Origin of the sequence: Paenarthrobacter sp. C1, from assembly GCF_049315185.1 — a bacterium.
Taxonomy (GTDB): domain Bacteria; phylum Actinomycetota; class Actinomycetes; order Actinomycetales; family Micrococcaceae; genus Arthrobacter; species Arthrobacter nicotinovorans.
This window is the reverse complement of record NZ_CP186052.1, coordinates 4,616,866-4,697,865: the sequence shown is the minus strand read 5'-3', so window position 1 is coordinate 4,697,865 and position 81,000 is coordinate 4,616,866. Positions and strand designations below refer to the sequence as shown.

Genomic DNA, 81,000 nt, shown 5'->3' with positions numbered 1-81,000 from the left:
CAATCAGTTCCTAAATACTTGCTTGCCGGCGTTGCTGGCAGCCGAGGTGTCTCAGGCGGGCGCTGGTCCGGGCGTTAATCCACAGAGTTATGCACAGCGGGTGGACAATGGGCTACTGAGCCACTCTAGGGGATGAAATCGCCAGAAGATAGCTGGGAAGTTGCCTGTGGATAATTACACTGTTGTGGTTCTGCAAAACGCTCTGTGAGCCACTTCATCCACAGGCTTGAAGCCGCTGTTGAACACAACTGTGGATAGATGCGCGGCAGGCTCCCGGTTTGACTGTGGGTGCCTTTTTGCCCTAACGTTGTGAAGTCCTTTGTGTCCGCTTTTGAGATCAGTTGTAACCCCGTACGTTCATCGTTCGGAAGGCAGCGGCGGCAGGCACATACAAAACTTAGCGTCGGCCAGTTCTTCCCCTTTTTTGATCGGGTGGGCGCACCTTTGATCCACTGGAGTAACTAACGTGAGCAAGCGGACTTTTCAGCCGAATAACCGCCGTCGGGCCAAGAAGCACGGCTTCCGCCTTCGTATGCGCACCCGTGCCGGCCGCGCCATCCTGGCTGCCCGTCGCGGCAAGGGCCGCGTCGAACTGTCGGCGTAAATAACTGACTTGTCGGTCAGGGTCTATTTGCGGGTTCGACGGTGCTAGCCACCCCTAACCGTCTGCGGACGTCTACCGACTTTTCAACAACTGTACGTTCCGGCGTCCGCAATGGACGCCGGAACTTAGTGTTATATACGGCTCCTATCGGAGCCGGGGAGCCGAGTCGAATCGGCTTCATTGTCTCCAAAGCCGTCGGGAACGCCGTGACCAGGAACCTCGTTAAGAGGAGACTGAGAGAAGCAGGCGCACTTTCCTTGCATACGCATGGAACGGGCCTGGCGGTCGTGGTCCGGGCACTGCCCGCAGCTGCAAATGCGAGCTGGGAGCAGTTGCTTTCGGACTACAACGCCGCACTGGCAGTGACGACGAAGCGATTGAGTGGCTCAGTTCCACGCAATGCTTCGACCGAACACAACGGCACCACAACGGAAGGGACACCGCGTGCATGACATAAGCACCGCCGTCGTTCCTTCCTCAAGCGACCCCTCCGGGAAGGTTCCCCGGCGGAGCCTCTCGGCGGCGGTGGGCACATTCCTCTGGGAGCTGCCCCGCAACATCCTGATCATCCTGCTGAAGACATACCGCAAGGTGATCTCACCCCTGTACGGCCAGGTTTGCCGTTTCTTTCCCTCCTGCTCGGCATATGCCTTGGAAGCAGTGACGGTGCATGGCGCCGTGAAGGGTAGCTGGCTGGCAGCCAGGAGGCTCGCCAAATGCCACCCCTGGAACGCCGGTGGAGTGGACCATGTCCCCGCCGGCCATCGTCATTGGCCCGAAGGCCGGACGCCCACAATTGTTGTACTGAACAATCCGGACCAGTTCCTGGCTGCTCAGGCTGATGAAGAAGGCCGCACTGCGGCCTAACGAATAGGGATATCGTATGGACTTCTTTGGAACGATCATGTTTCCGTTCAAGTGGCTGGTGTCAATCATCATGGTTGCCTTCCACGACGGACTGAGCTTCATCGGCTTGCCCGCCGCCAACGGCTGGACGTGGACCTTGTCGATTATCGGCCTTGTGCTGGTGATCCGTGCTGCCCTGATTCCTGTGTTCGTCAAGCAGATCAAGGCGCAGCGCGGCATGCAGCTGCTGCAGCCGGACTTGAAGAAGCTGCAGACCAAGTACAAGGGCAAGACTGATCAGCTCTCCCGCCAGGCCATGGCCCAGGAGCAGATGGCGCTGTACAAGAAGCACGGCACCAACCCGTTCTCGGCATGTTTGCCGATGCTGATCCAGATGCCGTTCTTCTTCGCGTTGTTCCAGGTGTTGTCGGGTATCTCCACCAACGCCAAGGAGGGCCAAGGCGTCGGTGCCATGAGCCACGAACAAGTGGTGCAGTTCGATCAGTCCAGCATCTTCGGCGCGCCTCTGTCAGCATCCTTGCTGCACGGCGGGGCTGGCGGCAATGACGTTACGGTCTGGGTACTTTCGATCGTGATGATCGTCGCCATGACCGCTTCGCAGTTCATCACCCAGAAGCAGATCATGGCCAAGAACATGTCCGAAGAAGCCATGGCCAGCCCGTTCATGCGCCAGCAGAAGATGATGCTCTACATCCTGCCGCTCGTCTTCGGTATCGGTGGCATCAACTTCCCGATCGGTGTCCTCATCTACTGGACCACCACGAACCTCTGGACCATGGGACAGCAGTTCTTCGTCATTCGCCGTATGCCTACCCCGGGCTCACCGGCCGCGAAGGCACTTGAAGAGCGCCGCGCTGCCAAGGGCCTGCCCCCGCTGCTGGGTGGCAAGAAAGCCGCCGACGCCGCTGCCGAAGCCGAAGCTGCTGCAGCCGCCGCTGCCGAAGCCCGTGCCCAGCGCGTCCAGCCACAACGTAAGAACAGGAAGAAGAAGTAATGTCTGCCGAGAGCACTGAAGAAGTTATCGCCGCCGTGACTGAAGAGCAGGATGACTCCCAGGAAGAGACGCAATCCAAGACGGCAAGCCGTTTGGAAGAGGAAGGCGACATCGCCGCCGACTACCTCGAAGAACTTCTTGATATAGCCGACATCGACGGCGACATCGACATTGAGGTCCGGAACGGACGTACTTACATCTCCATCGGAACGGACGAAGAGTCTGCGGCCCTGGACAGCCTGGTGGGGCGCGACGGTGAGGTCCTCGAGGCCCTGCAGGAACTCGCCCGTCTCTCCGTTCTCTCCGCTACCGAGACCCGCTCACGCCTGGTGCTGGACATCAACGGCTACCGCAAGGAGCGCGCAGGCGTTCTCCAGCAGATCGCCGAAGACGCAGTGGCCAAGGTTAAGGCAGACGGCGGGACTGTGGCCCTCGAACCGATGAGCGCTTACGAGCGCAAGATTGTCCATGATGCCGTGGCTGATCTTGGATTCGTCTCCGAGTCCGAAGGCGAAGGCGCTGGCCGTCACATCGTCGTTTCGGCTGACTAGAGCCCATGGTCGAAATCACCGCAGCAGAACTGGCAGCTGCAGAGAAGATCTTTGGGGAGCGCCTGGATCTTGCCAAGCGCTACGTTGAGCACCTGGCCACGTCAGGAACAGAACGTGGGCTGATTGGCCCGCGCGAGGTTCCCCGTTTGTGGAGCAGGCATGTTCTCAACTGTGCAGTGATCGAGTCCGCCATCGCAAGGAACAGCCACGTTGCCGACGTCGGTTCCGGCGCCGGGCTACCTGGTCTCTGCCTTGCCATAGCCCGCCCGGATCTCGAATTGACCTTGATTGAACCCTTGGAACGTCGAGTCATCTGGCTTCAGGAAGTGGTGGATGACCTGGGACTGGACAACGTCACCATCATGCGGACACGTGCCGAATTGGCCGTAGGCATGGTGGACGCTGACGTCGTCACAGCCAGGGCTGTATCAGCGCTGACCAATCTTGCCGGGCTGACCATCCCGTTGCTTAACGGCAGCGGAGAGGTAGTGGCCATCAAGGGTCGCAGTGCTTCTGAAGAGATAGAGAAGGCCGGCAAAGTCATCCGCAAGCTCGGGGGCGTGGAAACGTCTGTCGTGGTTTGCGGGCAGGAGCTGCTGGAAGAACCCACCACTGCGGTGAGGATTATCGTCAAGAAGCACGGAAAGACGGCGTAGATACCGCTTGGTTTCCCGCGTGTCGGCGGCTGAGCGGTTAGGCTAGAGAACGGCAGCAAGCGCCGAATGAGAGTGAGAGTGTGACCAGTGGGCAGTAGTGAAACTTCCACGCAACGGATACCCCCCTTTATGTCCTTGGGGTCCGCGCGGGCCATGGCTACACCCTCTTCGTCTCTCCAGTCCGCGATTGTGCGCACTGATTCAGTTGCAAACGCTGCAGTTTCACGTGAAACCGTCTCAGATGGAGTGCAGAACGTCATGGATTCCATCGATGATTCCAGCCCAATAGCGCGGCAGCTCGCGAATGAAACGCGGCGCCGAGAGCGCTTGATCGGCCGTGAACTTCCCAAGCCGGAAGGGACCCGTATCTTTACGGTTTCCAACCAAAAAGGCGGGGTGGGTAAGACCACTACCACTGTGAACATTGCAGCAGCCCTGGCCTCGGCAGGCCTCAACGTGCTCGTGATCGATATCGATCCGCAGGGAAACGCATCTACGGCCCTGGGTATTGAGCACCATGCAGATGTAGACAGCATCTACGACGTCCTCATCAACGATCTTCCGTTGAAGGAGGTCGTGGCCCCATGCCCCGACATTCCTAACCTCATCTGCGCGCCGGCGACCATTCACTTGGCTGGCGCTGAGATTGAACTCGTTTCGCTGGTGGCCCGTGAGCAGAGGCTCCGGCGTGCCATTGATGTCTATGCCAAGGAACGAGAGAAGAACGGTGAGGGCCGTCTGGACTTCATCTTCATCGATTGCCCTCCCAGCCTGGGTCTGCTCACTGTTAACGCTTTCTGCGCAGCCAGTGAGGTTCTCATTCCCATTCAGTGTGAGTACTACGCCCTTGAGGGACTGAGTCAGCTACTCAAGAACATTGAGATGATCCAGAAACACCTCAATGCTGATTTGGTGGTCTCGACCATCCTGCTCACGATGTATGACGGCAGGACGAACCTTGCCGCACAGGTCGCATCAGAGGTACGCCAGCACTTCCCCCAACAGGTCCTGAGTGCGGTCGTTCCGCGCTCGGTGCGTATCTCTGAGGCGCCGAGCTACCAGCAGACCGTCATGACATACGACCCTTCATCGAGCGGCGCGCTGTCCTATATGGAAGCCGCAGCCGAAATCGCTGAACGTTAGAATTCTTGAAACACAGCAACAGCCAGGGCAGGTCCGTGCTCGGCTATTCCATCGGAGGGATGAATCAATGAGCGAAAAGCGAAGAGGCCTCGGCAGGGGTCTTGGGGCTCTCATTCCTAGCTCGGCCGCGGCCCAGGGAAATGGCTCAGCGCCGTCCCGCCCCGTGGACCTGTTCTTCCCGGAAGCACGTAAGGCCTCGGAACCGACGGTTGAATCTCCGCGTGAGGAGTCGGTGCCTGCCGATTCAGCGCCGGCAGCTGCGAAGTCATCACCCGCGACGTCAAAAGCCAAGGCCCCTGCGGCGAAGTCACCGGCCAAGAGCGCGTCAGCCAAGACGCCTGCTGCCAAGTCCAGCGCGAAACGTTCTGCCGACGCTGCGTCCACTGCCGTCGAACAGCCCGTCCCTTCTTCGGATGCAGATGTCCAGGTTCCCTCAGCTGGTGCAAAGGCGCCCTCGGCACCCCAAAGCAACGACGTCGAGTTGGTGGAGGTTCCCGGGGCTCGGTTCGCTGAGATCCCGGTCGGTGATATCCATCCGAACCGTAAACAGCCCCGCTCCGTCTTCGATGAGGACGACATGGCTGAACTGGTTCACTCCGTTCGGGAAATAGGGGTTCTCCAGCCAATTGTTGTACGAACCTCAACCGAAAAGGGTGGAGAACCGTACGAGCTCGTTATGGGCGAGCGTCGGTGGCGGGCAGTACAGGCCGCAGGGCTGGAAACCATTCCTGCGATTGTCCGGGATACCACGGACGACGACCTTCTCCGTGATGCTCTTCTGGAGAACCTGCACCGTAGCCAACTGAACCCCTTGGAAGAAGCTGCAGCGTATCAGCAGCTCTTGGAGGACTTTGGTACTACGCACGAGCAGCTGGCAGATCGCATCGGCCGCTCACGCCCTCAGGTCTCCAATACACTGCGTCTCCTCAAGCTTCCGCCGTTGGTGCAGCGTCGTGTGGCCGCTGGTGTCCTATCTGCAGGCCATGCACGGGCTTTGCTTGCCCTTCCGGATGCGGCCGCAATGGAGCGCCTGGCGCAGCGTATTGTCGCCGAGGGTATGTCTGTGCGTGCCACCGAAGAGGCAGTGACGCTTTACCAGGATCCCACCACGCCCGCGAAGAGCAGCATTCCCAAGCCAAATGCTCGGCATGAGCGGCTCGATTACCTCGCTTCCTCACTTTCGGACCGTTTGGACACGAATGTGAAGATCACTTTGGGCGCCCGTAAGGGACGTGTAAGCATCGAGTTCGCCAGCGTGGAGGACCTCAACCGCATTATGGATGTTCTGGGTCCGGGTTCTGAAGACTAAGCTAACGCGCAATTACTGAAGGGCTCCACTCATTGAGTGGGGCCCTTCTTCTCTTTCCAGATCAATGTGCCCTTTTGGTGGTTTCTGGCCTTGCACTGTGAGGCACCGTACCATTCCCGGCGGGCGCGCGGAACGGTTCTCTCGATCCGCGCCGGCGCTCATTGTAGGTGCATTCGCAGTGTCGAGCGTACAAACCAGTGATTCGACTAGGACGAATGTGTTTCACGTGAAACACGCAATGCCGAGGTCTAGGAATCTCCGGCAATCCACTCACATAGATGCCGCCTCCTAGTGTCTCGCGCTGCGGTTAGGCCCTCTCTTTGGGTGTCTGAGCTGTCAGCTCTCTTAGCGGTTGGTCGAAATCATGATTTGGTCTTCGGGATTCCACCAAGGCTCTTGATTTTGGATGGACCGGGATTTCATGTGCTCGGACACAGGTTTGTTCCGCCGGCATCTGACACCACACCAGATGTTCACGGTGTTTCACGTGAAACCTGCGGCCGTACTGTTCTCCGCGTCGAAATCAGCGCAATACGCCGGAAAATCCCAAAGGCACTCTTCCGGCCATTGGCTACCACTTTCGAGTTGCCCTGGACACAACTGAGGAACGAACCTTACAGCAGCCAGCGGCGACAGAGAATGCCCGAGAGGTCCATGCGTACCTGTTTACGGAGATGCGGTGCCTGCAGTGATACATCTTGTACTTTGACATTGCTGGTTTCACGTGAAACACCCAGACTGACCATAGGGCTATGGTCCGCTGGTTTGCCTCCTTGGCTGAGTCGTATCACTGCCTTTGGACTAGGCGTAGGATCCTACTGATTCGGGTCAGGATCAGTCTCCTCCCACGCTTCTACATTCGATATCCCAAGCCGTGGGGGCTCAGTTTCCCGTCTGTTTCACGTGAAACATTGCCATACAAATCTACTAAAACGGAATAGGGTTCACATTGTCCTCTAAGGAGGTTGCTCCGCATACTCTGGGCCAGAGGAATGTTGCTGGCGTCTGGGCCTAGCGGTCTGTATAGACCGTCTTAGCTGCAACCGGACTTTGCCTGAGGGTGCCTGCAGAGCTGGCGACTGCGGACCCGGACTTCGCTGGCCTCGTTGTCTTGGAGTCATGAGACACTGCTGCAGGGTGCAGGATGATAAGAAGCACGGATGGCCGACCCGTCGCACATAGCCCGGCAGGTCCGGAGAACCAGATAGGTCGCGTCGCACCAAGTGCGAAGCAGCCGCCGTAACTGGTTGGGCTGGATGCTCGCATAGTTCCCTGGCTCGCAGCCAACCAGAGTGTCCTCGGAAGGGCCATTGGCCTATGCCGGTTCCATCGTCAGAACAGCAGCAACGCGGCTAAGGTGTGGCAGTGAACCGTTCGATTGCCCAAACAGTTAGGCCTAGTCCTCAATTGAATGGTTGTCACCGCGCTGTTCAGGCTGTGGAGTCGAGCACTGAGCCGTAAGGGTGTACAGCACCGTGGGTGTGTAGAGTCCTATAGTGATCTAGGGTTTCGGTGATAGCTCAGCCGCGGCCACTCATCTAGCGATGTTGACTGCTCCCCCAAAGCCTGGGCTAGCGAGGTCTCGGGGCGTCCATGGGTGTCGGGAGTGTCGAAGGCATGTGAGCCCTGAACCAGCCAGGTTGGCACCTTCAGAGGTGAAAAGCAGGCCTAGGGGCTCTTGGTCCACCTAAACTTCCTTCCGTCCGTAGGGCGCTCTGCCCTGTGCAATCTCATCGTCTCCTCTGTGGGGATTCAGGTTAGGCCGGCAGCATCCGGCATCTGTCCATACACTCCCCCGTATCACGCAGCCTGGATCGCTGACGGCGAGTGCGGGGTCGAGGCTTGAATTGGTCGGATGTTGAGGACGAATATGGAGCCCGCATACACACACTATTGTTGTGGCGATTCGACGACTGGCCTTTTTAGGCCGCTGAGTAGCAGGCTCCCTTATTATGACGTCATCAGCCGGCGCACCTGCTGGCGCTGCATAGGGCCATCATCCCCGACTTGTTTCACGTGAAACGAAGAGAGGACCATTACCTCGTAGTGGTCTAAACTGCCCGTTACAACTGTGCATATCGCAGTGGATAAGCCTGTGGATATCTCTGGGGATAACGTTCGGCCGATGTGGGTCTAACGAGCGAGCGGGTGTGACTCGACGGCTTCCTCAGAGCCCGTCCGCCGGATGGTCTGAAAAAATGCGGCAAGGCCTGTTCTGGGTTTCATCCCGACTGGTGGAAATTGAGCTTCAACAGGGGTTTATGACACGTAAAAGCGCTGTATTCTTGCGCAATTTTGGAACTTTCGAGCCCCAGCAGTTTGGGCCTTGTGCATTGGAAGCAACTTCCCCAAAAGATGCCACAGATGTCCCACTGTCGTGGCTCTCCCAGTGGGATGGTGAGATTGAACACCCGCAGTGGATAAGCCTGTGGATAACTATGTGCATAAGAAGAGGTCTCTCCTGCGGATAACTTGGGAATTATGGCTAGGATCGATCCTGATCCATCCGATGGCACGACAGAGTTGAGGCCTTCGTCTAGGCCGGCAATTGGCCCGGACGGTAGGGTGATCCCTCCCAGTCTCAGCTTGGGATGACAGAACTGGAATGAAGGCCGACACCTGTGGCTGCTGACGGAGCATTGCGCCGAACGTGCCTAAGATGCCGAGCACCTCGGCGCGTGAATCATCGGATGTTCTGTCACGAATGGGCATAGCGACTGAGATACGAGCTGCCTCATGTTGGCGCCCATGCATTCTCCTGCCGCCGCATAAAGAGTGCGCCACCTGGAGACACTGCACGGTGGCCGCAGTTAGTGTGGCGTAGGGGCCGAGTAGCTGACAGAGTTCCTCTGCCTCAGCAACCAGAACCCGGGTTCAGCATGGGCAAGTATCTCGTGATCCTATTCGGCTGTCGCAGTAGGCATCGTCGCAGTACGCCTCACACACAAGGGTTCAGCGAGGAGCCGCTCTGAGTCTACGGAGAGAATATTGGTGCCCTCCGTAGTCTCTGGCTAGAGAGTGCCCTGTGGTTCGGTTTCACGTGAAAGGACCCACAGGCAGGCATGCCGTTGGCGTTCCCTCGCGAAGACTTGTCGCCGTTAGCCCACGGGGCAGTGTGCGGAGTCCTGAGGCGCTGCCGGCGTACCGGATAATCGACAGCTGAATACCTGAAATCACATGGCGTAATGTGGACGTGCTGCGATCGTCGACATGGGCTTAGGCCGTCAGGCTGAACACTCTTGCGGTCGGGTGACACGATAATCCTCGAGAGAAGAGGCAATCCCGCCCCTGAGCTACTTCTCGGTGGCTTCGATTCAAAAGGCAAAGCAGCAAGCCCCATGGGCGTTCCGGTCACGCGCCATGCTCCTCATCAGATGCTCGCTCCGCAGCAGCAAGCAGCAAGCAGCAAGCAGCAAGAGTCCTAACGGCGGCAGTCATGGGCTGTCTTGCTTGTGATCAGATTCGAGTGTGCTTCCCGGGACACTGGTCGTCGTGAAATTACGGATACGTTTCACGTGAAACAGACATTCCGTGTCTCTGTGGGGTTACCGCGGAGAGGTCTCCTCGGAACGAGTCTGCTTGGAGGTGGAACGTTCTGATGCTTTCGTGAATGGGCCTGGTTTAGAGTCTTGAACCTTCAGTTCGCGGAAGTCGTCTAAAGGGCTACTCCGGGTCATACAAGCGCTTCTACACTAGCCTAGAGGCTGTTGGTCGCAACTCCTCTGCCACTTCATGCCACGTCAGGGCCCTGGCAGCCATGGAAGCACGCCTAGAGCGGACAGCATGCCGCTGCTTCGGAATCTGGTTCGGGAAAGGCCGCGATCGCCTTACAGAGCCGGCTGAGCAACCGGAGCGGCCTCCCTGAGGGCATACGTCCCGGTAGGGGCCGATGAAAGAACTTCCGAGGCTGCCGATAGCACTGAAGGCGCATACGCGTCTGCTGTGCAGCCGCTGGTACGACTCCTCGCCGACCGCAGCGCATACTTCATCGCTGGATCCTGAGACATCTACTCCCTTGCGTTTCCGGACGAGACGGTGAATGAATCCAATTGTCGGGATCGGATTCAGTCGCCGTTGGTCTACCCTGTAATGCTGTCGTAGTGCCATCACCGTGGTGTCGAACGGATCCGATTGGTCTCGTTTCACGTGAAACACCGAGCAGCGGGTGCTGGTCATTTCAGTGCCTGAAGGTCGTTTCACGTGAAACAGGAGGACCCCGTCCTACCGAATTCCGAATAGGGACTTCGATTGCCCTCTTGCCCTGCTAAAAGTGGTAGATGTCATTGTGATGCAGGAAGTGGGCTGATCAACTCGCCATAAAATCTGAACTAGGGCTTTGAAGGCCGCGCTATTGCCTCGAAAGCTCTGATTCTCAACCCCCTCGACGTCGTCTCCGTAATGGTGCGGCGAGGTACACGTCCCAAATGGGAACTCCGGCCTCTACCAACGAGACGAAGCTGTCGCTCTCTTAGCTGTGCCAAGACGCTGGGTCATCTCAATAGCCCTCCCAGGCCGCAACTGGCCCCCTTCGGCCAGGGCGCGGGAATGCTTGCGGCCCGTTGATCTATGGAGGAGCCGTGACCACACCATTCGGGTTGTCTCAGGACTTAGCTCGTGGTCGAATCGGCATCAACTCTGAGCTTCGCGTGCATCACGTTACGCGCACTGTCGGGCGGCGGGTCTATTCGCGCTAACAGACAGAAGAAGTGATGTGGAGGAGGGTTGGGTGGGAAGGGGCTGGGGTGTGGAGAAGGGTTGGGTGGGAAGTGGCTGGGGTGTGGCGGAGGGTTGGGTGGGAAGTGGCTGGGGTGTGGCGGAGGGTCGGGTGGGAAGGGGCCGGTTTGTGGAGGAGGGTCGGGTGGGAAGGGGGCGGTTTGTGCGATTTCCCCCTACCCCAGGTAGGGAAAGGCGCTAATTCGCCGTCGCGTGCAACAGAAAGCTTCCAGTCGACGCACTGGCAGGTATGAGACTAGTAGGGGCTGATCTTCACCAACAACAAAAAAACCGGCGGTCCCGCGCCCCTTGGGGAGCGGAACCGCCGGCTGCAGACTATCCGGTTACGGCGTAAGCCTTAGGACAGGACGTCCGCGAATTCCTTTTCGAAGAACTGCTTCGGCTTGGCGCCGATCACGGTGCTCTTCACTTCTCCCCCGCTGAACAGGTACACAGCAGGGATGGAGGTGATGCCGTACTCGGCAGCGATTGCCGGGTTGTCATCGACGTTCAGCTTTACGACGTCAACCTTCTCGCTGTACTCAACGGAGATCTCGTCGAGGATGGGACCGAGTTTGCGGCAGGGGCCGCACCACTCTGCCCAGAAGTCCACGATGACCGGCTTCTCAGAAGCCAGGACATCCGTGCTGAAGCTTGCGTCAGTTACGTCTTTTGCGTTGCTCATAACTTTTCCCTTCGTATGGTTGCTTGGATGCAGCTTAGGAGTGCAGGTCTGCGAGGTAGTGTTCGACGTCGAGGGCAGCGACACAACCGGAACCCGAAGCCGTGATGGCCTGGCGGTAAGTCGGATCGATGACGTCGCCCGCAGCAAACACACCCTTGATGTTGGTCCGCGAACTACGACCCTCAACGGCGATGGTTCCCTCGGGAGTCAGTTCGACTTTGCCTTTGACCAGATCCGTACGTGGATCGTTGCCGATAGCCACGAAAACACCCGTGACTGCGAGCTCGGACTCGGTTCCGTCCACCAGGTTCTTCAGCTTCAGGCCAGTGACCTTATCCTCACCGAGGACGTCTTCAACAGCCGTGTTCCAGACGAACTTGATCTTCTCGTGAGCCTGGGCGCGGTCACCCATGATCTTGGAAGCCTTCAGGGTGCCGCGGCGGTGGACAACGGTGACCGACTTGGCGAACTTGGTGAGGAAGAGTGCTTCTTCCATCGCGGAGTCGCCACCACCGATCACTGCGATGTCCTGATCCTTGAAGAAGAAACCGTCGCAGGTTGCACACCAGCTAACGCCGTGGCCTGAGAGTCGCTTCTCGTTAGGCAGACCGAGCTCGCGGTACGCCGAACCGGTGGACAGGATAATGGCCTTCGCCTGGAAGGTCTCCCCCGTGCCGATGGTGACGGTCTTGATGTTGCCGTCGAGATCCAGCTCGGTGACGTCCTCGAACTGAATTTCAGTGCCGAATCGGGCAGCCTGCTTCTCGAAGTTCTCCATAAGGTCCGGGCCCATGATGCCATCAGGGAATCCCGGGTAGTTCTCAACGTCCGTGGTGTTCATCAGTTCGCCACCGGCAGTGACCGAACCGGCAATGAGCAGAGGCTTCATGTTGGCACGGGCGGTGTAAACAGCGGCTGTGTAGCCGGCGGGGCCTGAACCTACGATGATGACGTCACGCACCTGCGATGCGCTGTTTTCTGCAATGCTCACGTGGCGTGAACCTCTTCCTTAGTCGATGCTGCGGCTTTCGGGGCAGCCACCTGACTCAACCCCTTATGTGTTCCAAATATTCCGTTGGAGTTGGGGACCCTAAAAGCCACCAACATTCAGGGTACCGTCTGGTCACCTGCCTTATCGAAGCGGTGACGCTGGCAGAGACAGCAGTAAGGGCCGCCCCGACGAATCGAAACGGCCCCTCTGATAACTCCCCGGATGTGACTACTGAACGGAAACTTCAGCGAGCCGGAGCCCGAAGTTGTACTGCGTCTTGGGTGCGGCCAGCTTGGGCAGCGCCTTGATGACAACAATGACGTACTGGGCCTTTGTGGGGCTTGCCAGCGGAATGGTCAGTTCCGGGGATGTGAAGCTGTTGGTGCCTACGAGCTTGGCGCCATCCATGGCCGGCCGATCGTTGGTGAACACGCTGATGTTTCCACCGGAACCGCCCAGCTGGTTGAGGACCACGGACTTGATATCCGCCGGTTCCTTCAGCTTGATCATGAGCGGCACCTCTTCTGACAGGCCGCCCCAGTTGGCCGAGGCAAACTCCATGTCAGACCAGTAGCTGGCTGCGTTGCCATCGAAAGCCTTGCCGAGGTCCTTATCGAACGTCGCTGCGAACGGGAAGTTGCCGAGGCGGGTGATCTCCTCGATGGCCGGCGGAGCCGCAGGCGGAGCAGTCTCCGTGGGCGGGGGCTCCTCGCTGGTGGACTCCGAGGGCTGCGGCGTGGAGCTGCTCTGCGTGGCAGCAGGCTGGCCGCTGGGCAGGAGACTTCCCAAATTGGTGACCGCGAGGACAAGACCCACGATCAAGACGGCGGCAAGGAGGCCGCCCACGAGCCAGCGCAGCGACCGAGGCTCCTTTTCGGGAGCCTCTTCCTCATAAAAGTCGTCTTCGTCTGAGTAATCCTCTGTGACAGCCGACGACGCCGGGAAGCTGCTTGCCGCCCGGTCGTAGCCTGATTCGCCGCTTCGGTTGGAAGCCGCGGTGCCCGCAGCAGACGCGCCACCGGCGGCGGCGCCACTCTCCGCGTAGCCGTAGTCTTCCTCTGACCAGAGGGACACCTTGGGTTCGCGGGCCTGTTCGCGGCCGGGAGCTGCCTGCGACGAAACAGCCTCCGACGAAACAGCCTGCGTGGGCGTCTCAGCGGCCGGAGCGGGTGTAGCAGCTGCCGAAGATCCGGCGGCAGCACCGGCGTCGTTGTTGTTCTTTGAACCGGCGTTCTTCTTCAGCGCGGAAGCGGCGGCAACACCTGCTGCACCGGCCCCGGCGGCGGCAGCTGCGAGCTTTCCCGCGATGCCGCTCTTGGCGGACGACGGATTGGACGCCGGCATGGGCGGCACGTGGGGTGCGCTGCGTGCTGGTGCGGCAGGCTCAGGTTCATCATCCGACTCGGGGGTGATGGCATAGCCGTTTTCGTCGTACTGGATGTACTCGGCCTCGTGCTCGTCGTCCTCGTAAAGGCCGTCGTAGGTTTCCGGCTCATAGGTGCGCGCCTGGCCGAAGATCTCACTGCCCAGAGTCTCTGTGAAGAACGGTTCGATGTAGGGCGGGTTGGTAGCCACCACCAGGTCCAGCAGATCCGGTGCGGTGCTGTGGTTGGTGATCAGGTACGTGGTGTTTTCGCTGATGCCGAGGTCCAGGATCTGGACGTGCCCGGGGCGCTCCCCTGTGGCCACTTCGCGGGCGCTCTGGGCAACCTGTTCGGCGTTTCCGGGACCGGCAACAAGGATGCTCACGGGACGGTTGAGGACCTGGTCCACGCCGTCGAGCACCTGATCTTGGTCATGCGAGGTCAACACATTGGCCGTGACCTTGTAGCGGCCGCCAAGTACTGATCCGACGTCGATCGGGTGGGACACGTGTTCCTCCTAGGCTGTCCGGGAGCTGCGGGTCCTGCATACGGCCGGCCCGGCTAGCCGGTTCCACCGCTTTTGCAACTACCTATATTCGTTTCTAGCCTAGCGGATTCAGTGCCGCCGCCCATGTTGGCGGCACCGGCTCACTTCCTGCGGTTTCGCGGAACAGGGAAGTACGGATTGCGTCCGGCCTCGCCTTGGTACGTCCGGCGGCCCGGAAGCGGTACCGATGGGCGGAACCTGCCGCCCTGCGCTGTGCTCGGTTCGTCTTCCTCCGGAAGATACACCTTGGGTGCATCCGGCTGGTCCGGTGCGGGTTCGGGGGCGCGCTGGGGAGCCACTGCGGGTCCGGCGCGGAAGGACGCGGCGTCGAACTCACCGGAGATACGCGGGATCAAGCCGGTATCGTCCGAGACCGTGGCGCGCGCCGCCGTCGTGGGTTCTGCGGGGGCGCCAGCAGGCGCGGGCGTGCCGCGGCCCAAGCGGCTCATCAGCGGACGCAGGAGGTCACGAAGTTCGGTGACGTGGAAAACGCGAAGCAGGACAAGGTAGGCCAGCAGCATGACGGGTCCGACGACGGCCACCGTCACCAAGGCAGCCGGGCGGCTGCTCCACGCGAAACCGTCAGAACGGTAACTGCCCAGCAGCCACAGTGCGAGGGCACCGGCCAGGGCGGAGCCCAGCCCCGCGTAGCCCATGCGGATGTACGAATTGGCGATCCGGGGACCGTCCAGGTGCCCCAGCAGGCGGCGCAGGAACACCACGCTGATCACGACGGACAGGATGTTGCCCAGCATGTACAGGATGGCGATCGCGTAGATGATCTGGCCGACAGGGAGGAACTGGATGAAGAAGGCACCCACAACGTAGATGACGGCCAGCCACAACTGGACATACAGGGGCGTACGGGCGTCCTCGTTGGCGTAGAACACGCGGGACATCATGAAGTTTGCGCTCAGGAACGGGGTGCTCAGGGCAAGGATGGTGAGTGTCTGCGCCAGCATCACGCCGTCTTGCCTTTCACCACCGGAGAAGAACATGCCCAGCGGCCCCGCCAATGCGAACAGCGCCAGGGCGCCGAAGACCGTGGCAACAGCCATGGTGCGGAGGCCATGCGAGAGGGCGTCGCGAAGCTCGGCTTTGTTGCCGTCCTGCGAAGCGCGTGTCATGCGGTTGAAGAGGACCGTGGCCAGGGACAAAGCGATGATCGAGTGCGGCAGCAGGTACAGCTGGCTGGCCACCTCCAGGACGGCGTTGCCTGGCAGGACAGCGGCAGCCGCCCGGTCTCCGGCGTTGTCCAGGCGGAGGCGCTCGGCGCCGGGGATCGTGGCGATCCTCATGACGTACAGGAACGCCAGCTGCCCGACGGCGGCAGTCGCCAGTGTCCAAACGCTCAGCTTGGCCGCCTGGCCGAGTCCAACGCCGCGCCAACCAAAGCGGGGACGCAGGCCAAGGCGCAGCTTGAAGACCGGGATCAGCAGGATGGCGGTTTGGGCCACCACGCCGAAGGTGGAGAAGCCGGCGAGGAGGAACGTTTGGGTTGGCCCCCAGCTGTCCAGAGTGTGGGGGTTATCGATGTTGGCGCCGAGGATCCAAATGAACAGTCCCAGGCCGGCAATGGCCACGAGGTTGTTGAGGATGGGGGCCCACATGGCGGGCCCAAAAGCCCCGTGGGCGTTGAGGACCTGCGTGAGCAGGGCATACAGCCCGTAGAAGAAGATCTGGGGCAGGCACCAGAGGGCGAAGGTGACCGCCAGGGCCTTCTGCTGCTCGGAGTATCCCTGGGTGGTGAGGTCGATGACGAGCGGCGCCGCGAGGGTCACCAGGGCCGTGAGTGCCAGTAGCACCAGCACAGCCAGCGTCAGGAGCCTGCTGATGTAATCCGCGCCCCTGTCCGGAGCCTTGCTGGCCTTGATGATCTGCGGAACCAGGACGGCGTTGAACACGCCGCCTGCCACCAGCAGGAAGATCAGGTTTGGCAGGTTGTTCGCGTTGATGAACGTGTCATTGACCGTGGAACCCAGGCCGAGGGCGGCACCGAGCATCCAGGTTTTGGCGAAACCAAGGAACCGGGAAACGAGCGTCCCTGCGGCCATGATGGCGCTGGAACGTGCTTCTCCGGATTGAACGGACTGGGTTGTTTTGGCTTCAGACATCGCCTTTATCGTCCCATGTACCCGGGTCAGAGGTGTTCGGGCAGCACTTCCCGTGCCAGGTCGGCGATGCGGCGTTCGTTCGGGAAGGACAACTTTCGGGCCAATTCCTGGATGGGAACCCACGCAGCATCCACGGCTTCCTGGTCCGGATCATTCTCGATGGTCAGCTCGCCACCGGTTGCCCTGAGCAGGAAGTGGTGCACCGTTTTGTGGACGCGGTGGCCGCTCACAGTGAACCAGTAGTCGATGCTGCCAAGCGGTGCCAGGATGCTGCCTTCGATCCCGGTTTCCTCGGCGATCTCGCGTACAGCAGCTTCCTCGTTGTTCTCCCGGCCTTCCGGATGGCCCTTCGGCAGGCACCACTCAAGCCGGCCACCCCTGTTAAGGCGGGCGATGATCGCAACCCGGAGTTCGCCGTCGGACGTGTCAACTACGACACCACCGGCGGACACTTCCTCAACCGTCGGAAGCGAGGCCTGCACCGGGTGCTGCGGGGCAGGCGCGACGTGGGCACCGATTGCCGACGGCAACGGTGCGTTTGTCCTCCTGCCAGGAGCGCTCGGAATCGGGTTGGCCATGTGGTCCACTCTAACGACTCTTGCCCCGGAGTGATGACCGGGACATGGCCACAAGATGGACTGCAGGAGATGCCCGGCGGACGCATGCCTGATTTCGCATGGAACAGTGGCCCAATGCAGCGCAAAAATCTGCCAAGCTTAAGGAACTATGGCGCACGTATTGGACAGCTCTTCTGTTAACTTCACCATCGATCCGGTGGTGCTCGACCTCGGGCAGCGCTTTGTCGACGCCGGATTCGAGCTGTCCTTGGTGGGTGGCCCCGTGCGTGACCTCTTTCTGGGCCGGACCTCTCCGGACCTCGATTTCACCACCGACGCCACGCCGGACCAGACCATCACCGTCATCAAGAAGTGGGCGGACAACTTCTGGGAAATCGGGCGCGCCTTCGGCACCATCGGGATGCGGAAGAGCGGCTTCCAGATTGAAATCACCACCTACCGGGCCGAGGCGTACGATCCCGATTCCCGCAAGCCGGTGGTCGCGTTCGGCAACTCCCTGACCGACGACCTGCTGCGCCGGGACTTCACCATCAACGCCATGGCACTGCGCCTGCCGAGCCTGGAGCTGGTAGACCCCTTCGGCGGCGTCCGCGATCTGCACGCTTCCGAGCTCGCCACACCCGGCGCACCTGAGTCGTCCTTCTCGGACGACCCCCTGCGCATGATGCGCGCTGCCCGCTTCGCATCCCAGCTGGGCGTGTCGGTCCATGACGACGTGCGCCTGGCCATGTCCAACATGGCCGATCGCATCAAGATCATCTCGGCAGAGCGCGTCCGCGAAGAGCTGGTCAAGCTGATTAACGGCGCGCACCCGCGCGTAGGCATCGACCTGCTGGTGGACACTGGGCTCGCCGAATTCGTACTGCCCGAGGTCTCCGCCCTGCGCCTGGAATCCGACGAACACCACCGGCACAAGGATGTGTACCAGCACTCGCTGCAGGTCCTGGAACAGGCTGCTGCGCTGGAAACCGGTCCTGACGGTCCGGTTCCCGGCCCCGACTTCGTGTTGAGGTTCGCTGCGTTGATGCACGACGTCGGCAAGCCGGCGACGCGCCGATTCGAACCGGGCGGTGCGGTGAGCTTCCGCCACCACGACGTCGTGGGCGCCAAACTGACGGCCAAGCGGATGAAGGCACTGCGGTTCGACAACGAGTCCATCAAAGCTGTTTCCCGCCTGGTTGAACTGCACATGCGGTTCTACGGCTACGGTGACGCCGGCTGGAGCGACTCCGCGGTCCGCCGTTACGTGACCGACGCCGGCCCCCTGCTGGAACGCCTGCACCGACTCACCCGTTCAGATGTCACCACGCGTAACCAGCGCAAGGCCGACCGTTTGTCCTTCGCTTACGATGACCTTGAGCACCGCATCACGGCGCTCTTGGAGCAGGAGTCGCTGGCAGCTGTCCGGCCCGACCTGGACGGAGCGCAGATCATGGCACTGCTGGGACTGAAGCCCGGACCCGTGGTGGGACGCGCCTACAAGTTCCTCCTCGAAGAGCGGATGGAACACGGGCCGCTCTCACCGGAGGAAGCTGAGCAGAAGCTCCTGGCATGGTGGGAAGAACAACCCGAGTCCGCCGCCGTCGTCGAGCCTTCGACCGAAACTGAGGAGCCCTCATGAACGCTGTGACTTCCCCGCGTCCGCAACTTTGGATCCTTCGCCACGGTGAAACGGAGTGGTCCAAGAGCGGTCAATACACGGGACTGACGGATCTCCCCCTCACTGTCGAGGGCGAGCAGCAGGCCGTGGAGGCGCGGAAGGTGCTGGAAGGCATCGACTTCGACCTCGTCCTGACCTCGCCGCTGCGACGCGCCCGGAGGACAGCGGAACTCGCTGGCTATCCGGACGCCGTTCACGAGCCACTCGCCGTGGAATGGAACTACGGCGACTACGAAGGCATCAGCTCCGATCTCATCCGCAAGGACAACCCGGAGTACCTCATCTGGACCGACGGAGTGCCCAACGGAGAGACGCTGGATGAAGTAGCTGCCCGGGCCGACAAGATCATTGGGCGTGTCCTGGAATCGGGCATGGACAATGTCCTGGTTGTGGCACACGGACATTTCTCCCGGATCCTCACAGCGCGTTGGCTCGAAATGGACGCCCGCGAAGGCCGGCACTTCATTCTCGGAACCGCGAAGGTGTGCACGCTTGGTTGGGATAAGCGGACGCCCGCAATTGTCCGCTGGGGCCTCTAAACCATTAAATTTGAAAACTTTTGGCAAATTAGCCAATTGTGCTGGTCAAACTCCGTGTTCATGGGGTAGCTTATATCTTGTTCCCAGAGCGACCCGCCGGGAACCAGGCGCGCATTCACCGGTTAGTCAGCCGCGACAATGCCACAGCAGGCTGTTACGGCCAGAAAAGGAGGTTGGGAAAATGATTACTTTGACTAGCGGACGGAAGTTGACCGTCACTGCTACCCCGGCCTCTGCTGATGACGCGCGCCGTTTTTGCTCTCTGACCCACTCCTGATTCACCGGACCGGCCTGACGCCGGCGGTGTTCATGGCCACCACTCTCCGTGGTTGGCGTTCTGAGTAGTCAGTTGTAGGCGCGGACCCACGCAGCATGCCGCGGGTGCGCAGTTTCCCCAAAGTTCGGAACCAGCTTCTTGTTGGGTCGACTGCAGGAAGCACGCGCTTTTATGCACGACGATTCGGGTTCTCCTGATTCGGTCCGCAAAATCCCCTCATTGGCTTCGGCTATTTATGTCCTTTTGGCTGTTATTTCCTTCGAAATAAATAGCTCTAATTGTTGTGCCTAAATGCCGGGTAATTCTTTGTGAAAGGAGGTGAACCATGCAAAAACGCCCCGAAGAGATGCGTTTCTACAAGAGCAGCGATGCTCCCAAGGACCGCACACTGTTTAACGGCCAGCTGCTCGACCAGCGCCGTGAAGACGTTTTCGTTGTCCTGCACCAGATGGGACTCATCCGTTGATTCCCCTGAGCCGGCCACGAAGGAGTTCAGATGCCGGATATCCATGCTGAACCTCAAGGAGCCCACGCGGCTACGCGTGGGCTCCCCCCTTTAACTGGTCTGGTCCGGCTTAACTGGGTCGGGTTCGGCCATGACTGTAAGCTCGATTCATGCAGGAGACGAAGCCGCACCGGCAACGAAAACGTGCCCGCTTTGTTGTTCCCAGCCGCAGTGACTCCCTGCTTCGAAACTTCACGGAGCTGGTGGGCGGTCCATTGGGCAAACGCTCGTCTCCCGGAGAGGTTTCCGCGCGCCCGTTCACTGTTGAACGGGTACTCATCGTCCTCACTGTGATCGCGGCTCTTTTGGCCGTGCTCGCAAAGGACTACTGCCGGGTCAATGGCTGGGAAACGCCCGGCCAGTTCTACGCCACCTGCTACTCAGACTTCCCCGAGCTCTTCAAAAACCGCGGCCTGGGCGATGGCGTTTTTCCGTTCTTCACCCAGGGCAGCCTGTTTGAGTACCCGGTGCTCATGGGGATCATTGCCGGGGTCACCGCGCTCATGGTTCCCGGTCAGGGGGTGGGAAGTGAGCGGATCCTGGGGTATTTCGACGTCAATGCGACGCTGATTGTGGCGGTCTGGATGGTCACAGTCATCCTCACTGCCCGGATCAACAAGCGTCGCCCGTGGGATGCCGCCATGGTGGCCGTAGCCCCCGGGATCATTCTTGCCGGCTTTATCAACTGGGACATGTGGGCCGTAGGTTTGCTGGCCTTGGGCATGTACTTCTTCGCCCGGGACAAGTTGATCCTTGCCGGCGTGTTCATAGGCCTTGGCACAGCCACCAAGCTCTATCCATTGTTGATCCTCGGTGCCGTTCTGGTCCTTTCCCTGCGCAGTGGAAAGTTCCGGGCCTTCTTCGTCACTGCCGGAGCCGCCTTGGCGTCCTGGCTCGCTGTGAACCTGCCCCTCGCGGCACTGAACCCAGCCGGATGGCGCTACTTCTTCGAGTTCACGCAATCCCGGCCTGCCGGCTACAGCTCACCTTGGTTCGCTTACAACCTGGTGGCGGACCGCCTGCAATGGATGCAGATGAACGCTGCAACCATCAACACGCTGGCCCTCTACCTGTTTATTGCGGCGTGTGCCCTGATTGGAATCCTGGCTTTGTGTGCGCCACAGCGTCCGCGCATCGCCCAGCTGGCCTTCCTGATCGTCGCGGCCTTCATCCTCACCAACAAGGTCTACTCCCCGCAATTCGTCATCTGGCTTATCCCCCTGCTGGCCCTGGCACGGCCGCGTTGGCGCGACTTCCTCATCTGGCAGGCAGCAGAGGGGCTCCACTGGGCGGCGATCTGGATGTACCTTGGACAGGCCACCAGCGGAGGGTCCGTCCAGCACAACCTGGACATGTCCTATTACGTCCTGGCGGTGGGCCTGCACATGGTGGTTACCGCATACCTGATGGCGCGGATCATCATGGATATCTGGGATCCTGCCCAGGATCCCCTGCGGATCGACGGCAAAGACGATCCCCATGGCGGGCCCTTCGACGGAGCCCGGGATTGGTTGCGCGTCGACCTCTTCCGGCCGTCGCGATCTGTGTTCCCGTGGAGCCCTCGGCGCGACAGCAGTTCCACAGCAGCCCAGCAATCGGAGGTAAGCAGCGATGGTTGATGTCGCCGTCGTCGGGGCCGGTCCGAATGGTCTGGCCGCTGCCGTGGTCATGGCCCGCGCGGGACTGGGCGTGACGTTGTACGAGGCCGCCGATGACATTGGAGGTGGCTCGCGCACCACCGAGCTGATCGAACCCGGCTTCCTGCATGACGTCTGTTCGGCGGTGCATCCGATGGCCCTGGCCTCGCCGTTCTTCCGGGAGTTCGAATTATCCCGTCGCGTGGATCTGCGCATTCCCGAGGTCCAGCACGGTACACCGCTGGACACAGGCGGGGCGGCGGTGGCGTACCAGTCCCTGGAACGGACCGTCGCAGAGTTGGGCGTGGATGGTCCGGCCTACGGGCGACTTCTAGGTCCCCTGCTGGCACGGGTTGATGGCGTCGTGGAATTCACGTCGAACCAGTTGCTCCGCCTGCCGAAAGACCCACTTGCGGCGCTGCTGTTCGGGCTGGCCACCCTCGACCAAGGCACCCCGCTGTGGGGCCGCCGTTTCCGGGAGGAAGCAGCTCCGGCGCTCCTGACAGGGGTCATGTCGCATGCCCTCGGATCCCAGCCGGCACTCAGTTCCACAGGCGCTGGTTTGCTGCTCAGCGTCCTGGCCCATGCCGGCGGCTGGGCGGTGCCGGTTGGTGGTTCCATTTCCATCGCCAGGGCCATGGCAGATGACCTGACCTCCCATGGCGGAACCATCCGCGTGGGTGAGCGCGTGGATTCCCTGGACCAAGTGCGGCCCGCGAAAGCCATCCTGCTGGACGTTGCGCCACCGACGCTGGCGCGCTTGGGTGGATCTGAAGTGCCCGACCGCTACCGACGCGCCCTGGAAGCATTCCGCTTTGGGAATGCTGCCTGCAAGGTGGACTTCATCCTTTCGGGTCCCGTTCCCTGGCGCTCTCCGGAATTGGCCAAGTCCGGAACAGTGCATGTGGGCGGTTCGCGGCGGGCCATGGCCGAATCCGAAAACCTCGTGGACATGGGCAAACACCCCGCTGAGCCCTATGTGCTGGTCTCCCAACCGTCACTGGTGGATGCTTCGCGTGCCCCTGAAGGGCGTCAGATTCTGTGGACTTACTGCCATGTCCCCAAGAACTCCACGGTGGACATGGCAGAAGCCGTTATCGCCCGCATAGAGCGGTACGCGCCCGGGTTCCGTGACGTGGTGGTGGCATCGAAAACCACGACGGCGGCGGAACTGTCCGCGTACAACGAGAACTATGTGGGTGGGGACTTCAGCGCAGGAATGTTGGACTTGCGTGGCCTGGTGCAGAGGCCCGTGGTCTCTCCTGTGCCCTGGAGAACCCCCATATCCGGTGTGTACCTGTGTTCGTCCTCCACGCCTCCCGGCCCCGGAGTCACAGGTATGCCCGGGTACCACGCCGCGAAACATGCCCTCAAGGACATATTCAATGCACGGGTACCCGGGCTGGGCCTGGGGCTCTAGACGGGTTAGTTGGCGGCCGTGAAGCGGGCGCGGCGGTGTGCCGGGCTTTCGATCTCGTCCAGCATGGCCACGGCGTAGTCCTGGGTGGAGATGGTGTTGCCGGCCGGGGAGTCCTTGGCCACGGTGTATTCGCCCGTACGCTCGCCCGGCTGGATAACGGGTGCCGGTGCCAGAACGGTCCAGTCGAGGGATTCAGGGGACTGCTTCACGGCCTCAAGGGCCTTGGCTGCGGTGGTGGCTTCAGCCTTGTAGGCTTCCGGGAAATCCGGGGAGTCGAGGAGGCGGACGCCATCGACTTCCAGGGTGCCGGCGCCGCCCACGATCATCAAACGGGTGCCTTCGGCATTGCTGTAAGCAGTAGCCATGGCATCCAACCATTCTGCATGGTCGCCGCCGGTGCGGCTGGGACCCGTCGCCAGCACAACGACGTCGTGGTCCTTCGCGATGGACGCGAACGTCTGGCCGTCGGCCTGGTCTGCGGCCCGGGCGGAAGCGCCGGGAACCTCTGAGCCCTTGCGGGAGATAGCGGTGACCTCGTGGCCACGGGTGATGGATTCGTTGACGATCTGGCTGCCGACCATGCCCGTTGCGCCGTAGACTGCGATTTTCATAGCTCTCCTTGAGGTTGGTATCCTTGCAATAAGACAAAGGTATCTATTGGATACCGATAGCTTCAAAGGAACTCAGTTACCTCATGGATACTAAAGACCTCCCCGCGAACATCCTGGATCCCAATTGCCCGTCGCGCGTGATCTTTCAGCGCATCGGAGACAAATGGGCCTCGCTGGTGATCCAGGTGCTCGGCGACGGTCCCGTGCGTTTTTCGGAACTGCGCAAGATGGTGAATGTGGTGACGCCCAAGGTACTGACCCAAACGCTGCGCGCCTTGGAACGCGACGGCCTCATCACCAGGACGGTCTACGCTCAGGTGCCGCCGCGCGTGGACTACCAGCTCACGCCCATGGGTGAGTCCCTCCTGCAGCCGTTGTCGCTCCTGCGTGAGTGGGCCGAGAGCCATGTCCCCACCATCATGGAAGCCCGGGAGGCATACGACGACGCACAGGACCAGGCCCTCCTCGGCTCCCCTAACTAGGGGACGGCACTTGATCCAATGAGGCCCTGTTGGGACGTTTGTTGTCCCTAGTTGGGTTGGGTCGACGGAACCGATGCGCGGCTGATCCGTCCGTCCCGCATGGTGGCAACTGCGTCGGTCAGGGGCAGGAACTCGGTGTCGTGAGTGACCATGACCGTCGCCGTCCGGAACTCGTCAGTGACACGGCGCAGGAGCCGGACGATTGACTCGCTCCGTTCGTGGTCAAGCGCAGCCGTGGGCTCATCTACCAGCAGCACCGTGGGACTCCCCATCAGCGCCCGGGCGATATTCACCCGTTGACGCTGCCCGCCGGACAACTGGTGCGGCCTTTTATGCATCGCTGCTGACAGGCCCACCACATCCAGGAGCTCCTCCGCCGCGCGGCGGGCCTCCTTCACGGCGTTGCCGCGCAGATGCTCGCGGATGAGCAACTGCTCGACGGCGGTCAGCGCCGGCAGCAGGTTGGGTTGCTGGAAGATGATGCCCACTTTGTCCCGGCGGAGCTCTGTGCGGTCCGAATCCTTCAAGCCGGAGACATCCTGCCCGTCGATGACCACCAGGCCGGCGGTGGGCTTGACCAATGTTGCGGCAACAGCCAGGAGTGAGGACTTGCCCGAGCCTGATGGCCCCACGAGGGACAGGAATTCACCCCTGCCGACGCCCAAATCCACGCTATCCAGCGCTTTGAGGGTGGAGCCGCCGTCCGGGTATTCGAGCGAAACGTTCACGAGGGTCAGTGCGGAATTCATGATGTATGCCTTTCGAAGAATGTGTTAGTTGCCGCCGAGGGCCAGCAAAGGGTCCACGGTGGTGACTTTGCGGACAGCCAGGACGGCACCGGCGAGCCCGAGGACGACGATCCCTGCCACCGGCAGCAACGTGGTGAGCGGGGTGACAAGGAAAGGTGCTGCTTGGGCGGCCAGGATTCCACCGGCCAAGCCAACTGAGCCTCCGACAGCTGCCCCTGCCAGCAACACGAGCGCTGCCTGCGCCAGGGCATCCCGCAGAACGTAGCCGGAGGATGCACCCAAGGCCTTGAGCACGGCAATGTCCCTGGTGCGCTGCACTGTCCACACCGTCAGAAAGGCCACGATCACGAGGGCGGAAATGCCGTAGAGGAACGCCTGCATGAGGAGCAGCGAGCCGTTTTCGCTCTTGTACGATGCCAAGGCCTGGAAGGAAGCGGTGGGGTCGGCGCTGACCGTACCGGCGGCCGCATTGGCGGCATCGACGCTGACGGAAGCGTCGTCGTACGTCACGGTGAGGACAGTTGCCGTCCCAGGTGCGGCGTGGGCGACAGCGCGCCAGGTATCGAGCGTGGTCCAGACGACGCCGGTGTGCGAGTACCACTGGTCCTCCACAATGTCGGAGACCGTCAGGTCGGTGCCGCCCACACGGAGCCGGCTGCCCTTCGCCAGACTGAGCTCCTTCGCCAAGGTCTTGCCCACGACTACGGTCCCGTCCTCCACAGCGGATGGAGCTTCCGAACCACCGAATACGGCCACGTTCGCCGTGCCACTGGGGCTGCCGCCGTCGGCCAGGGATTGGACCCGCGACTGGCTGATGCCCAGCGCCTGTGCGGATTTCACGCCCTGCTGGTCACGCCAGGTCTGAAGCTGGGCGGTGGAAACTTCCGATTCCGTGTAAGACGCTTTCGGTTCGCCGCCTGCCGGTGCGCCGAAAACGATCTGCTGCGCGGGCAAGGCCGCTATGGCTGACGTGGACTGGTTGCCCAATCCCGCGGTCAGGCCGGACAGCATGACGAGCAGCAGCGTGATGAGCGCAACCACGCTGCCCATGAGGGCGAACCGGCCTTTGGCGAAACGAATGTCGCGGATGGCGAGAAACATCGGATTCCTTCTGTTGTTGCGGGCTTGTTCCGTTGCCTTCAACTCTTCCGGCGATGGGCCCCGCGGACATCGTGAGCCGGATGGATTGGCTGGCGCCGGGAGGTTGAACCGGGAGTCAACCGAAAGGTTGATTTGTATGTCCTGGACGGAATATCGGGCTGGCCGGGCGAGGGGCGGGGATACGCTGGAAGGCATGCAGTCCCCCACCGGCGCCACCACGATCCTCCGGGTCCTGCGCGTGTGCCTTCACGTTGGTTTCGCCGTGCTCTTGCTCGTGGCAATCGTCCGGCTGCTGGGCGGCCTGGGCTCTGCCGGTGCGCCATCACCCCTCGCAGTGACCGCCGGTTTGGGGCTTTCGGCTTTGCTGGCCTTGGTGTACCTCGCGGGGACAGTGCTGGAGAAACGGCACGCCAGTGACCCCTCCAGGTTCAACCCAACGCCCTACGCTCTCTGGTGGCTGGCCGCCGTCATGATGCTGTGGCTGCTCTTGCTGCTGGTCAGTGCGGACTTCGCCTGGGTGGCCTTCCCGCTGTTCTTCCTGCAGCTCCACCTGCTTCCGCGGCGCCTGGCACTGCCCGCGATCGGGCTGAGCACCGCGCTGTTGGTGGGTGCTTTGTGGTTCCACGGCAGGGGCTCCGCGGACGGCGGCCTGCAGCTGGCCATGGTGCTGGGTCCCGTGTTCGGTGCGGCTTTCGCCGTCGTGACCGGCCTGGCGTACCGGGCATTGTTCCTGGAGGCGGAAAACCAGCGTCTAGTCGCCGAGGAACTGCGCCGGACCCGCGACGCGTTGGCACAAACACAGCACGACGCCGGCATGCTGGCCGAGCGCGAACGACTGGCCCGCGAAATCCACGACACCCTGGCGCAGGGCTTCTCCAGCATCGTCCTCATGGGGCGGTCCGCCGAGAAGGCCCTGGACGGCGGAAATACCGAGACGGCGAAGGAACAGTTGAGGATTGTCCAGGAGACAGCTTCGGCCAACCTGGCGGAGGCGCGCAGTTTCGTGCGGGGGCTGCGGTCGCCGGACCTGGAGCACTCGGGCTTGGTGGACACCCTGCGCCGCCTCTGCGAAAAGACCGAAACCGAGGCGGCGGCAAGGGGAACAGCCTTGCGCTGCCGCTTCGAACTGGTGGGCACGCCCGTCGAGCTTCCCAACACCTACCAGACCACCCTGCTTCGGGCCGCCCAGGCCTCTCTCGCGAACGTCTGGGCGCATGCGAAGGCGCGTGCCGCCGTCGTCACTCTCTCCTTCCCGGGTTCCGAAGTGACGCTGGACATCTTCGACGACGGCGTCGGTTTCGAACCCACGACGGCGACCGGCGCCGCGCGCGGCGACGGTACCGGTGTCGGGCTTCTGAGCCTGCGCGAACGGCTGGCGGCGCTCGATGGCAGGCTGGATCTGGAGTCGGCCCCGGGTGAAGGCACGGTGGTGGCCATCCGCGTACCTTTGCCAACCGGGGAGGGGGCGGCGTGACCGGAATCCGGGTGTTGTTGGTGGATGACCACCCAGTGGTCAGGGCCGGGCTTCGGGCCATGCTGAGCGACTTCCCAGGGGTGAGCGTGGTGGCGGAGGCCGCTGACGGTGACGCCGCACTGGCGGAGTTGAGCAAGCTCCACACCCTCGGCGAGCCGGTGGACCTGGTGCTCATGGACCTGCAAATGGGCAGTGGCATGGACGGGGTGACGGCCACGGAAAAGATCAAAGCCGGTGAAGGCGGGACTCCCCCGCCGCCCGTGCTGATTTTGACCACTTACGACACCGACGCCGACATCCTCGCCGCTGTGGAGGCAGGCGCCAGTGGTTACATGCTGAAGGATGCGCCGCCGGAACAGATCCGGCAGGCCGTGCTTTCGGCCGCTGCCGGCCAGACCGCACTGGCACCGGAAGTAGCGGCGCGATTGATGGGGCGGATCAGGAATCCCTCACCCGTGCTGAGCGGCAGGGAAGTCCAACTGTTGGAATTGCTCGCCACCGGCATGAGCAACAGGGCCATCGCCAAGCAACTCTTTATTTCCGAGGCCACTGTGAAGACACATTTGGTCCACATCTATTCCAAGTTGGGTGTGGACAACCGGACGGCAGCCATCGCGACGGCAACGCAGCGCCGGATCATCCGCGGGCACTGACTTCCGGCGCCAGGCACCCGCCCGGCAGTCCCCTGGTGAGGAAAGCAGTTTTGGTGAAACGGTTGACCTTTTGCTTTTCAACAGTGACGATTAGTGCACGTTTCGCTATGAGTTAGATCACAAACTGTCACTCGTCGAAAGTTGGCTCACATGTCCGCACCCTCCTTGGGTCTGTCCGGAGCTGCCCCCAACAGCTTCGGACGCACTAGAAAAAACTCGTTAGCCAGGAAGGTCGCATCCCTCGGCCTCGCCTCGCTGCTTCTCGCAGGAACCATCCCCGTCCTCACCTTTGCCGCCGCCGCCAATGCCGCACCCGGTGATCCCGCGGCGATCAAAGCCGTTACCCCGGAAGTACCCGTCGATGCTGCCGGAGTACCCCTCGGGGCGGTGACCGGCTTTACCCAGTCCGGCCACGTCGTCGACCTCTCCACCGAAAAGGGTGCCATCCGCGTCACGTTCCTGGACGACGGTAACTTCCGTTTGGAAGCCGATCCCAGCGGAAAATTCACGGACCCGGCCAATACCGACCAAGGCGATCCGGCCAGGACCGCCAACATCGTGGTGGGCAAAGACAAGTTCCCTGGCACCACGCCCACGGTCACCGACGGCGACTGGCTGGTCCTGAAAACTGCAAAAATCAGCGTCGAGATCAACAAAGCCTCCACCCAGCTCCGCGTCGTCAGGGCTGACGGTTCCCTGGTCCTGGAAGAGTCCGCTCCCATCACCTTTGGGGCAAATTCGGCCACCCAGCACCTTGCGCAGCAGGACGGTGAACAATTCATCGGCGGCGGCATGCAGAATGGCCGCTCCGTCCACACCGGCGCACTGATCAACATCGCCAAGAACTTCGACTGGGACGACGACGGCTACCCCAACGCCGTGCCGTATTACATGTCCTCCAAGGGCTACGGCGTCCTCCGCGACACGTTTGCCCGCGGCTCCTACAATTTCGCGGGCGAACCGACCACTACGCATGAGGAAAAGCGTTTTGACGCCTACTACTTCGTGGGCGATTACAAGCAGTCCCTGGGCGCATACACCACGCTGACCGGCAAGCCGATGATGCCACCGGTCTACGCCCTGGAATATGGCGACGCTGACTGCTACAACCGCTCAAATCCGGGCTATTCGTCCTCCGGTTACGGCGATCCGGACGGCGCCAAGCAGAAAACTCCCGACGCCATCAAGACCGCACGGAAGTTCGTGGAGAACGACATGCCTGCCGGCTGGATGCTGGTCAACGACGGCTACGGCTGCGAGTACCAGCAACTCCCGGAAACCGTGAGCAACATCGAGGACGAAACCGACCTCAAGGTTGGCCTCTGGACGCAACGCTCCCTCACCAACCAGGAATATGAAGTGGGCGAGGCCGGAGTCCGGCTCCGCAAGCTGGACGTCGCATGGGTGGGCCAAGGCTACCGCCAGGCCCTCACGGGCTGCGAGGCTGCCCACGGTGGTATCGAGCAGTACTCGAACGCCCGCGGCACCTCCCTGATGGTGGAAGGCTGGGCCGGCTCCCAGCGGTGCGGCATGCAGTGGACGGGTGACCATTCAGGAAACCTCGACGCCGTCCGCTGGCAGGTCTCGGCCCTCACCGGCGCAGGCAACTCGGGCCTGGCATTCACCACCGGCGACGTTGACGGCATCTTTGGCGGGTCCGCCGAGTCCTACGTCCGCGACCTCCAGTGGAAAGCCTTCGCTCCGGCGCTGTACTCCATGTCCGGCTGGGCCGCGACGGACAAGCGCCCGTGGCTCTACGGCGATGAGGCAACAGCCATCAACCGCCAATACCTGCAGCTCCGCCAGCAACTCATGCCCTTCATCTACTCCTTGGCGCAGGAATCCTCCACCACCGGCGTCTCCATGATGCGCTCCATGGCCCTCGAATTCCCTGACCAGCAGTGGTCCTACGGGGCCGAAGCGAACAACCAGTTCATGCTTGGGTCCGATTTCCTGGTGGCACCGGTCTTCACCCAGACCGACGTCCGCAACGGAATCTTCCTCCCGGCAGGACAGCAGTGGGTGGACTACTGGACCGGCAAGCTCTACCAGGGCGGCCAGATCCTCAACGGCTACAACGCACCCCTGGACAAGCTGCCTGTATTCGTTCGTGCCGGAGCGGTGATCCCGCAAGGCATCGTGGCCCGCAATGCGTCCTTGGTCCCGGAAGACTCCATGATCACCTTGGACGTCTACGCCAAGGGCCAGGACACCTTCACGCTCTATGAGGATGACAAGGTCACCCGCGAATTCAAGGACGGCAAGTCCTCCAGCCAGCTCTTCTCCGTGGACGCTCCCGGTACCGGCAACAGCAGCGTCAAGGTGTCCATCGGTGAACGCAAGGGCGAATACACCGGCAAGGCCGCAGCCCGCCCCTACGAACTGAAGGTCCACGCCGGTGCTGCTCCCAAGGACGTCAAGATCGGTGGCACCAAACTCACCCAGCACATCACCCAGGCTTCCTACGCGGCTGCTACAACCGGCTGGTACTTCGATGAAGCCAACAACGGCACCATTTGGGTGAAGACGGGCTCCATCGCCTCCAACCAGTCCGCGACGGTCCAGCTCCAGCAGGCAGGTCCGCTCGGCGGCAAGAGCCAGGAAGACACCGCTGCGGAAGTCCGCGTGACCACCGGCCAGCAGGTCTTCCAGGACCAGGAAACAACCGTCACCGCGGCATTCGTGAACACCGGAACCAAGGCCAAGAGCAATGTGGTCCTCACCCCGGTTCTTCCCGAGGGTTGGACTGTTGTCTCGTCCTCCGGCGCGACGGCGGCCAAGGTTGAAGGCGGCGCTACAAGCACGGCCACTTTCGTCATCAAACCCGGCCCCAGCGCGAAGGCGGGGCAACAGACTGTGCGGGTATCGGCGTCGTACGCTGCTTCCGGCTCAACCCAATCGGGGACCGGCGGCAACCAGATCTACGTCGCTTACGGGTCCTTGGCCGCGGCCTACAACACCGTCTCCGTCACCACGGTGGCCGGCAAGGCACTCGGGAACTTCGACGGCGGAGGGGCCACCTTCGCTGCCGAGCAGCTGGCTGCCGCTACGGTTCCGGCAGGCGGAGTACGGCCGGGCAGCACCGTGACGGTGGATGCGGGAAAGCCGACCCAGGTCGATTACACCTGGCCGGCCGTGGGACCCGATGTTCCCAACTCGGTGGCGCTGTCCGCGCAGACCATCGCCGTGAAGGGCAAGGGAACGCATTTGGCTGTCCTCGGTTCGGCCGCGGTGGGCAATGGAACGAGCCCCACGTTGACCTTGACGTACGCTGATGGCTCCACGGAGAAACAGTCCATCTTTTTCCCGAACTGGCTGCAGCCCTCAGTACTGAATGGCGCCCTGCTCGCAGTTTCCGAACAAGGCCGCAACAACGCCAACGGTCCGTCGCCGGAGTACACGCAATACAAGTACCAGGCATTCTCCAACACGGTCCGGCTCAACCCCACCAAGGAACTGGCCTCCGTCACCTTGCCCACCGACACCCGGGTGAAGTTCTTCGACTGGAAAGTCACCTCGCAGCCGTTGCCGGACGTACCGCATGGAGCGGTGTACGCCTCGGAAACGCCGTGGGTCCAGGCACTCAACGGCTACGGGGTGATCGGCAAGAACGTGGCCAACAAGGACTCCGCGTCGTCCCCGGACAAGCCGTTGGCCATCAACTACACCGATCCCGCCACCGGTCAGCAACCCGTTTTCTCCAAGGGCCTGGGCGTCCACGCTGCCTCCAAGATCACCTATTACCTGGGTGGCAAGTGCACTTCATTTACGTCCCAGGTGGGCCTTGAAAGCGGTTTCGGCGGCAACATCATCTTCAAGGTCAACGCCGACGGGGTGAACAAGTACCAGTCGCGCACGTATACGCCGGGATTCGCTCCGGAATCGGTGTCCGTCGACCTGACGGGCGCGGCCTACGTGGAGCTGGTCGTTGACCCGTCCGGTTCCATCAACGGAGCACATGGTGTCTGGGGTGATGCAAAGTTCACCTGCGCTCCCTAGCCTGACGTTGCAAACAGACGGCCGTCGCTTGCCGCTCCTCCCCGGGGTGGCAGGCGGCGGCCGTCCGGCTGCCGGCCATGACAAGAAAGTGTCAGGGTAACCGGGCATAATGTGGCAAATGGGGAAAACACGTACTTTGATTCTTGGTCTGGCCACGATTGTGCTGGCAGGCTCGCTGACCGCTTGCGACGACGGCCGTTCGGGCGCTGAGGGAGCCGCCAAGCAGCTCGCCTCCTCGCTGTCGGCGCTCGACGTCGGCCAGCTCGCCGTTGAGGGCAAGGATGCTGCCGCGGCCAACGACCAGCTCAAGGCAGTTTTCGAAGGACTCGACGCCAAGCCGTCGGTGCAGTCCGGTGACGTCAAGCTCGACGGCGACACCGCCACTTTCCCTCTTAACTACAGCTGGAACATCGGCTCGGCCAAGTGGGAGTACAGTTCCGAGGCCACCTTGAAGAAGTCCGGTGACAAGTGGGCGGTTCAATGGAGCCCTGCTTTGCTGGCACCGGAGCTTTCCGATGGCGAAACTCTTTCCGTCAAGACCGTTCCTGCCCAGCGCGGCCAGATCCTGGGCGCCGGGGATGCCCCTATTGTGGAGGACCGGCCCGTCTTCCGGGTCGGCATCGACAAGACCAAGATTCCAGCGGAACAAGCGGATGCTTCAGCGCGTGCGATGGCTGCCCTGCTGGGCTTGGACGTTGAGGAATACGCCAAGCAGGTTGCTGCGTCCGGCCCGCAGGCATTTGTGGAAGGACTGGTTCTCAGGGCTTACACGACGGATATCACGGAGGCCAAGATCAAGGCCATTCCCGGTGGTGCCAGCATCCTGGATTCGATGGCCCTCGCACCAACGCGGACCTTTGCACGTGCACTGCTCGGAAGCGTTGGCCAGGCCAGCGCGGAGCAGATTGAAAAGTCCAACGGCACCTTGCGTGCCGGTGACACCACGGGAACCGGCGGCCTGCAGCAGAAGTACGACACCCTGCTCCGCGGCAAGGACGGTGTTGAGGTCATTGCGAGCACCAAGGCCAAAGCTGAAGGGGAAACGCCCGGCACCAAGGTGTTCTTTTCCTCACTCCCCGCTCCCGGCACCACCCTCAAGACAACCCTTGACCTGAAACTGCAGCAACTGGCCGAGGAAACCCTTGCTGGCGTTGGCCCGGCGTCGGCCATAGTTGCCCTCCGACCCTCCACGGGCGCCGTGCTAGCCGCCGCCTCCGGGCCGGGGAGCAACGGCTACAACACTGCAATGCTGGGCCAGTACGCGCCAGGATCCACCTTCAAGATTGTTGACTCCCTGGCGATGTTCCGGAACGGTGCAACCCCCGATTCCAAGGTCGAGTGCCCGCCGACGCTGACTGTTGACGGTCGGACCTTCAAGAACGCGGAGGGGTATCCGGAAAGCTCGCTGGGTTCAGTTGCCCTGAGGGATGCGTTTGCCCACTCCTGCAACACTGCCTTCATCAACGCCCGTGACACCGTCAGCCAGGACCAGTTGGAATCCGCGGCCCAGGCTCTTGGTGTGGCTGTTGAAGCCCCCAAACTCGGTGCTGACGCGTTCCTGGGTTCCGTTCCCGGTGCTGCTGAGGGTACGGAGCACGCCGCCTCCATGATTGGCCAGGGCAAGGTGCTCTTCTCGCCCCTCTCGGCCGCTGTCATGGCAGCTTCGGTGGCCAACGGTGCCCCCGTCTCACCGCAACTGGTGCTCAATGGCGACGCCGTGCCGGCCACCACCTCCACTGCCGCTCCCACGGAAAGCAGCTCCGCCACGCCGTCGCCGGACTCCGCGACGGCCAGCGCGCTGCCTGCCTCGCCGGCATCCACCAAGCCGATCACCAAGGAGGAATCGGCTGCCCTGTCCGACATGATGCGGGCGGTAGTAACCTCGGGCCACGCCGGTTTCCTTGCCGCAGTGCCGGGTGCACCGGTCGGGGCAAAGACGGGCACCGCCGAATTCGGTAATGACAACCCGCCCAAGACCCACGCGTGGATTGTTGCCACCCACGGGGACCTGGCAGTTGCCGTGTTTGTTGAAGACGGCGGACTGGGTGCCACCACCAGTGGGCCGTTGCTGAAAACGTTCCTGACCGCGGCGGGCTGATCCGGAGGAGAACCCATGACAGGCAGTACCCAGTGCGTGGTGGTCGGCGGAGGTCCGGCCGGGATAATGCTGGGGCTGCTGCTTACCCGGGCCGGTGTGCAAGTCACTGTCTTGGAAAAACACGCCGACTTCCTCCGGGATTTCAGGGGCGACACGGTCCATGCGTCCACCGTCCGGCTCCTGGACGAGTTGGGTTTGGGAGAAGGCTTCAGGGCCCTGCCGCAGAGCCGGCTGGAGAACTTCCGGTTGCCTGTTGCCGGGGGTCGCTCGGTGGTGCTGGCCGATTTCGGACTCCTTAAAGAGCCCTACAACTATGTGGCGATGGTTCCCCAGTGGGACCTGCTTAATTTCCTGGTGGCAGCTGCCGGGCAGGAACCCACCTTTACGCTGCGGATGAATACCGAGGTCACGGACCTGCTGCGGGACTCTTCGGGGGCAGTGACGGGTGTGGCGTACCGGACCAGGGACCCGCTGACCGGCTCCCCGCTGGACAGCGGCGAACTGATGGCCACCCTGACTGTGGCGTGCGATGGCCGGGGTTCGGTGCTGCGGCAGCGGGCCGGACTGGCTCCCCACGAATACCCGGTGCCGTTCGACACCTGGTGGTTCCGGCTCCCCCGCACGGCCGACGAGGATGAGCCAGTGGCATCCATAGCGCCGCGTTTCGGCAGCTCCGACGTCCTGCTGAGCCTCACCCGCAAGGACTACCACCAGATCGCCTATCTGGCCGCGAAGGGCTTGGATCCCCAGCTCCGGGCTGAGGGCGTGGAAGCCTTCCGGGCCAGGGTTGCGCGGCTGCGGCCGGATCTAGCCGACCGCGTAGACACCATCGGGTCTGTCGACGAGCTTCACCTGCTGGATGTGAAGCTCAACCGCTTGGCCCGCTGGCATCAGCCGGGCCTGCTCTTGATTGGCGACGCCGCGCATGCCATGTCCCCGGCCGGAGGCGTGGGAATCAACCTCGCGGTGCAGGACGCCGTGGCGGCAGCGCGCTTTATTGCCTCACCGCTGCTCAGTGGAACACTCGACGACGGCCACCTCGCCGCCGTCCAGGAGCGGCGTTGGCTGCCCACCGTGATTGTCCAGACGTTCCAGAGGGGGCTGCATCGCGCCATCTTTGCCCGGGTGATGGCCGGCAAACAGCCCAAGCCACCCAGGATCCTGGTCCTGATGGCCCGGCACCTGCGCGGTTTTCCCAAGCTTCCCGCCCGCATGATCGCCTTTGGACCGCGCCCCGAGCATGCTCCGGACTTTGCCAGGCGAAAGCCGTAACGCTGCGTCGACGCCTAAGCCAATTGCCGCCGTCGGGCGTTAATACCCCGGCGTGGGAGGATTGAAACGTGGCCCATATTGACGTTTCCGGCATCGACTACTTCCTCTCCGACGGCACCCAGCTGCTCAACGGTGTGACCTTCAAGGTCCCCGACGGCACCAAAACGGCGCTGATCGGACCCAACGGAACAGGCAAGACCACACTGTTCAAGATCATCGCCGGAGACCTCACTCCTGATGAAGGTGCCGTGGGCCGCTCGGGCAACATGGGCATCATGCGGCAGTTCGTGGGCCAGGTCCGCGACGAATCCACCGTCCGCGACCTCCTGGTTTCCACTGCGCAGGCCGGGCTCGCAGCAGCAGCCAAGGCGGTGGAAGAAGCCGAATTGGCCATGATGGAGCACGACGACGAACCCACGCAGATGAAGTACGCGCAGGCGATCGTGGACTGGGGCGATGCCGGCGGATACGACGTCGAGACCGTCTGGGACGAAGTGTGCATGGCCGCTTTGGGGATTTCCTTCGATAAAGCCCAGTTCCGCCGTGCTTCCACGCTGTCGGGCGGCGAGCAGAAGCGCCTGGTGTTGGAAGCGCTGTTCGCCGGGCCGGACGAGCTCCTGCTCCTGGACGAACCGGACAACTACCTTGACGTGCCCGGCAAGCGATGGCTGGAAGGCAAGCTCAACGAGTCCAAGAAGACCGTGCTCTTCATCAGCCACGACCGCGAGCTTCTCAACAACGCCGCCGGCCGTATCGTGACACTGGAGCCGGGCATCAACGGTGCCGGCGCTTGGATCCACGGTGGAGGTTTCGGCTCCTACGTCGAAGCGCGCGCAGACCGTAACGCCCGGTTCGAGGAACTCCGCAAACGCTGGGACGAGGAGCACATCAAGCTCAAGGAACTCGTCAACATGTACAAGAACAAGGCGGCTTTCCGCTCCGACATGGCCAACAGGTACCAGGCAGCGCAGACCCGCCTTGCGAAGTTCCTGGAGGCCGGGCCGCCGGAGGCCCTGCCCATCGAGCAGAACGTGAAGATGCGGCTCAAGGGTGGCCGCACCGCCAAGCGGGCCGTCGTTGCAGAGAAGCTGGAACTGACCGGGCTCATGAAGCCGTTCTCCACGGAGATCTGGTTCGGGGACCGGGTGGGCGTCCTGGGCTCCAACGGTTCGGGCAAGAGCCACTTCCTGCGTCTTCTCGCGACCGGCGGCACGGATCCGGAGCGGGAGCACCTGCCGGTGTCCGACGTCGTCATCGCGGAAGTCCCGCACGAAGGGTCGGTGAAACTGGGGGCACGCATCCGGCCCGGGTTCTTCGCCCAGACGCATGTCCGTCCGGATCTGCTGGGCCGGACGTTGCTGGAAATTCTGCACCGCGGCGATGAACACCGTTCGGGCCTTCCGCGTGAAGCTGCGGCAGGAGCCTTGGATTCCTATGGCCTGGCGGGTCAGTCGGAGCAGAAATACGAGTCCTTGTCCGGTGGCCAGCAGGCACGTTTCCAGATCCTGCTGCTCCAGCTGTCCGGTGCCACGCTCCTTCTGCTGGATGAGCCCACGGACAACCTGGACCTCCACTCAGGCGAAGCCTTGGAGCGTGCCATCGACGCGTTCGAGGGAACCGTCCTGGCCGTCACGCACGACCGTTGGTTCGCCAAGTCCTTCGACCGCTTCCTGATCTTCGGGTCCGACGGCAAGGTGTACGAATCCGAAGAGCCCGTGTGGGACGAAAAGCGGGTAGAGCGCGCCCGCTGACACCGGACGCTTCCTCACGTTCCGCGCCTTTCGGGTGGACGCTTGCTCACGTTCCGCGCCTTTCGGGGGGACGCTTGTTCACGTAACGAGCCTTTCGGGCGGATGCTTGCTCACGTTCCGCGCCTTTCGGGTGGACGCTTGCTCACGTTCCGCGCCTTTCGGGGGGACGCTTGCTCACGTTCCGCGCCTTTCGGGGGGACGCTTGCTCACGTAGCAGGCCTTTCGGGGGGATGCTTGTTCACGTAGCAGGCCTTTCGGGTGGACGCTTGCTTACGTAACGAGCGTTTCGGGTGGACGCTTGCTCACGTCCCGGCGCGAGAGCTTGAGCTGGCTTCCTAGTTGGCCGCTACCCGATCACCAGCGGGTGGTCACTGAGCGAGGGTTGGGTTGAAGGGCGTGGGATGTGAGGGAGGGTTGGGTTGAAGGGTGTGGGGTGTGGGTGAGGGTTGGGTTGAAGGGTGTGGGGTGTGGGTGAGGGTTGGGTTGAAGGGTGTGGGATGTGAGCAAGCGTTGGTGTGAAGGGTGTGGGGTGTGAGCGAGCGTTGGTGTGAAGGGTGTGGGATGTGAGCAAGCGTTGGCATGAAGGGAGTGGGATGTGAGCGAGCGATTGTGCGCAAATGATCACATCACATGATTAAGTGAGCACACCCCTGCTACCGTGGAGGCATGGGAACCACTGACCGCCACAGGCTCATCGCCGAACTGCTGCGCGGACAAGAAGAAGTAACCGTCGACGAACTGGTCTCAACCACCGGAGCTTCCGGGGCGACCATCCGCCGCGACCTCGAGATCCTGGCAGCCAACGGTGTGCTCAAGCGAGTGCACGGGGGTGCCCGCAGCCTCCTGGCCCGTGGAGAGAACCCCGGCTACGGGCAGCGCGAACTCGAGGACCACGAGGCCAAAGCCCGCATAGCCAAAGCCGTGGATGGACTCATCAGGGATCGCGAACACGTGTGGCTGGACAGCGGATCCACTGCCACGGAAATCGCACGCCGGCTCAGCACACGAGAGCTCACGGTCATGCCGATGTCCTTGCACGGCGTCCAAGCCCTCACGCAATCCTCGGAGGGCCGGGCTCCTGAACTCATCCTCCCAGGTGGCCGGTTCACCCCGGGTGAGCAGTCTTTCAGGGGACCCATGGCGGAAGCCAACGTCCGCTCGCTTAGGTTCGACACCGCCGTCGTAACCCCTTGCGCGCTCAACCTCAAAGACGGCCTGCTGGCTCACGACCTCGATGACGCCGCCGTGAAGCGTGCCGGTCTGGAGTCGGCGTCGCGCGTGATCGTCGCGGCCGCGGGAAGCAAATGGAATGCCGGCGCCAGGGCCCTGGTTGCCGCGATGGACAGCGTGGACGTCATCGTGACGGACCTGGAACCATCCCCCGAAGACCTTGCCCAGCTCAACAAACTCTCCGTGGAAGTTGTGATTGCATGACCACCAACACCAGAAGCACCACCAACGTCAGGGCCGCGGCAGTGGCGACGTTCCTGATCTTCGGCATGAACGGTCTGGTCTTCGCCAGTTGGGCAGCCCGCATTCCGGCTGTGACCGAAGCGCTCAACCTCACGTCCGGCCAGATGGGCACGCTCTTGCTCTGCACCGCGGTTGGCTCGTTGCTGGCGCTGCCGTCTGCGGGTTGGGTGGTGGGCCGGATCGGCACGGCGAACACGGTTCGGTTGGCCGGCATCGTGGCAGGAGCCGCGGGTGCGGCAATTGCGTTCTCCCTGATGGCCGCGTCCGTGCCGGCCGCAGCCATAGCGCTCTTCTTCTTCGGCATCGGCATTGGCCTGTGGGACGTAGCCCAGAACATTGAAGGCGCCGACGTCGAACACCGGCTTGATCGGACCATCATGCCGCAGTTCCACGCAGCATTCAGCGGCGGGGCCTTCCTCGGCGCGCTGATCGGTGCGGGGTTGTCCCAACTGGGAGTCGGCCTGCCCGAGCACTTGCTGGTCATCGCCGCCGTCGCTGTCGCGTTGGCCCTGACCGTCCCCAAGTACTTTTTGCCGCATGAAGCGGTGGAAATTCACGACGGCGGCGGGTCGGCCGCCAAGGGTCCCACGGCTTGGCGGGATGGCAGGACGCTTCTGATCGGCGTCGTGGTCCTGGGTGCCACGCTCACCGAGGGTGCGGGCAATGACTGGATCGCCAAGGCGGCCGTGGACGGGCTGGGTGCTTCAGAGTCCACCGGCGCTTTGCTGTTCGCCCTGTTTGTCCTGGCCATGACCATCATGCGGTTCCTGGGCGGCAAGGCGATCGACAAGTTTGGCCGGGTAGCCGTTCTCCGCGCCAGCATGGCCGCAGCCGCCTTGGGCCTGGCCCTGTTCGTATTTGCGGGCAACGTGGTTTTGGCCGGAGTCGGCGCGGCTCTCTGGGGCATTGGGGCGGCGCTGGCCTTCCCCATGGGTATGTCTGCGGCTGCCGATGATCCCAAACACGCCGCTGCCAGGGTCTCCGTAGTTTCCACCATCGGCTACATTGCCTTCCTGGCAGGGCCGCCACTGCTGGGCTACTTGGGAGACCAAACAGGAATCCACCTGGCCTTGCTGGCCATTGGGGCGCCTATTCTGCTGGCTCTCCTGCTTGCCGGTGTCGCGAAGCCCTTGCCGCCCAAATAGTCCTGCCATCCGTCAAAGCATTCTCCCGAATGCATACGTCCCGGAGTCGCCACCACGCCAAGAGCACCAAGCCGGCGGCCAGGCAGGCACCGCCCAGGACATCGCTCAGCCAGTGCGCGGAGAGATATGTCCGGCTGACCATCATGGCGATGATGCCCAATGCGGCCAATGTCGTCATCCACCAGCGGCCGGCGAGGACAGCCAGAACCACCAGGAATGCGGTGGTGGCGGATACATGCCCGGAAGGGTATGAACCGGTATCGGTGAGGACCTTGGCCCCCACCGGCCTTTCCCGGCCTACTACGACTTTGGCCAGCTGGGTGAGCGCCAGTGTGGCTATTCCGGAGCCCGCAACGAATAACGCCGTCACCGGACGTTTCCAAGCCACCAAGGCGAGGGCCAGCACTCCCTGGGCCGACAGCATCCCCACGTAGCCCACCCAGTTGAGGATCCCGTTGACGCCATCCCAGAAGGGAGAGTGCAACGTAAAGGAGAAGGCCTGCCACCAGGTGTCTACGCTGTTGAAGGCAGGTTGGCCCTGTCCTGCCAGGATCATGACTCCCGGAACCACAAACGCACACAGCAGCAATATTCCAGGGGCAAGCAGCTTCCAGTCCGGTTGCCTTCGGGGAGTCAGGACGCGAATCATCAACTCATCGTAGCCATGGCGGCCCTGCAGTACCGGCAGGCGATACTGTGAAGGGATGCGAGGCTTCGTGGGCAAAGGTCCCAAACGTGTTGTCAAACTCGACCACTTCCTGGTGCGGGCTGTTTCCCGGCAACCGCAGGGCGACCATGACGTCTTCTTCCGGCGGCTTTCGTCCGCGGCGACGAAAGGCAAGCTGTGGTTCGGCATTGCCGGGATCATGGCGACGGTTCCAGGGAAACCCCGCAGGGCGGCGCTCCATGGCTTGCTCGCACTGGGTGTTGCTTCCGGCGTTACCAACGTCATTTTCAAGCGGGCTTTGCCCCGCAGGCGGCCGCTTCCTGAACATCTGCCGTTGTTCCGGTTCGTGAATCCGCAGCCCACAAGCTCTTCGATGCCATCCGGCCACTCTGCGTCCGCTGTGGCCTTCGCGGTGGGCGCAGGAATCGTCTCGCCTGCGATAGGGGTTGCATTGGCGCCCATCGCCGTGGGGGTGGCCTACTCGCGGGTGCACACGGGTGCCCACTGGCCATCCGACGTCGTCTTTGGCTCGGCTTTGGGTGCCGGCGCCGCATTTCTCACGCGTAAGTGGTGGCCTGCCCGCCCGGCGGAGCCGACTCCCCGCCGCACCCCCGCTGAGGTTCCGGCAATTCACGACGGCGAGGGGCTGAGTATCGCGGTCAACGTCCTGGGCGGGTCCTACTCCCCCGAAACCGGAGAACTGCTGCGACGAGTATTCCCCAAGGCTTATATACGAGAGATTTCCGAAGGGGAGGATGTCGCCGAAGAGGTCAAGGCCGCAGCAACCCGGCCCGGAACCGTAGCGCTGGGCGTATGGGGCGGCGACGGAACGGTGGGAGCGGCGGTTGCTGCCGCCGTCGAACATTCACTCCCTCTGGCGGTTCTGCCGGGAGGGACGCTGAACCACTTCGCGCGTGACCTCGGCGCCCGTTCGATCGAGGATGTCCTGGACGCCTTGACCAATGGTTTCGCAGCGTCCGTGGACCTGGGGCATGTTGTTGTCCAGCGCGGCCTTGCTGAGAAGCCGGAGACCTCGGAGCTGGCCATGCTGAATACGGCGAGTGTGGGCGTGTACCCCAATCTGGTCAGGCGGCGTGAGCGCCTGCAGCCGGCCATGGGCAAGCCGCTCGCCAGTGTGGTGGCATCGCTCCGGACCTTCGGCGTGAATTCCCCCACCACGCTCACGGTGAACGGACAAAAGCACAAGCTCTGGATTCTCTACATGGGCAGGGGAAGGTTCTATCCCAGCGACCATGCGCCCATCCGCCGCCCTGTGCTTGATGATGGTGTGTTCGACCTCCGCATGATCACGGCGGACGAACCATTCGCACGTGCGCGTTTGCTGTGGGCCGTCGTTACCGGCACCGTGTCGGCCTCGAAGGTCACCCACCTTGCCGAGGCTACAGAGATTACCGTCGAAGCCATTGGGCAGCCGTTGGTGCTGGCCGTCGACGGTGAACCTACGCCTGGAGTCCGCTCGGCTACCTTCACGGTGAAGCCTCGCGTCCTGCGCGTGTACTCGTCGCTTCCCGTGGCTGACTGAAGCGGACTGACCGGGGGTCATCCGGTAGGACTACCCTGACTGAACCCTGAATCATCCCTGAGACAGGCGATTTGGGCGGCCTCCCTGAGTAGCGTGGTGAGTACATTCAAAACTCACCTGCACATTTATGTGCTCCGAGGAGGGGAACGCTTCCATGATCGAAGCAAAGGGCCTGACTAAGGTCTACGGCCAGAAAACTGCCGTCGGCGGTGTCAGTTTCACTGTCCAGGCTGGACGGGTGACGGGCTTCCTGGGCCCGAACGGTGCCGGCAAGTCCACCACGATGCGCATGATCATGGGGCTTGACTCTCCCACATCGGGCGACGTCACGGTCAACGGCCTGCATTATGCGCAGCACAAGGCTCCCCTGCACCAGGTAGGTGCCTTGCTGGATGCCAAGGCTGTCCACACCAGCCGCAGTGCCTACAACCACCTGCTGGCCATGGCTGCAACGCACAGCATTCCTACCGCCCGCGTTCACGAGGTTATTGAGATGACCGGGCTCGGCGCCGTGGCGAAGAAGAAGGCCGGAGGATTCTCGCTGGGTATGGGCCAGCGCCTCGGCATCGCGGCCGCACTCCTCGGTGACCCTCAGACCCTCATCCTGGACGAGCCCGTCAACGGACTCGATCCTGAAGGCGTGCTGTGGGTGCGCAATCTGGTCAAGTACCTGGCCAGCCAGGGCAAGACCGTTTTCCTTTCGTCGCACTTGATGAGCGAAATGGCGCAGACCGCCGACCACCTGATTGTGATCGGCCGGGGCAGGATCATCGCGGATGCTCCTGTGCAGGACATCATCGCCGGAGCCCAGCAGGCCAAAACGTTGGTTCGTACCTCGGCTGCCAGCCAGCTGTCGGCCTTGCTTGTGGGAGACGGTGTCCGGGTGGACCAGAGCCAGACGGAGACCCTGGAAGTGGTGGGTCTGCAACCGCGTGAGATCGCCCAGGTTGCCCTGGACAACAACGTGCTGGTCTACGAACTGACGCCGCAGGTTTCCTCGCTGGAAGATGCCTACTTCAATCTCACCAAGGACGAAGTGGAGTACCAATCCCATATGTCCGGTGAGCCTGTCTCTGCCGCCCCGGAAGGAAAGTAAGGACAATGAGCACCATGACTGAAAACCGCACCAAAGCACCGGCCCACGCATCGGCCGGGGTCCGCGGCGTTACTTTTGGGGGAGTAGTCAAGTCGGAGTGGATCAAGCTCCGCTCACTGACGTCCACCGTGATCCTGCTCGCTGTGACTCTTATTGCCACAGTGGGCGTGGGTGCCCTTGCCGTTTTGATCCGCTTCACCTTCCTTGACCAGATGATCAAGCAGGCCAAGGATGCCGGCCAGCCCGTCACCGGCGAGATGCTGACGAAATCCTTCCCGCCGGGGTCCGGATTCGACCTCTACAACCTGCCCAATGCCGGCATCCAGATCGGCACCTTGGTCCTTGGATCGCTGGCCGTGCTCTTCATTTCGTCCGAGTACGCCACCGGCATGATCCGTTCAACCATGAACGCAGTTCCCAAGCGCATTCCGGCCTTCGCGGCCAAGGCGCTGCTTCTGGTGGTCCTCTCCTACGTCATCACCACCATTGCCGCCGTATTGACATTCCTCATCGCCATGCCCGTCTTCCAGGGCCTGGATATTGATCTGACGTGGTCCACTGACGGTGTCCTGTACAGCATCTTCACCGGTGGCCTGTATGTTGCCGGCGTAGCTTTGATCGGTCTTTCGTTGGGAACCCTCCTGCGCAACTCGGCCGGTGGCGTGACCGTACTTGTCGCATTGTTCTTCGTACTGTCGATCGCGTCCGGCTTCCTTTCACTGGTGCCGGGCGACTTCTGGAAGTACGTGCCGCAGTACATTCCCAGCGAGGCTGGTGGCAGGTTCCTTTCCATCGGTCACACCGACGGCGTCATCGACCCGTGGCAGGGTGGGTTGATCTTCCTGGGCTACGTGCTGGTCTTCCTGATTCCGGCCATGATCGTGATCAAGAAGCGCGACGTCTAGGCCGACGTGCCCTCTAGGCTCAATTCATGACTGAAGCTCCACAGATGAAGGACGCGCCGGCCGCCGTGGCCGACGCGTCCTTCGCTGAAATTGCCCAACGCCGCCGGGGCAGGATCCGGCGGTACTTCTTCACGCGTCCCCGTGCCATGGACGCCGTGGTGGTGCTTTGCTACGTGTTGTTGGCGTTGCCCACCATCGTCGCCTCGATCGGTGAGGGCAAATGGCTCGTGGTGGCCATACTGCTCCTTATTGCCTTGGCATTGGCCTTCAGGAGGCAGTTCCCGCTCCAGGTGGTCCTGGCCGTGGCCCTGCTGGAAATCTCGGCGACCATCCTGAACCCTTGGGGCTCCAACGTTTCGGCAGGCCTGTGGTTCGCCCTTTATGCGGTGGCTTCCCTCCGGAAGCGCGGGATCACGTTTGCGGTCTTTATCGCCGCAAGCCTGCCCCTGAGCCTGCTTTACCTGTTCATGTGGACTAGCCCGGCCCAGATGGACACGCTTCAGGACGTCCCGGAGAATTTCCACCTCATCAACAACATCGCCACGGCGGTCACCATCATGTTGTCGAACCTGCTGGCCACGGGCATTGGCATTTCGGTTCGCCAGCGACGGGAACACGAAGCGGAGATCGCTGCCTGGGCCGCCCGGACCACGCGGCTGGGCAAGGTCACCGAACGCAACCGCATCGCCCGCGAAATGCACGACGTCGTCGCCCACTCTTTGACGGTCATGATCAGTCTTTCGGATGGTGCGGCAGTTGTGGTCAAGAAGGATCCGGAACGTGCCGGCGAGGTGCTTGGCGAACTCTCGCGGACCGGACGCACCGCCCTGGCGGATATGCGGCGTGTTCTGGGGGTTCTACGTGATGATTCAGGCCGGCCGGCCCCGCTTACGCCGCTTGAGTCCGGGTACAACCTGGCCAAGCTCCTGGAGGGCTTCCGCACGGCCGGCCTGCCACTGCACTATGCCCACACAGGGCCGGCGTTGCCAGCTGACCCGGCATTCGAGCTCACCGTCTACAGGATCGTGCAGGAATCCCTGACCAACGTGCTGCGTTACGGACGCTCGTTGAGCCGGGTAGACGTCCAGGTGGCCCGCGACGGCGATGTGGTCACCATTGATGTCCTCGACGACGGACGCGGAACCAGGGACGGTGGCAGCGAATCGATTGGCAGCCTGGGCACAGGGCTGGGCATTGCCGGAATGAATGAACGCGCTGGAATCTATGCTGGAATCGTTACTGCCGGTCCAGGCAAAAGAGGCGGTTGGGCGGTCCACGCCGACCTCCACTGGAACGGCGACAAGGGGGAATCATGACCAATGACATCAAAGTGCTGCTCGTGGACGACCAGCCGCTGCTCAGGATGGGCTTCCGACTCATTCTGGAAGGCGAAGAAGACTTCCATGTAGTGGGCGAGGCGTCCGATGGCGCTGAAGCCGTCCGCCAGGTCGAAGCCTTGCAACCTGACGTGGTGCTGATGGACGTCCGAATGCCCACCATGGACGGGATCGAGGCAACGCGGCGTATCTCCGATTCAGGTTCGGAAGCGCGGGTCATCATCCTGACCACGTTCGACCTCGATGAGTACGCCTTCACCGGTTTGCAGGCCGGAGCCTCTGCCTTCCTCCTCAAGGACGTTGCCCCGGTAGAGCTCGTCCATGCGGTGCGGCTCGTGGCGAGCGGTGACGCCGTCGTCGCCCCGCGTGTAACGCAGCGGCTCCTAGAGACGTATGTCCGGGGCGGTGCAGTGCCGGGCCATTCGCCCGCACCCCACCGGGATCCCTTGCTTGGCGAACTCACGCCGCGCGAAACCGAAATCCTCACGACCATCGCCGAGGGTCTGTCCAATGCGGAGATCGCCCATAAGTTCTTCCTCTCCGAGGCCACTGTGAAGACGCACGTCCGCCGGATCCTGAGCAAGCTGCAGCTGCGGGATCGCGTGCAGGTGGTTGTCTACGCCTACGAGACCGGACTGGTGGTGCCGAGCAACCCGGACTACTGATGCAGCGGGCCCGGTCCGGGCCCACTTTCCTCACAAGATGTGCGTTATAGACATTCATAAATGTTTTTAATGACTATTTGAGCTGATTCTGTGTTACCTTCGTCACTACAAGCGCGCCTCCGGCTCCCCCGCGCAGGAAGTCCCAGGCGTCCCGATCGCATCTTTCACTTATCGGAGACGAGTCATGGAATCATCAACCCCCCTGAAACTGGACCACCCGGCTGACGCCCCTCCGGCGCCTTTGGAAACAGGCCTTCGCCGTTCCATGGGTCCGCGTCACCTGATCATGATCGCCATGGGAGGTGTCATCGGCTCAGGCTTGTTCCTCAGCTCGGGCTACACCATCTCCCAGGCAGGCCCCTTGGGCGCAGTCATCGCCTACCTGGTGGGGGCCTTCGTGGTCTACCTGGTGATGGCCTGCCTTGGCGAGCTCGCCATTGCCTACCCGGTCTCGGGTGCCTTCCACATCTACGCTTCCCGTTCAATTGGTCCGGCTACCGGCTTCACCACCGCCTGGCTCTACTGGCTGTGCTGGGCGGTGGCGATCGGTTCGGAGTTCACGGCCTCGGGCCTGCTCATGCAGCGGTGGTTCCCGGGTGTCGAGGTATGGGTGTGGTGCCTGGTGTTCGCTGCCATGCTCTTCGGCTTCAATGCGCTCTCGTCCAAGTTCTTTGGCGAATCTGAATTCTGGTTCTCCATCATCAAAGTCGGAGCGATCATCGCACTGATCGTGTTCGGCGGGGCGGCACTGTTCGGATTCCATCCACTCTCGGACAACGACCACCACCCGTTCCTGTTCGAGAACTTCAATACCTCAGGCGGCCTGTTTCCCAACGGCTTCTCCGGCGTCCTGGTGACAGCCCTGGCCGTCTTCTACGCTTTCTCCGGCTCGGAATTGATTGGCGTGGCGGCAGGCGAAACCAAGGATCCGGCACGGAACATCCCCAAGGCCATGCGCAGCACGGTCATCCGCCTCCTGATCTTCTTCGTGGGGGCAATCGCCGTCATCGCCGCAACCGTTCCTTATGACCAGGTGGGACTGGATGAGAGCCCGTTCGTCACTGTTTTCTCGTCCGTAGGCCTTCCCTTCGCGGCGGACATCATGAACTTCGTCATCATCACCGCCCTCCTGTCCGCCGGAAACAGCGGCCTGTTCTCCTGTGCCCGCATGCTCTACTCCCTTGCAGACGAAGGGCACGCTCCCAAGGCGCTCAAGCGCCTCACCCGCCGGGGCATCCCACTCCTTGCCCTGTCCGTCAGCATGGTGGGAGGGCTGGCGTCCCTGATCAGCAGCGTGGCTGCTCCGGAGACCGTGTACCTGGCCCTCGTCTCCGTAGCCGGCTTCGCCGTCGTCGGGGTATGGATGTCCATCACCGCCTCGCATTTCTTCCATCGCCGGGCCTTTGTCCGCAACGGGGGACGGGTGGCTGACCTTGCCTACAAGGCACCGTTCTTCCCTGTAGTTCCGATCCTGGCCTTCGGACTGTGCCTGCTCTCACTGGTGGGCATTGCGTCCGATCCCGCGCAGGTCGCTGCCCTCTACTTCGGTATCCCCTTTGTGGCTGCCTGCTACCTGTATTTCCACTTCCGATACGGCCGGACTGTGAAAGTAAAGCAGTCGGTCTGATCCAGGTTGCCACGTCAGGCGGCAGGGCAATATTGCCCCGCCGCCTGACTGTCTTGAAAGGGGGAGGGCAGGATGGCCCAAACAACCCAGTCCACGGAACCGGCCGGGAAGTTTTCCAGTTGGTTGGAAGTTGACGGTGACGCCTTTGATGGCAACGTCCGATCCATGAGGCAACTCCTGGAAGGCCGGGCCTTGCTGTGTGCCGTGATCAAATCCGACGCCTACGGCCACGGGGCTGACATGTTGCTGCCGTTCCTGGTTCGTCAGGACGTTCCCTACATAGGGGTGGGGTCGAATCACGAAGCAGAGCTGGCGCGGGGACATGGTTTTCAGGGAAAACTGCTCCGCGTTCGAGCAGCGGCCCCGCAGGAAGTCTGGGCGGGCATGGACTTCTCCATCGAAGAACTCGTCTCTGATCCGCAGAGTGCCTTGGCCATGAGCGGGATCGCCGAGGAAACGGGCCGGAAATTGCGGGTGCACCTGGACATTAACTCGTCGGGTATCAGCCGCCACAGCCTTGACGTGTCTTCTTCCCGCGGCAGGGCCTGCGCAGTTGGGATACTGAGCCAGCCCTGGCTTCAACCCGCCGGCATCATGACGCATTTTCCCTGCGATGACGTGAAGAATATAGAAGAATCGCTGCGGCGTTTCAGGGCCGAGTCCGAAGCTATCCTCCAAGCCGCGCAAGTGCCCCGCAGTGAAGTGCTCCTCCACGCGGCGAACTCATTTTCAACCCTGAACGTCCGGGCGTCGTGGATGGACATGGTACGGACCGGGGCCGTCCTCTACGGTGACACGGAACCCGCGCAGCCCGGATTCAGCCGCTGCCTGACCTTCAAGGCACGCATCGGCTCGGTGAACACCTATCCCGCCGGAAGCAAGGTGGGCTATGGGCTGACCCATACTCTGGCGACAGAGTCCCGTTTGGCAACAGTCACTGTGGGCTATGGCGATGGGTATCGACGCGCACTCGGCCGTCGAAGCGCCGACCATCGCGGCGATGTCCTGGTCCGCGGGCGACGCGTGCCCATCGTCGACGTGATTTCCATGAACTCCATGGTGGTTGATGTGACATCCGTTCCGGAGGTCCTGCCCGGGGATGAAGTGGTCCTGTTCGGGCGCCAGGACCGGTCCGAAATCACTTCGGGAGAGCTTGAAGCAGCCAACGCCGGAATTCTCGCAGATTTGTACACGGTGTGGGCCAAGGACGCCAGGATCCTCAGGGTCTGCGCCAACGTGTGAGAATGGCGTGAGCGCTTGGTGGAAGGAGCCTGATTCGTGGATGTGTCAACAGAGGCTTCGTCGTTGGCGCAGGGCCTTCGCCTGATCCGGCTGGTCACGGACCGCGAAAAGCAGGGACGCCAACTTTTGGGAGTCTCGCAGTTGGCTGCGGAGCTGGACATGGAACAAAGCCGGGTCTCACGGTTGGCGCAGGAACTGTGCGATCTTGGGCTGCTGGAACGCGTGGATCGGGGTCCCTTCCGCACAGGGCCGCGGTTCTTCACCCTGGCAGCCTCCCTGAACGGAGGCTGGGTCCAGCAATCCGGACCCGAGCTTGAGGAGCTGGTGTCCTCTTATGGATTGCGCTCCAGGCTCTCAGTGCGCGACGGGGTCCGGGTGCTCCTGCTGCGTTCTTCCGCCAACAACTCTGTCCTTGGCGGCTTCGCCAAGCCCGGCATGGTGACCCCTGTGTGGTGCACGGGCGCCGGCCGGGCCTTGCTGTGGGACCATTCGGCAAAGGAGCTTGAGGGTCTGCTCCGCGAGGCCAACTTCATTGGCGTTGGCGGCCCCGCCGCGGCGCATTCCGCAGCGGAGGTGGCCACCCTCATGGACAAGGACAAGCCACAGGGGTATGTCTTGGCTGCGGAGGAATTCGAGCACGGCGTCTGGGAGCTGGCAGTACCGGTCCGGGCAGGCGGAGCCCGCATTGTTGCCGCACTCAGTGTCCTGGGAAGCCGCGCCGATCTGGAGAAAGCGGCTCCACACATTGCCGCGGCGCTTCAGTCCGCTTCCAACCGGCTCGGCAGCGCGGCCCAACCTCAGGATTGACCCGTCAGCCTGACTGTCCTCCAACTGAAGACTCAAGCCAGTCCCGCCACGAACCAAGAGCCATGGCGAAGGCTTCGCGCTGGGGTTCCAGACGTGATTTCGGGCCGACAATCTGCAATGCAGCAGCGACTTCGCCTTTGAAGTCCCGGACGGGCGCGGACAGGGAGTAGAGGCCCGGTTCGGCTTCCTCGTCCACGATCGAGTAGCCGCGTTCCCTTGCCTTGGCCAACCGCTCCAGGAAATCGTCAACGGACACAGGCGTATTGGGCCCGTGCTTCACGAACTCGACTCCGTCAAAGATCTTCCGGACGTCTGAGTCCGGCGCATCCCACAAGAGCGCCTGGCCGGCGTCGCTGCAGTAGGCGGGGTAGGGCCGGCCAAGCCAGGAACCCACCAGATTGGCGCTTTCAGGCACCTGCTCGCCAATGGTGACAGTACTGTTTCCGCTCAGTACACCCAGGAAGCAGGCTTCGTTGGTTTCGGATGCCAGACCCTCCAATGCGGTCAAGCCGTCAGTCTTCAGCCGCTGTTCGGTGACCAGCTGCGCGTCCGTCAGGAAGGACCAGTCCAGGCAATACTCACGCTGTTCGGTCCTTGTGAGGAAACCTTCCAGCTGTGCACCTTTGAGGCTGCGTGAGACCTGGCTGCGGTCCTTGTCCAGGCGGGCTGCAATGTCAGCCACCGTACCGCCGTCGAATCCTTCCGCGTGACGCGCCCCAACGGTGAGTAAGGCCATCATGCCGCGGCCCATGCTGGAGGTCTTTGACATGGATTGATTCTAGTCAGCCCCGGGGGCCGGATCGGTACGGCGTCAGTGAATGGCGAACACCCGTGCCGGAAAACCGCTGCCCTCCAAGGGCTTTGCCCACGTGGCGATCAGCATGGCGCCGGATTCCGGTAGTTCATCCAGGTTGGCCAGCAGCTCGATCTGCCAGCGGTCCTGGGCCAGGACGTATGTTTCCAGGCTGAAGTCCTGCCGTGAGGTAGCCATGCCGGGATCCGTGTCGGTCTGCTCGTGGCCTACGGCAGCAACGGAGCGCTCCTCGACCAGATACCGAAGCACCTCCTGGGACCACCCGGGTGTGTGGCTGATGCCGTCGTCATCCCTGTTGGCCATTGCCGATGCGTCCGGCCAGTGTTTGCTCCAGCCGGTCCGAAGGGCAACGAACGCCCCGTTTGGGACGGCCCCGTTGCGTGCTTCCCATTGCCGGACATCGTCAAGGGTGGGGGTTGCGTCCGCATCGTTTCTGACACGGTGGCTGATGTCCAGGACAACCAGGGGAAGCATCATGTCCTCCACAGGTATCTGGTCCAGCGTCCGGCCTCCCCGGACAAAATGCGACGGCGGATCCACGTGCGTGCCCCACTGGCCCACAATCGAATACCTGTGGGCGGTGAATCCGTCGCCCTTTTCCATATCGAAAAGGGCTTCCCGTGTCTCGTCGGGAAAGGCCGAAAAGTGCGGTTGGCCGGGGTGGAAGGCGTGGGTGAGATCCGTGAAGGTCCTGTTGCGGAGGAGTGGTGCAACCTCTTCCCAGACTGAGGCGCTCATGATGCCACCCGCATTTCGGTGCAGGAGTCCATAACACTGCTTGAGACGCTGAGGGGTCCCGAAACCTCGATCACGGGAACCTCCCATGGGTGAATGTCGACGATCGTCTGGACGAGCTGTTGGACGGCGGTGTCGTCCAGGGAGTCGTCAAAGTACGTCGTGAAGACAAAAGTGGGTGAGATGGTCCGCTGGCCTACCCTGCCCAGGGTGGGATTGGCTCCTTCTGCCACTGTGAATCCCTCAAAGCCGGCCGAGGATTCGAAGACATGGTGGTAGTTCCCGAACCCGCCCAGCTCCGGGGTTGATGTCAGCGCGTCCAGCAACGAGGCGATACCGGCGTCGGACTCAAGGGCCTGAAGCTGACCGTCGGCGAGCTGGGTCATCGTCTCTACCGAAATGGGCCAGTGGATGCGAAGCTTCCGCACCGGTTTCAGTTCGATGTTCATGGCAGTGGACCTTCCGTCAGTTGCTGTTGCAAGCCATCGTGCCATGACGTGACGAGCATTACAAGCATATCGAAATGCTTATTATGCACGCCGGTCACAATTCCGGAGTCTTCACCGGTCACAGTCCTGCCACAGGTTCCCCATGTACAACTCACAGTGACTGCAGCTTTGATGGAGGCATGACATCTCCTCAACAGCCGCACCCGAACCACGACAAGGGACTGGAGTTCGACCTCTCCACGCTCCTGAGCCGGCGGCGGACCTTGGGCGTTCTTCTCGGGACGGGAACCGTTGCCGCCCTCGCCGCCTGCACGCCGGGGACGCAAGGCGGCGGTGCGACGCCGTCGGGAACCTCCGCCGGTACCGTCACCCCATTGCAAGGCACGACGGCGGCCACCTCACCGTCGGCGGAGGCCACCAGTACGGTGACCCGTGCCTTGGCCGAATGCGGAGCGGAAATCCCGGAGGAAACGCTGGGGCCCTACCCGGGCGACGGCTCAAACGGACCCAACGTCCTGGAGGCTTCGGGAGTTGTGCGACGCGACATCAGATCCAGTTTCGGAGCGTCCAATACGAAGGCCGCAGGAGTGCCGCTCACTGTCACCTTGACGCTGTTGGATAACGCCAACGGGTGTTCTCCCCTGGCGGGCGCGGCTGTGTATGTTTGGCATTGCGACCAAAACGGCAAGTATTCGCTCTACGATTCCGGCCTGGAAGACGAGAACTACCTGCGCGGCGTCCAGGAATCGGATGAAAATGGCCAACTCACTTTCAGCACGATCTTTCCCGGCGCCTACATGGGCCGCTGGCCTCATATTCACTTTGAGGTATTTGAGTCGATGAGCAACGCCACCAACGCGGGCCAGGTGCTGGCGGTGTCGCAGATAGCCTTGACTGAGAGCGCCTGCAAGACCGTGTATGCAACCACCGGTTACGAAAACAGTGCCCGAAGCTTCCCGAAAACCACCCTGTCCTCTGACAACGTCTTTGGTGACGATGGGGGCATATACCAGTTGGCGACTATTTCCGGCTCGGTTGCCGGCGGCTATGCGGCCGCCCTGAACGTCACCATCTGACCCCGTAGCTGTCCGGGGCAGGGTGCAAGGCGGTCCGGACAGGCGGTTGAATCCATGCGGCTAGACTCGGGAGCATGCCTTCAAACGCTTCCGCAGCAGTTGACCATATCCAGGATCTCGGCGCGTACGTCTCGGCGTCGCCGTCGAGTTTCCACGCAGTGCACGAGGCCGCGCGCCGCCTTGACGAGGCCGGTTTCACTGGATTGGACGAGCGGCAGCCGTGGGACGGTGGAGCGGGAAAGTTCTATGTCATTCGTGACGGCGCGTTGATCGCCTGGGTTACCCCCACCAATGCCGGACCCACCACCGGCTTCAACATCCTGGGTGCCCACACAGATTCACCGTCCTTCAAATTGAAGCCCAAACCCACCACCGGCAAGTTCGGCTGGCTCCAGGCGGGAGTCGAGGTCTACGGTGGCCCGCTCCTCAACTCGTGGCTGGACCGCGAACTGCAGCTCGCCGGCCGGCTGGTCATGCGCGACGGCACCGAGCACCTCACCTCAACAGGGCCGCTGCTGCGTTTTCCCCAGTTGGCCATCCACCTTGACCGGGGCGTCAATGACAACGGTCTGCACCTGTCAAAGCAGCAGCACATGAACCCGATCTTTGGCCAGGGCGATCCCGTGGGCGAGGACCTTCTGGGACTGCTGGCCGCCGGCGTCGAGGGCGCCTCGGTGGATGCCTCCGAAATCGGCGGATACGACGTCGTGGTGGCGGACACGCAGGCTCCTGCGGTTTTCGGGGCGAAGGGCGAGTTCTTCGCCTCCGGGCGCATGGACAACCTTTCCTCCACTCACGCGGGGTTGGTGGCCTTGATTGCCCATGCTTCCTCGTCCCCGGAGGACGGCCCGATCGCTGTTCTTGCAGCGTTCGATCACGAGGAGATCGGCTCCAATTCGCGCTCGGGCGCTTGCGGTCCCATCCTTGAGGACATGCTGGTGCGCATCTCTGACGGATTGGGAGCCTCGGTGACCCAGCGGCGGCAGGCCGTAGCGGCGTCGTTCTGTGTTTCCGCGGACGCCGGCCACGCTGTCCATCCGAACTACGCCGAGAAGCATGACCCGGCGAACAAGCCGGTTCTCAACGGTGGTCCCCTCCTGAAGATCAATGCCAACCAGCGCTACGCCACCGATGCCGCGGGAGCTGCGCTGTGGGCCAGGATGTGCGCCGAGGCGAACGTGCCCTACCAGGAGTACGTCTCCAACAACGATCTTCCCTGCGGATCGACCATCGGCCCGTTGACTGCCACGCGCCTGGGGATCCGCACCGTGGACGTCGGCATCCCGCTGCTGTCGATGCACTCGGCGCGTGAGCTGTGCGGTGTGCAGGATCCGCATCATCTTGCGGCGGTGACGGAACTGTTCTTCCGGACGTCGGTCTAGACGAAAGCCTCAAACACTCGTTTCGCGCATATTTCGAATGTTTTCATAAGGAAACTTGTGTTGACTGTGACAATACATTTTGTGCAGTCTCCCTTTTTTGGAGGTGTCAAAATGTCCAATTGCACAGCAATCCGCCCTCTGGTGCTGGCTAGTGTGGGAAAGTCGTGTGGCCCGTGGCACACCACTCATGGCCCAACTCAAACCCAAAGGACGGCGCCGATCCATGCACGCTGACCAACAGCTTTCAAAGTCACTGAAACCCCGCCACCTCTCCATGATCGCCATTGCGGGCGTCATCGGAGCAGGTCTGTTTGTTGGCTCCGGTGCTGCTATCCAGCAGGCCGGACCCGGCATCCTGGTGGCCTATCTGGCCGCCGGCCTGGTTGTCATCCTCGTCATGCGCATGCTTGGTGAGATGGCGGCCGCCAACCCGGAGACGGGTTCGTTTTCCACATACGCAGACAAGGCCCTTGGCCGCTGGGCAGGGTTCAGTATTGGCTGGCTTTATGCCTGGTTTTGGATCATCGTCCTCGGCATCGAGGCAACGGCGGGTGCCGCCATCATGCACCGCTGGGTTCCCGGCGTCGATCAGTGGATCTGGGCGTTGGTTCTCATGGTTCTCCTGACGCTGACCAACCTCGGATCAGTCAAGTCCTACGGCGAGTTCGAATTCTGGTTCGCTTCGATCAAGGTTGCGGCGATCGTGATCTTCCTCCTTGCAGGCATCGCAGCAATTCTCGGTCTCATGCCCGGTGTATCCGCCCCGGGTGTCGCCAACCTGCTGGACCAGGGCGGCTTCATGCCCAACGGTCCCGGCGCAGTGCTGGCGGGCATCCTCGTCGTGGTCTTCTCCTTCTTCGGTGCCGAAATCGCGACCATCGCTGCGGGTGAATCCGAGAACCCCGTAGACGCCGTCAAGAAGGCCGTGAAGTCCACAGTGTGGCGCATCCTGATCTTCTACATCGGCTCCATCGCCATTGTTGTCACGCTCCTGCCGTGGAACGACGCGTCCGTCGCCAAGAGCCCCTACGTCGCCGTCATCGAGCTCTACGGCATCCCGGGCGCCGGCACCATCATGGACATCGTGGTCCTCACCTCGGTGCTGTCCTGCCTGAATTCAGGGCTCTACACCGCCAGCCGCATGCTCTTCTCGCTCTCCCGGCGCGGCGATGCTCCCAAGTCGTGGATGAAGATTTCCAAGCGCGGTGTCCCCGCAGCAGCCGTCCTTGCTTCCACGGTGGTTGGTTTCATCACGGTTGGCTTGAACTACATCGCGCCGGACACGGTGTTCCTGTTCCTGGTGAACACCTCGGGCGCGATCGCCCTGTTCGTGTGGCTGGTCATTGCGACTTCCCAGCTCATCCTGCGCAGGCGCATGGGTGCTGCAGCGCAGCAGCTCGAGCTCAAAATGTGGTTCTTCCCGTACCTCACCTGGATCGCCATCGGCAGCATCGTGGCGCTCATCATCGGCATGGTCATCCTCGAGTCCACCCGCGAGTCGCTGTTCCTGTCGCTGGGCCTCGCCGCTGTGGTGGTGGGCATCGGAGTGTTCCGCTACCGCAGGAACGGTGGCAGCCCGCACCAGGATGCCGCTTCAGCCGAACCTTCCGCGGTCGGTTCCGGCCCGGCGTCGTAAGTTTCTTTCTGATGCGGGGCAGTTGCCGTCGGTGTTCGACGGCGGCTGCCCCGTTTCGTTTTGGCCCGGCATGATGAGCGGCTGCTTGGGCTACGCGGCTGCGTGGGCTACTGGGCCAGGCCGATCACCAGGTTGATGGTGACGGCAAGGATCACCGTGCCAAACAGGTAGGAGAGCAGGCTGTGTTTCAAGGCTTCCGCCCGGATCCGGTGGTTGCCGAGGTTGGTGTCGGACACCTGGTAGGTCATGCCCAGGCTCGTGGCCAGGTAAGCAAAGTCCGTGTACTGGGGTGGCCGTTCCTGGTTGAAGCTGATTCCGCCCACCTCACCTCCGGCATCTTCTGCAGGGCTGTAATAGAGCTCCGCGTAGCGAAGCGTGAAGAGGGTCTGCACCAGCATCCAGGACAGCGCGACGCAGGCAAGTGCCAGAGCCCCCGAAGACAGGCGTGATCCGGTGCCTTCCGTGTGGGAGTTGACGATCACCGCCACGGCCGCGGCAATACTGGCAAGGTTCGCGATGAGAATCAGGAGATCGGTGACTCCGCGGGAAGGGTCCTCGGACGTGGCATGCTGCTCCGTTTGGTCGGGGTCCATCCGCGCGATCACCAGCCAGACCCACGCTACATAGACCAGTGCTGCCGTCGCCCAGCCCACGGCGGGCGCGTCCACCCAGCTCCCTGCCAGCCCCGTTGCGAGGAACGTCGACGCGCCGGCAACCATCATGGCGACGAAGCGCAATCTGCTGCGTCGGACCCTGACGCTTTTCGCTTGCCCGCCGCTGGTCACGGTTGTTCCCGTGAGGTGGAGTCCTGGGAGATCTTCTTCGCCTGGAGGATGCCGTCCCTCACTCCAGCGCGGACCACGAAGTACAGGGCGTAGAGGGCTATCGCGGCAAAAACAACGGTCAGGACCAGGTTGTTCAACGGTGTGGCATCCATGGCGCCACTCTAACGGGACGTCCTCAAGGTGCCAGGAATCCACGAATCGGACATGTTCGTGTTACTGTCTTTGTCGCTGTCAAGGAGAAAAACGAAAGTTGCTTTCTCCTGATCACCTTGCGCGGGTGGCGGAATGGCAGACGCGCTAGCTTGAGGTGCTAGTCCTCGAAAGGGGGTGGGGGTTCAAGTCCCCCTCCGCGCACAGAGAAACCCCTGGAAGATCCACGATCTTCCAGGGGTTTTGTCGTTGGGCCATGCGGCATGACGCCGACCCAGGCGGATTTATCCACATACGCCAAGTGCCCCGTTCCGGGCCGGGATCCGCCCGAATAGCTTTGAGTGCAGGAGATGCACTAAGATATTGAAGTCTGTGTTACGCCCTCCTTCCGAATCTTCGGCGGGGGAGCGGTGCACAGCATCGCAAATGAACCTCCTGTTACGGAAATACCGTAACCGCTTAGCCCAAAGGAGGTGGGTTCACATATGCGTCCTTACGAATTGATGGTAATCATCGACCCCGAGGTCGAAGAGCGTACCGTAGAGTCGTCGCTTCAGAAGTTCCTTAATGTCATCACCACCGATGGTGGAACCATCGAAAAGGTTGACATCTGGGGCCGTCGCCGTCTGGCATACGACATCAAGAAGAAGTCCGAAGGTATCTACGCCGTGGTGAACTTCACCGCTGCACCGGCTACCGCCAAGGAACTTGATCGCCAGCTGTCTCTCAACGAGACGATCATGCGCACCAAGATCATCCGCCCCGAAGACCAGAAGGTCGTTGCTGAGTAATCAGCCCCTTCAAAATCTTTACACCGCAGGAACGAACAAGGAGGCAGTAGATGGCAGGCGAAACCACTATTACGGTCATTGGTAATCTCACCAATGACCCGGAGCTGCGGTTCACCCCGTCTGGCTCAGCAGTAGCGAACTTCACCATCGCTTCTACTCCCCGGACCTTTGACCGCCAGTCCAATGAATGGAAGGACGGGGAAACCCTGTTCCTCCGTGCATCGGTATGGCGCGAAGCAGCCGAGAACGTAGCCGAGTCCCTCACCAAGGGCATGCGCGTGATCGTTTCCGGCCGCTTGAAGAGCCGTTCCTACGAAACAAAAGAAGGCGAAAAGCGCACCGTTATCGAGCTTGAGGTCGACGAAATCGGCCCCAGCCTGCGTTACGCAAATGCCAAGGTCAACCGTACCCAGCGCTCCGGCGGTGGACAGGGTGGCTTCGGCGGCGGTAACTCCGGTGGCTTTGGAGGTGGCGCTCCTGGTGGAAACCAGGGCGGCGGCAACTCCGGTGGAAGCTGGGGCGGCAACCAGCCCGCACAACAGCAGGATGACCCCTGGGCTACGCCCGGTGTCAGCAACGCTGGCGGCTGGGGCAACGGCCCGGATTCCGAACCTCCCTTCTAAACACCAAATAAAAGTCCGACGCCGGACACCCGCCGGGACTGCCGCAAGGCACCTTGGCGATCACCGCCGTCGAACACCACCATCCCGTGGATCAATATCCACGGGCTCCATAGAAAAGGAGCTCCACGATGGCTAAGGCTGAACTCCGTAAGCCCAAACCAAAGTCCAACCCCTTGAAGGCCGCTGACATCACTGTCATCGACTACAAGGACGTAGCACTGCTGCGCAAGTTCATCTCCGACCGCGGAAAGATCCGCGCTCGTCGCGTTACTGGCGTTACCGTTCAGGAACAGCGCAAGATCGCCCAGGCAATCAAGAACGCCCGCGAAGTTGCTCTGCTGCCTTACTCCGGCGCTGGCCGCGGCTAAGGGAAGGGATTAACTAACATGGCAAAGCTCATTCTGACCCACGAAGTAACCGGTCTCGGTGCTGCTGGCGACGTTGTCGAGGTCAAGGACGGTTACGCACGTAACTTCCTGCTGCCCCGCGGTTTCGCCCTGACCTGGTCGAAGGGTGGCGAGAAGCAGGTTGAGTCCATCAAGGCTGCCCGCGCTGCTCGTGCCCACGCTTCCGTTGAAGCTGCACAGGCACAGGCCCAGGCTCTGTCCTCCAAGAAGGTCAAGCTCGAGGTGAAGGCCGGCGAGTCCGGTCGTCTCTTCGGTACCGTCAAGCCGGCCGACGTCGCTGCTGCTGTTGAGGCTGCCGGCCTCGGCGCCATCGACAAGCGCAACGTTGAACTGCCGAACCACATCAAGTCTGTCGGTTCGTACCAGGCCAACGTTCGCCTGCACGAGGACGTTTCCGCTGTCATCGACCTCGAGGTCGTTGCAAGCAAGTAGTCTCTGACTGCAAGGAAGGCCCCCGCTACCGGATTCCGGTGGCGGGGGTTTTTCTGTGCACCGAAGTGACACTTAATGCCAATGTTGATGCGGCGTCTTCAGGTGGCTAGTGCAACACCCCTGTAGTTGGAGGGGTGTCATGGTCAAGAAGTTGCCGTGGTCGGTTCGTGCGTGTGCGTATGAGCACTTGCTGGCGGGTGAGGACACGGGACGAAGTGCTGCCGCGGCTGGGGTGTCCCGGCAAGCGGTGTCGCATTGGGCGAAACTAGCGGGCATGGAACTTATCTCCGGCCCTGGTGGTGGCGTGCGTCTTCCGATGGCTTCGGAGGTGCTTTCGCGGGATAAGGAGCGAAGGTACCGGCGGCTGACTTTGGAGGACCGGGCTTATATCAAGGCCTGTCTGGGCTTGCCGGAGCCGCGTTCCATGCGACAGATCGCCAAGGAGTTGGGCGTGCATCCATCAACGGTGTCCCGGGAGATCCGCCGACACAGTATCGAGCATTGGGCCCGGCGCTATTACGACGCCGGGGTTGCCCAACACCGGGCACTGGTCCGCCGTAGACGGAACCGGCCCGTGAAGCTCTCTGCGGGAACGGCGGTGTGGAAGGAGGTCGTGGCACGCTTGAACCAGCGTTTCTCACCTCAACAGAGCGCTGCGGACCTGAAGAAGACGTTCCCCGAGCAGCCGGAGATGCACGTGTCCCACGAGTCAATTTACCAAGCCCTTTACGTGCAGGGCCGGGGTGCCTTGCGGCATGAACTTGCCGTGGAGAAGGCCCTACGTTCGGGCCGGACCGGTCGTAAGCCCCAATCAAAGCTGCCTGCCAGGAACGTAAGGCCCTGGCTTGAAGGGGCCCGGCTGAGCGACCGGCCCGCCGAAGTCCAGGACCGGGCCGTGCCCGGCCATTGGGAAGGTGATTTGGTCGTGGGTCCCGGTAACTCCGGGATCGTCACCTTGGTCGAGCGCTCCTCACGGTTCACTTTGCTGGGCCGGCTGCCGGGAGCCAGGGACAGCGCGACGGTCATCGAGGTCATGCAGAAAATGATCCACACCCTGCCCCAGGCGATCCTTAAAACGATCACCTGGGACCAAGGCACGGAAATGGCTCAACACGCCAAGTTCACAGTAGCGACCGGCTGCCAGCTGTTCTTCTGTGACCCGCACTCACCCTGGCAACGCGGCACGAACGAGAACACCAACGGACTGGTCCGCGATATCCACCCCAAAGGCACGAACTTCAACCAGGTCAGCGACGAAGAACTCGCCCACACCCAGCACCTGCTCAACATCCGACCGCGTCAAACACTCCAATGGGACACCCCAACTGAAAGACTGACCAAAATAATCGATGGTGTTGCACTAGCAAGCTGAAACCGCCTGCCTGGAACTGTCATTAACTGCCACCTCGGGGAGCGGCTAAGGCGTGTGGTGCTCCGTCATCACGTGCTGGTAGCCGGCGCGGATCATCTCTGCCAGCACATCCCGATCCACGTCGTCCAGCTTGTTGAGGTACAGGCAGGCCGTGCTCGTCTTGTGCTTGCCGAGCTCAGGGAGGAGCCTGTCGGCGTCGGGCCCTTCTGTGACGCCGTACAACACCAGGTTCGCTTTTCGCGGCGAGAACCCGACGGCGGGGGCGTCGCCTTCGCGGCCGGTCTGGTACTTGTAGTGGTAGCTGCCGAACCCGACAATCGTGGGACCCCACATGACAGCTTCATGGCCGGTGGCTTCGCGCATCATCTCCAGCAGCTCAACGCCGTCCGCACGCCGGGTAGGGTGCTCGACGGCCGCCAGGAATTCCTCGACCGACACGTCCGTGGGCTGGGTCTTGTTCTCTGCCATGATCGTAGTTTTGCAGACGCAGGTCATGGCCGCCAGCACCCCGGTGATAGCCTTCCTGGGTGACTTCAGAAGCTTTGCGCACCCGTCCGTTCCATCAAGTGGACGTCTTCTCCGACCAGCCGTACCGGGGAAACCCCCTCGCCGTCGTGGTGGACGCCGAGGGCCTCAGCACGGAGGCAATGCAGCATTTCGCCAACTGGACCAATCTCTCCGAGACCACGTTCCTCCTTCCGCCGACGGATCCCGCAGCGGACTACAGGGTGCGGATTTTTACCAGCAGCGAGGAGTTCCCGTTCGCGGGGCATCCCACCTTGGGGTCCGCGCACACCTGGCTGCAGTCCGGGGGAGTGCCAAAGGCGGATGGCGTTGTGGTTCAGGAATGCGGCGCCGGCCTGGTCCGGGTGAAGCACGACGCCGGACGGCTGGCTTTCGCCGCTCCGCCGCTGACGCGTTTCGGTCCGGTAAGCGAGACTGAACGCGCCCAACTGGCTGCAGGGCTGAGCCTTCCCGAGGCTTCGCTTCTGGATGTGTCGTGGCTGGTCAACGGCCCGGAATGGATCGGCGTGCTCCTTGAATCAGCCGAACAGGTGCTGGCCCTTGAACCTGATTTTGCTGCGATGGGCGACCTCAAGGTTGGCGTGATCGGCTCGCATGAGCCAGGTGCAGCTGCCGATTTCGAAGTCCGCACGTTCGTTCCGGGTGACGCCATGGTGGAAGACCCCGTAACGGGCAGCTTCAACGCGGGAGCGGCCCAGTGGCTGATCGGTACCGGGCGTGCACCAGCGGAGTATGTCGCGGCCCAAGGAACGGTCCTTGGCAGGGCCGGACGCATCCATGTCTCTGCCGAGGATGACGTGATCTGGATCGGTGGGGAATCGACCACCTGCATCGAAGGCAGTGTGCTGCTCTGACGTCACGGTTTCCCTGTCGTCACGCCTTCCTGGGCTTGGAGAGTACCGAGAGCATGACGATGCCCGCACTGAACAGGGCCTGGACCATCCCCACGGCCCACGGAGTGTAGCCAAGATAGAGCCCTACCAGCAGCGGAACCATGGCCAGGATGGTCACGTCGAGTCCGCGCATGAGGGAACCCAGCTGGGCGCGTGGAACGGGGCCGAAGGGCGTGTCCACCGGGGGAGCCGACCAGTCCGGGGCGGCTTTGGTGGCGGAACGGAGCGATCCCGCACCCATCCCGATTCCTGCCAGGGCACCTACCGCAATCAGGGCAGGATCGGAAGCGCCCAAAAGAACCAGGAGCCCACTGAGGGCGGCCATCCACACGGCCATGGCCAGGCACGGCATGAGGGCACGGCTGCTGCGGACCAGCGCCGGGTGGAGGGGGAGCAACGCATCGAGTTCGGGCACCAGTGCCGCCTTGCGGGCCACGCCGCCCATGCCGGAAGCCGTAGCGCAGCCGGCGATGACGATGATGCCCAACTGCGCGAATTCGGGCAGGCCGCCTTCGACCAACAGCATGGCGACGCAGGCCACCAGCCACAGCCATGAAGGTAGCAGGGGCGGATTCAGCCTGAGGAAAGCCACAACATCCGCCCGGATCAGCGCCCGAAGCGGACCTCCGGCCGGGCGGGCGAAGAAGCCCGCGGCCCTGCCGCCGTCGACCGTTTTCCGACCGGCGCCCAGCGCACGCAGTACCTCGTTGGAATCCATCATGAACAGGGAAGCTCCGGCATGCCCGGCCACCGCCCCGCCGCGGATCAGCTCCTCGCTGCGCACCTCACCCGTGCGCGGACCCGCAAGGACCAGAAGTACGACGGCGGTGGCTCCGGCCAGCGCTGCCGGCCAGGGAGATTCAGGGAGCGCAGGAAGGACCGCGCAGGCAAGGAGCACGACCATGGTCATCGCGCGGCCAAGCCGGGGTCGGACCATGCCGAGCTGCTGGAAGGCCGCTAACGCCACGGCGATGACCCCGGCCGCTGCAAAGGTGACTGATGCAAGAAGATGCCCGATCGGCGTGCGGTCAACAGCGGTGACCATGCTGAACGGCAGGAAAACAATGGCCAGGCCGGCCGAAGTGAGAACCACTTTGCGCAGGAATGGGGGCAGGACCATGGGGCGGCGGTCGATGGGGAGGGACAGCCACCAGGTGCTCTCAGGTCCACCCACCGTGACAGGACCGAGCTTCCGGGCGAGGTTGGCCACGATCAGCAGGAAGGCGTACGTCACGGTCGTCCACAGCACGGACTCGGGGAGGACAAGCCACTGTTCCCCGATGATGCTGCTGCCCGCGGAGCTGCGGTCGGCGATCTCGTTGCGGAGGGCCAGTACGAACGAGGCCGCGATGGTCAGCGAAACGGCAATGCCAAGTCCCCAGCTGTACGCGTCGACGAAGCGTTCACTCAACGAAATCCGGCTGCGCTTGTAACGCCGGGTGGTGCTGCGGGTAAAACGGACGATCTCCGCGGCGAGGTTACGGTCCGCCGTCGAACCATCAACTGTCAGTAACTCAGGACCCGGCAATGATCGACGCTCCCCGCTCGGGCTCCAGCTCGCGGACTTCATGGTCGATGACCAGGCAGGAAGAGGCCGTGGCGAGCAACAGCTCCGGATCGTGGGTCACCAGCACCACGGCACCGCCGTTCCGGGCGTGTTCAGCGATGCGCACCCCGAGTGCCACCCGCATCATCGGATCGAGGCGCTGTTCCGGCTCGTCAAGGATCAGCAGCGAGGATGGACGGATCAGGCCTGCTGCGAGGAGGAGCCTGCGTCGTTGCCCGGAAGAGAGGGCATCCGGGATCGCGTCGGCTCTGCCAAGAAGTCCGAAGAACCCGAGTTCTTCTTCCACCCGCCCTTCAGGGTCGGCTACGGAATGGCCGCGGGCAACGAGGAGCAGGTGCTCCCTGACCGTGAGCGAGGGGAAGAACAGGTCGTCGTCGAAAACGGCCGCTACCTGCCGACGGAACGGCACCGCGTCGGGATCGATGAGGAGGCCGTGGACTCTCACGTCTCCGGCCAGGGGAGCCTGGCGACCTGCGATGGTCCTGGCTACCGTCGACTTCCCGGCACCGTTCACCCCCACGATTCCAAGGACTTCGCCGGCAGCCACCGAAGCGGATACCTCTCCACACACTGGAGCTCCGGCATATCCCACAAGCAAGCCTTCGGCTTCCAGTACTGACCCCATGGTGCAACCCTACCGGCGGAACGGGCGCCGGCTCCCGGTAGCGTTGGGCATGGGGCCCGCGGAACCCGGGCGAAATGGACGAATGCGGGAGTGCCGGCTTGCCGGCGGAGTTGGAGAAATGATGAGGGACTTCGAAACCCTGATTGCGGAGGCCACGGAAGCCGACGTGGATGGCTGGGGGTTCGGATGGCTGGATAAGCGCGCCACAGAAGAGCGCCCGCCCTGGGGGTTCGCCGCGTTGCAGGCAGACCGCTTGGCCCAGGTCCGAAGCGCCCTGGACCTGGACACCGGTGGCGGAGAAGTGTTGTCAGAGGCCCGCAGCTTTCCCGAAAGGATGACAGCCACCGAGGCATGGCCACCCAACGCCGCCCGCGCCCGGGCCTTGTTGGGACCGCGGGGCGTGCAGATCGTGGAGCCAACCGCCGGCGATGCGCTGCCTTTCCCTGACGGGTCGTTCGAACTGGTCACTGCCCGGCACCCCGTCAGCCCGGACTGGAATGAGATCCACCGCGTCCTGGTCCCCGGCGGCCACTATTTCGCCCAGCACGTTGGGCCGGCGTCGGCCTTTGAACTCATCGAATATTTCCTGGGACCGCTGCCCGAGCAGCGGAAGGGCCGCGACCCGCAGGCCGAGGTTGCAGCAGCAGAAGCCGCGGGGCTTACCGTGACGGACCTCAGGACGGCCCGGTGCCGCATGGAGTTCTTTGACGTGGGTGCGGTGGTGTGGATCCTGCGCAAATGCGTGTGGTGGATCCCCGGGTTCACGCCGGAACGGTACCTCGACCAGCTCAAGGAACTGGATGGCCGGATGAGATCCGGACATCCCTTTGTTGCGCACTCCACCCGGCACCTGATCGAAGCGCAGCGGAAAGCGGGAGCAACACAGTCTGAGGACAGTTAGAGGAGTGAGCGGGCCTCCAGGTCTTCCATGGCCCAGCTGAGGATTCTGAGGTCGAAGGGATCGCGTTCCAGGATCCCGAAAAGGTAGGCGTCAAAGTCCCAAAGCATGGCATTCCCGCCATTTGCCCAGTACCAAGCCCATAAATCGTCAAGGGTGATCTCATGCTCAAGGACGAGTAGTCGTGCTGTCTGGCGTGAGTCCATGGGATTTCCCCGCTGCTGCCGCAGCACCACGCCGCATCCAGCTGATCGACAAAGGTTCACATCTGGGAACCCATTTTCATGGTTTCACGTTCGCTGTATATCCGAAACCCCCACGGGTTGCGAATACTATGGGAACCTCCGAGGATACAACCGCCTGAATAAGGGACCTCGCAATGAATCAGGAGTACATCGTGGATTCTGCCCGGACCTTTGAGTCGATCGTTATCATTTTCAATCCCAACAGCACGGGGGATGCGCCGGAGCTCGCGCAGCAGTTGCAGAAGAAGCTGAAGGAACTCCTCACCTATCAGCCCGAGATCACCCTCCAGCCGACGGAGCACGCCGGCCACGCCGTGGATCTGGCGCGGGAAGCGGCAGCCAAGGGCGGGGACGTCCTTGTGGTCTCGGTGAGCGGCGACGGCGGCTACAACGAGGTCGTCAATGGCGTCATGCAGGCGGGTAACCCCAAGGCAGTATGTGCTGTCCGGGCGGCAGGCAACGCGAATGACCACAGCCGGATCATGGCCACCAAGCCCTTGGAAGAGGCCATTGCCGAGGGGCATGTCCACAACATCGACCTTCTCCGCATCCACACAGGGCAAAAAGGTGACGAACCGCTTGAATATGCGCATTCGTACATCGGCTTCGGTTTGACCCCGGTGGTTGCCACGGAACTGGAAAAGGGCAGCAAAGGCGCACTCAAGGAAATGGTCACTGTCATACAGACCTTCTCCAAATTCGAGCCGTTCGCCATCCGTTTGGCCGACGGAAAACGCCGCAAGTTCGACAGCCTGGTCTTTGCGAACATCCACGAGATGGCCAAATACGCCACGTTGAGTGAAGCCGACGGGCACCCGTCGGACGGCAAGTTCGAGGTCATCACCTTCCCGCACATGGCCAAGTGGCGCGTGCTCCTGACTGCCTTGAAGGCCACCACCCAGGGCCTGGGGGACCAGCCCAGCGTGAGCAACTACGAATTCACCACCCTCAAGCCGCTTCCTTACCAAATGGATGGCGAGGTGAAGAGCGTGGAGGCCAACGTCAAGGTCACGGTGGAGTGCGCTCCCCGCGCCCTCGCAACACTCGGATAAGGCTCTTAGCCTGCAGGCGCGCAGGCGGCGGTGACAAAGTCGTAGACGCGACCACGCAGGTCATTTGATGCCGGGACCTTTATCAGGCCCTGCCGTCCTCCGAGCCTGATCCTGAGTGGCAGGAGCGTGCCCACCTTGTCTTCGGCGACGGCATGGGGGTCGCAGCGTGCCGGGCGGATGGTCAGGGGCAGTTCCTGTTTGTCCGTGCCCACGGTGACGTTCGTGGGCCAGGGGTTACCGGGGGACTGCGCCAGCAACGTAGTCTCGTCGATCGATTCGATGGTGAGGCTTTGCGGCCCCCCGCCCTGCGTGGCCGGGGTGATGATGAGTCGCACGACGGCGGTCCGTCCGTCCGTTGCCACCTTCAGTTCGGGGTCCAGCACCATGGTGGCGACGGCGGCAGCTTCAGTTGCGATGCAGAGTTCGGTTGCGTTTCTGGTCAGCACCCCGAAGGGGTCGGTGGCCTCAGTGGTTTCCTTCGTGGCTTCCTTGCCGGGTTCGGAGTACTCCAAGGTTGCTCCGATCGGCGGCTCGGAGGTGTCTTGTGCTGCTCCGCAGGCCGCCGCAGGCAGTGCCGTGGGCACAGCTTTGGGCTGTCCCGGGGGCAGTTCGAGGCCGCTTTCGGGTCGCTGCCAGAGAATCTCTTCCTCATAGAGGGGCGAACGAAGCCGGGCAGAGGTCATTGTCAGGGGCGTGGCCGTGGTGTTGGTGAACTGGATCTGGATGGCTTGCTTGCCGTACTGGTCACGGGACTGGTTGACTTCCACGGCGATGGCTCCGGCGCTGGTGCTCGCCGAGGGCTGCGGGGAGGCGGCACCGGAGTCGCAGGCGGACAGGGCAGGCATCATCGCCGCCAGGACCAGAAACCCGGCAAGGACACGCCCTTTTCGGCACACCATGCGATCAGTGTAGGTGTCGCTGGGGGCGCGGGTACGATGTCGCTGACGCACAGCTTTCAACTCCGCCCAAGGAGTTGCCATGAAAGGCGGTATCCATGTCATTCCAGGCTTACCTCGACGCCATTGAGGACAAAACAGGCCTCACGCCGCGGCAATTGGTCGAGATCGCGGAAACCAAAGGCTTCAGCGACCCCTCGGTGAAGGCGGGCACCATCCTTGAATGGCTTAAGTCGGACTACGGCCTAGGCCGCGGCCACGGAATGGCCTTGGTGCATGTCATCAAGAAGGGAGCGCAGATCGACAGCCGGCACGTGGGATCCGAGGGAAGCCACCGGGACGAGTCGGACATGCTCTGGTTGGACGGCAAGGCCAGCAAGCCGTCATCGTGACCGCTGGAGGTCACTGGCCATGAAACACTAAGCATGCTTAGCTTAGTGTCCACTGCACCATCCGTACGCGCGCAGAAAGGTTCACATGTCTACCGTGACGCAGCTGTTCAAAACCCCTGCCGCAGATGTTTGGAAGGTTGTCCAGGAGGGCTGGCTGTATTCCGGGTGGGTGGTTGGCGCCTCAAGAATCCGTTCCGTTGACGACCATTGGCCGGAGAAGGGGTCCGGGCTTCGTCACTCCGTGGGCTCCTGGCCGTTCCTCATCGACGACAGCACACGCGTGACCGCCGTCGAACCCGGGCGGATGCTGGAGCTTCTCGCGAGGGGCTGGCCCCTGGGCGAAGCCACAGTGCGCATCACCTTGGAAGACGTTGGAGACTCGCAATGCAGGGTTTCCATTGCCGAGGATGCCGTGCGTGGACCGGGCAAGATGGTGCCCAAGAAGCTGCGTGATCCCGTTATTGCAGTCCGGAACCGCGAAACCCTCAGACGGCTGGAACTCATGGCCCTGGGCGGGGCCGGGCGGCACAGCTAGGAGCGCACCACCCAGTCGAAAGCGTCGGCCTTGGATCGTGCGCCCTGCGCTGACTTGGAGCGGTTCGGCTCATCAAGCTCCGCCAGCAACGTCTCCGACAGCACCACGAGTTCGCCAAAGATCCCCGGGGTCAGCCAGTCCGGGCGGGTCGCGAACAGGATGTCCTCGCTGGAAGTGTTGCCGCTGGCACCCGGGGCAAAGGGGCAGCCGCCAAGACCCCCCAAAGCGCCGTCCACCATGGCAGCTCCTGCCTGGATGGCTGCGAGGGTATTTGCCACGCCCAAACCCCAGGTGTCGTGGCCGTGATAGACGATCCGGCGGGCAGGGGATTCGTCCCGCACACGTGCCACCAGTCCGGCAACCTGGGCAGGAACCGCCTGGCCCAAGGTATCGCAGATGACAATGTCCGTGGTGCCCTCGGCGCGGGGATCATTGGCAATCGAGAGTATGCGTTCTTCGGAAATGTTGCCCTCAAACGGGCAGGTAAAAGATGTTGCGATGCACAGCTGGATCTGCCCGTTCACGGCGCGTGCGTATTCGACGGCCTCGGGCAGGGCCGCCAGGCTCTGATCCGTGGTGCGGCCGATGTTCGCCTTGTTGTGGGAATCCGAGGCGGACAGGCAGTACTGGAAGTTCCGCGCCCCCGCAGCCGATGCCTTCGCCACGTGGCCGGGGGTGGCTACCCAGATCCAGCACTTCTCCAGTTCCTCCGGCGTAAGCGCCTGGACGACCTCCAAGGTGTTGGCCATGGTGGGAACCAGGTCGGCGCGGGCCATGGAGCCGAGTTCAATGGCGGGCACGCCCAGGCGCAGCAGCTCCCGGACGGTTTCGATCTTCTGCTCAGCCGTCAGGAGCTTGCCCGTGAGTTGCAAGCCGTCGCGCAGAGTGACGTCCCGAAGGATGGCTTGGCCCAGTGTTCCGGCAAGGGGGTTCTCAACGTGGTTCATGAGCGTACTGCTTCCTCACGGCCGGATGCGGCATCGATTTGGCCCGCACTCATGCCCAGCAGGCCACCGAGGATCTCCTGGGTGTTCTCACCGAGGTCCGGCCCGAGGTTGCGGATAGGCAGGGATTGACCGCCGATGACGGGCACAATCCCGGGGAACCCAACGCCGGGGATGGTCTCCTCGCCCGTGGAAACATCGAATTTCTGGATCATGTTCCGTGCCGCGTACTGGCTGTCGTCGCTGATGTCCGCCGCTGTGTAGATGGGTCCCGCGGGGACGCCGGCGGCTTCCAGCACGGCCAGGGCTTCGGCGGCAGGCAGCGTGGCCGTCCATTCGCCAATTGCCTGATCGAGCTCTTCACGCCGGGTCCAGCGCCCGGCATTGCCCTGCAAATCCGGGCGTTCGGCCAGGTCCGGGCGTCCGATGGTCTGCATGTACCGCTGGAAGATCGAATCACCGTTGCCGGCCACCACGATGCTCGCGCCGTCCCCGCACACGTACGCGTTGGAGGGGGCAATGCCTTCCATCCGCCCACCCACGCGCTGACGGTCCACGCCGTAGGCCTGGTAATCCGGAATCAGTGATTCCATCATCGAAAACATGGCCTCATGCAGGGCAACGTCAATGACGCGTTCGGTGAGGGGAACGCCGGAACCCGGGTCCCGGCGTCGTGCTTCGCGTTGGAAGAGGCTCATGACGGAGCCGAAGGCGGCGTACAGTCCCGCGATCGAGTCTCCAATGGAGACGCCGACGCGCACCGGTGCGCGGTCCGGGTCGCCCACCAAGTTGCGGAACCCGCCGTAGGCTTCGGCGACGGCGGCAAAACCGGGCCGTCCGGACAGTGGCCCCGTCTGCCCGAAGGCGGAGATACGGGTGACGATGAGCTCGGGGTTTGCCTCGTTCAGGACTTCCGGGCCGAGGCCCCACTTTTCCAAGGTGCCGGGACGAAAGTTTTCCAACAGGATGTCGCACTTCGCCACAAGCTCCAGGACCGCCTGTTTGCCGGCATCCGTGCGGAGATCGAGGACCACTGACTTCTTGTTCCGGTTCAGCGTCCGGTAGAGCATGGAGGTGGTGCCCTTGTGGAGCCGCCAGTTGCGCAATTCGTCACCGGTTCCCGGACGTTCCACCTTGATGACTTCGGCGCCGAAGTCGGCAAGGAGCCGGCCCGCGGTAGGAGCCGCGATGTAGTTGCCGAGCTCCAGGACCCGGACGCCGTCCAGCGGGGCGATTGTTTGCTCTGTCATGGTCTTCTTTCGTGCGTGGCTGGCGAGGGCAGCAGTAGGGAACCCCTTACACTCTGGCACGGTATGGCCGGCTCCACCATCGTCACGGCCGTTGGCGGGCATTGTCGGTGACGGAAGTAGACTCACGCTATGGGTTTCCTGATCCGGACCGCCACCGAGGTGGACGTTCCCGGCATCGTCGCGGTGGAGCTGGCCGCTGGCCGGACCGCGCCCGCCGCCGCCCGGGCGTTCGGGCTGAGGATCGGCAGCGCCATCGCTGATCCCGGGCGTTTGGTTCTTGTGGCCGGGATGCCTCCGGACGTACCGGCGGGCGGAGGCTCCGCCGTCGTGGGTTGGGCCAAAACGCACCAATGGGATTTCCCGGACGGATCGGCGCCCGCCGGTCATTATCTGGCCGGCATCACCGTGCTGCCGGATTTCCGACGACGAGGGCTGGCCCAGGAGCTTACCGAAGCAAGGCTCCAATGGATTTGGCAGCAGGCCGGCGACGCTTGGTACGTAGTGAACGCCCGCAACCAGGCCTCGTTGGCACTGCACCGGAAATGGGGGTTTCGTGAGGTCGCGCGTGGCCCGGGTTTTCATACGGTGACGTTCGACGGCGGTGAGGGCGTCCTGCTCTCGGCGGCACGGCCGCTGTCCTGATCCCATCCAACGGCTCCCCGCCTTAGCATGGGTCCAGGGATGCGCCGACTGGGGGAGTGTGTGATGGGGCCTTTGGATTCGATTCAAGCCAGTGCAGGGAAAGCCGAAACGGCTCAAGTGCCACCGCGACCGAAGGTTCCACGACGTCGCACCTCACGGCTGCGGAAGCTCGAGCTGGCCATCCTGGTGGTGTTGGTCCTGGCCTTGGCTCTTTCCGCTACGCCCTGGCCGTCGGCCTTGCTCATCCGCAGTGTTTTTGAACGGGGTGCCCAAGCCACCATCGACGAGATGACGCCTTACGTTCCCGACACGCCCCTGGAAACCCAGGCCGGTGTTGTCTACAAGCCAGGCTCCACGTTTGACGTTTTCAGCCCGCAAGGCACGGCGGCTCCCCTTCCTACGGTCGTGTGGATTCATGGGGGCGCCTGGATTTCCGGGGCACAACGCGACGTCAATCCCTATCTGCAGATTCTGGCGGCCAAGGGCTACACCACGATTGGGATGAGCTATGCGATCGCGCCGGAGGCCACGTACCCGACCGCTGTGCGGGACATCAATGAAGCCCTGGCGTATATCAAGGCGCACGCCGCCGAGCTCAATGTGGACACCAGCCGCATCGTCCTCGCAGGGGACTCCGCCGGCGCCCAGCTGGCCAGCCAGATGACCACGCTCACGGTGAACCCGGAGTATGCCAATCTCATGGGAATCCAGCCGGCCCTCCGGAAATCGGAGCTTGCTGCCACCATCCTGCATTGCGGTGTCTACGATCTTCGCGCCATGGCTGACCTGAACGGCATCGTGGCGTGGGGTTTCAAGACTTCCCTTTGGGCCTACACCGGCACCAAGGATTGGTCTGCCACGTATGCCGGGGCCACCATGTCTACCATCGACTTTGTCACCCCCGGTTTCCCGCCGACGTTCATCAGCGGCGGCAACGGCGACGGCCTCACTTGGCTCCAATCCGTTCCGTACAGCAACCGACTGAAGGACGCCGGGGTGCCGGTGACGGAGCTGTTCTGGCCGGCCAATCATGAGCCCGAGCTGCCGCACGAATACCAGTTCCACTTGAATTTCAGCGAGGCGCAGGAGGCCCGGGACAGGACGTTCGATTTCCTGGCGCGGTATACCGCCAAAGTATCTCCATGATGGAACTATTATGGGGGAATGGCTGATTCCCCTGAACGTCGGATAACCCGCACTCCCCTCCTCTTCTGGGCTTCTGTTGTCTGTGCCGCGGTACTGGTCCTGGTGCCGGCATGGATGCTTGCGGGGAACCCGGCCGTACTGCGGGGCCACCCCTTGCTTCCGTCGCTTTTGGTGACTGCCGCCGTCGTCGGGCTCTTGTGGGGCTTGCTGCTGTGGCGGCGTCGACGCGCACAACGGCCGCGTTCTGTCGTGCGGACGGTCGGGTCCTGGCTTGGGCGCGTGGCGGTGCTGGCGCTTGTGGCAATGCTCTTCTGGCTCAATCCATTCGCGTACCAGCCACCTGCTGACCAGGCCTCAGGCCCGGCGTCCAGCTTTTCGATCACCGAGGACCCGACGTCGATCGTGCTGACTCCCGAGGCTAGTGAGGTCAGTACAGGCTTGGTGTTCTATCCGGGCGCCCGGGTTGAAGCCCGCGCCTACGTGGACCTGCTCAAGCCCGCCGCCGATGCCGGGTTCCTGGTGGTCATTCTGAAAGAGCCCCTGAACCTCAGCTTGCTAAACGGAGACCAGGCCCGCAGCGCCATGGCCGCCCACCCCGCCATCACCACGTGGGCAGTGGGAGGCCACTCGCTCGGCGGGGTAAGTGCCAGTTCCTTCGCGCTTGGCAACGCCGATGTGGACGGGCTGCTTCTGTACGCCTCCTACCCTTTGGAATCCCTCCGGGAGCGTGCGGGGCTGATGGTCGAGTCCATTTCCGGAACAGAAGATGGCCTCAGCACTCCGGCGAAGATCGAGGCCTCCCGCGACTTGCTGCCGGGTGACACCAGGTTTGTCGCGGTCCAAGGCGGGAACCATGCCTTCTTTGGAAATTACGGAGCGCAGCCCGGAGACGGTCAGCCGGGCGTGGACAGGTCCGTGGCGCAGGCGCAGATCGCCGCGGCTACTGTGGAGTTCCTGCAGCAACTCAAGACTCCGTAGGCCAGGAGGGAATACTTCCGGAAGGGCCCCTGTTCTTAGATTTAGATGCAAATGCATGTAAGCTGGATGAACAAGCAACAGGAGAATGCCATGGAAACCCGCCGCATCACCGTACTTTCCGCCGGACTCGGAGTCCCGTCGTCGAGCCGCTTGCTGGCGGACCAGCTGGCAGCTTCTGCCGAGCGGCAGCTGCGCGGAGCCGGCTATGAGGCGAAGATCGACATCGTCGAGCTGCGCGACCTGGCGGTGGACATCGCCAACAACTTCGTTACCGGCTACGCCGCACCGCGCCTCGCGGAGGTGATTGCCGGCGTCGAGGATTCCGATGCCATCATCGCCGTCAGCCCCGTCTTCAGCGCCTCTTACAGCGGTCTGTTCAAGTCGTTCATCGACGTCCTCGATCCCAAGTCGCTGGACGGCAAGGCCGTACTGCTGGGCGCGACGGGCGGCACCGACCGCCACCAGATGGTCCTCGACTACGCCATGCGGCCCCTGTTCAGCTACCTGCGCACCAGGATCGCGGCTACGGGCGTCTTCGCGGGGCCGCAAGACTGGGGAAACACCGACGACGGCGCCTCGCCACTTTCGTCGCGGGTGGACCGCGCCGCGGGTGAACTCGTGCAACTGCTCAACGGCACGCAGCCGCATCGCAAGGACAACGCCCTCGAGTCGTTACCGTTCGAGCAGCTGCTGGCCGGAATCTCAGCCGGCAGGTAGGCCGAACTTTTAGCGGGCGCCGGTCGTTGGGGCAAGCATGAAGTGTCCTGTGGATTCCATTGACCTGGTGATGAGCGAACGAAGCGGCGTGGAGATCGACTACTGCCCACAATGCAGGGGAGTGTGGCTGGACCGCGGTGAGCTGGACAAGATTATTGACCGCGTAGCAGCTGAGACCGGCCCGGCCGTCAGCCGGCAGGCGCCACCACAACCGCCGATCGCCCCGCCGCCCCTCTATAACCCGTTTGAATCCCGTCCGCAGGAACCGCGGTACGACGACAGGGACCGCCGCGACCGGCACGATCATGACCGCGACCATCATGACCGTGACCGTCGGGACTACGACCGGCGGGATGGTGGCCGCGACCAGTACGGCCGCAAGCGGAAGAAGAAGGAAGGCTTCCTGGGCGACCTCTTTGACTTCTAGCTAGTCGTCCAGAAGCTCGATGAATTCCCGGGCCTGCTTGATGTTGATGTCCGAATGGCGGGTCAGGGCCAAGGCCGCGCCTTCCACGTCACCGCTCTTGGCCAACGTGCGGATCCGTCCGTAGATTTCGTCGTTGAGCATATTGCTGCTGACTTCGCGGGTGACGTCACCCTTGCTGACGATTGCCCTGTAGCGGTAGGGAAAGCGCTCCGGTTCATCGTCCTCATCCGCGAGCAGGTCTTTGGCCGGGGCTTCCGGCGTGAATGGTTGCGGGTGTGCCGCCAAAGCGCCCACGGCGTTGCGCGAGGCCCGCAGCCCCTCACCCGTGGCCTGCAGATACAGCTTGATCGCCGCCATGCCCTGGCCCTGGGCTATGAGCGAGTACAGCTGGCGGTGCTGTTCCTGGTTGAGCTTGGCCGCAGACTCCTTGGCCAGATCCACGGGGTCCATTGGCGCATTTGCTGCGTCGTTGCCCGCCTTTGTTTCAGCAGAGCGCTTGGTGAAGGAATGAATGAGCAGGAGCACTCCCGCCACCACCGCAATGAGGATCAGGAGCGGAATGAGGATGGAATCCATGGCGTTGTCAGAGCCGATCTACGTAGTTCTTGGCGGTAAGCAAATCTGAGTGGGTGGCTTGGCGAAGAACTTTGATGGCTTCAATCTTTTTGCCGCTTCGGACCAGGTTCTGCAGCTCGAAGGCGAGCTGGGGGTTGAGCTGGCCGTTGGGAAGCACAGCGGGTTGGTGGCCCTGCTGGCCGGCGGCCTGCGAACGGGCGGCCTGCGCCTGGACTGCCGTGCGGTTCTGCTCGGTCTGCTGGCTGTGTTGGGCTTCGTTTTGGCTCGGCTTGGTGGTGGCCTCGATGCGGGCTCGAAGGGCCAGCGCCTCTTGGACCTGGGAAGCCTGGTGCGCGGCGGAGCGGGCTGCCAGTTCCCGCTGGTATCTCTCAGCATCCGACACCCCGGTGTCCCGTGGTTTGAAGGCCGCAGTCAAGGCCCACAACAGGCCCAGGAGGACAAGAAGCGGAAGGGCAATCGTCAACACGTCACCAAAGTTCATCCCCATGCTTAGAGCTTATGCCAGAACTGCGTTATCCACAGCACATTCCACGGTGGGCATAGGCTTCTGAGAGGATAGTGTCAAATTCAGCCACGAAAAGTAAGATGCATCACATTTGGGGCATGTTTATGGTGCTTTTAGCCACTCCGGGCCTCCTTGGAACCCTTGGGGCTGTGGATGATTTTCCGCTGAATCTTTCTTTAGTCCACAGCTTGTGAGAAGCGTTTCCGCAGGTCAGAGTGTTGATTCCGTCAAAAGAATTTCTCTATCCACAGAGTAGTGCACAGTCTGTGCACAACGTGGAGGTGGTATTCCACAGCTTATCCACAGGGGCCTTCGGGTACCTGCTGTAACGTGTCTGAAGTGTCCATTTTGGGCACGGATATCCCCGAGTCGAGTTTCCTTGGTCGCAAAAAGCCGCTTACGGTGACGATCTCAGGGAAGCGGCTGTGGATAACTTGTGGATACCGCTATTTTGTCGGAGCTGCCTGACATTCTCGGAGCAACCCCGGCGGACGGTTTAGCCACACACTGCGCTTTACAGGCCGCCAGGGAGTTCAGCCCTGCAGCGGTACAAAAATGGAGGACGGCTTTGTCAGTTACGCACTTGGACTCAATCGAGGGCACTCGCGCTTCGGACTCGAGCCGGAAGCCTCCCCAGGACATTCCTGCCGAACAGTCAGTACTGGGCGGCATGATGCTGTCCAAGGATGCGATCGCCGACGTCGTCGAAATCGTCCGCGGACATGACTTCTACCGGCCGGCGCACGAGACCATCTATGAATCCATCATTGACCTCTACGGCCGTGGTGAACCTGCTGATGCCGTGACAGTATCGGACGAGCTGACCAAGCGCGGCGAGATCAACCGGATCGGCGGCCCCGCCTACCTCCACGAGCTCATCCAGACTGTTCCCACCGCCGCAAACGCCGGGTACTACGCGGAGATCGTGGCCGAACGAGCGGTCCTCCGCCGCTTGGTCAATGCCGGCACCAAGATTGTGCAGATGGGCTACGGCCAGGACGGCGAGGTGGAGGACCTCGTCAACCAAGCACAGGCCGAGGTCTACGCGGTGGCTGAAAAACGCACCGCCGAGGACTACGTGGCGTTGAAGGACGTCATGGAGTCCACTGTGGACGAGATCGAAGCTTCGGGCCACCGCGGCGAAGGCATGACCGGTGTTCCCACAGGATTCTACGAGCTCGATGAACTGACGCACGGCCTCCACCCGGGCCAGATGATCGTTATCGCAGCCCGCCCGGCTGTTGGTAAGTCCACTTTCGCGTTGGACTTCGCCCGCTCGGCTGCCATCAAGAACAACCTGGCCACGGTCATGTTCTCCTTGGAAATGGGCCGGAATGAGATCGCCATGCGTCTGCTCTCCGCAGAAGCCACCATTGGCCTCCAGGATCTCCGCAAGGGAACCATCAAGGACGAGCAATGGTCCAAGATTGCCACCACCATGGGCCGCATGAACGATGCTCCCCTGTTCATTGATGACAGCCCCAACATGTCCCTCATGGAGATCCGGGCGAAATGCCGCCGCCTGAAGCAGCAGCATGACCTCAAGCTCGTGATCCTTGACTACCTCCAGCTCATGAGCTCGGGCAAGAAAGTTGAGTCCCGACAGCAGGAAGTCTCCGAGTTCTCGCGTGCACTCAAGCTGCTCGCCAAGGAGCTCCAGGTTCCCGTCATCGCGCTGTCACAGCTGAACCGTGGTTCCGAGCAGCGACAAGACAAGCGCCCGATGGTTTCCGACCTCCGTGAATCAGGCTCGATCGAGCAGGACGCCGACATGGTCATCCTGCTTCACCGTGAAGACGTTTACGACAAGGAATCGCCGCGTGCGGGTGAAGCGGACATCCTGATCGCCAAGCACCGTAACGGCCCCACCAAGGACATCGTGGTCGCCTTCCAAGGCCACTACTCGCGCTTTGCCAACATGGCCGGCGACACCGGCGGTGGCGGCGGGTTCTAATCTTCTTGTGGCCCTCCCCGGACAACGTGACCGGGCCAGTAGTGTTGACTCGGTCCGCGTCCGCGGGTTTATCAATGACTTATTGGGGAATCATATGAAGAAGAACTTGCTGCTCGGACTTGGGGCATCAGCAATCGTTGCGATGACTCTTACGGCATGCGGCGGCACTACGCCGGCATCGCAGGACTCGACGGCGGCTGCGGCCAGCGAAACTGCCTCCAGCACACCGTCCCCGGCAAAGCAGTACACCGACGAAGAACTCGTCGTTTTGGTCGGGCAAATCAAGGCCTCTGATGGCAGCAGTCCCGCCGTACTTTCCGGTGAGGAGCTCTTGGGCCAGTACGCCTCACTGCTGGACGGCTTCGGCAAGGCCACCATTGAACCGGAAAGCTGCAAGGACCTGCGCACTCTTGGAGTTCCGCACGATATCTCCGGTTCGAGCATCGCGGGGACGGCCCGGGCCAAGGTGGGCGATTTCATCAGCAACGTATCGCTGACGTCCGGAGTCGACTCTGCCGTGCTGCAGGAGAGCGTGGAGTCAAGCAAGTCCCTGGCAGAAACGTGCCGGAAAATGACGTTCTCCGCGGAGGGAGAGGCAATAACAACCTCCACCGAAAAGATCGAAGGTGTTGGCGGCGTGCCCGGCACGGTGGCGCTGAAGACGCTCATGGTGATGCCTGACGGGAAAACGGGAGCGATCTACACGGCGCACGCCGTCAAGGACGGTGTCCTGATCTCGGCCACGGCCTCAGGTACCGAAGCTGCGGCCGGTGGGCCGGAAGCAGCAGGCGCGCTCATGGACCAGGCCGCCGCGCTCATCAAATAGTTCCGTGAAGGCCGTGCGGGCGGGTTCGTCCGCACGTACGGCCTTCATCGGCTTAAGGCTGCCCTGAGCAGGGTCAGTACTCGCCCTTGATCACGAAGTAGGACCCGCGGATGGTGCCGGCCAATTTGGATTTCTGGCGGGCAAACTTGAACTTTGATTCCAGTTCTTCAGGGACTTCCATGCCGTCGGAGAGCTTGAACCCGACGGCCCTTTTTCCCTCGCCAACGCTGTACATGACGTTGATGGACAGCCCGGACTCGTAGAAAACGTAGGCCATCTGAAGGTCCTCCACCTGGAAAGACGTGGCTTCCAGTGGCCGCGACTTGATCACGATGTCGCGTTCTTCCTTGAGGATCCGGCTCACCCTGTCCACCACGTCGGGGAGCTCGTCGGCGGGGCTGACCGTGAATTCATGGTCGTACTTGTTCTTGTAGTAGCGGGCTTCGTTGGCCCGTAGTCCTGCGGCGGCTTCCGCTACGGGGGAGGACTCGAGTCCCACAGTGGAAACGTTCTTGAAGTCAACGATGTAGGGCATCAGCTCTCCTGCTCGGGCCTGTTTGGACCAATGCTACTGGTGAGGCGGGCAGGAATGACTGTGCAGCCGTTTTGGAGGGTTAGCAGCCCTCGAAGTCGCTCAGCACCTTCACCTTCGCGGCTGAGCCGGAGGATGGATCGAACGCGTAGCCGATCCACTCCTTGGCCAGGCGACGGGCAAGCTCCACGCCCACGACGCGCTGGCCCATGGTGAGGACCTGGCAGTCGTTGGACAGGACTGAGCGTTCGACGGAGAACGAATCGTGTGCTGCCGTGGCCCGGATGCCGGGTACTTTGTTGGCCGCGATGGCCACGCCGATTCCCGTGCCGCAGAACAGGATGGCCCGGTCGGCCTTGCCGTCGCGGATCATCTCTCCGGCAGTGATTCCAACGTATGGGTAGGGGCGGGTAAAGTCTTCATCCGCGCGGTTGACTCCGATGTCGATCACTTCAGTAATCCGGGAGTCGGCCTTGAGGTCGGCCATGATCCGGTCTTTGTAGTCAACGCCGGCTTCGTCGGCGCCCACGATAATGCGCATGGAATTCTCCTAGTTGGTAACGGCAGCTACGGGAACTGCGGTGAAATGGGGTCCGACGGCGGTGAACACCATGGCGAGCGACGTCGCCCCGGGATCCGGCGTACCGAGGCTCTTCTCGGCCAGTGGCCTGGCTCGGCCTTTGAGGGGGCGGAGGTCAGCGGTGGACGCGGCAGCGGCCGAAGCGTCAGTCGCAGCAACTGCCCAAGCCTCTTCGACAGGGATGCCGGAAGCGATGCGTTCCTCCAGCGACGCAGTGAACGGAAGCAGGGCATCCATCATTGTTTTGTCGCCCATCTCGGCCTTCCCAAGGCCCGCGATGCGGTCCGCGAAGGCGCGAACAGACTCGGCGAGGACGTCCGGCGTCGGGGTCTCTGCATCACCCAACCGCTCGCCGAAGGCGCGGAGCCCGGCACCCCAAAGAACGCCCGAGGTACCTCCGGCCTTGTCTGCCCAGGCGTCGCCCGCCGCGATCAGGACCGAACCGGCTCCCGCACCCCGCTCGAACGCGGTTGCTGCCGCATCGTTGGCAGCTGCGGATCCGCGCACCATGCCGCGGCCGTGGTCGCCGTCGCCTGCTATCGCGTCCATGTCCCCTAGCATCGATTCGGAAGCCCGCAGCAGCGATGCGGTAGTGTCCAGGGCCGAGAGGCACTGTGCTGCGTACGCGCGGGACTCAGCTGTGGAGGAGTAGTCGGCAGCTTCGGTCGCGGAATCCTCGTGGGCGACCTCGGAAACACCGGCATCGAAGCCAACAGAGCCACGGCGATAGGCCGGAGTCAGGGCAGGTGCGGTCCAGTACTGCTCCAGCTCATCGTCCAACCAGGTCAGCGTCAGCGACGCACCGGCCATATCCAGCGAGGTCACCAGTTCACCCACCTCCGGCATCACCAGCGTGTAACCGGCTTCGCGCAGCAGGGGAGCGACGGTGCGCCAGAGGACGAAAAGCTCCTCATGCTTGGTGGAACCCAGGCCATTGAGGATCACGGCGAGTCTCCGGGAAGCGCCCGCCGGAGTTTCGGCCAGGACCCGGCGCACCAGTTCGCGGCCAAGTTCGACGGCGGACGGCAGCTCGGTATCGAACAGTCCCGGCTCGCCGTGGATACCCAGCCCAAGGCCCATCTGTCCCTCGGGAAGGCGGAACAACGGCTGGTCGGCGCCTGGGAAAGTGCAACCGCCAAACGCGGTGCCAATGGTTCGCGTCAACCCATTCGCCTTGCGTCCCAGACGAACCACTGCGTCGAGGTCAAGTCCTGCTTCGGCAGCAGCACCCATGACCTTGAAGACCACGAAATCCCCGGCAATGCCGCGCCGCTTCCCGATCTCCCCGGGTGAGGCGCTGGCAATGTCATCGGTGACCAGAACGTTCTCTGCCCGGATGCCCTCGGCGTTCAGGCGTTCGCTGGCCATGCCGAAGTTCATGACATCGCCGGCGTAGTTGCCGTACGTGAAGACGACGCCGGCACCGGAGTCGGCGGCCTTGGCCACGGAGTAGGCCTGCTGAGATGACGGGGAGGTGAAGATGTTTCCCACCACTGCACCGTCAGCAAAGCCCGGCCCGATCATGCCGGCGAAGGCCGGGTAGTGTCCTGAACCGCCGCCGGTGATGACAGCGACCTTCGGCGAGGCGGGGCGGTTGCGACGGACGGCGCCGCCTTCCACCTGCCGGACGAGGTCCGAGTGGGCGTCGCAGAAACCGGCAAGGGCTTCATCGGCGAAGTCGGCGGGGTCGTTGAAGATTTTGGTCATGGTGGGTCCTGGGTTTCCTTCGAGCAGCCCGAATCAGTGGATGTGGCTGCCGCCGTTGATGTCGATGGTGGTGCCGGTGAGGTAC

The 81,000-nt window shown here is 62.4% G+C and carries 77 protein-coding genes and 1 tRNA gene (1 of these 78 only partly in view); 51 read left to right on the top strand and 27 right to left on the bottom strand.

Features of this window, described 5'->3' with window-relative positions; genetic code table 11:
• Positions 1-466: 466 nt before the first annotated feature.
• The 8 genes from rpmH to ACNAOU_RS22030 all read left to right on the top strand — a co-directional run bounded on the left by rpmH (position 467) and on the right by ACNAOU_RS22030 (position 6,124).
• Positions 467-604, top strand: coding sequence for a 50S ribosomal protein L34 (gene rpmH, locus ACNAOU_RS22065; protein WP_011776797.1), 138 nt, complete (start codon positions 467-469; stop codon positions 602-604).
• A gap of 41 nt (positions 605-645) precedes the next feature.
• Positions 646-1,056: a ribonuclease P protein component gene (rnpA, locus tag ACNAOU_RS22060; protein ID WP_079582047.1), complete on the top strand. Its 411-nt coding sequence runs from the start codon at positions 646-648 to the stop codon at positions 1,054-1,056.
• Positions 986-1,471, top strand: a complete 486-nt coding sequence (yidD, locus tag ACNAOU_RS22055) for a membrane protein insertion efficiency factor YidD (RefSeq protein ID WP_026267272.1) — start codon at positions 986-988, stop codon at positions 1,469-1,471. The genes rnpA and yidD overlap by 71 nt, the downstream gene beginning before the upstream one ends.
• A 16-nt stretch (positions 1,472-1,487) precedes the next feature.
• A complete protein-coding gene (yidC, locus tag ACNAOU_RS22050) occupies positions 1,488-2,465 on the top strand; it encodes a membrane protein insertase YidC (protein WP_018778484.1) in 978 nt (325 codons plus the stop codon).
• Positions 2,465-3,016 carry a protein jag gene (locus ACNAOU_RS22045; protein ID WP_039238989.1) on the top strand — a complete coding sequence of 184 codons (552 nt, stop codon included), beginning with the start codon at positions 2,465-2,467 and terminating at the stop codon, positions 3,014-3,016. Before yidC ends, ACNAOU_RS22045 begins: the two co-directional genes overlap by 1 nt.
• A gap of 5 nt (positions 3,017-3,021) precedes the next feature.
• Positions 3,022-3,672 carry a 16S rRNA (guanine(527)-N(7))-methyltransferase RsmG gene (gene rsmG / locus ACNAOU_RS22040; RefSeq protein WP_422757761.1) on the top strand — a complete coding sequence of 217 codons (651 nt, stop codon included), beginning with the start codon at positions 3,022-3,024 and terminating at the stop codon, positions 3,670-3,672.
• Between the two features lie 87 nt (positions 3,673-3,759).
• Positions 3,760-4,815 (top strand): ParA family protein, encoded by a 1,056-nt coding sequence (locus ACNAOU_RS22035; RefSeq protein WP_227453619.1) that lies wholly within the window; start codon positions 3,760-3,762, stop codon positions 4,813-4,815.
• A gap of 67 nt (positions 4,816-4,882) precedes the next feature.
• Positions 4,883-6,124: a ParB/RepB/Spo0J family partition protein gene (locus tag ACNAOU_RS22030; RefSeq protein ID WP_039238986.1), complete on the top strand. Its 1,242-nt coding sequence runs from the start codon at positions 4,883-4,885 to the stop codon at positions 6,122-6,124.
• A gap of 5,071 nt (positions 6,125-11,195) precedes the next feature.
• Here ACNAOU_RS22030 and trxA read toward each other — a convergent pair.
• From trxA to ACNAOU_RS22005, 5 genes are all read right to left on the bottom strand, one after another.
• Positions 11,196-11,522 (bottom strand): thioredoxin, encoded by a 327-nt coding sequence (gene trxA, locus ACNAOU_RS22025; RefSeq protein ID WP_014923339.1) that lies wholly within the window; start codon positions 11,520-11,522, stop codon positions 11,196-11,198.
• A 34-nt stretch (positions 11,523-11,556) separates the two neighbouring features.
• Positions 11,557-12,513, bottom strand: coding sequence for a thioredoxin-disulfide reductase (gene trxB / locus ACNAOU_RS22020; RefSeq protein ID WP_422757760.1), 957 nt, complete (start codon positions 12,511-12,513; stop codon positions 11,557-11,559).
• Between the two features lie 228 nt (positions 12,514-12,741).
• Entirely contained in the window at positions 12,742-14,385 is a 1,644-nt protein-coding gene (locus ACNAOU_RS22015; protein ID WP_422757759.1) for an ABC transporter substrate-binding protein, read from the bottom strand.
• 140 nt (positions 14,386-14,525) lie between these two features.
• Entirely contained in the window at positions 14,526-16,538 is a 2,013-nt protein-coding gene (gene murJ, locus ACNAOU_RS22010) for a murein biosynthesis integral membrane protein MurJ (protein WP_422757758.1), read from the bottom strand.
• A gap of 26 nt (positions 16,539-16,564) precedes the next feature.
• Complete coding sequence (locus ACNAOU_RS22005; RefSeq protein WP_018778494.1) at positions 16,565-17,068, bottom strand: NUDIX hydrolase; 504 nt, start codon at positions 17,066-17,068, stop codon at positions 16,565-16,567.
• Positions 17,069-17,264: 196 nt separating this feature from the next.
• On the opposite strand from ACNAOU_RS22005, the gene ACNAOU_RS22000 reads away from it, so the two are divergent.
• From ACNAOU_RS22000 to ACNAOU_RS21980, 5 genes are all read left to right on the top strand, one after another.
• A complete protein-coding gene (locus ACNAOU_RS22000) occupies positions 17,265-18,737 on the top strand; it encodes a CCA tRNA nucleotidyltransferase (protein WP_018778495.1) in 1,473 nt (490 codons plus the stop codon).
• On the top strand, positions 18,734-19,315 hold the full coding sequence (locus tag ACNAOU_RS21995) for a histidine phosphatase family protein (protein WP_018778496.1): 582 nt from the start codon (positions 18,734-18,736) through the stop codon (positions 19,313-19,315). The genes ACNAOU_RS22000 and ACNAOU_RS21995 overlap by 4 nt, the downstream gene beginning before the upstream one ends.
• Before the next feature lie 602 nt (positions 19,316-19,917).
• On the top strand, positions 19,918-20,058 hold the full coding sequence (locus ACNAOU_RS21990) for a hypothetical protein (protein WP_018778497.1): 141 nt from the start codon (positions 19,918-19,920) through the stop codon (positions 20,056-20,058).
• A 149-nt stretch (positions 20,059-20,207) separates the two neighbouring features.
• Positions 20,208-21,716 (top strand): glycosyltransferase family 87 protein, encoded by a 1,509-nt coding sequence (locus tag ACNAOU_RS21985; RefSeq protein WP_422757757.1) that lies wholly within the window; start codon positions 20,208-20,210, stop codon positions 21,714-21,716.
• Positions 21,709-23,154, top strand: a complete 1,446-nt coding sequence (locus tag ACNAOU_RS21980) for a phytoene desaturase family protein (protein WP_422757756.1) — start codon at positions 21,709-21,711, stop codon at positions 23,152-23,154. Before ACNAOU_RS21985 ends, ACNAOU_RS21980 begins: the two co-directional genes overlap by 8 nt.
• Positions 23,155-23,159: 5 nt before the next feature.
• Here the strand turns inward: ACNAOU_RS21980 and ACNAOU_RS21975 are convergent, their stop codons facing one another.
• Positions 23,160-23,765, bottom strand: coding sequence for an NAD(P)-dependent oxidoreductase (locus ACNAOU_RS21975; protein WP_018778500.1), 606 nt, complete (start codon positions 23,763-23,765; stop codon positions 23,160-23,162).
• 83 nt (positions 23,766-23,848) lie between these two features.
• Here ACNAOU_RS21975 and ACNAOU_RS21970 point away from each other — a divergent pair, with 83 nt between their 5' ends.
• Positions 23,849-24,247: a winged helix-turn-helix transcriptional regulator gene (locus tag ACNAOU_RS21970; protein WP_055976736.1), complete on the top strand. Its 399-nt coding sequence runs from the start codon at positions 23,849-23,851 to the stop codon at positions 24,245-24,247.
• A gap of 47 nt (positions 24,248-24,294) precedes the next feature.
• On the opposite strand, the gene ACNAOU_RS21965 is transcribed toward ACNAOU_RS21970, so the two are convergent.
• Together ACNAOU_RS21965 and ACNAOU_RS21960 are read right to left on the bottom strand one after the other, a co-directional pair.
• Entirely contained in the window at positions 24,295-24,996 is a 702-nt protein-coding gene (locus ACNAOU_RS21965; RefSeq protein WP_422757755.1) for an ABC transporter ATP-binding protein, read from the bottom strand.
• A gap of 24 nt (positions 24,997-25,020) precedes the next feature.
• Positions 25,021-26,097, bottom strand: coding sequence for an ABC transporter permease (locus tag ACNAOU_RS21960; RefSeq protein WP_422757754.1), 1,077 nt, complete (start codon positions 26,095-26,097; stop codon positions 25,021-25,023).
• Between the two features lie 193 nt (positions 26,098-26,290).
• Between ACNAOU_RS21960 and ACNAOU_RS21955 the strand changes: the two genes are divergently transcribed.
• The 8 genes from ACNAOU_RS21955 to ACNAOU_RS21920 all read left to right on the top strand — a co-directional run bounded on the left by ACNAOU_RS21955 (position 26,291) and on the right by ACNAOU_RS21920 (position 39,962).
• Complete coding sequence (locus tag ACNAOU_RS21955) at positions 26,291-27,571, top strand: sensor histidine kinase (protein WP_422757753.1); 1,281 nt, start codon at positions 26,291-26,293, stop codon at positions 27,569-27,571.
• Positions 27,568-28,224: a response regulator gene (locus ACNAOU_RS21950; protein WP_281445512.1), complete on the top strand. Its 657-nt coding sequence runs from the start codon at positions 27,568-27,570 to the stop codon at positions 28,222-28,224. The genes ACNAOU_RS21955 and ACNAOU_RS21950 overlap by 4 nt, the downstream gene beginning before the upstream one ends.
• Positions 28,225-28,374: 150 nt before the next feature.
• Positions 28,375-32,223, top strand: a complete 3,849-nt coding sequence (locus ACNAOU_RS21945; protein WP_422757752.1) for an NPCBM/NEW2 domain-containing protein — start codon at positions 28,375-28,377, stop codon at positions 32,221-32,223.
• A 118-nt stretch (positions 32,224-32,341) separates the two neighbouring features.
• The gene (locus ACNAOU_RS21940) at positions 32,342-34,321 is read left to right on the top strand and encodes a penicillin-binding transpeptidase domain-containing protein (protein WP_422757750.1); all 1,980 of its coding nucleotides are present in this window, start codon (positions 32,342-32,344) and stop codon (positions 34,319-34,321) included.
• Between the two features lie 15 nt (positions 34,322-34,336).
• Positions 34,337-35,593, top strand: a complete 1,257-nt coding sequence (locus ACNAOU_RS21935) for an FAD-dependent oxidoreductase (protein ID WP_422757749.1) — start codon at positions 34,337-34,339, stop codon at positions 35,591-35,593.
• A 68-nt stretch (positions 35,594-35,661) separates the two neighbouring features.
• A complete protein-coding gene (locus tag ACNAOU_RS21930; protein WP_055976759.1) occupies positions 35,662-37,344 on the top strand; it encodes an ABC-F family ATP-binding cassette domain-containing protein in 1,683 nt (560 codons plus the stop codon).
• Between the two features lie 666 nt (positions 37,345-38,010).
• Positions 38,011-38,778: a DeoR/GlpR family DNA-binding transcription regulator gene (locus tag ACNAOU_RS21925; RefSeq protein ID WP_079582545.1), complete on the top strand. Its 768-nt coding sequence runs from the start codon at positions 38,011-38,013 to the stop codon at positions 38,776-38,778.
• Entirely contained in the window at positions 38,775-39,962 is a 1,188-nt protein-coding gene (locus ACNAOU_RS21920; RefSeq protein WP_422757748.1) for an MFS transporter, read from the top strand. Before ACNAOU_RS21925 ends, ACNAOU_RS21920 begins: the two co-directional genes overlap by 4 nt.
• On the opposite strand, the gene ACNAOU_RS21915 is transcribed toward ACNAOU_RS21920, so the two are convergent.
• Complete coding sequence (locus ACNAOU_RS21915; protein ID WP_422757747.1) at positions 39,907-40,611, bottom strand: phosphatase PAP2 family protein; 705 nt, start codon at positions 40,609-40,611, stop codon at positions 39,907-39,909. The two genes, ACNAOU_RS21920 and ACNAOU_RS21915, sit on opposite strands and share 56 nt — an antisense overlap.
• 55 nt (positions 40,612-40,666) lie before the next feature.
• Between ACNAOU_RS21915 and ACNAOU_RS21910 the strand changes: the two genes are divergently transcribed.
• The 8 genes from ACNAOU_RS21910 (at position 40,667) to ACNAOU_RS21875 (ending at position 49,851) form a co-directional block, all read left to right on the top strand.
• Positions 40,667-42,172, top strand: a complete 1,506-nt coding sequence (locus ACNAOU_RS21910) for a bifunctional phosphatase PAP2/diacylglycerol kinase family protein (protein WP_422757746.1) — start codon at positions 40,667-40,669, stop codon at positions 42,170-42,172.
• A 154-nt stretch (positions 42,173-42,326) separates the two neighbouring features.
• Positions 42,327-43,268, top strand: a complete 942-nt coding sequence (locus ACNAOU_RS21905; RefSeq protein WP_018778515.1) for an ABC transporter ATP-binding protein — start codon at positions 42,327-42,329, stop codon at positions 43,266-43,268.
• A 5-nt stretch (positions 43,269-43,273) separates the two neighbouring features.
• On the top strand, positions 43,274-44,173 hold the full coding sequence (locus tag ACNAOU_RS21900) for an ABC transporter permease (protein WP_422757745.1): 900 nt from the start codon (positions 43,274-43,276) through the stop codon (positions 44,171-44,173).
• Positions 44,174-44,199: 26 nt separating this feature from the next.
• Positions 44,200-45,489: a sensor histidine kinase gene (locus ACNAOU_RS21895; RefSeq protein ID WP_354628483.1), complete on the top strand. Its 1,290-nt coding sequence runs from the start codon at positions 44,200-44,202 to the stop codon at positions 45,487-45,489.
• Positions 45,486-46,175 (top strand): response regulator, encoded by a 690-nt coding sequence (locus tag ACNAOU_RS21890; RefSeq protein ID WP_018778518.1) that lies wholly within the window; start codon positions 45,486-45,488, stop codon positions 46,173-46,175. The genes ACNAOU_RS21895 and ACNAOU_RS21890 overlap by 4 nt, the downstream gene beginning before the upstream one ends.
• A gap of 184 nt (positions 46,176-46,359) precedes the next feature.
• Complete coding sequence (locus tag ACNAOU_RS21885; protein WP_189076450.1) at positions 46,360-47,802, top strand: amino acid permease; 1,443 nt, start codon at positions 46,360-46,362, stop codon at positions 47,800-47,802.
• 72 nt (positions 47,803-47,874) lie between these two features.
• Positions 47,875-49,044, top strand: coding sequence for an alanine racemase (alr, locus tag ACNAOU_RS21880; RefSeq protein ID WP_189076449.1), 1,170 nt, complete (start codon positions 47,875-47,877; stop codon positions 49,042-49,044).
• Between the two features lie 36 nt (positions 49,045-49,080).
• Entirely contained in the window at positions 49,081-49,851 is a 771-nt protein-coding gene (locus ACNAOU_RS21875) for an IclR family transcriptional regulator (RefSeq protein WP_018778521.1), read from the top strand.
• Between the two features lie 4 nt (positions 49,852-49,855).
• On the opposite strand, the gene ACNAOU_RS21870 is transcribed toward ACNAOU_RS21875, so the two are convergent.
• The 3 genes from ACNAOU_RS21870 to ACNAOU_RS21860 are packed head-to-tail and all read right to left on the bottom strand — an operon-like array spanning position 49,856 to position 51,849.
• Positions 49,856-50,620: an IclR family transcriptional regulator gene (locus tag ACNAOU_RS21870; protein ID WP_189076448.1), complete on the bottom strand. Its 765-nt coding sequence runs from the start codon at positions 50,618-50,620 to the stop codon at positions 49,856-49,858.
• Positions 50,621-50,662: 42 nt separating this feature from the next.
• Entirely contained in the window at positions 50,663-51,403 is a 741-nt protein-coding gene (locus ACNAOU_RS21865) for a cyclase family protein (RefSeq protein WP_189076447.1), read from the bottom strand.
• Positions 51,400-51,849, bottom strand: a complete 450-nt coding sequence (locus ACNAOU_RS21860) for a hypothetical protein (protein WP_422757744.1) — start codon at positions 51,847-51,849, stop codon at positions 51,400-51,402. The genes ACNAOU_RS21865 and ACNAOU_RS21860 overlap by 4 nt, the downstream gene beginning before the upstream one ends.
• 179 nt (positions 51,850-52,028) lie before the next feature.
• Between ACNAOU_RS21860 and ACNAOU_RS21855 the strand changes: the two genes are divergently transcribed.
• The 3 genes from ACNAOU_RS21855 (at position 52,029) to ACNAOU_RS21845 (ending at position 55,943) form a co-directional block, all read left to right on the top strand.
• Positions 52,029-52,925, top strand: coding sequence for a 3,4-dioxygenase subunit beta (locus tag ACNAOU_RS21855; protein WP_189076445.1), 897 nt, complete (start codon positions 52,029-52,031; stop codon positions 52,923-52,925).
• A gap of 74 nt (positions 52,926-52,999) precedes the next feature.
• Complete coding sequence (locus ACNAOU_RS21850; protein WP_110504782.1) at positions 53,000-54,307, top strand: M18 family aminopeptidase; 1,308 nt, start codon at positions 53,000-53,002, stop codon at positions 54,305-54,307.
• A 223-nt stretch (positions 54,308-54,530) separates the two neighbouring features.
• Entirely contained in the window at positions 54,531-55,943 is a 1,413-nt protein-coding gene (locus ACNAOU_RS21845; RefSeq protein WP_189076444.1) for an amino acid permease, read from the top strand.
• A 107-nt stretch (positions 55,944-56,050) separates the two neighbouring features.
• Here ACNAOU_RS21845 and ACNAOU_RS21840 read toward each other — a convergent pair whose 3' ends face one another.
• Both ACNAOU_RS21840 and ACNAOU_RS21835 read right to left on the bottom strand, forming a co-directional pair.
• On the bottom strand, positions 56,051-56,728 hold the full coding sequence (locus ACNAOU_RS21840) for a DUF1345 domain-containing protein (RefSeq protein ID WP_229778656.1): 678 nt from the start codon (positions 56,726-56,728) through the stop codon (positions 56,051-56,053).
• The gene (locus tag ACNAOU_RS21835; protein ID WP_179128458.1) at positions 56,725-56,880 is read right to left on the bottom strand and encodes a hypothetical protein; all 156 of its coding nucleotides are present in this window, start codon (positions 56,878-56,880) and stop codon (positions 56,725-56,727) included. The genes ACNAOU_RS21840 and ACNAOU_RS21835 overlap by 4 nt, the downstream gene beginning before the upstream one ends.
• 119 nt (positions 56,881-56,999) lie before the next feature.
• Here ACNAOU_RS21835 and ACNAOU_RS21830 point away from each other — a divergent pair.
• The 6 genes from ACNAOU_RS21830 to ACNAOU_RS21805 all read left to right on the top strand — a co-directional run bounded on the left by ACNAOU_RS21830 (position 57,000) and on the right by ACNAOU_RS21805 (position 60,503).
• Positions 57,000-57,082: transfer RNA gene (locus ACNAOU_RS21830), tRNA-Leu, on the top strand.
• Between the two features lie 281 nt (positions 57,083-57,363).
• Entirely contained in the window at positions 57,364-57,669 is a 306-nt protein-coding gene (gene rpsF, locus ACNAOU_RS21825; RefSeq protein WP_011776755.1) for a 30S ribosomal protein S6, read from the top strand.
• 50 nt (positions 57,670-57,719) lie between these two features.
• Positions 57,720-58,292: a single-stranded DNA-binding protein gene (locus ACNAOU_RS21820; protein WP_018778530.1), complete on the top strand. Its 573-nt coding sequence runs from the start codon at positions 57,720-57,722 to the stop codon at positions 58,290-58,292.
• A gap of 128 nt (positions 58,293-58,420) precedes the next feature.
• Positions 58,421-58,660: a 30S ribosomal protein S18 gene (rpsR, locus tag ACNAOU_RS21815; RefSeq protein WP_003800144.1), complete on the top strand. Its 240-nt coding sequence runs from the start codon at positions 58,421-58,423 to the stop codon at positions 58,658-58,660.
• Between the two features lie 18 nt (positions 58,661-58,678).
• On the top strand, positions 58,679-59,131 hold the full coding sequence (gene rplI / locus ACNAOU_RS21810) for a 50S ribosomal protein L9 (protein WP_018778531.1): 453 nt from the start codon (positions 58,679-58,681) through the stop codon (positions 59,129-59,131).
• A 139-nt stretch (positions 59,132-59,270) separates the two neighbouring features.
• Entirely contained in the window at positions 59,271-60,503 is a 1,233-nt protein-coding gene (locus tag ACNAOU_RS21805) for an IS30 family transposase (RefSeq protein WP_422757743.1), read from the top strand.
• A 45-nt stretch (positions 60,504-60,548) separates the two neighbouring features.
• On the opposite strand, the gene ACNAOU_RS21800 is transcribed toward ACNAOU_RS21805, so the two are convergent.
• Positions 60,549-60,971, bottom strand: a complete 423-nt coding sequence (locus ACNAOU_RS21800; RefSeq protein ID WP_079582314.1) for a DUF1801 domain-containing protein — start codon at positions 60,969-60,971, stop codon at positions 60,549-60,551.
• Positions 60,972-61,030: 59 nt separating this feature from the next.
• Between ACNAOU_RS21800 and ACNAOU_RS21795 the strand changes: the two genes are divergently transcribed.
• Positions 61,031-61,882 carry a PhzF family phenazine biosynthesis protein gene (locus ACNAOU_RS21795; protein ID WP_422757742.1) on the top strand — a complete coding sequence of 284 codons (852 nt, stop codon included), beginning with the start codon at positions 61,031-61,033 and terminating at the stop codon, positions 61,880-61,882.
• A gap of 19 nt (positions 61,883-61,901) precedes the next feature.
• Here ACNAOU_RS21795 and ACNAOU_RS21790 read toward each other — a convergent pair whose 3' ends face one another.
• A complete protein-coding gene (locus tag ACNAOU_RS21790; RefSeq protein WP_422757741.1) occupies positions 61,902-63,491 on the bottom strand; it encodes a DUF6297 family protein in 1,590 nt (529 codons plus the stop codon).
• The gene (locus ACNAOU_RS21785; RefSeq protein ID WP_018779439.1) at positions 63,436-64,113 is read right to left on the bottom strand and encodes an ABC transporter ATP-binding protein; all 678 of its coding nucleotides are present in this window, start codon (positions 64,111-64,113) and stop codon (positions 63,436-63,438) included. The genes ACNAOU_RS21790 and ACNAOU_RS21785 overlap by 56 nt, the downstream gene beginning before the upstream one ends.
• 121 nt (positions 64,114-64,234) lie before the next feature.
• On the opposite strand from ACNAOU_RS21785, the gene ACNAOU_RS21780 reads away from it, so the two are divergent.
• Entirely contained in the window at positions 64,235-65,014 is a 780-nt protein-coding gene (locus ACNAOU_RS21780) for a class I SAM-dependent methyltransferase (RefSeq protein WP_354628234.1), read from the top strand.
• Here the strand turns inward: ACNAOU_RS21780 and ACNAOU_RS21775 are convergent.
• On the bottom strand, positions 65,011-65,217 hold the full coding sequence (locus ACNAOU_RS21775; RefSeq protein WP_035734196.1) for a hypothetical protein: 207 nt from the start codon (positions 65,215-65,217) through the stop codon (positions 65,011-65,013). The two genes, ACNAOU_RS21780 and ACNAOU_RS21775, sit on opposite strands and share 4 nt — an antisense overlap.
• 173 nt (positions 65,218-65,390) lie before the next feature.
• On the opposite strand from ACNAOU_RS21775, the gene ACNAOU_RS21770 reads away from it, so the two are divergent.
• Positions 65,391-66,308: a diacylglycerol/lipid kinase family protein gene (locus ACNAOU_RS21770; RefSeq protein WP_227453614.1), complete on the top strand. Its 918-nt coding sequence runs from the start codon at positions 65,391-65,393 to the stop codon at positions 66,306-66,308.
• A gap of 5 nt (positions 66,309-66,313) precedes the next feature.
• Here ACNAOU_RS21770 and ACNAOU_RS21765 read toward each other — a convergent pair whose 3' ends face one another.
• Positions 66,314-67,207, bottom strand: coding sequence for a hypothetical protein (locus ACNAOU_RS21765; protein ID WP_413305335.1), 894 nt, complete (start codon positions 67,205-67,207; stop codon positions 66,314-66,316).
• 95 nt (positions 67,208-67,302) lie between these two features.
• On the opposite strand from ACNAOU_RS21765, the gene ACNAOU_RS21760 reads away from it, so the two are divergent.
• Together ACNAOU_RS21760 and ACNAOU_RS21755 are read left to right on the top strand one after the other, a co-directional pair.
• A complete protein-coding gene (locus ACNAOU_RS21760) occupies positions 67,303-67,596 on the top strand; it encodes a DUF4287 domain-containing protein (protein ID WP_422757740.1) in 294 nt (97 codons plus the stop codon).
• 85 nt (positions 67,597-67,681) lie between these two features.
• Positions 67,682-68,131 carry an SRPBCC family protein gene (locus ACNAOU_RS21755; RefSeq protein ID WP_055974117.1) on the top strand — a complete coding sequence of 150 codons (450 nt, stop codon included), beginning with the start codon at positions 67,682-67,684 and terminating at the stop codon, positions 68,129-68,131.
• On the opposite strand, the gene ACNAOU_RS21750 is transcribed toward ACNAOU_RS21755, so the two are convergent.
• Positions 68,128-69,078 carry a hydroxymethylglutaryl-CoA lyase gene (locus ACNAOU_RS21750; RefSeq protein WP_055974114.1) on the bottom strand — a complete coding sequence of 317 codons (951 nt, stop codon included), beginning with the start codon at positions 69,076-69,078 and terminating at the stop codon, positions 68,128-68,130. The genes ACNAOU_RS21755 and ACNAOU_RS21750 overlap by 4 nt on opposite strands.
• The gene (locus tag ACNAOU_RS21745; protein WP_018779431.1) at positions 69,075-70,325 is read right to left on the bottom strand and encodes a CaiB/BaiF CoA transferase family protein; all 1,251 of its coding nucleotides are present in this window, start codon (positions 70,323-70,325) and stop codon (positions 69,075-69,077) included. The genes ACNAOU_RS21750 and ACNAOU_RS21745 overlap by 4 nt, the downstream gene beginning before the upstream one ends.
• Positions 70,326-70,454: 129 nt before the next feature.
• Here ACNAOU_RS21745 and ACNAOU_RS21740 point away from each other — a divergent pair, with 129 nt between their 5' ends.
• The 5 genes from ACNAOU_RS21740 (at position 70,455) to ACNAOU_RS21720 (ending at position 74,235) form a co-directional block, all read left to right on the top strand.
• Positions 70,455-70,967 carry a GNAT family N-acetyltransferase gene (locus ACNAOU_RS21740; RefSeq protein WP_018779430.1) on the top strand — a complete coding sequence of 171 codons (513 nt, stop codon included), beginning with the start codon at positions 70,455-70,457 and terminating at the stop codon, positions 70,965-70,967.
• Between the two features lie 117 nt (positions 70,968-71,084).
• Positions 71,085-72,113, top strand: coding sequence for an alpha/beta hydrolase (locus ACNAOU_RS21735; RefSeq protein WP_275777043.1), 1,029 nt, complete (start codon positions 71,085-71,087; stop codon positions 72,111-72,113).
• 18 nt (positions 72,114-72,131) lie between these two features.
• Entirely contained in the window at positions 72,132-73,091 is a 960-nt protein-coding gene (locus tag ACNAOU_RS21730) for an alpha/beta hydrolase (RefSeq protein WP_275777041.1), read from the top strand.
• A 90-nt stretch (positions 73,092-73,181) separates the two neighbouring features.
• Entirely contained in the window at positions 73,182-73,808 is a 627-nt protein-coding gene (locus ACNAOU_RS21725) for an FMN reductase (RefSeq protein WP_275780005.1), read from the top strand.
• 49 nt (positions 73,809-73,857) lie between these two features.
• Positions 73,858-74,235, top strand: coding sequence for a zf-TFIIB domain-containing protein (locus ACNAOU_RS21720; protein ID WP_018779426.1), 378 nt, complete (start codon positions 73,858-73,860; stop codon positions 74,233-74,235).
• Here the strand turns inward: ACNAOU_RS21720 and ACNAOU_RS21715 are convergent, their stop codons facing one another.
• Positions 74,236-74,811, bottom strand: a complete 576-nt coding sequence (locus ACNAOU_RS21715) for a hypothetical protein (protein WP_275777038.1) — start codon at positions 74,809-74,811, stop codon at positions 74,236-74,238.
• A gap of 7 nt (positions 74,812-74,818) precedes the next feature.
• Positions 74,819-75,292 carry a hypothetical protein gene (locus ACNAOU_RS21710; protein WP_039243490.1) on the bottom strand — a complete coding sequence of 158 codons (474 nt, stop codon included), beginning with the start codon at positions 75,290-75,292 and terminating at the stop codon, positions 74,819-74,821.
• A gap of 592 nt (positions 75,293-75,884) precedes the next feature.
• Here ACNAOU_RS21710 and dnaB point away from each other — a divergent pair.
• Both dnaB and ACNAOU_RS21700 read left to right on the top strand, forming a co-directional pair.
• Entirely contained in the window at positions 75,885-77,270 is a 1,386-nt protein-coding gene (dnaB, locus tag ACNAOU_RS21705) for a replicative DNA helicase (RefSeq protein WP_018779423.1), read from the top strand.
• A gap of 94 nt (positions 77,271-77,364) precedes the next feature.
• Positions 77,365-78,096, top strand: a complete 732-nt coding sequence (locus ACNAOU_RS21700) for a hypothetical protein (RefSeq protein WP_189076605.1) — start codon at positions 77,365-77,367, stop codon at positions 78,094-78,096.
• Between the two features lie 73 nt (positions 78,097-78,169).
• Here ACNAOU_RS21700 and ACNAOU_RS21695 read toward each other — a convergent pair whose 3' ends face one another.
• The 4 genes from ACNAOU_RS21695 to ACNAOU_RS21680 form a co-directional block, all read right to left on the bottom strand.
• Complete coding sequence (locus tag ACNAOU_RS21695; protein WP_018779421.1) at positions 78,170-78,631, bottom strand: hypothetical protein; 462 nt, start codon at positions 78,629-78,631, stop codon at positions 78,170-78,172.
• A 79-nt stretch (positions 78,632-78,710) separates the two neighbouring features.
• Positions 78,711-79,169 carry a ribose-5-phosphate isomerase gene (locus ACNAOU_RS21690; protein WP_422757739.1) on the bottom strand — a complete coding sequence of 153 codons (459 nt, stop codon included), beginning with the start codon at positions 79,167-79,169 and terminating at the stop codon, positions 78,711-78,713.
• Positions 79,170-79,178: 9 nt separating this feature from the next.
• Positions 79,179-80,915: a dihydroxyacetone kinase family protein gene (locus ACNAOU_RS21685; protein ID WP_422757738.1), complete on the bottom strand. Its 1,737-nt coding sequence runs from the start codon at positions 80,913-80,915 to the stop codon at positions 79,179-79,181.
• 33 nt (positions 80,916-80,948) lie between these two features.
• Positions 80,949-81,000, bottom strand: the 3' portion of a protein-coding gene (locus ACNAOU_RS21680; RefSeq protein ID WP_422757736.1) for an SDR family NAD(P)-dependent oxidoreductase. 722 nt of this gene lie beyond the right edge of the window; 52 of the gene's 774 nt are visible here — the last part of the coding sequence; the start codon falls outside the window, past its right edge; it ends in the stop codon at positions 80,949-80,951.

Excerpts from the sequence above, each read along its gene's own strand:
- yidC (WP_018778484.1), top strand. The coding sequence starts at position 1,488 with ATGGACTTCTTTGGAACGATCATGTTTCCGTTCAAGTGGCTGGTGTCA.
- ACNAOU_RS22045 (WP_039238989.1), top strand. The coding sequence starts at position 2,465 with ATGTCTGCCGAGAGCACTGAAGAAGTTATCGCCGCCGTGACTGAAGAG.
- rsmG (WP_422757761.1), top strand. The coding sequence starts at position 3,022 with ATGGTCGAAATCACCGCAGCAGAACTGGCAGCTGCAGAGAAGATCTTT.
- ACNAOU_RS22030 (WP_039238986.1), top strand. The coding sequence starts at position 4,883 with ATGAGCGAAAAGCGAAGAGGCCTCGGCAGGGGTCTTGGGGCTCTCATT.
- trxA (WP_014923339.1), bottom strand. The coding sequence starts at position 11,522 with ATGAGCAACGCAAAAGACGTAACTGACGCAAGCTTCAGCACGGATGTC.
- murJ (WP_422757758.1), bottom strand. The coding sequence starts at position 16,538 with ATGTCTGAAGCCAAAACAACCCAGTCCGTTCAATCCGGAGAAGCACGT.
- ACNAOU_RS22000 (WP_018778495.1), top strand. The coding sequence starts at position 17,265 with ATGGCGCACGTATTGGACAGCTCTTCTGTTAACTTCACCATCGATCCG.
- ACNAOU_RS21995 (WP_018778496.1), top strand. The coding sequence starts at position 18,734 with ATGAACGCTGTGACTTCCCCGCGTCCGCAACTTTGGATCCTTCGCCAC.
- ACNAOU_RS21990 (WP_018778497.1), top strand. The coding sequence starts at position 19,918 with ATGCAAAAACGCCCCGAAGAGATGCGTTTCTACAAGAGCAGCGATGCT.
- ACNAOU_RS21985 (WP_422757757.1), top strand. The coding sequence starts at position 20,208 with ATGCAGGAGACGAAGCCGCACCGGCAACGAAAACGTGCCCGCTTTGTT.
- ACNAOU_RS21980 (WP_422757756.1), top strand. The coding sequence starts at position 21,709 with ATGGTTGATGTCGCCGTCGTCGGGGCCGGTCCGAATGGTCTGGCCGCT.
- ACNAOU_RS21975 (WP_018778500.1), bottom strand. The coding sequence starts at position 23,765 with ATGAAAATCGCAGTCTACGGCGCAACGGGCATGGTCGGCAGCCAGATC.
- ACNAOU_RS21970 (WP_055976736.1), top strand. The coding sequence starts at position 23,849 with ATGGATACTAAAGACCTCCCCGCGAACATCCTGGATCCCAATTGCCCG.
- ACNAOU_RS21965 (WP_422757755.1), bottom strand. The coding sequence starts at position 24,996 with ATGAATTCCGCACTGACCCTCGTGAACGTTTCGCTCGAATACCCGGAC.
- ACNAOU_RS21960 (WP_422757754.1), bottom strand. The coding sequence starts at position 26,097 with ATGTTTCTCGCCATCCGCGACATTCGTTTCGCCAAAGGCCGGTTCGCC.
- ACNAOU_RS21955 (WP_422757753.1), top strand. The coding sequence starts at position 26,291 with ATGCAGTCCCCCACCGGCGCCACCACGATCCTCCGGGTCCTGCGCGTG.
- ACNAOU_RS21945 (WP_422757752.1), top strand. The coding sequence starts at position 28,375 with ATGTCCGCACCCTCCTTGGGTCTGTCCGGAGCTGCCCCCAACAGCTTC.
- ACNAOU_RS21940 (WP_422757750.1), top strand. The coding sequence starts at position 32,342 with ATGGGGAAAACACGTACTTTGATTCTTGGTCTGGCCACGATTGTGCTG.
- ACNAOU_RS21935 (WP_422757749.1), top strand. The coding sequence starts at position 34,337 with ATGACAGGCAGTACCCAGTGCGTGGTGGTCGGCGGAGGTCCGGCCGGG.
- ACNAOU_RS21925 (WP_079582545.1), top strand. The coding sequence starts at position 38,011 with ATGGGAACCACTGACCGCCACAGGCTCATCGCCGAACTGCTGCGCGGA.
- ACNAOU_RS21920 (WP_422757748.1), top strand. The coding sequence starts at position 38,775 with ATGACCACCAACACCAGAAGCACCACCAACGTCAGGGCCGCGGCAGTG.
- ACNAOU_RS21915 (WP_422757747.1), bottom strand. The coding sequence starts at position 40,611 with ATGATTCGCGTCCTGACTCCCCGAAGGCAACCGGACTGGAAGCTGCTT.
- ACNAOU_RS21910 (WP_422757746.1), top strand. The coding sequence starts at position 40,667 with ATGCGAGGCTTCGTGGGCAAAGGTCCCAAACGTGTTGTCAAACTCGAC.
- ACNAOU_RS21905 (WP_018778515.1), top strand. The coding sequence starts at position 42,327 with ATGATCGAAGCAAAGGGCCTGACTAAGGTCTACGGCCAGAAAACTGCC.
- ACNAOU_RS21900 (WP_422757745.1), top strand. The coding sequence starts at position 43,274 with ATGAGCACCATGACTGAAAACCGCACCAAAGCACCGGCCCACGCATCG.
- ACNAOU_RS21895 (WP_354628483.1), top strand. The coding sequence starts at position 44,200 with ATGACTGAAGCTCCACAGATGAAGGACGCGCCGGCCGCCGTGGCCGAC.
- ACNAOU_RS21890 (WP_018778518.1), top strand. The coding sequence starts at position 45,486 with ATGACCAATGACATCAAAGTGCTGCTCGTGGACGACCAGCCGCTGCTC.
- ACNAOU_RS21885 (WP_189076450.1), top strand. The coding sequence starts at position 46,360 with ATGGAATCATCAACCCCCCTGAAACTGGACCACCCGGCTGACGCCCCT.
- alr (WP_189076449.1), top strand. The coding sequence starts at position 47,875 with ATGGCCCAAACAACCCAGTCCACGGAACCGGCCGGGAAGTTTTCCAGT.
- ACNAOU_RS21870 (WP_189076448.1), bottom strand. The coding sequence starts at position 50,620 with ATGTCAAAGACCTCCAGCATGGGCCGCGGCATGATGGCCTTACTCACC.
- ACNAOU_RS21865 (WP_189076447.1), bottom strand. The coding sequence starts at position 51,403 with ATGAGCGCCTCAGTCTGGGAAGAGGTTGCACCACTCCTCCGCAACAGG.
- ACNAOU_RS21860 (WP_422757744.1), bottom strand. The coding sequence starts at position 51,849 with ATGAACATCGAACTGAAACCGGTGCGGAAGCTTCGCATCCACTGGCCC.
- ACNAOU_RS21855 (WP_189076445.1), top strand. The coding sequence starts at position 52,029 with ATGACATCTCCTCAACAGCCGCACCCGAACCACGACAAGGGACTGGAG.
- ACNAOU_RS21850 (WP_110504782.1), top strand. The coding sequence starts at position 53,000 with ATGCCTTCAAACGCTTCCGCAGCAGTTGACCATATCCAGGATCTCGGC.
- ACNAOU_RS21845 (WP_189076444.1), top strand. The coding sequence starts at position 54,531 with ATGCACGCTGACCAACAGCTTTCAAAGTCACTGAAACCCCGCCACCTC.
- ACNAOU_RS21835 (WP_179128458.1), bottom strand. The coding sequence starts at position 56,880 with ATGGATGCCACACCGTTGAACAACCTGGTCCTGACCGTTGTTTTTGCC.
- rpsF (WP_011776755.1), top strand. The coding sequence starts at position 57,364 with ATGCGTCCTTACGAATTGATGGTAATCATCGACCCCGAGGTCGAAGAG.
- ACNAOU_RS21820 (WP_018778530.1), top strand. The coding sequence starts at position 57,720 with ATGGCAGGCGAAACCACTATTACGGTCATTGGTAATCTCACCAATGAC.
- rpsR (WP_003800144.1), top strand. The coding sequence starts at position 58,421 with ATGGCTAAGGCTGAACTCCGTAAGCCCAAACCAAAGTCCAACCCCTTG.
- rplI (WP_018778531.1), top strand. The coding sequence starts at position 58,679 with ATGGCAAAGCTCATTCTGACCCACGAAGTAACCGGTCTCGGTGCTGCT.
- ACNAOU_RS21805 (WP_422757743.1), top strand. The coding sequence starts at position 59,271 with ATGGTCAAGAAGTTGCCGTGGTCGGTTCGTGCGTGTGCGTATGAGCAC.
- ACNAOU_RS21800 (WP_079582314.1), bottom strand. The coding sequence starts at position 60,971 with ATGGCAGAGAACAAGACCCAGCCCACGGACGTGTCGGTCGAGGAATTC.
- ACNAOU_RS21790 (WP_422757741.1), bottom strand. The coding sequence starts at position 63,491 with ATGAAGTCCGCGAGCTGGAGCCCGAGCGGGGAGCGTCGATCATTGCCG.
- ACNAOU_RS21785 (WP_018779439.1), bottom strand. The coding sequence starts at position 64,113 with ATGGGGTCAGTACTGGAAGCCGAAGGCTTGCTTGTGGGATATGCCGGA.
- ACNAOU_RS21780 (WP_354628234.1), top strand. The coding sequence starts at position 64,235 with ATGAGGGACTTCGAAACCCTGATTGCGGAGGCCACGGAAGCCGACGTG.
- ACNAOU_RS21775 (WP_035734196.1), bottom strand. The coding sequence starts at position 65,217 with ATGGACTCACGCCAGACAGCACGACTACTCGTCCTTGAGCATGAGATC.
- ACNAOU_RS21770 (WP_227453614.1), top strand. The coding sequence starts at position 65,391 with ATGAATCAGGAGTACATCGTGGATTCTGCCCGGACCTTTGAGTCGATC.
- ACNAOU_RS21765 (WP_413305335.1), bottom strand. The coding sequence starts at position 67,207 with ATGGTGTGCCGAAAAGGGCGTGTCCTTGCCGGGTTTCTGGTCCTGGCG.
- ACNAOU_RS21760 (WP_422757740.1), top strand. The coding sequence starts at position 67,303 with ATGTCATTCCAGGCTTACCTCGACGCCATTGAGGACAAAACAGGCCTC.
- ACNAOU_RS21755 (WP_055974117.1), top strand. The coding sequence starts at position 67,682 with ATGTCTACCGTGACGCAGCTGTTCAAAACCCCTGCCGCAGATGTTTGG.
- ACNAOU_RS21750 (WP_055974114.1), bottom strand. The coding sequence starts at position 69,078 with ATGAACCACGTTGAGAACCCCCTTGCCGGAACACTGGGCCAAGCCATC.
- ACNAOU_RS21745 (WP_018779431.1), bottom strand. The coding sequence starts at position 70,325 with ATGACAGAGCAAACAATCGCCCCGCTGGACGGCGTCCGGGTCCTGGAG.
- ACNAOU_RS21740 (WP_018779430.1), top strand. The coding sequence starts at position 70,455 with ATGGGTTTCCTGATCCGGACCGCCACCGAGGTGGACGTTCCCGGCATC.
- ACNAOU_RS21730 (WP_275777041.1), top strand. The coding sequence starts at position 72,132 with ATGGCTGATTCCCCTGAACGTCGGATAACCCGCACTCCCCTCCTCTTC.
- ACNAOU_RS21725 (WP_275780005.1), top strand. The coding sequence starts at position 73,182 with ATGGAAACCCGCCGCATCACCGTACTTTCCGCCGGACTCGGAGTCCCG.
- ACNAOU_RS21715 (WP_275777038.1), bottom strand. The coding sequence starts at position 74,811 with ATGGATTCCATCCTCATTCCGCTCCTGATCCTCATTGCGGTGGTGGCG.
- ACNAOU_RS21710 (WP_039243490.1), bottom strand. The coding sequence starts at position 75,292 with ATGAACTTTGGTGACGTGTTGACGATTGCCCTTCCGCTTCTTGTCCTC.
- ACNAOU_RS21700 (WP_189076605.1), top strand. The coding sequence starts at position 77,365 with ATGAAGAAGAACTTGCTGCTCGGACTTGGGGCATCAGCAATCGTTGCG.
- ACNAOU_RS21695 (WP_018779421.1), bottom strand. The coding sequence starts at position 78,631 with ATGCCCTACATCGTTGACTTCAAGAACGTTTCCACTGTGGGACTCGAG.
- ACNAOU_RS21690 (WP_422757739.1), bottom strand. The coding sequence starts at position 79,169 with ATGCGCATTATCGTGGGCGCCGACGAAGCCGGCGTTGACTACAAAGAC.
- ACNAOU_RS21685 (WP_422757738.1), bottom strand. The coding sequence starts at position 80,915 with ATGACCAAAATCTTCAACGACCCCGCCGACTTCGCCGATGAAGCCCTT.